The organism is Citrobacter sp. On2M, assembly GCF_018035235.1.
Classification (GTDB): domain Bacteria; phylum Pseudomonadota; class Gammaproteobacteria; order Enterobacterales; family Enterobacteriaceae; genus Citrobacter; species Citrobacter meridianamericanus.
In genome coordinates this window covers 1-115,343 of sequence record NZ_WPCV01000006.1, presented here as the reverse complement: position 1 = coordinate 115,343, position 115,343 = coordinate 1, and the positions used below count along the sequence as shown (strand labels likewise).

Annotated in this window: 100 protein-coding genes and 2 pseudogenes (1 of these 102 running past the window's edge); 50 read left to right on the top strand and 52 right to left on the bottom strand. The window is 52.3% G+C overall.

The window, feature by feature from the left end:
* The 4 genes from xylE to malE form a co-directional block, all read right to left on the bottom strand.
* Positions 1 to 1,019, bottom strand: partial view of a D-xylose transporter XylE gene (gene xylE, locus On2M_RS22420; protein ID WP_187253980.1) — the 5' portion only. The gene continues 457 nt to the left of window position 1, outside the view; 1,019 of the gene's 1,476 nt are visible here — the first part of the coding sequence; its start codon is at positions 1,017 to 1,019; the stop codon falls past the left edge of the window.
* 323 nt (positions 1,020 to 1,342) lie between these two features.
* A complete protein-coding gene (gene malG, locus On2M_RS22415) occupies positions 1,343 to 2,233 on the bottom strand; it encodes a maltose ABC transporter permease MalG (protein ID WP_005132680.1) in 891 nt (296 codons plus the stop codon).
* Positions 2,234 to 2,247: 14 nt separating this feature from the next.
* Positions 2,248 to 3,792 (bottom strand): maltose ABC transporter permease MalF, encoded by a 1,545-nt coding sequence (gene malF, locus On2M_RS22410; RefSeq protein WP_210905474.1) that lies wholly within the window; start codon positions 3,790 to 3,792, stop codon positions 2,248 to 2,250.
* 187 nt (positions 3,793 to 3,979) lie between these two features.
* Positions 3,980 to 5,170 (bottom strand): maltose/maltodextrin ABC transporter substrate-binding protein MalE, encoded by a 1,191-nt coding sequence (gene malE, locus On2M_RS22405; RefSeq protein WP_151218074.1) that lies wholly within the window; start codon positions 5,168 to 5,170, stop codon positions 3,980 to 3,982.
* A gap of 360 nt (positions 5,171 to 5,530) precedes the next feature.
* Here malE and malK point away from each other — a divergent pair, with 360 nt between their 5' ends.
* The 5 genes from malK to ubiA all read left to right on the top strand — a co-directional run bounded on the left by malK (position 5,531) and on the right by ubiA (position 10,700).
* Entirely contained in the window at positions 5,531 to 6,640 is a 1,110-nt protein-coding gene (malK, locus tag On2M_RS22400) for a maltose/maltodextrin ABC transporter ATP-binding protein MalK (protein WP_151218073.1), read from the top strand.
* A gap of 79 nt (positions 6,641 to 6,719) precedes the next feature.
* Complete coding sequence (locus On2M_RS22395) at positions 6,720 to 8,075, top strand: maltoporin (RefSeq protein ID WP_151218072.1); 1,356 nt, start codon at positions 6,720 to 6,722, stop codon at positions 8,073 to 8,075.
* Between the two features lie 113 nt (positions 8,076 to 8,188).
* A complete protein-coding gene (gene malM / locus On2M_RS22390) occupies positions 8,189 to 9,136 on the top strand; it encodes a maltose operon protein MalM (protein ID WP_210905473.1) in 948 nt (315 codons plus the stop codon).
* A 180-nt stretch (positions 9,137 to 9,316) separates the two neighbouring features.
* Positions 9,317 to 9,814: a chorismate lyase gene (ubiC, locus tag On2M_RS22385; protein WP_044715430.1), complete on the top strand. Its 498-nt coding sequence runs from the start codon at positions 9,317 to 9,319 to the stop codon at positions 9,812 to 9,814.
* Positions 9,815 to 9,827: 13 nt separating this feature from the next.
* Positions 9,828 to 10,700, top strand: a complete 873-nt coding sequence (gene ubiA, locus On2M_RS22380; protein ID WP_151218070.1) for a 4-hydroxybenzoate octaprenyltransferase — start codon at positions 9,828 to 9,830, stop codon at positions 10,698 to 10,700.
* 53 nt (positions 10,701 to 10,753) lie between these two features.
* On the opposite strand, the gene plsB is transcribed toward ubiA, so the two are convergent.
* Positions 10,754 to 13,174, bottom strand: a complete 2,421-nt coding sequence (gene plsB / locus On2M_RS22375) for a glycerol-3-phosphate 1-O-acyltransferase PlsB (RefSeq protein ID WP_187253978.1) — start codon at positions 13,172 to 13,174, stop codon at positions 10,754 to 10,756.
* Between the two features lie 171 nt (positions 13,175 to 13,345).
* On the opposite strand from plsB, the gene On2M_RS22370 reads away from it, so the two are divergent.
* The 4 genes from On2M_RS22370 to On2M_RS22355 all read left to right on the top strand — a co-directional run bounded on the left by On2M_RS22370 (position 13,346) and on the right by On2M_RS22355 (position 16,168).
* A complete protein-coding gene (locus On2M_RS22370) occupies positions 13,346 to 13,714 on the top strand; it encodes a diacylglycerol kinase (RefSeq protein ID WP_003826594.1) in 369 nt (122 codons plus the stop codon).
* A gap of 109 nt (positions 13,715 to 13,823) precedes the next feature.
* Positions 13,824 to 14,432 carry a transcriptional repressor LexA gene (gene lexA, locus On2M_RS22365; protein ID WP_003826596.1) on the top strand — a complete coding sequence of 203 codons (609 nt, stop codon included), beginning with the start codon at positions 13,824 to 13,826 and terminating at the stop codon, positions 14,430 to 14,432.
* A gap of 70 nt (positions 14,433 to 14,502) precedes the next feature.
* Positions 14,503 to 15,822, top strand: coding sequence for an MATE family efflux transporter DinF (gene dinF, locus On2M_RS22360; protein ID WP_151218069.1), 1,320 nt, complete (start codon positions 14,503 to 14,505; stop codon positions 15,820 to 15,822).
* A gap of 136 nt (positions 15,823 to 15,958) precedes the next feature.
* The gene (locus tag On2M_RS22355; protein WP_003031706.1) at positions 15,959 to 16,168 is read left to right on the top strand and encodes a CsbD family protein; all 210 of its coding nucleotides are present in this window, start codon (positions 15,959 to 15,961) and stop codon (positions 16,166 to 16,168) included.
* Positions 16,169 to 16,216: 48 nt separating this feature from the next.
* On the opposite strand, the gene zur is transcribed toward On2M_RS22355, so the two are convergent.
* A complete protein-coding gene (gene zur / locus On2M_RS22350; protein WP_151218068.1) occupies positions 16,217 to 16,735 on the bottom strand; it encodes a zinc uptake transcriptional repressor Zur in 519 nt (172 codons plus the stop codon).
* 115 nt (positions 16,736 to 16,850) lie between these two features.
* Here zur and On2M_RS22345 point away from each other — a divergent pair, with 115 nt between their 5' ends.
* The 3 genes from On2M_RS22345 to pspG all read left to right on the top strand — a co-directional run bounded on the left by On2M_RS22345 (position 16,851) and on the right by pspG (position 18,820).
* Positions 16,851 to 17,339 (top strand): cupin domain-containing protein, encoded by a 489-nt coding sequence (locus On2M_RS22345; RefSeq protein WP_003031710.1) that lies wholly within the window; start codon positions 16,851 to 16,853, stop codon positions 17,337 to 17,339.
* 106 nt (positions 17,340 to 17,445) lie between these two features.
* Positions 17,446 to 18,444, top strand: coding sequence for a tRNA dihydrouridine(20/20a) synthase DusA (gene dusA, locus On2M_RS22340; RefSeq protein WP_151218067.1), 999 nt, complete (start codon positions 17,446 to 17,448; stop codon positions 18,442 to 18,444).
* Positions 18,445 to 18,577: 133 nt separating this feature from the next.
* Positions 18,578 to 18,820 carry an envelope stress response protein PspG gene (pspG, locus tag On2M_RS22335; protein ID WP_151218066.1) on the top strand — a complete coding sequence of 81 codons (243 nt, stop codon included), beginning with the start codon at positions 18,578 to 18,580 and terminating at the stop codon, positions 18,818 to 18,820.
* Between the two features lie 370 nt (positions 18,821 to 19,190).
* On the opposite strand, the gene On2M_RS22330 is transcribed toward pspG, so the two are convergent.
* Complete coding sequence (locus On2M_RS22330) at positions 19,191 to 20,174, bottom strand: quinone oxidoreductase (protein WP_210905472.1); 984 nt, start codon at positions 20,172 to 20,174, stop codon at positions 19,191 to 19,193.
* Positions 20,175 to 20,238: 64 nt separating this feature from the next.
* Between On2M_RS22330 and dnaB the strand changes: the two genes are divergently transcribed.
* The 5 genes from dnaB (at position 20,239) to On2M_RS22305 (ending at position 25,645) form a co-directional block, all read left to right on the top strand.
* The gene (gene dnaB, locus On2M_RS22325; protein ID WP_061067020.1) at positions 20,239 to 21,654 is read left to right on the top strand and encodes a replicative DNA helicase; all 1,416 of its coding nucleotides are present in this window, start codon (positions 20,239 to 20,241) and stop codon (positions 21,652 to 21,654) included.
* A gap of 214 nt (positions 21,655 to 21,868) precedes the next feature.
* The gene (gene alr / locus On2M_RS22320; RefSeq protein ID WP_187253975.1) at positions 21,869 to 22,948 is read left to right on the top strand and encodes an alanine racemase; all 1,080 of its coding nucleotides are present in this window, start codon (positions 21,869 to 21,871) and stop codon (positions 22,946 to 22,948) included.
* 133 nt (positions 22,949 to 23,081) lie between these two features.
* Complete coding sequence (gene tyrB / locus On2M_RS22315) at positions 23,082 to 24,275, top strand: aromatic amino acid transaminase (RefSeq protein WP_151218065.1); 1,194 nt, start codon at positions 23,082 to 23,084, stop codon at positions 24,273 to 24,275.
* A 183-nt stretch (positions 24,276 to 24,458) separates the two neighbouring features.
* Complete coding sequence (gene aphA / locus On2M_RS22310; RefSeq protein WP_151218064.1) at positions 24,459 to 25,172, top strand: acid phosphatase AphA; 714 nt, start codon at positions 24,459 to 24,461, stop codon at positions 25,170 to 25,172.
* Between the two features lie 119 nt (positions 25,173 to 25,291).
* Positions 25,292 to 25,645 carry an MmcQ/YjbR family DNA-binding protein gene (locus On2M_RS22305; RefSeq protein WP_151218063.1) on the top strand — a complete coding sequence of 118 codons (354 nt, stop codon included), beginning with the start codon at positions 25,292 to 25,294 and terminating at the stop codon, positions 25,643 to 25,645.
* A 41-nt stretch (positions 25,646 to 25,686) separates the two neighbouring features.
* On the opposite strand, the gene uvrA is transcribed toward On2M_RS22305, so the two are convergent.
* Entirely contained in the window at positions 25,687 to 28,509 is a 2,823-nt protein-coding gene (gene uvrA, locus On2M_RS22300) for an excinuclease ABC subunit UvrA (protein WP_016155358.1), read from the bottom strand.
* A gap of 252 nt (positions 28,510 to 28,761) precedes the next feature.
* Here uvrA and ssb1 point away from each other — a divergent pair, with 252 nt between their 5' ends.
* Both ssb1 and On2M_RS22290 read left to right on the top strand, forming a co-directional pair.
* The gene (ssb1, locus tag On2M_RS22295; protein WP_003826621.1) at positions 28,762 to 29,286 is read left to right on the top strand and encodes a single-stranded DNA-binding protein SSB1; all 525 of its coding nucleotides are present in this window, start codon (positions 28,762 to 28,764) and stop codon (positions 29,284 to 29,286) included.
* A 191-nt stretch (positions 29,287 to 29,477) separates the two neighbouring features.
* Positions 29,478 to 31,250 (top strand): annotated as a pseudogene (locus On2M_RS22290) (autotransporter outer membrane beta-barrel domain-containing protein); the annotation flags it as partial.
* A gap of 83 nt (positions 31,251 to 31,333) precedes the next feature.
* Here On2M_RS22290 and On2M_RS22285 read toward each other — a convergent pair.
* Positions 31,334 to 31,615: a YjcB family protein gene (locus On2M_RS22285; RefSeq protein ID WP_151218062.1), complete on the bottom strand. Its 282-nt coding sequence runs from the start codon at positions 31,613 to 31,615 to the stop codon at positions 31,334 to 31,336.
* 554 nt (positions 31,616 to 32,169) lie between these two features.
* Here On2M_RS22285 and On2M_RS22280 point away from each other — a divergent pair.
* Complete coding sequence (locus On2M_RS22280; protein ID WP_151224610.1) at positions 32,170 to 33,756, top strand: EAL domain-containing protein; 1,587 nt, start codon at positions 32,170 to 32,172, stop codon at positions 33,754 to 33,756.
* Between the two features lie 2 nt (positions 33,757 to 33,758).
* On the opposite strand, the gene soxS is transcribed toward On2M_RS22280, so the two are convergent.
* Positions 33,759 to 34,082, bottom strand: a complete 324-nt coding sequence (gene soxS, locus On2M_RS22275; protein ID WP_003031731.1) for a superoxide response transcriptional regulator SoxS — start codon at positions 34,080 to 34,082, stop codon at positions 33,759 to 33,761.
* Between the two features lie 86 nt (positions 34,083 to 34,168).
* Here soxS and soxR point away from each other — a divergent pair, with 86 nt between their 5' ends.
* From soxR to On2M_RS22260, 3 genes are all read left to right on the top strand, one after another.
* Positions 34,169 to 34,627: a redox-sensitive transcriptional activator SoxR gene (gene soxR / locus On2M_RS22270; protein WP_003031733.1), complete on the top strand. Its 459-nt coding sequence runs from the start codon at positions 34,169 to 34,171 to the stop codon at positions 34,625 to 34,627.
* 583 nt (positions 34,628 to 35,210) lie between these two features.
* Entirely contained in the window at positions 35,211 to 36,560 is a 1,350-nt protein-coding gene (gene ghxP / locus On2M_RS22265; RefSeq protein ID WP_003031735.1) for a guanine/hypoxanthine transporter GhxP, read from the top strand.
* Positions 36,561 to 36,717: 157 nt separating this feature from the next.
* Complete coding sequence (locus tag On2M_RS22260; RefSeq protein ID WP_079938973.1) at positions 36,718 to 38,364, top strand: Na+/H+ antiporter; 1,647 nt, start codon at positions 36,718 to 36,720, stop codon at positions 38,362 to 38,364.
* An 80-nt stretch (positions 38,365 to 38,444) separates the two neighbouring features.
* Here On2M_RS22260 and On2M_RS22255 read toward each other — a convergent pair whose 3' ends face one another.
* Positions 38,445 to 39,335: a LysR family transcriptional regulator gene (locus On2M_RS22255; protein WP_151218060.1), complete on the bottom strand. Its 891-nt coding sequence runs from the start codon at positions 39,333 to 39,335 to the stop codon at positions 38,445 to 38,447.
* 101 nt (positions 39,336 to 39,436) lie between these two features.
* Here On2M_RS22255 and On2M_RS22250 point away from each other — a divergent pair, with 101 nt between their 5' ends.
* The 4 genes from On2M_RS22250 to On2M_RS22235 all read left to right on the top strand — a co-directional run bounded on the left by On2M_RS22250 (position 39,437) and on the right by On2M_RS22235 (position 41,986).
* Positions 39,437 to 39,847 carry a CidA/LrgA family protein gene (locus On2M_RS22250; protein WP_005132599.1) on the top strand — a complete coding sequence of 137 codons (411 nt, stop codon included), beginning with the start codon at positions 39,437 to 39,439 and terminating at the stop codon, positions 39,845 to 39,847.
* On the top strand, positions 39,840 to 40,529 hold the full coding sequence (locus On2M_RS22245) for an LrgB family protein (protein WP_151224611.1): 690 nt from the start codon (positions 39,840 to 39,842) through the stop codon (positions 40,527 to 40,529). The genes On2M_RS22250 and On2M_RS22245 overlap by 8 nt, the downstream gene beginning before the upstream one ends.
* 90 nt (positions 40,530 to 40,619) lie before the next feature.
* Positions 40,620 to 41,564 (top strand): DUF4431 domain-containing protein, encoded by a 945-nt coding sequence (locus On2M_RS22240; RefSeq protein ID WP_247605069.1) that lies wholly within the window; start codon positions 40,620 to 40,622, stop codon positions 41,562 to 41,564.
* 95 nt (positions 41,565 to 41,659) lie between these two features.
* Positions 41,660 to 41,986 (top strand): hypothetical protein, encoded by a 327-nt coding sequence (locus On2M_RS22235; RefSeq protein WP_210905470.1) that lies wholly within the window; start codon positions 41,660 to 41,662, stop codon positions 41,984 to 41,986.
* Positions 41,987 to 42,036: 50 nt separating this feature from the next.
* Here On2M_RS22235 and actP read toward each other — a convergent pair whose 3' ends face one another.
* The 3 genes from actP to acs all read right to left on the bottom strand — a co-directional run bounded on the left by actP (position 42,037) and on the right by acs (position 46,192).
* Positions 42,037 to 43,686, bottom strand: a complete 1,650-nt coding sequence (gene actP / locus On2M_RS22230) for a cation/acetate symporter ActP (protein ID WP_151218056.1) — start codon at positions 43,684 to 43,686, stop codon at positions 42,037 to 42,039.
* On the bottom strand, positions 43,683 to 43,997 hold the full coding sequence (locus On2M_RS22225; protein ID WP_151218055.1) for a DUF485 domain-containing protein: 315 nt from the start codon (positions 43,995 to 43,997) through the stop codon (positions 43,683 to 43,685). Before On2M_RS22225 ends, actP begins: the two co-directional genes overlap by 4 nt.
* Before the next feature lie 236 nt (positions 43,998 to 44,233).
* Entirely contained in the window at positions 44,234 to 46,192 is a 1,959-nt protein-coding gene (acs, locus tag On2M_RS22220; protein WP_151218054.1) for an acetate--CoA ligase, read from the bottom strand.
* A gap of 434 nt (positions 46,193 to 46,626) precedes the next feature.
* On the opposite strand from acs, the gene nrfA reads away from it, so the two are divergent.
* The 7 genes and pseudogenes from nrfA to gltP all read left to right on the top strand — a co-directional run bounded on the left by nrfA (position 46,627) and on the right by gltP (position 54,828).
* Positions 46,627 to 48,063, top strand: a complete 1,437-nt coding sequence (gene nrfA, locus On2M_RS22215; RefSeq protein ID WP_210905469.1) for an ammonia-forming nitrite reductase cytochrome c552 subunit — start codon at positions 46,627 to 46,629, stop codon at positions 48,061 to 48,063.
* A gap of 44 nt (positions 48,064 to 48,107) precedes the next feature.
* Positions 48,108 to 48,674, top strand: coding sequence for a cytochrome c nitrite reductase pentaheme subunit (nrfB, locus tag On2M_RS22210; RefSeq protein ID WP_210905468.1), 567 nt, complete (start codon positions 48,108 to 48,110; stop codon positions 48,672 to 48,674).
* Complete coding sequence (nrfC, locus tag On2M_RS22205; RefSeq protein ID WP_005132585.1) at positions 48,671 to 49,342, top strand: cytochrome c nitrite reductase Fe-S protein; 672 nt, start codon at positions 48,671 to 48,673, stop codon at positions 49,340 to 49,342. Before nrfB ends, nrfC begins: the two co-directional genes overlap by 4 nt.
* Positions 49,339 to 50,295, top strand: coding sequence for a cytochrome c nitrite reductase subunit NrfD (gene nrfD / locus On2M_RS22200; RefSeq protein WP_151218050.1), 957 nt, complete (start codon positions 49,339 to 49,341; stop codon positions 50,293 to 50,295). The genes nrfC and nrfD overlap by 4 nt, the downstream gene beginning before the upstream one ends.
* An 8-nt stretch (positions 50,296 to 50,303) precedes the next feature.
* Positions 50,304 to 52,431, top strand: a pseudogene (gene nrfF / locus On2M_RS22195) (heme lyase NrfEFG subunit NrfF).
* Positions 52,428 to 53,048 carry a heme lyase NrfEFG subunit NrfG gene (gene nrfG / locus On2M_RS22185; RefSeq protein ID WP_151224613.1) on the top strand — a complete coding sequence of 207 codons (621 nt, stop codon included), beginning with the start codon at positions 52,428 to 52,430 and terminating at the stop codon, positions 53,046 to 53,048. Before nrfF ends, nrfG begins: the two are co-directional and overlap by 4 nt.
* Before the next feature lie 469 nt (positions 53,049 to 53,517).
* Positions 53,518 to 54,828, top strand: coding sequence for a glutamate/aspartate:proton symporter GltP (gene gltP, locus On2M_RS22180; protein ID WP_187253972.1), 1,311 nt, complete (start codon positions 53,518 to 53,520; stop codon positions 54,826 to 54,828).
* A gap of 96 nt (positions 54,829 to 54,924) precedes the next feature.
* On the opposite strand, the gene yjcO is transcribed toward gltP, so the two are convergent.
* Entirely contained in the window at positions 54,925 to 55,614 is a 690-nt protein-coding gene (gene yjcO, locus On2M_RS22175; protein ID WP_151218048.1) for a Sel1 family TPR-like repeat protein YjcO, read from the bottom strand.
* 103 nt (positions 55,615 to 55,717) lie between these two features.
* On the bottom strand, positions 55,718 to 57,865 hold the full coding sequence (gene fdhF, locus On2M_RS22170; RefSeq protein ID WP_151218047.1) for a formate dehydrogenase subunit alpha: 2,148 nt from the start codon (positions 57,863 to 57,865) through the stop codon (positions 55,718 to 55,720).
* A 287-nt stretch (positions 57,866 to 58,152) separates the two neighbouring features.
* On the opposite strand from fdhF, the gene On2M_RS22165 reads away from it, so the two are divergent.
* Positions 58,153 to 58,884: a response regulator transcription factor gene (locus tag On2M_RS22165; RefSeq protein ID WP_210905466.1), complete on the top strand. Its 732-nt coding sequence runs from the start codon at positions 58,153 to 58,155 to the stop codon at positions 58,882 to 58,884.
* Positions 58,885 to 58,889: 5 nt separating this feature from the next.
* On the opposite strand, the gene On2M_RS22160 is transcribed toward On2M_RS22165, so the two are convergent.
* From On2M_RS22160 to On2M_RS22150, 3 genes are read right to left on the bottom strand one after another with little or no spacing between them, the layout of a single operon-like run.
* On the bottom strand, positions 58,890 to 59,897 hold the full coding sequence (locus On2M_RS22160; protein WP_187253999.1) for a carbohydrate kinase family protein: 1,008 nt from the start codon (positions 59,895 to 59,897) through the stop codon (positions 58,890 to 58,892).
* Positions 59,894 to 60,754: a ketose 1,6-bisphosphate aldolase gene (locus On2M_RS22155; RefSeq protein WP_151218044.1), complete on the bottom strand. Its 861-nt coding sequence runs from the start codon at positions 60,752 to 60,754 to the stop codon at positions 59,894 to 59,896. The genes On2M_RS22160 and On2M_RS22155 overlap by 4 nt, the downstream gene beginning before the upstream one ends.
* Positions 60,755 to 60,768: 14 nt before the next feature.
* The gene (locus On2M_RS22150) at positions 60,769 to 61,452 is read right to left on the bottom strand and encodes a D-lyxose/D-mannose family sugar isomerase (protein ID WP_187260071.1); all 684 of its coding nucleotides are present in this window, start codon (positions 61,450 to 61,452) and stop codon (positions 60,769 to 60,771) included.
* Positions 61,453 to 61,984: 532 nt separating this feature from the next.
* Here On2M_RS22150 and vgrG point away from each other — a divergent pair.
* The 6 genes from vgrG (at position 61,985) to On2M_RS22120 (ending at position 69,616) form a co-directional block, all read left to right on the top strand.
* Positions 61,985 to 64,147 (top strand): type VI secretion system tip protein VgrG, encoded by a 2,163-nt coding sequence (gene vgrG, locus On2M_RS22145; protein WP_247605066.1) that lies wholly within the window; start codon positions 61,985 to 61,987, stop codon positions 64,145 to 64,147.
* Positions 64,148 to 64,248: 101 nt separating this feature from the next.
* Complete coding sequence (locus On2M_RS22140; protein WP_210905465.1) at positions 64,249 to 66,345, top strand: DUF3274 domain-containing protein; 2,097 nt, start codon at positions 64,249 to 64,251, stop codon at positions 66,343 to 66,345.
* A 9-nt stretch (positions 66,346 to 66,354) separates the two neighbouring features.
* Entirely contained in the window at positions 66,355 to 67,134 is a 780-nt protein-coding gene (locus On2M_RS22135; RefSeq protein WP_210905464.1) for a hypothetical protein, read from the top strand.
* Positions 67,135 to 67,180: 46 nt separating this feature from the next.
* Complete coding sequence (locus tag On2M_RS22130; protein ID WP_210905463.1) at positions 67,181 to 67,960, top strand: hypothetical protein; 780 nt, start codon at positions 67,181 to 67,183, stop codon at positions 67,958 to 67,960.
* 1 nt (position 67,961) lies between these two features.
* Complete coding sequence (locus On2M_RS22125; RefSeq protein WP_040234038.1) at positions 67,962 to 68,222, top strand: PAAR domain-containing protein; 261 nt, start codon at positions 67,962 to 67,964, stop codon at positions 68,220 to 68,222.
* Positions 68,219 to 69,616, top strand: coding sequence for a hypothetical protein (locus On2M_RS22120; RefSeq protein ID WP_210905462.1), 1,398 nt, complete (start codon positions 68,219 to 68,221; stop codon positions 69,614 to 69,616). The genes On2M_RS22125 and On2M_RS22120 overlap by 4 nt, the downstream gene beginning before the upstream one ends.
* Before the next feature lie 90 nt (positions 69,617 to 69,706).
* Here On2M_RS22120 and On2M_RS22115 read toward each other — a convergent pair whose 3' ends face one another.
* The 3 genes from On2M_RS22115 to On2M_RS22105 are packed head-to-tail and all read right to left on the bottom strand — an operon-like array spanning position 69,707 to position 73,189.
* The gene (locus On2M_RS22115; RefSeq protein WP_048213896.1) at positions 69,707 to 70,648 is read right to left on the bottom strand and encodes an ABC transporter substrate-binding protein; all 942 of its coding nucleotides are present in this window, start codon (positions 70,646 to 70,648) and stop codon (positions 69,707 to 69,709) included.
* Positions 70,649 to 70,677: 29 nt separating this feature from the next.
* Positions 70,678 to 71,673 (bottom strand): ribose ABC transporter permease, encoded by a 996-nt coding sequence (locus On2M_RS22110; RefSeq protein WP_187253967.1) that lies wholly within the window; start codon positions 71,671 to 71,673, stop codon positions 70,678 to 70,680.
* Positions 71,666 to 73,189, bottom strand: a complete 1,524-nt coding sequence (locus On2M_RS22105; protein WP_151218040.1) for a sugar ABC transporter ATP-binding protein — start codon at positions 73,187 to 73,189, stop codon at positions 71,666 to 71,668. The genes On2M_RS22110 and On2M_RS22105 overlap by 8 nt, the downstream gene beginning before the upstream one ends.
* 114 nt (positions 73,190 to 73,303) lie before the next feature.
* Here On2M_RS22105 and On2M_RS22100 point away from each other — a divergent pair, with 114 nt between their 5' ends.
* Positions 73,304 to 75,568: a hybrid sensor histidine kinase/response regulator gene (locus On2M_RS22100; RefSeq protein WP_151218039.1), complete on the top strand. Its 2,265-nt coding sequence runs from the start codon at positions 73,304 to 73,306 to the stop codon at positions 75,566 to 75,568.
* Between the two features lie 69 nt (positions 75,569 to 75,637).
* Positions 75,638 to 75,967 (top strand): DDRRRQL repeat protein YjdP, encoded by a 330-nt coding sequence (gene yjdP / locus On2M_RS22095; protein ID WP_187253966.1) that lies wholly within the window; start codon positions 75,638 to 75,640, stop codon positions 75,965 to 75,967.
* A gap of 124 nt (positions 75,968 to 76,091) precedes the next feature.
* Here yjdP and phnP read toward each other — a convergent pair whose 3' ends face one another.
* The 16 genes from phnP to On2M_RS22015 all read right to left on the bottom strand — a co-directional run bounded on the left by phnP (position 76,092) and on the right by On2M_RS22015 (position 87,831).
* On the bottom strand, positions 76,092 to 76,850 hold the full coding sequence (gene phnP, locus On2M_RS22090; RefSeq protein WP_151218037.1) for a phosphonate metabolism protein PhnP: 759 nt from the start codon (positions 76,848 to 76,850) through the stop codon (positions 76,092 to 76,094).
* Between the two features lie 8 nt (positions 76,851 to 76,858).
* Complete coding sequence (phnO, locus tag On2M_RS22085) at positions 76,859 to 77,293, bottom strand: aminoalkylphosphonate N-acetyltransferase (protein ID WP_187253965.1); 435 nt, start codon at positions 77,291 to 77,293, stop codon at positions 76,859 to 76,861.
* On the bottom strand, positions 77,280 to 77,834 hold the full coding sequence (gene phnN / locus On2M_RS22080; protein WP_151218035.1) for a ribose 1,5-bisphosphokinase: 555 nt from the start codon (positions 77,832 to 77,834) through the stop codon (positions 77,280 to 77,282). The genes phnO and phnN overlap by 14 nt, the downstream gene beginning before the upstream one ends.
* Before the next feature lie 2 nt (positions 77,835 to 77,836).
* Positions 77,837 to 78,973 (bottom strand): alpha-D-ribose 1-methylphosphonate 5-triphosphate diphosphatase, encoded by a 1,137-nt coding sequence (gene phnM, locus On2M_RS22075; protein WP_210905461.1) that lies wholly within the window; start codon positions 78,971 to 78,973, stop codon positions 77,837 to 77,839.
* The gene (gene phnL / locus On2M_RS22070; protein ID WP_151218033.1) at positions 78,970 to 79,650 is read right to left on the bottom strand and encodes a phosphonate C-P lyase system protein PhnL; all 681 of its coding nucleotides are present in this window, start codon (positions 79,648 to 79,650) and stop codon (positions 78,970 to 78,972) included. The genes phnM and phnL overlap by 4 nt, the downstream gene beginning before the upstream one ends.
* A 9-nt stretch (positions 79,651 to 79,659) precedes the next feature.
* On the bottom strand, positions 79,660 to 80,418 hold the full coding sequence (gene phnK, locus On2M_RS22065; protein ID WP_003844769.1) for a phosphonate C-P lyase system protein PhnK: 759 nt from the start codon (positions 80,416 to 80,418) through the stop codon (positions 79,660 to 79,662).
* The gene (gene phnJ / locus On2M_RS22060) at positions 80,415 to 81,206 is read right to left on the bottom strand and encodes an alpha-D-ribose 1-methylphosphonate 5-phosphate C-P-lyase PhnJ (RefSeq protein WP_247605068.1); all 792 of its coding nucleotides are present in this window, start codon (positions 81,204 to 81,206) and stop codon (positions 80,415 to 80,417) included. The genes phnK and phnJ overlap by 4 nt, the downstream gene beginning before the upstream one ends.
* Before the next feature lie 46 nt (positions 81,207 to 81,252).
* Positions 81,253 to 82,320 carry a carbon-phosphorus lyase complex subunit PhnI gene (locus tag On2M_RS22055; RefSeq protein WP_187253963.1) on the bottom strand — a complete coding sequence of 356 codons (1,068 nt, stop codon included), beginning with the start codon at positions 82,318 to 82,320 and terminating at the stop codon, positions 81,253 to 81,255.
* The gene (gene phnH, locus On2M_RS22050) at positions 82,320 to 82,904 is read right to left on the bottom strand and encodes a phosphonate C-P lyase system protein PhnH (RefSeq protein WP_151224624.1); all 585 of its coding nucleotides are present in this window, start codon (positions 82,902 to 82,904) and stop codon (positions 82,320 to 82,322) included. Before phnH ends, On2M_RS22055 begins: the two co-directional genes overlap by 1 nt.
* On the bottom strand, positions 82,901 to 83,353 hold the full coding sequence (gene phnG, locus On2M_RS22045) for a phosphonate C-P lyase system protein PhnG (RefSeq protein WP_151218029.1): 453 nt from the start codon (positions 83,351 to 83,353) through the stop codon (positions 82,901 to 82,903). Before phnG ends, phnH begins: the two co-directional genes overlap by 4 nt.
* A complete protein-coding gene (gene phnF / locus On2M_RS22040) occupies positions 83,354 to 84,079 on the bottom strand; it encodes a phosphonate metabolism transcriptional regulator PhnF (RefSeq protein WP_151218028.1) in 726 nt (241 codons plus the stop codon).
* A 20-nt stretch (positions 84,080 to 84,099) separates the two neighbouring features.
* Positions 84,100 to 84,879: a phosphonate ABC transporter, permease protein PhnE gene (phnE, locus tag On2M_RS22035; protein ID WP_003841119.1), complete on the bottom strand. Its 780-nt coding sequence runs from the start codon at positions 84,877 to 84,879 to the stop codon at positions 84,100 to 84,102.
* 68 nt (positions 84,880 to 84,947) lie between these two features.
* Positions 84,948 to 85,964, bottom strand: a complete 1,017-nt coding sequence (gene phnD, locus On2M_RS22030) for a phosphonate ABC transporter substrate-binding protein (RefSeq protein WP_210905460.1) — start codon at positions 85,962 to 85,964, stop codon at positions 84,948 to 84,950.
* 24 nt (positions 85,965 to 85,988) lie between these two features.
* Entirely contained in the window at positions 85,989 to 86,777 is a 789-nt protein-coding gene (gene phnC / locus On2M_RS22025; protein WP_151218026.1) for a phosphonate ABC transporter ATP-binding protein, read from the bottom strand.
* Positions 86,778 to 86,909: 132 nt separating this feature from the next.
* Positions 86,910 to 87,356, bottom strand: coding sequence for a VOC family metalloprotein YjdN (gene yjdN / locus On2M_RS22020; protein ID WP_151218025.1), 447 nt, complete (start codon positions 87,354 to 87,356; stop codon positions 86,910 to 86,912).
* A 139-nt stretch (positions 87,357 to 87,495) separates the two neighbouring features.
* A complete protein-coding gene (locus On2M_RS22015; RefSeq protein ID WP_096758651.1) occupies positions 87,496 to 87,831 on the bottom strand; it encodes a zinc ribbon domain-containing protein YjdM in 336 nt (111 codons plus the stop codon).
* A gap of 540 nt (positions 87,832 to 88,371) precedes the next feature.
* On the opposite strand from On2M_RS22015, the gene crfC reads away from it, so the two are divergent.
* The gene (crfC, locus tag On2M_RS22010; protein ID WP_210905459.1) at positions 88,372 to 90,729 is read left to right on the top strand and encodes a clamp-binding protein CrfC; all 2,358 of its coding nucleotides are present in this window, start codon (positions 88,372 to 88,374) and stop codon (positions 90,727 to 90,729) included.
* The gene (locus On2M_RS22005) at positions 90,726 to 91,619 is read left to right on the top strand and encodes a diguanylate cyclase regulator RdcB family protein (RefSeq protein WP_151218024.1); all 894 of its coding nucleotides are present in this window, start codon (positions 90,726 to 90,728) and stop codon (positions 91,617 to 91,619) included. Before crfC ends, On2M_RS22005 begins: the two co-directional genes overlap by 4 nt.
* 30 nt (positions 91,620 to 91,649) lie before the next feature.
* Here the strand turns inward: On2M_RS22005 and kdgT are convergent, their stop codons facing one another.
* Positions 91,650 to 92,648 carry a 2-keto-3-deoxygluconate transporter gene (gene kdgT / locus On2M_RS22000; protein ID WP_247605065.1) on the bottom strand — a complete coding sequence of 333 codons (999 nt, stop codon included), beginning with the start codon at positions 92,646 to 92,648 and terminating at the stop codon, positions 91,650 to 91,652.
* Between the two features lie 692 nt (positions 92,649 to 93,340).
* On the opposite strand from kdgT, the gene proP reads away from it, so the two are divergent.
* Both proP and pmrR read left to right on the top strand, forming a co-directional pair.
* On the top strand, positions 93,341 to 94,843 hold the full coding sequence (gene proP, locus On2M_RS21995; RefSeq protein ID WP_151218022.1) for a glycine betaine/L-proline transporter ProP: 1,503 nt from the start codon (positions 93,341 to 93,343) through the stop codon (positions 94,841 to 94,843).
* A 70-nt stretch (positions 94,844 to 94,913) separates the two neighbouring features.
* On the top strand, positions 94,914 to 95,003 hold the full coding sequence (gene pmrR / locus On2M_RS24460) for an LpxT activity modulator PmrR (protein ID WP_151218021.1): 90 nt from the start codon (positions 94,914 to 94,916) through the stop codon (positions 95,001 to 95,003).
* Here the strand turns inward: pmrR and pmrB are convergent.
* The 7 genes from pmrB to melR form a co-directional block, all read right to left on the bottom strand.
* Entirely contained in the window at positions 94,997 to 96,079 is a 1,083-nt protein-coding gene (gene pmrB / locus On2M_RS21985; RefSeq protein WP_187253959.1) for a two-component system sensor histidine kinase PmrB, read from the bottom strand. The two genes, pmrR and pmrB, sit on opposite strands and share 7 nt — an antisense overlap.
* Positions 96,080 to 96,748 carry a two-component system response regulator PmrA gene (gene pmrA / locus On2M_RS21980; RefSeq protein WP_003031849.1) on the bottom strand — a complete coding sequence of 223 codons (669 nt, stop codon included), beginning with the start codon at positions 96,746 to 96,748 and terminating at the stop codon, positions 96,080 to 96,082.
* A 4-nt stretch (positions 96,749 to 96,752) separates the two neighbouring features.
* Positions 96,753 to 98,390: a phosphoethanolamine transferase EptA gene (eptA, locus tag On2M_RS21975; RefSeq protein WP_151218020.1), complete on the bottom strand. Its 1,638-nt coding sequence runs from the start codon at positions 98,388 to 98,390 to the stop codon at positions 96,753 to 96,755.
* 144 nt (positions 98,391 to 98,534) lie between these two features.
* Positions 98,535 to 99,872, bottom strand: a complete 1,338-nt coding sequence (adiC, locus tag On2M_RS21970) for an arginine/agmatine antiporter (RefSeq protein ID WP_151218019.1) — start codon at positions 99,870 to 99,872, stop codon at positions 98,535 to 98,537.
* 127 nt (positions 99,873 to 99,999) lie between these two features.
* Positions 100,000 to 100,761, bottom strand: coding sequence for an AraC family transcriptional regulator (locus tag On2M_RS21965; RefSeq protein WP_151218018.1), 762 nt, complete (start codon positions 100,759 to 100,761; stop codon positions 100,000 to 100,002).
* A gap of 317 nt (positions 100,762 to 101,078) precedes the next feature.
* Positions 101,079 to 103,346, bottom strand: coding sequence for an arginine decarboxylase (gene adiA / locus On2M_RS21960; RefSeq protein WP_151218099.1), 2,268 nt, complete (start codon positions 103,344 to 103,346; stop codon positions 101,079 to 101,081).
* Between the two features lie 237 nt (positions 103,347 to 103,583).
* Complete coding sequence (gene melR, locus On2M_RS21955; RefSeq protein WP_151218098.1) at positions 103,584 to 104,516, bottom strand: transcriptional regulator MelR; 933 nt, start codon at positions 104,514 to 104,516, stop codon at positions 103,584 to 103,586.
* 268 nt (positions 104,517 to 104,784) lie between these two features.
* Here melR and On2M_RS21950 point away from each other — a divergent pair, with 268 nt between their 5' ends.
* From On2M_RS21950 to On2M_RS21940, 3 genes are all read left to right on the top strand, one after another.
* Positions 104,785 to 106,140, top strand: a complete 1,356-nt coding sequence (locus tag On2M_RS21950; protein WP_187260084.1) for an alpha-glucosidase/alpha-galactosidase — start codon at positions 104,785 to 104,787, stop codon at positions 106,138 to 106,140.
* Between the two features lie 92 nt (positions 106,141 to 106,232).
* Positions 106,233 to 107,663: a melibiose:sodium transporter MelB gene (gene melB / locus On2M_RS21945; RefSeq protein ID WP_187253956.1), complete on the top strand. Its 1,431-nt coding sequence runs from the start codon at positions 106,233 to 106,235 to the stop codon at positions 107,661 to 107,663.
* Between the two features lie 2 nt (positions 107,664 to 107,665).
* Positions 107,666 to 107,920, top strand: a complete 255-nt coding sequence (locus On2M_RS21940) for a SemiSWEET transporter (RefSeq protein WP_151218016.1) — start codon at positions 107,666 to 107,668, stop codon at positions 107,918 to 107,920.
* Between the two features lie 26 nt (positions 107,921 to 107,946).
* Here the strand turns inward: On2M_RS21940 and On2M_RS21935 are convergent, their stop codons facing one another.
* The 6 genes from On2M_RS21935 to On2M_RS21910 all read right to left on the bottom strand — a co-directional run bounded on the left by On2M_RS21935 (position 107,947) and on the right by On2M_RS21910 (position 114,862).
* Complete coding sequence (locus On2M_RS21935) at positions 107,947 to 108,564, bottom strand: DUF2238 domain-containing protein (RefSeq protein WP_151218015.1); 618 nt, start codon at positions 108,562 to 108,564, stop codon at positions 107,947 to 107,949.
* A 148-nt stretch (positions 108,565 to 108,712) separates the two neighbouring features.
* The gene (gene fumA, locus On2M_RS21930; protein WP_016155418.1) at positions 108,713 to 110,359 is read right to left on the bottom strand and encodes a class I fumarate hydratase FumA; all 1,647 of its coding nucleotides are present in this window, start codon (positions 110,357 to 110,359) and stop codon (positions 108,713 to 108,715) included.
* Positions 110,360 to 110,455: 96 nt separating this feature from the next.
* On the bottom strand, positions 110,456 to 111,796 hold the full coding sequence (gene dcuB / locus On2M_RS21925; RefSeq protein WP_151218014.1) for an anaerobic C4-dicarboxylate transporter DcuB: 1,341 nt from the start codon (positions 111,794 to 111,796) through the stop codon (positions 110,456 to 110,458).
* A gap of 118 nt (positions 111,797 to 111,914) precedes the next feature.
* A complete protein-coding gene (locus On2M_RS21920) occupies positions 111,915 to 112,217 on the bottom strand; it encodes a hypothetical protein (RefSeq protein WP_151218013.1) in 303 nt (100 codons plus the stop codon).
* Positions 112,218 to 112,514: 297 nt separating this feature from the next.
* Entirely contained in the window at positions 112,515 to 113,234 is a 720-nt protein-coding gene (gene dcuR, locus On2M_RS21915; protein WP_151218012.1) for a two-component system response regulator DcuR, read from the bottom strand.
* Entirely contained in the window at positions 113,231 to 114,862 is a 1,632-nt protein-coding gene (locus tag On2M_RS21910) for a sensor histidine kinase (RefSeq protein WP_210905457.1), read from the bottom strand. Before On2M_RS21910 ends, dcuR begins: the two co-directional genes overlap by 4 nt.
* Between the last annotated feature and the right edge of the window lie 481 nt (positions 114,863 to 115,343).

Here is a 115,343-nt window from a genome sequence, read left to right as displayed (position 1 = left end):
CCAAATTTATCCACCGTCATGATCGCCAATACGGTAAAGCTCAGGTTGATCACGCCGACAATAATGGTCTGCAGCAGCGCCACATCGGTACTGGCTCCCAGCGTTTTAAACACCTCCGGGGCGTAGTACAGCACGACGTTGATACCGACGAACTGTTGGAAAATGGAAAGCATTACGCCGATGACGATAACGCCTGCACCAAACATCAGCAGGCGACCACCGGTTTTGCGACCATGTTCCAGAGACTGATTGATCTCCTGCATGGCCTGAGTGGCGAGTGTGCTACCCATAATCTTGCGCAGAATACCTTCTGCTTGTTCGTGTCGACCACGCGCCATCAGCCAGCGCGGGCTTTCTGGTACGGTGTACAGCAGCAGTAAAAACAGCAGGGCGGGAATACTTTCTGACGCAAACATATATCGCCAGCCATCGGTATTCAGCCAGTTAGCGTCGCCTGAACGCGCGATGAAATAGTTAACGCAATACACTAATAGTTGACCAAAAATAATGGCGAACTGGTTAAACGAGACCAGTTTCCCACGAATGTGTGCGGGGGCCAGTTCGGCAATATACATTGGTGAGAGCATCGAGGCTAAACCTACGCCAATACCACCAATGATACGATAAATAACAAATTCGGGAACGTATCCGGCCAAATAAACGGGTACGGCGTTATCTGGATTAATCGTGGTAAAGCCTAATTCAGGCCAGGCGGAACCAATACCGGAAATAAAAAAAAGCAGGGCCGCGATTTTCAGCGAGTCCCGACGACCAAAGCGGTTACTACAATAGCCGCCCAGCGCACCGCCGATGATGCAGCCAATCAACGCGCTGGCGACGCAAAAACCCAACAATGAGTTGGCGGCGGATTCACTTAAGTGTTGTGGAGCGACAAATACGGTATTTAAGGATTCTACCGTTCCGGATATGACAGCAGTGTCGTAACCGAATAATAGTCCTCCTAAAGTTGCGACTAATGTAATCGAAAAAATATAACTAGAATTATATTGAGTGTTCATTCAGACCTGCCTTAGAGGGTACAGCTCTTTTGATCAGTGCCGTGATGGTGAATTTAACAGGCAGGGAAGACAATTATCATTTTTTACATTGCAATTACGTTTTGTCTTTTCTGTGATCTTAATTCCGTTTAATTAGTTCATTTTCAGGCGCAAAATATAATTGCAGTGATGGGGAGCACGAAAGGAAATAATCGTAAGCGTAATGCAAAATAACATAAAAAAAGGGCGCTCCGTAGAGCGCCGAATAACAGTCACAGGTTGGGATAACATAAGTTGAGGGTTGCAGTGGCTTGCCCGTTGCCGGGCGTTTACTTCGGTAAAACTTAACCTTTCACACCACCTGCCGTCAGGCCGTTGACCAGCCAGCGTTGTGCCAGCAGGAACACCAGTGTGATCGGAATGGCTGAAAGTACAGCTGCGGCGGCAAAGTCGCCCCACAAATAGTTCTGTGGATTGAGGTACTGCTGCATACCTACCGCAAGGGTGTAGCTGTTCACATCACGCAGCAGCAGTGACGCGACCGGTACTTCGGTAATAGCGGCAATGAATGACAGAATAAACACCACCGCCAGAATCGGAACGGAAAGCGGCAGCAGCACCAGGCGGAATGCCTGCCACGGCGTCGCGCCGTCCAACGATGCCGCTTCTTCCAGCGAACCATCGATGGTTTCGAAATAGCCCTTAATCGTCCACACATGCAGCGCAATACCGCCAAGATAGGCGAAGATCACGCCGCCGTGAGTGTTCAGACCAATAAACGGAATGTACTGGCCCAGGCGGTCAAACAAGGCATATAACGCGACCAGAGACAGCACCGCCGGGAACATCTGGAAAATCAGCATCCCTTTAAGCAGGGTTGCTTTACCGGGGAAGCGCATACGGGCAAAGGCGTAAGCACAGGTGGTGGAAAGCGTCACAATACCGATCGCGGTAATGGTGGCCACTTTCACTGAGTTCCACAGCCACAGCAGTACCGGGAACGGCGGCGGCGTCACACGGCCATCTGCGTGCTCAACGCTAAAGCCCAGCGCCAGTTTCCAGTGTTCCCAGGAGATGTTTTCCGGGATCAGGCTACCGGTGGCGAAGTTACCTTCGCGCAGCGAGATAGCGATAACCATCAGCAGCGGGAACATGATCGCTGCGATGAAAATCAGCAACAGCAGGTGCGTTGTTAAGAGACGCAGTTTCTGAGATTTGGGTTGTACCATAGCCATGTTCGTTGTCTCCCTTAATCAAACTTCATTCGTGTGGCTTTCAGGTTAACAATCGCCAGCGCACCCACCAGCAGGAAGATCAGCGTGGCAATCGCCGCTGCCAGACCGAAGTCCTGACCGCCGCCGCCTTCAAAGGCGATACGGTAGGTGTAGCTCACGAGCAGGTCGGTATAGCCTGCTGGCGTGGTGGTGCCAAGACGGTCCGGGCCACCGTTGGTCAACAGTTGGATCAGCACGAAGTTGTTAAAGTTAAAGGCGAAGCTGGCAATCATCAGCGGTGTCAGCGGTTTAATCAGCAGCGGTAGCGTAATCTTAAAGAAGTTCTGGAACGGGCCAGCGCCGTCCATCGCCGAGGCTTCATATAAATCGTCAGGAATCGCTTTCAACAGACCCATGCACAGGATCATCATGTACGGATAACCCAGCCAGGTATTGACGATAATAATCATCGAGCGTGCGGTGGTAGGGTCGCTGAACCAGGCCGGTTTGATGCCAAACAGTGCGCTCAGCATCATGTTGATTTCACCAAAGCTCTGGTTGAACAGCCCTTTGAAAATCAGAATCGAGATAAACGACGGCACAGCGTACGGCAGGATAAGCAGCACACGGTAAATCGCTTTGCCTTTGAGTGACTCCCACTGTACGAGACAAGCCAGCACCATCCCGACGGCCACGGTGAGGATCACGGTCAGAACGGAGAAGACCACCGTCCAGACAAAGATGGCGAAAAACGGTTTCTGGATACCTTCGTCGGTAAATACGCGGGTGAAGTTATCCCAGCCGATGGTCACGGTATAGCCAGGGCTTAACTTTTCTGCACCCCAACTACCGTCGGCGTTAATCGCCTGGTAATAACCAATGTCGTTGTTCGGACGGTATTTCACGCCGCTCTGGTTGTTGGTGAGCGTACCGTCATCAGCGAGCGTATAAAGTGGCTGCGTGCCGGAGAACTGGCGCAACGAGCTCATAATCACTTTGCTTTCATCCGGCAGGATGGCGGTCAGTTGGTTCAGCGCCTGGCGATTCTGCGTGATGATGCGCAGCGTCCCACGCTCGCCCGCTGGCAAGGCATCCGTTTCTTTCAGTTGCAGTTTCTGTTCGCCGCCAAATTTAAAGGCGTCGGAAACATAATTCTTGCCGGTTTCACCGTCGGTGAGGGCCAGTTGCCACTCCGCACCCACCGGATACAGACCAAAGTTGTAGGTTTTCCCAGCCTGATAAGAACGATCCATCAGGACTTCCTGAGCACGTTCAAAGGTCAACTGGTTGGTGCTGCTGTAGTTGGTAAAGGCAATTGTGATCGTACAAATCAGCGGAAACAGGACAAACAGCCCCATACCGGCAACGCCCGGGTAAACATAGCGCCAGGCATAGGTTTTGCGGTTAGCGAAAATATACAGGCCAGCAGAGCTTAAAATCAGCGTCATGATGGCAAACAGGTACTCCCCCTGAGCGTACATCAAAACAACAAGGTAACCGACCAGTAGCCCAAGCAGACCTATCACTGACCATTTCAGCGTGTCGCTTTGCCACCAGTGTTTCTTTTTAATGACATCCATGGGGTTCAATCCTCTTTACGCTTTATCCTTCGCACTACCTCTTTGTTGGCTGCGGAAGCGCACCCCAGTCACTTACTTATGTAAGCTCCTGGGGATTTGCCTCCTTGCCGCCTCGATGTAGCGCGAATGCTTTCGCGTAACAACGTATTCAATAAACCTGATTCCCTAAGAAATAAGGGAAACCGTATTACTTGGTGATACGACCCTGCGCGTCTTTCAGTGCAGCATCAACTGTCTGACGACCGCTGGCGGCGTTGATCACTGCAGTACGAACGGCATACCAGAATGCAGACATCTGCGGGATGTTCGGCATGATTTCGCCTTTCTGGGCGTTATCCATGGTGGCCGCGATACGTGGGTCTTTGGCTAACTGATCCTGGAAGGATTTCAGCGCAACCGCACCCAGTGGTTTATCCTTGTTCACTTCATCCAGACCCTGATCGGTCAGCAGGTAGTTTTCGAGGAACTCTTTCGCCAATTCTTTGTTCGGGCTGGCAGCGTTGATACCGGCGCTCAGCACGCCAACAAACGGTTTAGACGGCTTACCTTTGAAGGTTGGCAGCAGAGTCACGCCGTAGTTGATTTTGCTCTTGTCGATGTTCGACCATGCCCACGGACCGTTGATGGTCATCGCCGTATCGCCTTTGTTAAAGGCGGCTTCGGCGATGGAATAGTCGGTATCCGCGTTCATGTGTTTGTTCTTGATCAGGGAGACCAGGAAGGTCAGACCCGCTTTCGCGCCGGCGTTATCCACGCCCACGTCTTTCACATCGTACTTGCCGTTTTCAAACTTGAATGCATAACCGCCGTCGGCGGCAATCAGTGGCCAGGTGAAGTACGGTTCTTGCAGATTGAACATCAGCGCGGATTTACCTTTCGCCTTCAGCTCTTTATCCAGTGCAGGAATTTCTTCCCAGGTTTTCGGTGGGTTTGGCACGAGGTCTTTATTGTAAATCAGCGACAGCGCTTCAACCGCGATCGGGTAGGCGATCAGTTTGCCGTTATAGCGCACGGCATCCCAGGTGAACGGATAGAGCTTGTCCTGGAATGCTTTGTCTGGCGTGATTTCAGCCAGCAGGCCAGACTGAGCGTAACCGCCAAAACGGTCATGCGCCCAAAAAATGATGTCCGGGCCGTCACCGGTTGCGGCAACCTGAGGGAATTTCTCTTCCAGTTTGTCCGGGTGCTCAATGGTGACTTTGATACCGGTGTCTTTTTCGAATTTTTTGCCCACTTCAGCGAGGCCGTTATAGCCTTTGTCGCCGTTAATCCAGATAACCAGCTTACCTTCTTCAATCTTGGCGAGAGCCGAGGCGGAAAACATCATCGTCGTTAATGCGGACAATGCGAGGATGCGTGCGCCAGTTTTGATTTTCATAGTTCCCATCCTGTTTGGTGATTTTGCAGAGGTGGCTTAACGGTGACTAGTTTCTTTATACGACAACCTCTTTCCATCCTCCTTACCCCTACGCCCCACCCGCTCTTTATGTGATCTGTGTTACATAAATGTGAGTATTGCGTACTGGCGCACATAAAAACCCACCGATTTTTGCAGGCTGCATCACGAAATTCCTCTGAAGCAGGAGGGCCGGGTCTCAGACGCTGCTCTCTCATCCTCCCGCCTCCTCCCCCATAAAAAAGCCGGGGGGTGGAGGATTCACGCCATCAAGGGATAACGCATAGTCAGCCCATCATGAATGTTGCTGTCGATGACAGGTTGTAACGAAGGGAGAAGGGCATGGCGAGCGTACAGCTGCGTAATGTAACGAAAGCCTGGGGTGACGTGGTGGTATCAAAAGATATCAATCTCGACATTCACGAAGGGGAGTTCGTGGTGTTTGTCGGACCGTCAGGCTGTGGTAAGTCGACCTTGCTGCGTATGATCGCCGGACTTGAAACCATCACCAGTGGCGACCTGTTTATCGGTGAGACCCGGATGAACGACATTCCGCCCGCCGAACGCGGTGTGGGCATGGTCTTTCAGTCCTACGCGTTGTATCCCCATTTATCCGTTGCGGAAAATATGTCGTTCGGCCTCAAGCTGGCTGGCGCAAAAAAAGAGGTGATGAACCAGCGCGTGAATCAGGTGGCGGAAGTTCTGCAACTGGCCCATCTGCTGGAGCGTAAACCGAAAGCACTTTCCGGCGGACAACGTCAGCGCGTGGCGATTGGTCGTACGTTGGTCGCTGAACCGCGCGTATTTCTGCTCGATGAACCTCTCTCCAACCTCGATGCAGCACTGCGCGTACAGATGCGCATTGAAATTTCCCGTCTGCATAAACGTCTTGGCCGCACGATGATTTACGTCACCCACGATCAGGTCGAGGCGATGACGCTGGCCGACAAAATCGTGGTGCTGGATGCGGGGCGCGTGGCGCAGGTTGGTAAACCGTTGGAGCTGTACCATTACCCGGCTGACCGCTTTGTTGCCGGGTTTATTGGCTCGCCGAAGATGAACTTCCTGCCGGTGAAAGTTACCGGGACGGCCATCGATCAGGTGCAGGTTGAACTGCCCAACCGCCAGCAAATATGGCTGCCGGTAGACAGCCACGCGGTGCAGGTTGGCGCCAACATGTCTTTAGGTATCCGTCCGGAGCATTTGCTGCCCAGTGATATCGCCGATGTCACCCTCGAAGGTGAAGTGCAGGTGGTCGAGCAGCTTGGTCACGAAACACAAATTCATATCCAGATCCCCGCCATCCGTCAAAACCTGGTTTACCGCCAGAACGACGTGGTGTTGGTACAAGAGGGTGCCACATTCGCTATCGGCCTGCCGCCAGAGCGTTGCCATCTGTTCCGTGAGGATGGCACTGCATGTCGTCGGTTGCATCAAGAGCCGGGCGTTTAAGGCCCCCATAAAAAAACGAAACGCAAAACTATCAAGTCGATGCGTTTAGAGAAAAGCAATGATCTCAGGAGATAGAACGATGATTACTCTGCGCAAACTCCCTCTGGCGGTTGCTGTGGCGGCAGGCATTATGTCTGTTCAGGCAATGGCTGTGGATTTCCATGGTTATGCACGTTCCGGCATAGGCTGGACGGGTAGCGGCGGTGAACAACAGTGTTTCCAGGCAACCGGTGCTCAAAGTAAATACCGTCTTGGTAACGAATGTGAAACCTATGCGGAAATCAAATTAGGTCAGGAAGTGTGGAAAGAAGGCGATAAGAGCTTCTACTTCGACACCAACGTAGCCTACTCTGTGGCACAACAGAATGACTGGGAATCGACCAGTCCGGCATTCCGTGAAGCCAACGTGCAGGGTAAAAACCTGATTGAATGGCTGCCAGGCTCCACTATCTGGGCCGGTAAGCGTTTCTATCAGCGTCATGACGTCCACATGATCGACTTCTACTACTGGGATATTTCAGGTCCTGGCGCTGGTATTGAAAACATCGATCTGGGCTTCGGTAAACTGTCTCTGGCGGCCACCCGTTCTCAGGAAGCTGGAGGGTCTTATACCTTCAGTAGCCAGAATATCTACGACACCTCTAAAGATACCGCGAACGACGTATTTGACGTACGTTTAGCGCAGATGGCTACTAACCCTGATGGCATGCTGGAGCTGGGTGTGGACTATGGCCGCGCGAATAAAACCGACGGTTACAGCTACGCGGATGACGCAACGAAAGATGGTTGGATGTTCACCGCAGAACATACCCAAAGCATGCTGAAAGGCTATAACAAATTTGTTGTTCAGTACGCGACTGACGCCATGACAACGCAAGGTAAGGGCGGCTCGCAGGGGACTTACGGCTCTACCTTCGATACGCAGGTATCTCCAGATGCACCTGTCATCCATCATGTTGACAACAACATCAATAACAACGGTAGCCTGGTACGCGTACTTGACCACGGTGCAATCTCTCTGGGCGACAAGTGGGACCTGATGTACGTCGGTATGTATCAGAACATCGACCTGGATAACGACCTGGGTACCGAATGGTACACCGTCGGTATCCGTCCGATGTACAAATGGACGCCGATCATGAGCACCTTGCTGGAAGTCGGTTACGACAACGTCAAATCTCAGCAAACTGGCGATCGCAACAGCCAGTACAAAATCACCCTGGCGCAACAGTGGCAGGCGGGCGACAGCATCTGGTCTCGCCCGGCAATCCGCGTCTTCGCAACCTATGCCAAATGGGATGAAGAGTGGGGTTACGTGAAAAATGGCGACAAAGTTTCTAAATATGCCGCCGCAACCAACTCTGGTATCAGCACAACCAGCCGTGGCGACAGCGATGAGTGGTCCTTCGGTGCCCAGATGGAAATCTGGTGGTAATTCAGCACTAACCTGACGTAAAGACCGAAAGAGGGGCGCCAGCCCCTCTTGATTACGGTTTAGCGCGCTATTGCCTGGCCACCGCTGAACCCATGCTATCTGAGGTGATAACAATGAAAATGAAGAAAAGTCTCGTTGCCCTTTGTTTATCTGCAGGGTTATTTGCCAGCGCGCCTGGCATCAGCCTGGCCGATGTAAATATTGTTCCGCAGAACACCACCGCGGCTCCAGCTATTCCCACTGCTGCGCTACAACAGTTAACCTGGACGCCAGTTGATCAATCCAAAACCCAGTCGACACAGCTAGCGACAGCGGGTCAGCGTCTGGATGTTGCTGGTATTACTGGCCCAGTCGCTGCGTACAGTGTACCCGCGAATATTGGTGAGTTAACCCTGACGCTGACCAGTGAAGTCAACAAACAAACCAGCGTATTTGCACCAAACGTTTTAATTCTTGATCAGAACATGACGCCATCTGCGTTCTTCCCCAGCAGTTATTTCACTTATCAGGAACCCGGCGTGATGAGTGCCGATCGCCTGGAAGGAGTCATGCGTCTGACGCCTGCGCTGGGCCAGCAAAAACTCTATATGCTGGTCTTTACCACGGATAAAGATCTCCAGCAGACCACGACCCTGCTTGACCCGGCAAAAGCCTATGCCAAAGGTGTAGGGAACGCGATTCCGGATATTCCAGACCCGATTGCCCGTCATACCACCGACGGTCTGCTGAAGCTGAAAGTAAAAACCAGCTCCTCTTCCAGTGTTCTGGTTGGGCCGCTGTTTGGTTCATCCGGCCCTGGCCCTGTCACGGTTGGCAATACCGCCGCGCCTGCGGTGGCCTACGCAGCCCCGGCTGCAACAGTGGCTACTCCAGCGCCACAACCGGTGAAGAAAAGTGAGCCAATGCTAAATGACACGGAAAGTTATTTTAACCAGGGCATTAAGGATGCCGTGGCGAAAGGCGATGTCGATAAAGCGCTGAAGCTGCTTGATGAAGCTGAGCGTCTGGGATCCAAATCCGCCCGATCCACCTTTATCAGCAGTGTAAAAGGCAAGGGGTAAACATTTCCCCGCAGTGCTGATTTTGCAACAACTGGTGCGTCTCCTGGCGCACCTTTTTTTATCCTTCGGTGCTAATTGTTACACTTATGTTGCTTTGACGATCACTTAATTGTGTTTGCTCACCCCGTAATGCATTTTCTGCGATACAATGCCTTCAGGTTATAAATCGGAGAGTAAGGCATGCCACACCCTGCGTTAACGCAACTGCGTGCGCTGCGTTATTTTGATGCGATTCCGGCGCTGGACCCGCAACTGCTCGACTGGTTGTTACTGGAAGATTCCATGACTAAACGTTTTGAGCAGCAGGGGAAAAAGGTTACCGTCACGTTACTTCGCGAAGGATTTGTTGGGCAAAATGAGGTGGCTGAAGAACTGATGCTGCTGCCGACAGAACCCCGTTATTGGTTGCGTGAAATCCTGCTCTGCGCGGACGGTGAACCCTGGCTTGCCGGGCGCACAGTAGTGCCTGAATCAACTTTGTGCGGCCCTGAACTGGCCTTACAAAACCTGGGAAAAACCCCGCTTGGGCGCTACCTGTTTACGTCATCGACATTGACCCGAGATTTTATTGAGATTGGCCGTGATGCAGCGCTGTGGGGGCGACGTTCCCGCCTGCGGCTGAGCGGTAAGCCGCTGATGCTTACCGAACTTTTCCTACCTGCATCGCCGTTGTACTGAGAGGAAGATAAAGATGGAGTGGAGTCTGACGCAGAATAAGCTGCTGGCGTTTCACCGCTTGATGCGTACGGATAAGCCAATCGGCGCCTTACTGCTGCTCTGGCCTACGCTATGGGCATTGTGGGTGGCGACCCCAGGCATGCCGCAATTGTGGATCCTGGCGGTATTTGTCGCCGGCGTTTGGTTAATGCGCGCCGCCGGATGCGTGGTGAATGATTATGCCGACAGGAAATTTGACGGACACGTTAAACGCACCGCGAATCGACCGCTGCCGAGCGGGGCCGTCACCGAAAAAGAAGCCCGAACGCTGTTCGTCGTATTGGTATTGCTCGCCTTCCTGCTGGTTTTAACGCTCAACACAATGACCATTATGTTGTCCGTTGCGGCGTTAGCGTTGGCGTGGGTTTACCCGTTTATGAAACGCTATACGCATTTGCCGCAGGTGGTGCTGGGGGCGGCGTTTGGCTGGTCTATTCCGATGGCGTTTGCTGCCGTAAGCGAGTCTGTGCCGCTGAGCTGCTGGCTGATGTTCCTCGCCAACATTCTCTGGGCGGTGGCCTATGACACCCAGTATGCGATGGTTGACCGGGATGATGACCTGAAGATTGGCATTAAATCGACCGCGATCTTGTTTGGTCAAAACGACAAGCTAATCATTGGTATTCTGCAGGTGGGCGTGCTGGTGCTGATGGCGCTGGTGGGCTGGCTAAACGGGCTGGGGCTGGGCTATTACTGGTCACTGCTGGTGGCGGGTGCGCTGTTTGTGTATCAGCAGAAGCTGATCGTTAATCGTGAACGGGATGCCTGTTTTAAAGCGTTTATGAACAATAACTATGTAGGGCTGGTACTGTTTTTAGGACTGGCGATGAGCTACTGGCATTTTTGAGTTTGGCTTAGCCTGCAAAATAAAAACCGGTCATTTCGACCGGTTTTTTTTACTTACTCGCCCTGTGTGGCACTCTCGATGGTCAGACGAACATCCGATGTGACCAGTTCAGCCAGCATCTGATAGATCTTCATCGTCTCTTCCGGCTCGGCATCTCCGGTATCGCTAATGAATCCTTCGTCACGCAGCGTCAGCACCAGAGAGCTGAATACCGCTTTGTCGAAGAATTCCGGCGCGTTAATGCCGTGCAGTACGGAGAGGCGTTGCGCCACGGTGCGGCTCTCTTTCTCAAGCGTACCACGGTTGATGGACGGGTTGGCGCTCAGCAGCCAGAAGGTAATGGCGTAGCGTTGCAACGTCTCGCGAGCACCCGCAGCCAACAGCTGGAGCGTACGGGAGCGGGCTGGGTTAATATGCAGTTCGCCATCCTGCTGAGCGATCAATCCCTGGCGCTGCATTTCGCTGGCCAATTCGTCAATCACTCCGGCAAGCTCATTGCGTTCCCAGCGCAGGAACAGCTCAGCTTTCAGCATTGGATACAACGCATCAATATGCTGCTGTAGCGCGACGCGTGAAATACGACGGTGCTGAGTTACAATGGCTGCCATCAACGAAGGCAGAACCAGCATGTGCGCAATGTTGTTGCGATAGTAGGTCATCAATACGGCCTGCTCGCGCGGCAGTATGATGATGTCGCCGATGGTGTCTTTCTCGACCTCAAACTTGTTCATCTGCAAGGCGTGGTCGATCAACTCACTGGCGCTCTGTGCAGGAACAGTTGAGTCTGCTGCGTACGGCACGTTGCGCAGCAGGCTAAGGTAGCAGTCAAGCTGCTCGGTTAACTGTTCACGGGTCAGAGAGCGCTGGCGGGAAGCCAACAGCGCGGTACAACACAGGTTCATGGCGTTGGCCGCGCCAGCGTTGTTAATGCGCACCATCAGATCGGCGGCAATGTTATTCACTGTCGGCGTCAGCCAGGCCGGGCGGATAGACTCGATAGGATCGATAGATTCACGCCACTCCGGCACATGCTGATTGAGGTACGTCATCAGCGGCATCGGCTCGCCAAAGTTAACGTAGCCCTGACCCAGATTACGCAGCTTGCTTAAGCCACGCAGCATTTGTGGCAGACTCTCTTTTTCTTTTGTCGCGCCACGCAGCTCTTTTGCGTAGGTGCCTACTTCCATTACGTGCTCATAGCCGATGTAGATCGGTACGAGGGTAATCGGACGCGTACCGCCGCGCAGCATCGCCTGAATGGTCATCGACAGCGTGCCGGTTTTCGGGTCGAGCAGACGACCGGTACGTGAACGGCCGCCTTCGACAAAATACTCAACCGAGTAACCGCGGCTGAACAGCTCGCCCAGGTATTCACGGAAAACGGTGGAGTAGAGCTTATTGCCCTTGAAGGTACGACGAATAAAGAACGCGCCCAGGCGGCGGAAAATCGGACCTGCCGGCCAGAAATTCAGGTTGATACCGGCAGCGATGTGCGGTGGAACCAGCCCCTGATGATACAGAACGTACGACAGCAGCATATAGTCCATATGGCTGCGGTGGCACGGAACATAAACGATTTCATGCCCATCGTGCGCCAACTGACGTACACGTTCCGCATTATGAACGTTAATCCCCTGATACAGACGGTTCCAGGTAAAGCCCAGAATTCGGTCCGTGAGGCGGATCATCTCGTAGGAGAAGTTGGCGGCAATCTCTTCCATCAGTGCAATGGCATTTTGCTGTGCTTTTTCGTGGGAGATTTTTTTACTGCGCGCTTCATCTTCTACCGCGCGAGCGATCGCTTTTGACGCCAGCAGCTTATTAAACAGATCCTGGCGGGCAGGGAGGCGAGGGCCAACCGCGGCCAGACGCTGGCGAGCAAAATGCATACGCGCCACGCGTGCCAGTTTCTGAGCGATTATCTTATCCGTACCGTGTTCATCCGCCATACGACGCAGGGAGACTGATGGGGAGAAACGGACAAAACTGTCGCGACCCAGCCAGGACACAGCAAAGAATTTCTGTACGCCGTTCAGCATGCGCAGCGGCGGATTGACTTCGCCTTTTTCGCGTCCTGGCGCACGGCCAAACATCACCGAAACCGGCACCATCTGCACATCCAGGTCTGGATTGCTGCGATGCAGGTCGAGATAGTTATGGAACAGCTTGATGGACTCTTCTTTCGGCGTGTAATAGGTGAACACGCGCGGGCCGCCGTGAATAAACACGTAGCGCGGCAGCAGAGTCCCGTCTATCTCCAGCGGTTCCAGGGGATCGGGGAGATCGTGCACCAGACATTGGGCACGCAGCGTCAGCAAGTCTGCTTTTGAATTGTACGGTAGGACGTACATAATGGGACGAGACGTATCGAGTCCCAATTCCGGGGCAGGTTCTGCCGGAATAGACTTACTTTTTACCAGGATGCTTAATGGTAAATTCAGTAATTTGTAGTAAATTCGTGGCCAGCCGGACATAAACGATGTAAAGCCTCTGGTTAATAATGCAAATGCGCTGCAAGGATATCAGAAAGTTTAGTGAATTTCTGTGGTATCCCGTCATACTTCGCGCTGCTTTGCCACCCCATGAAACAAACGGGGTAACGTTACAATGACATTGACGCTAATAATGTAAAAAGGTTCTTTTTGATGGCCAATAATACCACTGGATTCACCCGAATTATCAAAGCTGCAGGCTATTCCTGGAAAGGTTTTCGCGCCGCATGGATCAATGAGGCGGCATTCCGCCAGGAAAGCGTTGCCGTACTGCTGGGCGTAGCTATCGCCTGCTGGCTGGACGTCGATGCGATTACCCGCGTGCTGTTAATTGGTTCCGTGATGCTGGTGATGATCGTTGAAATCCTCAACAGTGCGATTGAGGCGGTGGTTGATCGCATAGGCTCTGAGTATCACGAACTTTCCGGCCGGGCGAAAGATATGGGTTCTGCGGCGGTGTTGTTGTCTATTTTCGTTGCTCTGATCACCTGGGGCATTCTGTTGTGGTCGCATTTGCGATAAGGATTCCACATCTTCATAAATCTCCTGCTTTTTGTGCAGTTTGCGGTTCCAAAATCACCTTTAGCTGTATATACTCACAGCATAACTGTATATACACCCAGGGGGCGGAATGAAAGCGTTAACGGCCAGGCAGCAAGAGGTGTTTGATCTCATTAGAGATCACATCAGCCAGACAGGTATGCCACCGACGCGTGCGGAGATCGCGCAGCGTTTGGGGTTCCGTTCCCCAAACGCTGCTGAAGAACATCTGAAAGCGCTGGCGCGTAAAGGTGTGCTGGAAATTGTCTCCGGTGCATCGCGTGGTATTCGACTGCTGCAGGAAGAAGAAGAAGGATTACCGCTTGTCGGTCGTGTGGCGGCAGGCGAGCCACTTCTGGCGCAGCAACACATCGAAGGCCACTACCAGGTCGATCCCTCATTGTTCAAACCGAACGCCGATTTTCTGCTGCGGGTTAGCGGTATGTCGATGAAAGATATCGGTATTATGGACGGCGATTTGCTGGCGGTGCATAAAACTCAGGACGTGCGTAACGGACAGGTTGTTGTTGCCCGTATCGACGACGAAGTCACGGTTAAGCGCCTGAAAAAGCAGGGCAACAAGGTTGAACTTCTGCCAGAAAACAGTGAATTTAAACCTATCGTTGTCGATCTGCGCGAGCAAAACTTCACCATTGAAGGGCTGGCGGTAGGCGTCATTCGTAACGGTGAATGGCTGTAATCATGTATTAATACTGTGGCGCATTCTGCGCCACAGCTAGTTTTCACTTCTTTTCATCAGGCTTTCCTGTATGCCTTTCTTTACCGCCTCTGATAAAGCACTCTGGCACCTCGCCTTACCGATGATCTTCTCCAATATCACCGTTCCCTTGCTGGGGCTGGTGGATACTGCTGTGATTGGTCATCTGGACAGCCCGGTCTATCTTGGCGGCGTTGCTGTTGGGGCCACGGCGACCAGTTTTCTCTTTATGCTGCTTCTTTTTTTGCGCATGAGTACCACCGGTCTTACCGCGCAGGCATTTGGTGCGAAAAATCCACAGGCGCTGGCGCGCGCGCTGGTACAGCCGCTGATGCTGGCATTGGGCGCAGGGGTACTTATCGCGCTGTTTCGCACGCCGATTATCGATTTAGCGCTGCATATTGTCGGGGGAAGTGAAGCTGTACTTGAACAAGCCCGGCGTTTCCTTGAAATCCGCTGGCTCAGCGCGCCAGCCTCGCTGGCGAATCTGGTGCTGCTCGGCTGGTTGCTGGGCGTGCAGTATGCGCGAGCGCCGGTTATCCTGCTGATTGTCGGCAATATTCTCAACATTGCGCTCGATTTATGGCTGGTGATGGGTCTGCATATGAACGTGCAGGGTGCGGCACTGGCAACGGTGATTGCTGAATATGCCACACTGCTTATCGGTCTGATGATGGTGCGCAAAGTCCTGCATATGCGCGGAATATCGCTGGCAATGTTGAAACAGGCGTGGCGGGGCAACTTCCGTCGTTTGTTGGCACTCAACCGTGACATCATGCTGCGTTCGCTGCTGTTGCAGCTCTGCTTTGGGGCCATTACGGTGCTGGGGGCGCGTCTGGGAGGCGATATCATTGCGGTTAATGCCGTACTGATGACTTTGCTGACGTTTACCGCTTATGCACTGGACGGATTTGCCTATGCCGTGGAAGCGCATTCGGGCCAGGCCTATGGGGCGCGGGACGGCAGCCAGTTGCTGGATGTCTGGCGAGCAGCGTGTCGACAGTCAGGAATTGTGGCAATCCTTTTTTCGCTGATCTATGCCTTGTTTGGCGAGCAGATTGTGGCGCTGCTGACCTCACTGTCGCAAATCCAACTTTTGGCCGATCGCTATCTTTTCTGGCAGGTGGTTTTACCGCTGGTGGGCGTGTGGTGTTATCTGCTTGACGGTATGTTTATTGGCGCAACGCGGGCTGCAGAAATGCGTAACAGTATGGCCGTTGCCGCAGTGGGATTCGCCTTAACGCTGCTGGCTTTGCCGTGGCTCGGAAATCATGGTTTGTGGCTGGCGTTAACTGTTTTCCTCGCGCTGCGCGGGCTGTCGTTGGCCTTTATCTGGCGGCGTCACTGGCGTAATGGAACCTGGTTTGCCTAATCTGGATGGTTAAAAATTCCGAATAGTAAATAAAACCCAGAATCACTGACTACACTTATTCTCACGTCCAGAGAAAACAGCATGTGTCTGGACATGGCACTCTCGCTATTCACAACCTAACGATGAGGACTTGATGATGAATAAAGACGAAGTCGGCGGCAACTGGAAGCAGTTTAAAGGTAAAGTGAAAGAGCAATGGGGCAAACTGACCGATGATGATATGACGGTCATTGAAGGTAAACGTGACCAACTGGTTGGTAAAGTCCAGGAGCGTTACGGTTACGCCAAAGATCAGGCGGAAAAAGAAGTTAACGATTGGGAAAAACGTAATGATTACCGCTGGTAATTGACCCTTCCCTCCTGAGAGTACAAGGACGTACGCTCTCCCACCTGACTAACGCCCAACTTTCTTCTTCACCTGAATTGTGTGGTCATGCTGGCAGTCGCCTGGATGACGGCATGACTCAACTTCCACACAGGCCGGACACAGCCCGTGGGCTTCAATAACATTATGTCGCAGAGCAAAGCCCATTTTGGCCGCCAGCGTATGCATGATGTCTTCCACACCTTCTGCGCACTCTTCTTTTACCACGCCACAGCGGTCGCAAATGAACATCGCAGAACTGTGCGTTGGCTGATCGAACAGATGACAAAGGACATAGCTGTTGGTGGATTCCACCTTATGCACAAACCCTTGTTCAAGCAGAAAATCGAGCGCGCGATACACGGTTGGTGGTTTGGCCTGCGGCTCGGTTTCCCGCAACAGGTCGAGCAGGTCGTAGGCGCTGATGGCGCCTTCCTGCAGGCTCATCAGTCGCAGCACTTCGAGGCGTTGTGGCGTAAGCCGCACGTTGCGTTGCGCACAGAGTTTTTCAGCTTGAGCCAATAACTCTTGCGTAGTGGTTTTGTCCATTTGGCGCCTCGATTTGCGTGGAAGGTTAATCCCTTACTTTAACATGTTCTGCTTAAAACGCCGAGATCCGCCGCGATGTGCTATACCTGAGCCATCGCAATACTGGAAAATAAACATGAAAAGACCCGATTGTATTCGTCACTGGCGTGAAGTTGAGGGGGCCGATGATTCCACCTACCCAGACAGCGATGAGCTGTTTGCCATAGGAGCGCCGCTTGCCCGCAAATTGGGGTTAGGACGACTCGGCATTCATCATGAACGCCTGCCGCCAGGTCGGCGCACGTCTTACCCGCATGCTGAAAGTGATGAAGAAGAGTTTATCTATGTGCTGGAAGGATATCCTGAGGCCTGGATTAACGGTTATTTATGGAAGCTGGAGCCTGGCGACAGTGTTGGTTTTCCTGCAGGTACTGGCGTGTGTCACACCTTTATCAATAACACCAGTGAAGAGGTACGTCTGCTGGTCGTGGGTGAGGCGAACAAAAAATACAATCGCATTTATTATCCGCTTAATCCGGTCTATGCCGCCACGCGCGAGGATCGCTGGGTTGACCATCCGCCGCAGTTTTTTGGATCTCACGACGGAAAACCGGGGCGTAAGTAGCGTTGGTCGGCACCAGAGATGGAGAACTGTGAGGATGTGGCTCACTATCGTAACGGTCTATGCTATAGTAGCGCCCCTTTTTTAACCGGATGCTTGAATATTCGCCATGCTGCCTGAATCTCAGTCTACCGCTTTTCCCGCTCATCGTTTTTCTATCGCGCCGATGCTCGACTGGACGGACAGGCACTGCCGCTACTTTTTGCGCTTACTGTCCAGCCAGACGCTCCTCTATACGGAGATGGTAACTACCGGTGCGATCATTCATGGCAAAGGCGATTATCTGGCGTATAGCGAAGAAGAACATCCGGTCGCATTGCAACTGGGTGGGAGCGATCCGGCTGCACTGGCGCAGTGCGCAAAGCTCGCTGAACAGCGGGGGTATGATGAAATTAACCTCAACGTGGGCTGCCCTTCCGATCGTGTTCAAAATGGGATGTTTGGCGCTTGTCTGATGGGAAATGCGCAACTGGTCGCTGATTGCGTCAAAGCGATGCGTGATGTGGTGTCGATACCGGTCACGGTGAAAACGCGTATCGGCATTGATGACCAGGACAGTTACGAATTCCTCTGCGATTTCATCAACACGGTCTCGGGTAACGGCGAATGTGAGATGTTTATCATCCATGCCCGCAAGGCCTGGCTGTCTGGGTTAAGTCCGAAAGAAAACCGCGAAATTCCACCGCTGGATTATGACCGCGTTTATCAGCTAAAGCGCGATTTCCCGCATCTGACGATGTCGATCAATGGCGGCATTAAATCGTTGGCAGAAGCGAAAATCCATTTGCAGCATATGGATGGCGTAATGGTGGGGCGCGAAGCTTATCAAAACCCAGGTATTCTGGCCTCCGTTGACCGCGAGATTTTTGCCGCTACTACTCAGGATGCCGATCCGGTCGCCGTGGTGCGTGCCATGTATCCCTATATTGAGCGTGAACTGAGTAAAGGTACGTATCTTGGACATGTGACGCGTCATATGCTGGGGCTGTTCCAGGGGATTCCTGGGGCACGTCAGTGGCGTCGTTATCTGAGCGAAAATGCGCATAAAGCCGGGGCAGATATTAACGTTCTGGAACACGCCTTGCAGCTGGTCGCTGACAAGCGTTAATTTTTCACCAAAAGTTAGTGAATTTCACCACGCCCTGCGCTTTGTCGCGGGGCGTTTGCTTTATAAATCAATATAATAATTTTGGCATGTTTCTTGTAATGCAGTGGAGAGTATTTAATTTCGGGAGAGAGCTATGCTGGAACTACTTTTTGTGATTGGGTTTTTTATCATGCTGATGGTCACCGGCGTATCTTTGCTGGGGGTATTGGCCGCATTAGTGGTCGCCACTGCAGTGATGTTTTTGGGCGGACTATTTGCCTTGATGATAAAACTTTTACCCTGGCTGCTACTGGCCGTTGCTGTGGTGTGGATTATCAAGGCGATAAAAGCGCCAAAAGTCCCACAGTATCAGCGTAATAACCGCCGATTTTACTAAGGTATTGAGCGGTGCGTCACAACCTGTAACATTGCCTTTAGAACCAAATAGGAATTGATTATCAAATCTGTCACTATTGCCAGGTTAACGAATTCATCGAGCTGTACCCTACATACAGCCGAACTAAAAAAAGAAAGGGCTTCCCACGGGAAGCCCTAATTCTTTATTTCCCCGTCATAATTCAAACCGCAGGTGTGTTGGCTGCTTTCATTCACCCCAGTCACTTACTCCAGTAAGCTCCTGGGGATTCATTCAATTGCCGCGTTACTCAGCTTAAAGCCTAGCCCCTTCAGGGTCAGCGCAAGCGCTGCTCAAAAACGCCTAATCATTTTTATCCTGCTGTTTGAATTGTTTAGGGGAAGTTGGAGCATTATGGGATGAGTAAACTCGAGCCCTGCGTGGCCCGGCTTTCCAGTACTTCATGGGCTCGTTGCGCGTCACTTAGCGCAAATTTCTGACCCGGCGCGACATCCACTTTGATCACCCCGCTGGCAATCAGCGAGAACAGCTCATTGCTGGCTTCGGTTAATTCATGGTGGTTGGTGATGTAACCCTGGAGCGAAGGGCGGGTCACGTACAGCGAACCTTTCTGATTCAGAATGCCTAAGTTAACGCCAGTCACCGGTCCGGAGGCGTTACCAAAGCTGACCATCAGCCCTCGACGCTGTAAACAATCCAATGAGGCTTCCCAGGTATCTTTTCCCACTGAGTCATAGACCACCCGCACTTTTTTACCGCCGGTTACCTCTTTCACTCGCTCAACAATGCTCTCTTCACGATAGTTAATGACCTGCCATGCACCGGCCTGCAGCGCAATTTGCGCTTTTTGCGCATTGCCGACGGTACCAATCAGCTTCGCACCCAATGCTTTTGCCCACTGGCAGGCAATCATCCCGACGCCGCCCGCAGCCGCATGGAACAAAAATGGTTCATCAGGCTGAATTTCATAGGTTTTACGCAACAGATAAAAAACAGTTAACCCTTTCAGGAATGAGGCTGCAGCTTGTTCAAATGAGATAGCGTTGGGCAGGATGGCGGCTTTATCGGCCGGAACGTTATGTACTGAGCTGTAAGCGCCAAGCGCAGACTGGGCGTAAACCACGCGATCGCCTGCTTTAATGTGCGTTACTTTATTCCCCACTTTGCTGACTATGCCCGCGGCTTCGGTTCCCAGGCCGCTGGGCAGAGAAGGCGGCGGATAAAGACCACTACGGATGTATGTGTCGATATAGTTGATCCCAATCGCTTTGTTCTCGACCTGGATTTCGTTCTCCGCCGGATCTGCAGGCGTAAAATCGACGACCTGAAGCACTTCAGGACCACCATGCTTGTGAAATTCAATACGCGTTGCCATGCTTCCTCCAAAAGAAATGTGGTAATCTTTCGACCCAATCATTATCTCGGTAACTCCATTCACTATGGCAGGAAATAAACCCTTCAACAAACAACAGACTGATGCTCGTGAGCGCGATCCCCAGGTCGCCGGGCTGAAAGTACCGCCGCACTCGATTGAAGCGGAACAGTCGGTGTTGGGCGGTTTAATGCTGGATAACGAACGCTGGGACGATGTGGCCGAGCGTGTGGTGGCGGAAGATTTTTATACCCGACCGCACCGGCACATCTTCACCGAAATGCATCGACTGCAGGAGATGGGAAAACCCATCGACCTGATCACGCTCGCAGAATCGTTGGAGGTTCAGGGACAACTGGACAGCGTCGGCGGCTTTGCTTACCTGGCTGAGTTATCTAAAAATACCCCAAGTGCGGCGAACATTAGTGCTTATGCGGATATCGTCCGTGAACGTGCTGTTGTTCGTGACATGATTTCGGTTGCGCACGAAATCGCGGAAGCCGGGTTTGATCCGCAAGGCCGTTCCAGTGAAGATCTGCTGGACCTCGCGGAATCACGCGTTTTTAAAATCGCTGAAAGTCGGGCCAACAAAGACGAAGGCCCGAAAAACATCACCGATGTGCTCGACGCAACCGTCGCGCGTATCGAGCAGCTGTTCCAGCAGCCGCACGACGGCGTCACCGGGGTGAACACCGGCTATGACGACCTCAACAAAAAGACGGCGGGTTTGCAGCCGTCAGACTTGATTATCGTCGCCGCGCGTCCGTCGATGGGTAAGACGACATTTGCAATGAACCTCGTCGAAAATGCGGCGATGTTGCAGGATAAGCCAGTTCTTATCTTTAGTCTTGAAATGCCCTCGGAACAGATCATGATGCGTTCCCTGGCTTCGCTTTCACGCGTAGACCAAACCAAAATCCGTACCGGTCAACTGGATGATGAAGACTGGGCGCGAATTTCCGGAACAATGGGTATTTTGCTGGAGAAACGAAACATCTATATTGATGATTCTTCCGGCCTGACGCCAACGGAAGTGCGCTCGCGTGCTCGTCGTATCGCCCGTGAACACGGCGGTATCGGCCTGATCATGATCGACTACCTGCAACTGATGCGCGTGCCGTCGCTCTCCGATAACCGTACGCTGGAAATTGCTGAAATTTCCCGCTCGCTGAAGGCGTTAGCAAAAGAACTGCATGTGCCGGTGGTGGCGCTGTCGCAGCTTAACCGCTCACTGGAACAACGCGCCGACAAACGTCCGGTTAACTCGGATCTGCGTGAATCCGGCTCCATCGAACAGGATGCCGACTTAATCATGTTTATCTATCGTGATGAGGTTTATCACGAAAATAGTGACTTAAAAGGCATCGCCGAAATTATTATTGGTAAGCAGCGTAACGGTCCGATTGGCACGGTGCGCCTGACGTTTAACGGACAGTGGTCGCGATTCGATAACTATGCGGGCCCACAATACGACGACGAATAAATCTCCGTCATCCTTCATGCTGCAGATGCGTTGACTACGCCCGTTCACCCCAGTCACTTAGCTTACTAAGCTCCCGGGGGTTCTCTGGCTTGTCGCGTGACTCGGACTGCGTCCTCGCCCCTTTGGGGCCAGCGCAGGCGCTGTTCAAAAACGCCAAAGCGTTTTTGTCCTGCAACACGAATGATTTAGGGGATTCTTTTATTAAGGAATACGAATGCAAGCGGCAACTGTAGTTATTAACCGCCGCGCTCTGCGACACAACCTGCAACGTCTGCGTGAACTGGCTCCTGCCAGCAAACTGGTTGCGGTCGTGAAAGCGAACGCTTATGGCCATGGTCTGTTAGAGACCGCGCGAACGCTCCCCGATGCGGACGCTTTTGGTGTCGCTCGTCTTGAAGAAGCCCTGCGGTTGCGAGCGGGAGGGATCACGCAGCCCATCCTGCTGCTGGAGGGATTTTTTGATGCCTCCGATCTGCCGACGATCTCCGCGCAGCGTCTGCATACTGCCGTCCACAACCAGGAGCAACTTGAAGCCCTGGAAGCCGCAGAATTGGCTGAACCGGTCACCGTCTGGATGAAGCTCGACACGGGAATGCACCGCCTGGGCGTACGTCCTGAGAAGGCTGAGGCGTTTTATCAGCGCTTGACCCAATGTGAAAACGTGCGTCAACCGGTTAATATCGTCAGCCACTTTGCGCGCGCAGACGAACCTGAATGCGGCGCGACCGAAAAACAGCTCGATATCTTCAATAGCTTTTGCGAGGGCAAACCTGGGCAACGTTCAATTGCCGCGTCGGGGGGAATTTTGCTGTGGCCCCAGTCCCACTTCGACTGGGCGCGTCCGGGGCTGATTCTGTATGGCGTATCGCCGCTGGAAAACCACTCTATCGGCGCCGATTTTGGCTGCCAGCCAGTGATGTCGTTGACCTCCAGCCTGATTGCGGTGCGTGAACACAAGGCGGGCGAACCGGTTGGCTATGGTGGAACCTGGCAGAGTGAGCGTGATACACGTCTGGGCGTGGTGGCGATGGGCTATGGCGACGGTTATCCGCGTGCAGCGCCGTCAGGGACACCGGTGCTGGTTAATGGCCGTGAAGTGCCGATCGTCGGTCGTGTCGCGATGGATATGATCTGCGTCGATTTAGGCCCCGAGGCGCAGGACAAAGCTGGCGATTCGGTGATCCTGTGGGGTGAAGGCCTGCCCGTTGAACGCATTGCTGAAATGACGAAAGTAAGTGCTTACGAACTTATTACGCGCCTGACTTCGCGCGTGGCGATGAAGTATATCGATTAATTAAGCGCATGATATGCCGGATAAGGCGGTTACGCCGCTATCCGGCAATATTCCTCTCAACATCCTCTCGATCTTCTCCTGCTTCCGGTTTATTGTGTTCTTATCCTCTGCCTGTAAACCTGGAGAACCACACGTGTTTCAAAAAGTTGACGCCTACGCTGGCGACCCGATTTTATCGCTTATGGAGCGGTTCAAAGAAGATTCACGTAGCGACAAAGTGAACCTCAGCATTGGCCTGTATTACAACGAAGACGGGATTATTCCTCAGCTTAAAGCGGTCGCGGAAGCGGAAGCCCGACTCAATGCCAAACCGCATGGCGCTTCGCTGTATCTGCCGATGGAAGGTCTGAACGCTTATCGTCATACCATTGCACCACTGCTGTTTGGCGCAGATCATCCGGTTCTCCAGCAGCAGCGCGTCGCAACCATTCAGACGCTGGGCGGCTCCGGCGCGCTAAAGGTTGGTGCAGACTTCCTGAAGCGCTATTTCCCTGATTCTGGCGTGTGGGTTAGCGATCCGACCTGGGAAAACCACATCGCGATTTTTGAAGGTGCTGGATTCAATGTAAGTACTTACCCCTGGTATGACAACACGACCAATGGCGTGCGTTTCAACGACCTGCTGGCAGCGCTGAATACCTTACCCGCGCGTAGCATCGTGCTACTGCATCCGTGCTGCCATAACCCGACAGGGGCGGATTTAACTCCAACGCAGTGGGATGGCGTCATTGAGATCCTGAAAGCACGTGATCTCATCCCGTTCCTGGATATTGCTTACCAGGGCTTCGGCGGTGGAATGGAAGATGATGCCTACGCGATCCGCGCCATTGCCAGCGCCGGATTGCCTGCCCTGGTCAGCAATTCATTCTCGAAGATCTTTTCCTTGTACGGTGAACGCGTCGGTGGGCTGTCAGTGGTGTGTGAAGACGCCGATGCCGCCAGCCGCGTTCTGGGGCAGCTAAAAGCGACGGTGCGCCGGAACTACTCCAGTCCGCCAAATTTTGGTGCGCAGGTGGTTGCTGCGGTGTTGGGGGATGACACGCTGAAAGCCAGCTGGCTGGCGGAAGTCGAAGAGATGCGTACCCGTATTCTGGCGATGCGCCAGGAGCTGGTTAACGTATTGAATGCGGAGATCCCGGGCCGTAACTTTGATTACCTGCTGCAACAGCGCGGTATGTTCAGTTATACCGGGCTCAGCGCCGCTCAGGTCGATCGCCTGCGCGATGAGTTTGGGGTATACCTGATAGCCAGCGGTCGTATGTGCGTGGCCGGGTTGAATCACAGTAATGTGCAGCGCGTGGCGAAGGCATTTGCCGCCGTCATGTAACCGGGTGTACAGGCCTGATACGCGTCACGAGATCAGGCCTGTTTTCCAATGTGATCATGCTCCTTTTCCTGGACAAAACCAGAGAAAATCCTTCCTTTCCCTTCCCCCAAGGGGTAATGTCAGATAGTTTTTTGACCAGTTGTTAATAAAAAATGATAACTAACTGACTACTTAGGGAAAAATATGCGCAAGTTTACCCTGGCACTGAGTGCCGTTTGTTTATTGTTCACGTTAAATCAGCCCGTTCAGGCGTTAGTTTCCTCTCCCTCTCAGCTTAACCCCGGCACCAACGTTGCAAAACTCGCTGAGCAGGCTCCCATTCATTGGGTCTCCGTGGCACAAATCGAAAACAGTTTGACCGGGCGCCCGCCGATGGCCGTCGGGTTTGATATTGATGACACCGTCCTCTTTTCCAGCCCGGGCTTCTGGCGCGGTAAAAAAACGTATTCCCCGGACAGTGAGGATTACCTGAAGAATCCGGCCTTCTGGGAAAAAATGAACAATGGCTGGGATGAATTTAGTATTCCAAAAGAAGTGGCGCGTCAGTTGATTGATATGCATGTGCGTCGTGGCGACCGCATCTTTTTCGTGACCGGGCGTAGTCAGACCAAGACCGAAACGGTATCGAAAACGCTGGCCGATAACTTTCACATTCCGGCCGGTAATATGAATCCGGTCATTTTTGCCGGTGATAAACCCGGTCAGAACACTAAAACACAGTGGCTGCAGGATAAAAGCATCCGCATGTTCTACGGTGACTCCGACAATGACATCACCGCCGCTCGCGACGTGGGTATTCGCGGTATTCGTATTTTGCGCGCCTCTAACTCCACTTATAAACCGCTGCCGCAGGCTGGCGCGTTTGGTGAAGAGGTGATCGTCAACTCGGAGTATTGAGAAGACGGAATGCTGATTTTTTAAACAAATTTACGCTACTGGCTTTTACCTTTTGCGGACTTGCTGCACACTGAATAAAGATGTTCTCATTAGGCAATATGCTGGTAAGGGGAATAAAGATGACGAATTCGGAGTTGCTGCAATACTGCATGGCAAAAACGGGTGCGGAGCAGAGCGTGCACAGTGACTGGAAAGCCACGCAAATCAAAGTTGAAGATGTACTCTTTGCGATGGTCAAAGAGGTCGAAGGTCGCCCGGCGGTTTCTCTGAAAACCAGCCCTGAACTCGCAGAATTGCTGCGTCAGCAACATAAAGACGTGCGTCCCAGCCGTCATCTCAATAAAGCGCACTGGAGCACGGTGTATCTTGATGGCTCGCTGCCAGATTCACAGATCTACTATCTGGTAGATGCCTCCTGGCAACAGGCTGTAAATACGCTGCCGGAAGATAAACGTAAGTTGCTGGTGCAATAATTTACCGCTTCCTGTTGCGCCAGGAAGCGGTACGGGGATACTTACAACAGCGGTTTGAGGAAACGAGCCGTGTGTGAGGCTTCACATTCAGCGACCGTCTCCGGCGTGCCGGAGACTAAAATTTCCCCGCCGCCGCTGCCGCCTTCCGGACCGAGATCGACAATCCAGTCTGCGGTTTTAATCACGTCCAGATTGTGCTCAATCACCACGATGGTGTTGCCCTGATCCCGAAGCTGATGCAGCACGTCCAGCAGTTGCTGAATATCCGCAAAATGCAGGCCGGTGGTTGGCTCATCGAGAATATACAGCGTCTGTCCGGTACCGCGTTTGGACAACTCACGCGCCAGCTTCACGCGCTGCGCTTCACCGCCCGAGAGCGTGGTGGCAGACTGGCCGAGGCGGATGTACGTCAGACCAACGTCCATCAGCGTTTGCAGCTTACGCGCCAGCGCCGGAACGGCATCGAAGAACTCACGTGCTTCTTCAATCGTCATATCCAGCACTTCGTGGATAGTCTTGCCCTTGTACTTAATCTCCAGCGTTTCGCGGTTATAGCGCTTACCTTTGCACTGATCGCACGGCACGTAGATATCTGGCAGGAAGTGCATTTCCACTTTGATCACGCCATCGCCCTGACAGGCTTCGCAGCGTCCACCGCGGACGTTAAAGCTGAAACGACCCGGCGTGTAACCGCGTGCACGGGACTCCGGCACGCCGGCAAACAGTTCGCGCACTGGCGTAAATACCCCGGTGTAGGTTGCCGGGTTAGATCGCGGGGTACGGCCAATTGGGCTTTGGTCAATATCGATGACTTTGTCGAAATGTTCCAGACCCTGAACATCGCGATACGGCGCAGGTTCCGCCAGCGTCGCACCGTTCAGCGCCGTCTGCGCAATGGGGAACAGCGTATCGTTGATCAGCGTCGATTTACCTGAGCCGGAAACCCCGGTAATGCAGGTAAATAAACCAACCGGCAGCGTCAGGGTGACATCTTTCAGGTTGTTACCGCGTGCGCCGGTGAGCTTCAGCACTTTTTCCGGATCAGCTGCCACGCGCTGTTTCGGTACTTCAATTTTGCGCTTACCGCTCATGTACTGGCCGGTCAGCGACTCAGGCACCGCCATAATATCTTTTAGCGTTCCTTCGGCAACTACCTGGCCGCCGTGAACGCCCGCGCCGGGACCGATGTCGATAACGTGGTCAGCGGCGCGAATCGCATCTTCATCGTGTTCGACCACAATCACGGTATTACCCAGGTTACGCAGATGGATAAGCGTACCCAGCAGTCGTTCATTATCGCGCTGATGCAGACCAATAGACGGCTCATCCAGCACGTACATTACGCCGACCAGTCCTGCGCCGATCTGACTTGCCAGACGAATACGCTGGGCTTCGCCGCCGGAGAGCGTTTCGGCTGAACGTGACAGCGTCAGATAGTTGAGGCCGACGTTGACCAGGAACTTCAGACGATCGCCAATCTCTTTAAGGATTTTCTCTGCAATCTTCGCCCGCTGACCTGCAAGTTTCAGGTTGTTGAAGAAATCCATCGCATGACCGATGCTCATGTCGGAAATCGCGGGCAGCGGCGTATTTTCGACAAATACGTGGCGGGCTTCCCGGCGTAAACGCGTCCCTTCACAGCTGGCGCACGGCCGGTTACTGATGAATTTGGCTAATTCTTCGCGTACCGCGCTGGATTCCGTCTCTTTATAACGGCGCTCCATATTGTGTAATACGCCTTCGAACGGGTGACGACGTACGGACGTATCGCCGCGATCGTTCATGTATTTGAATTCGATATTTTCTTTACCCGAACCATACAGCACCACTTTATGCACAGCAGGGTTCAGGCTGGCCCATGGGGCTTCGACGTCGAACTTATAGTGCTCCGCCAGCGACTTAAGCATCTGGAAGTAATAGAAGTTACGACGATCCCAACCGCGGATGGCGCCACCGGCCAGCGACAGTTCCGGGTTTTGGATCACCCGGTCAGGATCGAAATACTGCTGCACGCCGAGACCGTCACAGGTTGGGCACGCACCCGCCGGGTTGTTGAACGAGAACAGGCGGGGTTCCAGTTCGCGCATACTGTAGCCGCAAATCGGGCAGGCAAAGTTGGCGGAGAACAGTAGCTCTTCCGCTTTCGGGTCGTCCATATCGGCGACCACCGCCGTACCACCGGACAGTTCCAGCGCGGTTTCAAAGGATTCAGCCAGTCGCTGAGTGAGGTCATCGCGGACTTTAAAGCGGTCAATCACCACTTCAATGGTGTGTTTCTTTTGCAGCTCCAGCTTGGGCGGATCGGAAAGGTCACACACTTCGCCGTCGATACGGGCGCGGATATAGCCCTGGCCCGCCAGGTTTTCCAGTGTTTTGGTGTGCTCGCCTTTACGCTCCTTAATTACCGGCGCCAGTAACATCAGACGTTTGCCTTCCGGCTGCGACAGCACGTTGTCCACCATCTGGCTAACGGTCTGCGCCGCCAGGGGAACGTCGTGATCCGGGCAGCGCGGCTCGCCAACGCGGGCAAACAGCAGGCGCAGATAGTCGTGAATTTCGGTAATCGTACCTACCGTGGATCGCGGGTTATGAGATGTCGATTTTTGTTCAATTGAGATGGCAGGAGACAGCCCCTCAATGTGGTCGACATCCGGTTTTTCCATCAGTGACAGAAACTGACGCGCGTAAGCTGAAAGGGATTCAACGTAACGACGTTGCCCTTCGGCATACAGGGTGTCGAAAGCAAGCGAAGATTTGCCTGAGCCCGAAAGCCCGGTGACGACAATCAGCTTGTCGCGCGGGATGACGAGGTTGATGTTTTTGAGATTATGGGTGCGGGCGCCCCGAACTTCGATCTTATCCATTCATCTTTCCCGGATTAAACGCTTTTTTTGCCTGGCTGCATGGTGCTACCGGCGATCACAAACGGTTAATTATGACACAACTTGACCTGAATGGATATACAGTATTGGAATGCAAAACGCATGTTCCTGTGCAACAATGTTTGACGGGGATTGTTTACTGGAATCGATCTCGCAACGTAGTAAAAGCGCTATTGGAAATGCTACAATCCCGCGCTTACACTTATTCAGTAACGTTTTTCAGGAGACACGATCATGGCCAGCAGAGGCGTAAACAAGGTGATTCTCGTCGGTAATCTGGGCCAGGACCCGGAAGTACGCTATATGCCGAATGGTGGCGCAGTTGCCAACATTACGCTGGCTACTTCCGAATCCTGGCGTGATAAAGCGACCGGCGAAATGAAAGAGCAGACTGAATGGCACCGCGTTGTGCTGTTTGGCAAACTGGCGGAAGTGGCCAGTGAATATCTGCGTAAAGGCTCCCAGGTCTATATCGAAGGTCAGCTGCGTACCCGCAAATGGACCGATCAGTCCGGCGTAGAAAAGTACACCACTGAAGTTGTTGTTAACGTTGGCGGCACCATGCAAATGCTGGGTGGTCGTCAGGGCGGTGGTGCTCCGGCAGGTGGCGGTCAGCAGCAAGGGGGTTGGGGTCAGCCTCAGCAGCCGCAGGGCGGCAATCAGTTCAGCGGCGGCGCGCAGTCTCGTCCGCAGCAGTCCGCTCCGGCAGCGCCGTCTAACGAACCGCCGATGGACTTCGACGACGATATCCCGTTCTAAGATAGCTGAACGCATTAACGTTCTAATTTATGAAAACCCCGTTGCGACGGGGTTTTTTTATATTTCTTATTCAGAATTAATTATTCGGTATTTTCTGGTTTATCATCGCAGCTTTATGATTCATTTAATACGAACTAATCTACGCTAATATTCGGTAATATTTATTGGTGGTTACGGCGAATGAAAATTAAGCTACGCTGGCAAATAATTGAATCTATGCGCGTGGTGTAGGTTCTACTATTACGGCAAACAGTGGCGATGTTTACATTAATACTTACGCCAGCAATTTCAAAGAACTGCTGGAGAACAATAGTGGTTATCCTGATGGCTCATCAAAAAGTGATGCGGTTAGTGCTAAAGATGGTGGTGTCGTAAATATTAATCAGTCAGGTGAGAACAAGGTTAATTTGTTAGGAAATATCGACTTCGGCGATAAAATATATGCTCATACCAGCCATATGAATATTACGCTCAATGGTGCGGAATCATTTTGGCATGGACATGAGGCGAATGTTCTGGACATCGTCAGTGGTAAATGGGCCGGAGATTTGAATCTGACGCTGATGAATAATGCTTACTGGATCCCGGATGGCAAAGACGCTCAGATCAGCGCCATCACCTTGCAAGACGGCGGGACGATAAACCTGCACGGTTTTAACCTGCATACCAATCAGAGCATCAACGAAACCGTGAAGATTCACGAGCTGAAAGGCAACAACGGTATTTTCCTGATTGATGTAAATACAAATAAAACCGATGAGCAGCGGCGTAATGGGAGCGACTTTATCGAAGTCGTTAAGAGTAGCACGGGGGGAACTCATGCTATTGAGGCGTTAAATATTAATAAGCTTAGCGATCTGCAAGAAGATATCTGGGTTGCCGATGCCGCCAGCAATGTGATGTTCGAAGCGTACGATAAAATCGATATCACTAACGAGTATGTATACGACTATAAACCGCTACTGCGTTCTGATATTCGGGAAGGTGATCCGGTAAGCCAGTATGGCACAAACTGGTATATTACGGGGGTTTAAACAAAAGCCAGTGCGGGTAGCAACACCGCGATTGCTAATGCCGGGTTAAACTACGCGGTGGCCACCGCCCGTCTCGAAATCGACAGCCTGAATAAACGTTTAGGGGAATTACGCCAGAACCAACAGCAAAATGGTCTGTGGATACGTTATAAAGGCGGCGAAATGGAAAGCGATAATGGCAGCTACTTCAAAAACTTGTACAGCTTCTGGCAACTGGGTTATGACAACAAAGAAGAAAGTGAACAATCAGTCTGGACGCGAGGCATTGCGGCGCATTACATGAGAGGTAACGCTGACTTTACTTATGGCACGGGCGATAACAAGAGCTACGGTGGTTCACTTTATGCTGCATGGTACCGTCCGGAGAAACAAGACTACCTGGATCTGGTACTGAAATATAGCCGCCATGAGAGTGATTTTAACTACCGAAATGTGTACGGCAATATGGGGGTGGCGGATAGCAGTACGTGGTCAATTAGCGCCAGCGCAGAATACGGTCGTGAGTTTAGTCTGGGAGAATCCTCTTTCATCGAACCGCAAGCACAGCTCGTGTATACCCGGTTGGATGAAGCTCGTTATACCACCAGCAGCGGGCTACGGGTTCGTCAGAATGATATCGATAGCGTGATCGGTCGTGTCGGATTGCGAGGAGGTTATCGATTTGAAGAACGCCCGGACAGCGACATTTATGTGAAGCTGGATCTGCTGCATGAGTTTGCTGGCGATCGTGATGTCACTGTGTGGGGTAAAGACGCGTCCATGACGGTCCGCGAGGGAGGAAGTGACTCGTGGATTAACTACGGTATTGGAACCAATATCCATCTCACTCAGAACAATAATTCTCGACTGTACGTTGACCTGGAAAGGTCAGCTGGAGGCGACATTGATATGAACTGGCAGGTGAACGCAGGGTTCCGTATGGAGTGGTAAGCGGTTACCGGAACGTCAGTAGAATCGTTATCGCTTAAAACGGTGTCCGACCGGTTATATTCTGGTCGGACACACTGTTGTTATCAGTTCAACACCATCGGCCATTCTGGCGGTGTGTGGCTCATCATTTCGACCATCACGGTTTCAATATTCTTCCAGATCGTGGAAATATCCACCAGGGTTATGCCGAGCAATCCGGTCGCAAACCAGCAGGCAAAAACCAACCCTAAACCGCTGCTAATGACGGCCAGGCCAATATAGTCTGATTTACGAAAACGGATATTGAGCGTACTGGCTAAAAACATCAGCACTGCACTGAGTAATTGCCACCGCAGAAGAACCACGCCAGTTGTTATTGTTGCCATGAAAAACGTCCTCAGAAAGTCTGGATGCCCAGGACAGCGCGGGGGTGTTCACCGAGGGTGTAGTACTCTGGCTATCGACGGGCAATAACATGAATGAAACATTGTTTCTGTTACATGATTTTTGTGAACTATATCACAAGTGTTCGTTTGTTCACCAGTGCTGGACGTTATTTTTGCTGGATTATAACCATTATTAATGTGTGGTTATTTTTGAAAAGGCTACTGATACTAAATAATCAATCTTAAAGGTGTATTTACGCCACTAGTTTAATTCATCTTAAATTAATTGTTAAAAAAATTTAATGAATTTCTTAAATGCAACCAGGATAGTGCTCATAAAAAATTAACGTTCTCGGGATAATAACATTGTGAAATAAGCGTAACTTTAAGTTTGCATTACGGAAAAATAATATCATCCCCAACTATTATCAGACTTTTACATAGAGACGTCTGTTGCTAATACTGATAGATTCATGCAAGTTAACTAGCTGGTGTTTATAGCATCACTGCCGTGACAGGTACTGGCATAGACAAAACAGGGACATAAGGCTGACATGAATCACAGTGCGCGACGCAAGATGCTGAAGTTGCTGGGAACATTCATGGTGGTATTGCTCCCCGTGGTGCTGGCATTATGGTTTGCTCAAATCCGGGCGATGTCCGAAACCCGTAATGAACTTCACTCTTTTGCTCAACTGGTCTTAAATAAAACAGAATTAGTGATCCAACAAGCCGATTTAGCACGTGATATGGCCCAGTTGTATCAAGGTGAGATGTGTACCCCAACACATCAGAAAAGTATGCTGAATATAATTCGCGGTCGTTTATATATCAGCGAGCTAATTTATGCCCAGGGCGATCATTTTTTGTGCTCTACGTCGATGGTGCCATCCACTACCTATATTATGCCGACCGCAGACTATAAACGTACGCCGGACATCTCGATCTATTACTATCGCGATACCCCGTTTTTTGCTGGCTACCGAATGACGTATATGCAACGAGGAAACTACGTTGTCGTCATCAATCCGTTATCTTACAGCGAAGTCATGTCAGATGACCCAGACCTGTCCTGGGGCGTGTATGACACGGTAACGGATTCCTTTTTCTCTGCCAGCGAAGGGGCGCACATTGATCAATTCTCGCCGCTGGTGGGCGGCGAAGCCTCTACCTTCCCGTTGGCGGATCGCTTCTATACTATTGTGCGTTCAGAAAAACGGCCAATCGCGATTATTGTGTCGACCTCGGATAAACGCATAAATTCGATTTTTTATCACGAGGCTGCATTAACGGTTCCTTTCGGGATTATCTGCAGCATCCTGATGCTGTTAATGTGGTGGCGTACGCGTCAGGAATACCTCTCTCCCCGTCGTTTATTAAAACGCGCAATCAAAAAACGTCACCTGTGCCTGTACTACCAGCCGATCATTGATATCACAAACGGTCAGTGCGTAGGGGCCGAGGCTTTGCTGCGCTGGCCGGACTGTAAAGGTGAGGTGATGAGTCCGACCGAGTTTATTCCTCTGGCTGAAAAAGAGGGAATGATGGAGCGGATCACGGATTACGTGGTTGAAGAGGTGTTCAACGATTTGGGGTATTTTCTGTCGGCACATCCCCAGCTTTATATCTCGATAAATCTCTCCGCGTCTGATTTTCATTCATCCCGACTCATTGCCCTGATTACTGACAAAAACCGTGAGTACTCCGTGGCGGCCCGACAAATTAAAGTTGAGGTAACGGAGCGCGGGTTTGTTGATGTAGATAAAATGACGCCGGTAATCCAGGCGTTCCGCCAGGCGGGTTATGAAGTGGCGTTTGATGATTTTGGCACGGGGTATTCCAATCTACATAATTTGTCCGCGCTGAATGTCGATATCCTGAAGATCGATAAATCATTTATTAGTACTCTGTCCACTAACAGTACCAGCCACATGATTGCCGAACATATCATTGAGATGGCACAAAGCTTACATCTTAAGACGATCGCTGAAGGAGTTGAAACGACAGAGCAAGTCGAGTGGCTGCGTGAACGCGGCGTACAGTATTGTCAGGGCTGGTATTTTGCGAAAGCGCTGCCGCTGCAGGAGTTCATACGCTGGATACAACGGTCGCCCGCCATACTGACGCAGAGCGGGCAATAATCTTACAGGCGGTGGCGGTAATCGCTTGGAGTACGATCAAACTCACGACGAAACACGCGAGAGAAGGTTTGTTGCGATACATAACCAAGATCCATCGCAATGTCGAAAATAGGTCGCTCAGTCGTCCTCAGTTCAACCGCCGCCAGCAGAAGTCGGCGTTGGCGGATGTAGTCGCCCAGCGTCTGGCGCGTCACCGTGCGGAACATTCTCTGTAAATACCACTTCGAGTAACCTGATTTTTTCGCAACCGCCTCAATGTTCAGCGGCTGATCAATATGTTCATCAATCCATTCAATAAGGGTCTGAATAATCTGCTGATGGGACATAGGGCTGCCTCTTTTTCAGTATTCGATTCGTCGTTTTGCCTGCGAGTGAGTATAATTCCTCAAGTTAACTTGAGGTAAAGCAATTTATGGAAAAGAAATTACCCCGAATAAAAGCGCTGCTCACACCAGGTGAAGTCGCAAAGCGTAGCGGTGTGGCGGTATCGACCCTGCATTTCTATGAAAGCAAAGGGTTAATCAGCAGTATGCGCAACAGCGGTAACCAGCGTCGGTACAAACGTGATGTGTTGCGTTACGTGGCGATTATCAAGATTGCTCAACGTATTGGGATCCCGCTGGCAACGATCGGCGACGCGCTGGGCGTATTACCTGAAGGACATTCACTTAGCGCTAAAGAGTGGAAACAACTCTCTTCGCAATGGCGTGAAGAGCTGGATCGACGCATTCATACTTTGGTGTCACTGCGCGATGAGCTGGATGGGTGTATTGGTTGCGGCTGCTTGTCGCGCAGTGATTGTCCGTTGCGTAACCCAGGCGATCAGCTGGGCGAGCAAGGAACCGGGGCGCGGCTGCTGGAAGACGATTGATTGGTATAAAACTAAAGCGCCACAGAGGGCGCTTTAGTTTGGTTCCGGTCTTTGTCTTTCACTCTATCCCGCTGGTTCACGGGAGGGTTTCCCCCGACATCAACACCCCTCAGTCGAGCACATTAGGGGAGGTTCCGGTTTGTGTTGATAAGGTAAGTGTAAGCCACCTCTCACCATTTGCCAGTGAAATGGTTATTTTTTAGCCAAAAAAAATTCCCGCATCTTCACCTGTTTTTTTGCGCGAGTTTGCGTGAAAAAGGAACACTCATGTTGTAATCACGCCGCGAAAATTGTTGCCAGATTGCGCATTGACGATAACGTTTGCGCATCGGCTGATTATTTATTGCGCGTTATAAGAAGAAATGAGTAAAAAGCGGCAAAGTTCAGTTGAAAACCAGCGTATGATCGCTGGATAATCGTTTGCTTTTTTTTACCACCCGTTTTTTATGCGCGGAGCTAAACGTTTGCTTTTTTGCGACACCCCTATTGACGCAAACCTGGCACATGGAGAAAACGTTTAGCAGGCAGTGGATTGTCCAGCACGCATAATGACGAAAAAATAAACTCTCAGGGGATGTTTTCTATGTCTACGCCTTCAGCGCGTACCGGCGGTTCACTCGACGCCTGGTTTAAAATTTCGCTTCGCGGCAGTACCGTTCGTCAGGAAGTCGTTGCCGGATTAACGACGTTCCTCGCCATGGTTTACTCCGTTATCGTGGTTCCAGGGATGCTGGGTAAAGCCGGATTCCCGCCTGCCGCTGTATTTGTGGCAACCTGTCTGGTCGCGGGCGTCGGTTCTATTGTGATGGGCTTGTGGGCCAACCTGCCGCTGGCAATTGGTTGCGCCATTTCTCTGACGGCGTTTACCGCATTCAGCCTGGTATTGGGGCAACATATCAGCGTGCCCGTTGCGCTGGGCGCGGTGTTCCTGATGGGGGTCCTGTTTACCATCATTTCCGCGACCGGTATTCGTAGCTGGATCCTGCGCAATTTGCCGCAGGGTGTTGCGCACGGCACGGGAATCGGTATCGGCCTGTTCCTGCTGCTGATCGCGGCAAACGGCGTTGGTCTGGTGATTAAGAACCCGCTGGACGGCCTGCCGGTTGCACTGGGCGACTTCGATACCTTCCCGGTGATAATGTCGCTGGTTGGTCTGGCGGTGATTATTGGCCTCGAAAAACTGAAAGTACCGGGCGGCATCCTGCTGACTATTATCGGTATTTCCATTGTTGGCCTGATTTTCGATCCGGCTGTGCATTTCTCCGGTATTTTTGCCATGCCGTCTCTGAGCGACGAAAACGGCAACTCGCTGATTGGCAGCCTGGATATTATGGGCGCACTGAATCCTATCGTTCTGCCGAGCGTGCTGGCGCTGGTCATGACCGCCGTCTTCGATGCGACCGGAACTATCCGTGCCGTAGCCGGACAGGCGAATTTGCTGGATAAAGACGGACAGATTATCGACGGCGGCAAAGCGCTGACCACTGACTCCCTGAGCAGCGTGTTCTCTGGTTTGGTGGGCGCGGCCCCTGCGGCGGTCTACATTGAATCCGCAGCGGGTACGGCAGCGGGCGGTAAAACTGGCCTGACAGCGATCACCGTTGGCGTCTTGTTCCTGCTGATCCTGTTCCTCTCTCCGCTCTCGTATCTTGTACCGGTGTACGCCACGGCGCCTGCGCTGATGTATGTAGGCCTGTTGATGCTGAGCAATGTGGCAAAAATCGACTTTGCTGACTTTGTCGACGCAATGGCGGGTCTGGTAACGGCCGTATTTATCGTGCTGACCTGTAACATCGTAACCGGCATTATGATTGGCTTTGCTACCCTGGTGATTGGCCGTCTTGTCTCTGGCGAATGGCGCAAGCTGAACATCGGCACGGTGGTTATCGCTATCGCGCTGGTGGCCTTCTACGCGGGCGGTTGGGCTATCTGATTCTTATTCGATAAAGATCCTGAAAACGGGTGGCTTTGGCCGCCCGTTTTTATTTTCAGAACACACTTGTTGTCTTTTGCGTTACTCTCAATTAGATAGAATTGAGGCACGACGCCTCTCATCACGAATCATAAGAAACATCGCAAACAGGGAACGCATGGAAATCTTTTTTACCATACTCATCATGACCCTTGTGGTCTCGCTGTCGGGGGTATTTACTCGCGTATTGCCCTTCCAACTCCCTCTACCCCTTATGCAGATCGCCATCGGCGCCTTGCTGGCGTGGCCGACGTTTGGTTTGCATGTGGAATTCGATCCTGAGCTATTTTTGGTTCTGTTCATCCCGCCGCTGCTCTTTGCCGATGGCTGGAAGACGCCAACGCGTGAGTTTCTCGAACATGGGCGAGAGATCTTTGGTCTTGCGCTGGCGTTAGTGCTGGTCACGGTGGTCGGGATTGGCTTTATGATTTACTGGCTGGTGCCGGGGATCCCTCTCATCCCGGCCTTTGCGCTGGCTGCCGTCCTGTCGCCAACCGACGCCGTTGCCCTTTCCGGCATTGTGGGGGAGGGACGCATCCCGAAGAAAATCATGGGGATCCTGCAGGGCGAAGCGTTGATGAACGACGCCTCCGGCCTGGTGTCACTAAAATTTGCCGTCGCCGTGGCGATGGGTACGATGGTATTTACCGTTGGCGGCGCAACGCTTGAATTCTTCAAAGTAGCAATTGGCGGTATCCTGGCCGGTTTTGTCGTCAGTTGGCTGTACGGGCGCTCCCTGCGTTTTCTCAGCCGCTGGGGTGGCGATGAGCCGGCAACGCAAATCGTTCTGCTGTTTCTGCTGCCGTTTGCGTCTTACCTGATTGCGGAACACATTGGTGTCTCAGGCATCCTCGCGGCGGTCGCTGCCGGGATGACAATCACCCGTTCCGGGGTGATGCGCCGCGCGCCGTTGGCGATGCGCTTACGTGCTAACAGCACCTGGGCGATGCTGGAATTTGTGTTTAACGGCATGGTTTTCCTGCTGTTAGGGCTGCAGTTGCCGGGGATTCTGGAGTCTTCTTTGGCGGCAGCAGAGGTCGATCCGAACGTTGAGATCTGGATGCTGTTTACCGATATCGTGCTGATTTACGTGGCGCTGATGCTGGTACGTTTTGGCTGGCTGTGGACCATGAAGAAGTTCAGTCTGCGCTTCCTGAAGAAAAAGCCAATGGAATTCGGCTCCTGGACGACGCGTGAAATCCTGATTGCCTCCTTTGCGGGCGTGCGCGGGGCAATAACTCTTGCGGGTGTGCTCTCCATTCCGCTGTTGTTACCGGATGGTAGCGGCTTCCCGGCCCGATATGAGCTGATTTTCCTTGCTGCGGGCGTGATCCTGTTCTCACTGTTTGTTGGCGTAGTAATGCTGCCGATTCTGCTACAGCATCTGGAAGTCGCAGATCACTCGCAGCAGCAAAAAGAGGAACGTATTGCCCGGGCTGCCACGGCGGAAGTCGCGATTGTCGCCATCCAGAAAATGGAGGAGCGCCTGGCCGCGGACAGCGAAGAGAACATCGATAATCAGTTGCTCACCGAGGTGAGCTCACGTGTCATCGGTAATCTGCGTCGACGCGCCGACGGACGCAACGATGTGGAAAGCTCGATGCAGGAAGAAAACCTCGAACGGCGTTTCCGTCTGGCGGCACTGCGCTCAGAACGCGCAGAGCTTTATCACCTGCGTGCCACACGTGAAATCAGTAATGAAACGCTGCAAAAACTACTGCACGACCTGGACTTGCTGGAAGCGCTGTTGATTGAGAACCAGTAACGGTAGTGCCTGATGGCACTACGCTTATCAGGCCTACGGAATTTTGTAGGTCTGATATGGCGTTAGCCGCATCCGGCATTTTACGACGCTTGCGTTAGCCAAAAACCTTCGCAACATTTCAGCCATGCCTGGGCGCTGTGCGACAGATATACGCCCTCGCGCCAAATCATACCCAACTGCCAGCGTAAATCACTCTCCAGAGGGATCCAGCGCAAAGTTTGCTTATCCAGACGCTGGCAGATTGGCTCCGGCAAAATGGCGATTCCGACGCCGGCTTGTACCATCGCCGCCAGGAAATCCCACTGCCCGCTGCGTACTGCAATGCGGGGCTTGACGTTGTGCTGGCTAAACAGTTCAAGCAACTGGCGACTCAACGCGAAATCTTCGTTATAGATAAGTAACGGATGCTCCGCTAACGCCTCGGGGGAAATAGATTCGCACGTTGTCCACTGACCGGAGCGAGGGACCAGCACACAGAGCGGATGACTGAAAAGCGGTAAGGTCGCCAGACCGCTTTCTTCCTCAACCGGCAGCGCGGTCATCGCGACATCCAGATCGCCATTCATCACCGCCTGCTGGACGGTTAAGCCGCCAAATTCAGAGACCTTTAGCTCAACGCCGGGATAGCGCTGGCGAAAAAGGCTGATAGGCCCTGCCATCAACATGCCGACCATCGGCGGGATACCGAGGCGCAATAGCCCCTTGTTGAGATGGTTAATGTCGCTGAGTTCCGCTTCAAGCTGGCGAAACTCGGCGAGGATCGCCAGACCGCGCTCGAAAACCACTTGTCCGGTATCAGTCAACAAAAGCCGCCGACCGTCGCGGATTAGCAGCGTGCAGTTAAGCTCGTCTTCAAGATTCTTCAACATCTTGCTGATAGTGGGTTGAGTGACAAAAAGCTTCTCCGCTGCGCGAGTAAAGCTCTGCTGACGAACCACCTCAACAAAATATCGCAGCGTTCTGATATCCATGATTATTCCTTAAGACTATGCCTGCAATGAGTTTAATTCATTTCAGTCCGGGACGGGGGCTCTCTATACTGGCGCTCTCTATTTTTTAAGGACATACCCTCATGGCTGTGGCGATAAGCCGCGTGACGCCTGCTGTCATTCAACGACTTCAGATCCCCGTTCAGGTTCTGCTGTACGCAGGTCTCTTTGTATTTGCTCAATATCTTGTCTCCTGGCTGCATTTGCCGCTTCCTGCCAACCTGGTCGGGATGGTACTGATGCTGGCGTTAATTGTCTGCCGGGTTATCCCGCTGAACTGGATTCGCGCAGGCGCTCGCTGGTTACTGGCTGAAATGTTGCTGTTTTTTGTTCCGGCGGTGGTGGCCGTCGTCAACTATACGCAGCTGCTGCTGGTCGATGGCTGGCGCATATTCGCCGTTATTGCGCTAAGTACGCTGATGGTGCTCGGCGCCACGGCGTGGGTGGTCGATAAAGTGTATCGTTATGAAATGAGCAGGTTAAACCGTGAGTAATTTCCAGCTAAGCGTGTTGTGTCTGGTGATTACGTTGGGCATCTATTTTGCCAACAAGCGCCTGTATCGCCGTTTTCGTAAATTACCCCTGATGCCATTAGTTCTCACCCCGGCCCTGCTGGTGCTGATGCTAGTCTTCGGCCATATCTCCTGGCAAAACTATATTGGTGAATCGCACTGGCTGCTGTGGCTGCTAGGCCCGGCAACCATTGCGTTTGCCGTTCCGGTGTATGACAACCTTGCGGTGATTAAGCGGCACTGGATGTCGCTGACGGCGGGCGTGGTGACGGCAACGCTGGTGGCTGTCACCAGCTCCGTGTGGCTGGCGCGTTTGTTTATGTTGCCTGATGAGATCCAGCGCAGTCTGGCGGTGCGCTCTGTCACCACGCCATTTGCGCTGGCGGCGGCAGAGCCGTTGGGCGGGCAGCCGGACCTGGTGGCCTTGTTCGTGGTGGTGACCGGCGTATTCGGCATGGCGGTCGGCGATGTGCTGTTTTTACGCCTTTCCATTCGTGAAGGGATGGCGAAAGGCGCAGGATTTGGCGCGGCGTCGCACGGGGCAGGTACGGCGCGCTCTTATGAGCTCGGTCAGCAGGAGGGCGTAGTTGCCAGTCTGGTGATGATGCTTTCCGGCGTGGTGATGGTATTGGTTGCGCCGCTGGTGGCGATGGTCATGTTCTGATTTTTCGGTGGACGATATTTTTTCAGGTTTATGTCTCTTACACTGACGGTCCTTTTTTATCGCAGTGTAAGGATACTCAGCGTGAAATATATGTGGCTACTGGTCGGACTGTTTAGTCATGTCGCATTGGCATATTGCCCCGATGAAGACCAACAGGTGACCCTGCAAGGGACATTAATCCAACAGACTTTTCCCGGCCCCCCAAACTACGAAAGCATCAAGGATGGTGACGAAGCGGTAACTTATGACTATTTAAAGCTCGATCAGCCGTTTGAGTGTGATTTTGCACCTGAAAATGATGTCGTGCCGGAAGTACAGCTTATTCTTGCTGGCAAACGTTATATTGATTATGCCGATCTGGCTCCCCTTTTAGGAAAAGAGGTCATCCTGAGCGGGAAAACGATGTACGCCCAGATTGGTCGCCACTTTACCCCTGTTCTGCTCATCCTTGATGACGTGAAAGCTGCTGGCACTCTTACCACACCTGAACAGAAGAAGAGCGCGCTGCTTCAGTTTCAGCAGTTCCAGCAGGCGTTGCGTGAGAAAAACGTTGCGGCGTTGAAAACGTATTTTGTATTCCCATTGCCGGGCAGCCTTTTAGATTTTATTCCCTACGATGAATCACAAGATATCGAGACGGAACCGCTTACCGAAGCGGAGTTTGATAAACATGCATTGCAGATTATTGAGGGGTTGCAGAGGCTGAACGACCTTGATGTTAACCCTGACACGTTGACGATAAAAGAACACAGAATTAATGCGCTATCTGCTCAGGAGCAGCAGCGAAAATATTATCCCGCTGATGAAGACGGCCAATTTTATTATGAAGAAAACGGTCAGCGTCACACGGTGGAAGGAACCTGCGATACGGTTGCCGACGGGGAGTTTGAAGAGGGTATTTTAAGACTTTCTCAGGGTACCGAGGCGAATGCCCAACTGCCTGGCCTTTCAGAGTATTGTGATGGTGCGTCGATATATGATTTTGAATTGATTGATGGAAAACTCCGCCTGGTGCGCAGTTTTACCGCTGGATAAAAACAATATATTACGTGAGAAACAGAGAATAAGGATATCAAGTAAATATACTCAATGATTTATTTCTGGGCTGGAGAAAAGGTGTTCTGGGACGGTTGAAGTTTTTTCTTTATTTTGTATTGATTACCGTTATTTCATTATTTACAACATGGTTTTTAGTTGCGAATCCTTTTAGCAACTTCGCTATTTTTATCAATTGGCTGGGGATTATTTTAAGCTATTACTGTGGTTTTTTAGTCATCACCAAACGGTATCGGGAGTTGATGCCATTTCCAGTGATCATTGCGATTATTCACTGGGGAGCCGGGTTGCTGGCTTTCTGGAAGGGCTGGCAGTGGCTAAATATTGTGTGCTCGATTGTTTTCCTGTTGCTTATCGCTGTTCCTGCTCGCCGCTTTATAACGGATGAGAATCCCACATAATTGACAGAAATTCTTCCCCGGTCAAAATAACCGGGGAAGAGGAGGTGGGACTAGTGTGCGCGACCTTGTTCTACGCCGTACCCGGTCTGGGAACGGATGAACTGAGCACGGAACTGCTCGCGTTCGCGGTTGCCTTCTTCTGAGTTATCGGTAGCAGAGAAGAACCAGATCCCGAGGAACGCTACGCTGATGGAGAACAGCGCCGGATATTCATACGGGAAAATAGCTTTTTCGTGACCGAGGATTTGGACCCAAATGGTTGGGCCGAGAATCATCAGCACCACAGCCGTCAGCAGACCTAACCAGCCGCCGACCATGGCGCCACGGGTGGTCAGTTTTGACCAGTACATGGAAAGCAGGATGATCGGGAAGTTGCAGCTTGCCGCGATGGCGAACGCCAGGCCTACCATAAAGGCGATATTCTGATTCTCAAACAGCACGCCGAGCAGGATGGCTATCACACCCAGCACCAGCACGGTAATTTTTGACACCTTCAGTTCTTCACGCTCGGTTGCGCCTTTGCGGAATACGTTGGCGTACAGGTCGTGAGAAACAGCCGAAGCGCCCGCCAGGGTCAGGCCGGCAACCACCGCCAGGATGGTGGCAAACGCCACTGCAGAGATGAAGCCGAGGAACAGGTTACCGCCCACCGCATTCGCCAGGTGAACCGCAGCCATGTTGTTACCACCGATCAATGCGCCTGCAGCATCTTTGTACTCTGGGTTAGCACCTACCAGCATGATCGCGCCAAAGCCGATGATAAAGGTCAGGATGTAGAAATAACCCATAAAGCCGGTGGCATAGAACACGCTCTTACGCGCTTCGCGGGCATCGCTGACCGTGAAGAAACGCATCAGTATGTGCGGTAAACCTGCCGTACCAAACATCAGACCGAGACCTAACGACAAGGCGGATATTGGATCTTTAACCAATCCGCCAGGACTCATAATCGCGGAGCCTTTCGGGTGTACCGCCATCGCTTCGGTGAACAGGTTATTGAAGCTGAAGCCAACGTGCTTCATCACCATAAAGGCCATGAAGCTGGCGCCGAACAGCAGCAGAACAGCTTTAATGATCTGTACCCACGTGGTTGCCAGCATGCCGCCGAACAGCACATACATCATCATCAGCACACCAACCAGTACGACGGCGATGTGATAGTTCAGACCAAACAGCAGCTCAATCAGCTTACCTGCGCCAACCATCTGGGCGATCAAATACAGTGCGACCACCACCAGGGAACCGCAGGCCGACAGAATACGGATTGGCCCCTGCTTCAGACGATAAGAAGCAACGTCTGCAAAGGTGTAACGACCGAGGTTACGCAAACGCTCCGCAATCAGGAACAGGATAATTGGCCAGCCGACCAGGAAGCCGAGCGAGTAGATCAGCCCGTCATACCCAGAGGTAAACACCAGCGCGGAAATCCCGAGAAACGATGCCGCCGACATATAGTCGCCCGCAATCGCCAGCCCGTTCTGGAAACCGGTGATGTTACCACCGGCGGTGTAGTAGTCATTACGTGAACGTACCCGCTTAGACGCCCAGTAGGTGATACCGAGCGTAAAGATGACGAAAATCAGGAACATGACAATCGCCTGCCAGTTGGTTGGCTGGCGTTGAACTGCACCGCTAATAGCATCCGCCGCGTTTGCAGCGAAGGGCAGCGTGGCGGCAAGCGCCGTCAGGACTCTCTTCATGATGCTTTAACCTCGTGCAGAACCGCATTGTTCAGGCGATCGAATTCACTGTTTGCCCGCCAGATATAGATCCCGGTCAGGATGAAGGAGATAAGGATCACTCCGACCCCAATCGGAATACCCCGGGTGACGCTGGTTCCCGCGTGGAGCGGTGTACCCAGCCAGCCAGGCGCAAAAGCAATCAGTAAAATAAAGCTGATATAAACTGCCAGCATGATGATGGACAGAATGGTGGCAAACCGTTGCCGTTTTTCAACTAATTCCCTGAAATGCGCACTGTCTTCTATCCGCTGATAAATTTGGTCATTCATCACAGAATCTCCAGAGGTCCCCCTGCGTCTTTCGTGCTACAGGTTCGTTGGCCGCACTTGCCTACTCCAGCCACATAGTCATCTATGCTCCTGGGGATATGCTTGCTGGTCGCCTTCCTGTAACACGAAATCCTTTGGGGGAGGGTTTTTATATTTCCCTCCCGGTCAGGGGAGGGGTAGGGATAGGATTTGTAGGCCCGATAAGCAGCGCGCCATCGGGCATTTCATGGTTATCGTTATGATGGCATTGCGATGGCCTGCTTCTCTTCGAGCAGTTTCTCTACCACGCCAGGATCGGCGAGGGTTGAGGTATCGCCCAGATTGCTGGTATCGCCCGCCGCGATTTTTCGCAAAATACGGCGCATGATTTTGCCTGAGCGGGTTTTCGGCAGTGAGTCGGTCCAGTGCAGTACGTCTGGGGTTGCCAGCGGGCCAATTTCTTTACGTACCCAGTTGCGAACTTCGGCGTACAGCTCAGGTGACGGCTCTTCGCCGTGATTCAGCGTGATGTAGGCGTAGATCGCCTGGCCTTTAATATTATGTGGGATACCGACCACTGCGGCCTCGGCAATCTTCGGATGTGCCACCAGCGCCGATTCGATTTCAGCCGTTCCCAGACGGTGACCGGAGACGTTTAGCACATCGTCCACACGTCCGGTGATCCAGTAATAGCCGTCTTCGTCACGACGCGCGCCGTCGCCGCTGAAGTACATATTTTTGAAGGTAGAGAAGTAGGTTTGCTCAAAGCGTTCGTGATCGCCAAACAGCGTTCTCGCCTGACCCGGCCATGAGTCGGTAATCACCAGGTTGCCTTCGGTCGCGCCTTCCAGCGGGTTACCTTCGTTATCGACAATTGCAGGCTGTACGCCAAAGAATGGACGGGTGGCGGAACCGGCTTTCAGCTCGGTAGCGCCTGGCAGTGGGGTGATCATGAATCCCCCGGTTTCGGTCTGCCACCAGGTATCAACGACCGGACATTTTTCGTTGCCGATCTTCTTCCAGTACCACTCCCATGCTTCCGGGTTGATCGGCTCGCCAACGGAACCCAGGATACGCAGCGATGAACGGTCAGTACCTTCAATTGCTTTATCGCCTTCGGCCATCAGGGCGCGGATGGCGGTCGGTGCGGTATACAGAATATTGACCTGGTGCTTGTCCACAACCTGCGACATACGCGCCGGGGTTGGCCAGTTTGGTACGCCTTCGAACATCAGCGTGGTTGCGCCGCAGGCCAGCGGACCGTACAACAAATAGCTGTGCCCGGTTACCCAACCCACGTCCGCGGTACACCAGTAGATATCGCCCTGATGGTAGTCAAATACATACTTAAAGGTGGTGGCGGCGTAGACCAGATATCCGCCGGTGGTATGCAGCACGCCTTTCGGCTTGCCGGTTGAACCGGAGGTATACAGGATAAACAGCGGATCTTCCGCGTTCATTTCTTCTGGCTGATGGTCCGGGCTGGCTTTCTCAATAAGATCGGACCACCACAGATCACGGCCTTCCTGCCATTCTGTTTTACCACCGGTACGTTTGAGGACGACCACATGCTCTACGGTCTTCACGTTCGGGTTTTTCAGCGCATCATCGACGTTCTTTTTCAGCGGGATGCTGCGTCCAGCGCGCACGCCTTCATCGGCGGTGATCACCAGGCGCGAATTGGAATCGATGATACGTCCAGCGACGGCTTCCGGCGAGAACCCGCCGAAGATGACCGAATGCACTGCGCCAATACGGGCGCAAGCCAGCATGGCTACCGCAGCTTCCGGAACCATTGGCATATAGATCGCCACCACATCGCCTTTTTTAATGCCTAAATCCAGCAATGTATTAGCAAAACGGCAGACATCGCGATGCAGTTCGCGATAGGTAATGTTTTTACTCTGGGTAGCATCATCGCCTTCCCAGATGATGGCGGTACGATCGCCGTTTTCCTGCAGATGGCGGTCAAGGCAGTTTGCGGCCAGATTCAGGGTGCCGTCTTCGTACCATTTAATCGACACGTTGCCGGGTGCAAAGGAAGTGTTCTTCACCTGGCTGTATGGCTTGATCCAATCAATAATTTTTCCCTGTTCGCCCCAAAATGTGTCGGGCTCGTTAACGGATTGCTGGTATTTCTCTGCGTACTGCTCCGGATTTATCAGGCAACGATCCGCAATGTTTGCGGGAATAGCGTGTTTATGTATTTGGCTCATGGCTTTTGTTCTCCTTGTAGGATGTTAATAATATGTCTCATAAACGTTAAGTGTAGGGGCTTTGAGAGTTTTGTTTAGTATTTGCGCGGCAGATCACGCAATAAACGAATTGTGCAAATTAGCGACAAACTGAATTTTGAAGAGAACTAGCAAAAATTGACTAAATCTCGCGATAACATGTAGTTATCTAAAGGATTGTTGAAAAGGTGATCTGTCTCTGAATTAGACAAAAGAGGGTGCAACCAGAGGGGGTTACTAACTCTAAAGTGGTATTTTACATACACTTACAATTGATTAAAGACAACATTTTCAGTGTGGTTTCTTGTTACAAATAGGGTGGAGCAATGTCATGACAGTATTCGTGTGGTTGCTGTTATGGAAAACAATAAAAGAACCGCCATTGCAGATAATGGCGTCATCTGGATGAGACCCCTATGGCAAGGATAAAATCACGCGTACGCCGTTTCTTCAGCCTGTTAGTACCTTTATTATTTATCTCTGCAGTTTACGCTGAACAAACCCCCGTACCCGCAAAAAACGTCACCGTTGAAGCGAAGAATGAAGTCTTCGCGCCTCAGCATCCCGATCAATATCTCTCCTGGAAAGCCACGTCTGAGCAATCAGCCCGTGAAGATGCGCTGGCAGAAGATCCGCGTCTGGTGATCCTGTGGGCGGGATATCCCTTCTCGCGCGATTACAACAAACCGCGTGGACACGCGTATGCCGTGACCGATGTCCGTGAAACCTTACGTACAGGCGCACCCAAAACGGCAGAAGATGGTCCGTTGCCGATGGCCTGTTGGAGCTGTAAAAGCCCGGACGTGGCGCGTCTGATCCAGAAAGACGGTGAAGATGGCTACTTCCACGGTAAATGGGCGCGCGGCGGTCCTGAAATTGTTAACAATCTTGGTTGCGGCGATTGCCATAACACCGCGTCACCAGACTTTGCCAAAGGCAAGCCAGAACTGACGCTGTCGCGCCCTTATGCAGAACGCGCGATGGAAGCAATCGGCAAACCGTTTGAGAAAGCCGGTCGCTTCGATCAGCAATCCATGGTCTGCGGCCAGTGCCACGTGGAATACTACTTCGACGGTAAAAACAAAGCCGTTAAGTTCCCGTGGGACGACGGCATGAAAGTCGAGAACATGGAGAAATACTACGATACCATCGCCTTCTCTGACTGGACCAACTCCCTATCTAAAACGCCAATGCTGAAAGCGCAGCACCCGGAGTATGAAACCTGGAGCGCAGGCATTCACGGCAAGAACAATGTGACCTGTATCGACTGCCACATGCCGAAAGTGCAGAACGCGGAAGGCAAGATTTACACCGACCATAAGATTGGTAATCCGTTCGATAATTTCGCTCAGACCTGTGCGAACTGCCACACCCAGGACAAAGCGTCTCTGCAAAAAGTGGTCGCCGAGCGTAAACAGGCCATTCATGACCTGAAAATCAAAGTTGAAGACCAGCTTGTTCGTGCGCACTTTGAAGCGAAAGCCGCATGGGATGCGGGTGCGACCGAAGCGGAAATGAAGCCGATTCTGGAAGATATCCGTCACGCGCAATGGCGTTGGGACCTGGCTATCGCCTCACACGGTATTCACATGCACGCCCCGGAAGAAGGTTTGCGGATGCTGGGTAGCGCAATGGATAAAGCTGCCGATGCGCGTACCAAACTGGTCCGTTTGCTGGCAACTAAAGGCATCACGCATGAAATCCCGTTACCGGATATCTCTACTAAAGAGAAAGCCCAGGCAGCGATTGGTCTGAATATGCAGCAAATCAATGCTGAGAAACAGGACTTCATCAAAACGGTGATTCCGCAGTGGGAAGATCAGGCGCGTAAAAACGGTCTGTTAAGCCAATAACCCCATTTCGCCCCGCAAGGGGCGGATAACTCAACGGAGTGAATATGAGCGTATTACGTTCGTTATTAACTGCTGGGGTGCTGGCGTCAGGCTTGTTCTGGAGCCTGAGTGGAATCACAGCCACGCCAACGCCGCAGGAGTCGGATCAACGCTGGACGGTTACCCAACAGCGTAATCCGGATGCCGCCTGTCTGGATTGTCATAAGCCCGATACCGAAGGCATGCATGGTAAGCATGCAGACGTTATCAACCCGAATAACAAACTGCCGGTCACTTGCACTAACTGTCACGGCCAGCCGTCACCGAACCACCGTGAAGGGGTGAAGGATGTGATGCGTTTTAATGAGCCGATGTACAACGTGGAGCAGCAAAACAGCGTCTGTATGTCCTGTCACCTGCCTGAGCAGTTGCAAAAAGCGTTCTGGCCGCACGATGTCCACGTAACCAAAGTGGCGTGTGCCAGCTGTCACTCGCTGCATCCGAAGCAAGACACGATGCAGACGCTAAGCGATAAAAGACGGATCAAGATTTGCGTCGATTGCCACAGCGATCAGCGTAACAATCCGAACTTTAACCCGGCGTCGGTTCCGTTGCTTAAGGAGCATCCATGAGTTGCTCTCGTCGCCAGTTTATCACCGGCGTCGGCGCGCTGGTGGCAGTGAGCGGGACGGCGGGACGCGTTGTGGCGAAGACGCTGAACATCAACGGCGTACGTTACGGTATGGTTCATGATGAGTCTTTATGCATTGGCTGTACGGCCTGCATGGATGCTTGTCGGGAAGTTAACAACGTGCCGGAAGGCGTATCGCGTCTGACGATTATTCGCAGCGAGCCGCAAGGGACATTTCCTGATGTGAAGTATCGCTTCTTCCGTCACTCGTGCCAGCATTGCGATCACGCTCCCTGCGTTGACGTCTGCCCGACGGGGGCATCGTATCGCGATGCCGCCAACGGCATTGTGGATGTGAACCCGGATCTTTGCGTTGGCTGCCAGTACTGTATCGCCGCGTGTCCTTATCGCGTGCGCTTTATCCATCCGGTGAGTAAAACGGCGGATAAATGCGATTTCTGCCGGAAAACCAACCTGAAAGCGGGCAAACAGCCCGCCTGCGTTGAGTCATGTCCGACGAAGGCGCTGACGTTTGGTAATCTGGACGATCCCAACAGCGATATCTCCCGCTTGTTGCAGCAGAAAACTACCTACCGTTACAAGCTGGCGTTGGGCACAAAACCGAAGGTCTACCGCGTTCCCTTTAAATTTGGGGAGGTGAGCCAATGACATCCGCTTCTGCATTTCATTTCGAATCACTGGTGTGGGACTGGCCTATTGCCATCTATCTGTTCCTGATAGGCATCTCCGCTGGACTGGTCACGCTGGCAATTTTGCTACGTCGTTTCCATCCGGAGGCGGGCGGTTCAGACAGCACGCTGTTGCGCACCACGCTGGTGTTAGGGCCCGGGGCGATTATCTTCGGTTTGCTGATTCTGGTGTTCCACCTGACGCGCCCATGGACTTTCTGGAAACTGATGTTCCACTACAGCTTCACTTCGGTGATGTCGATGGGGGTCATGCTGTTTCAGTTATACATGGTGGTGTTAGTACTGTGGCTGGCAAAAATCTTTGAAAAAGAGGTGATTGCACTGCAGCAGCGGTTCGTGCCGCGACTGACGATTGTGTCAAAACTCCTGACACTAATCACGCCGTTCCATCGCGCGCTTGAGACGCTGATGCTGGTACTGGCGGTCCTGCTCGGGGCGTATACCGGGTTCCTGCTGTCGGCGCTGAAATCCTACCCGTTCCTGAATAACCCGATCCTGCCGGTGCTGTTCCTGTTTTCCGGGATCTCCTCCGGCGCGGCGGTGGCGCTGATCGCCATGGCGTTACGTCATCGTAGCAATCCGCACAGTACTGAAGCGCACTTTGTGCATCGCATGGAAGTCCCGGTGGTATGGCTGGAGATCTTCCTGCTGGCGGCGTTCTTCGTCGGCCTGGCGCTGGGCGATGACGGCAAAATGCGCGCGCTGGCGGCGGCACTGGGCGGCGGATTCTGGACCTGGTGGTTCTGGCTGGGCGTGGCCGGGCTTGGGTTGATACTGCCGATGCTGCTAAAACCCTGGGCCAATCGCAGTTCGACGTTTCATGGCGTGCTGGCAGTGTGCGGCGCCAGCCTGACCGGCGTACTGCTGCTGCGCTTTTTTATTCTCTATGCGGGTCAGCTAACCGTTGCGTAAGGTGATTTCTGGACGTTCTCCTTCCTGAAGCCGGTTTTCTGGCACTGTTATTAAGCCTCGGGGTCAACGTATTGACCCCGCTTGCCGTGTTGGTGGGTGTCCGCCAGCGCTGGCAAGGCCTGATGCGCCTGGCAAGTGTGGGCGTGTGGACGCAATTTTCGCTGCTGATGCTGGCCTTTGCCATTCTGGTATTCTGCTTTCTGACCAGTGACTTTTCGGTAGTCTATGTTGCGCAGCATAGCTACAGTCTGCTGCCGTGGGGGTTAAAACTGGCCGCGGTGTGGGGCGGGCATGAAGGGTCGCTGCTGCTGTGGGTGCTGTTTCTTTCCGGCTGGAGCGCGCTGTTCGCTTTTTGCTATCGACGTGACACCGATGCGCTGTTTCCGCTGACGCTCAGCGTCCTCTCAATGATAACGGCCCTGCTGCTGTTGTTTGTGGTGGTATGGTCCGATCCGTTTGTGCGCATCTTCCCGCCAGCCATTGAAGGGCGTGACCTTAATCCGATGTTGCAACATCTCGGGTTAATCCTCCATCCGCCGCTGCTGTACCTGGGTTATGGTGGTTTAATGGTGGCGGCAGGCGTGGCGCTGGCTTCGCTGCTGCGCGGTGACTTTAATGCACAAAGCGCCTGGGTGTGCTGGCGCTGGGCGCTGCCCGGTTGGTGCGCTCTGACGCTGGGGATTATTCTCGGCTCCTGGTGGGCGTACTGCGAGCTGGGCTGGGGGGGCTGGTGGTTCTGGGACCCGGTAGAAAACGCTTCCTTATTGCCCTGGCTTTCCGCCAGCGCGCTGCTGCATAGCTTATACATCACGCGCCAGCGCGGGATCTTCCGCCATTGGTCGCTGCTGCTGGCGATTGTCACGCTGATTTTATCGCTGCTGGGGACGTTGATTGTGCGTTCCGGCATTCTCGTTTCAGTACATGCCTTCGCGCTGGATAACGTCCGCGCCGCGCCGCTGTTTGCGCTGTTTACCGTATTGAGCCTGGCGTCGCTCGGGCTGTATGCCTGGCGCGGGCAGAATATTCGTCAACGTGCGCATTTTGGCGGCTGGTCGCGCGAGATGCTGATTCTGGTTGCGCTACTGCTTTTTTGCGCGGTGCTGATGATTGTGCTGATTGGCACGCTCTACCCGATGATTTACGGACTGTTCGGTTGGGGACGGCTCTCTGTGGGCGCACCGTACTTTAATCGTGCGACGCTACCCTTTGGGCTGCTGATGCTGCTGGTTATCGTGATGGCAACGTTCAGAAGTCGCAAAGTACCTGTACGTGCTCAGCTTCCGGCGCTGCTGGCGCATGCCGGGGTTTTGGTGTTTGCCGTCGGGATTGTCTTTTCCTGCGGGAGTCGTCAGGAGATAAGCCTGAACCTGAGCCCGGGGCAGCAGGTGGAACTGGCAGGCTACATTTTCCGTTTTGAGCGTCTGGACCTGGAAGCAAAAGGTAACTACACCAGTGAAAAAGCGCAGATCACGCTGTGGCAGGATGAAAAACGCATTGGCAGCCTGCAGCCTGAAAGGCGCTTCTATGCCGCGCGCCGTCAACAGATGATGGAGCCGGGGATCCGCTGGAATCTGTTACATGACTGGTACGCGGTGATGGGCGAAAAAACAGGACCGGACCGTTATGCCATGCGCTTGTACGTGCAGACCGGCGTACGTTGGATTTGGGGCGGAGGGCTATTAATGGTCTTTGGCGCGCTGCTGAGTGGATGGCGAGGGAGGAAACGTGATGCGTAATATCTGCGGTTTTATCGTTCTGTTTTTTATCACTTTCGCTACGCATGCCCAGGTTGTGGACACATGGACTTTTGCCAACCCACAACAGCAGGAGAAAGCGCTGTCGATTGCCAGTCAGCTGCGCTGCCCGCAGTGCCAAAACCAAAACTTGCTGGAATCCAATGCGCCGGTAGCGGTCAGCATGCGCCATCAGGTTTACAGCATGGTGGCGGAAGGGAAAAGTGAAGCCGAGATAACCACGTGGATGACCGATCGTTACGGCGATTTCGTGCGGTATAACCCGCCGTTGAATGAGCAAACGCTGCTGCTGTGGGCGTTGCCGTGCCTGCTGCTGTTACTTGTAGGGGTGGTGGTCTGGCGGGTGAGAAGGCGTCAGCGCGCAGAGGACGAAGTGTCATGAGCCAACCCGTATATTCTACAGCGTCGTTACGACCAATGCCCGTGAAGCGGCTGACTGCTGTGGTGGTGGTGATGGTTGTGGCCTGCATCGGTGGTTATCTGTTGACGTCAAAATGGCAGGCGGTACGGCAGGAACAGGCCCGACTGGCAGATCCATTACATGCGTTCTCCGATGAAAACGTTCAGGAAAAACAGCTGCTTTCCTTACAATCGCAAATTCGTGCCAATCCACGTGATAGTGTGAAATGGGCGCAACTCGGCGAGTATTATCTTTGGCAAAACGCGTATCATAATGCGCTGCTGGCCTACGAGCAGGCGCTGCGTGTCGGTGGTGAAAATGCTGAGATTTATTCAGCGATGGCAACGGTATTGTATTACCAGGCCGGACAACATATGACGCCGCCCACTCGCGAAATGATTGATAAGGCTCTGGCGCTGGACCCGGCTGAGGTGACAGCGCTGATGCTGCTAGCCTCAGATGCGTTTATGCAGGCCGACTATTCGCAGGCCATTTTGCAGTGGCAAAAGGTACTCGATTTAAACTCGCCGAGAGTCAACCGGGCGCAACTGATTGACTCGATTAATATGGCGAAATTACTGCAGAATCGGCAAAAATAATTTTGTTTTTTTTGTGATTTGTATCATTTGGCCTGTTTAAAAAACAGGCGAACGAACAAACGGACAAAAAAAACTCATGCCATGACTTCTTCATTTTTGAACATATTAAAATTCTTTTATAACAAAAAGTTATTCATACTTAGTGCGATAAAATTGCATTTTTATGCATAAATTCAGCTAAAGTCCCTGTTCTTAGAGGGTTGCGCTGAATGCCATGCAGATGATAATGATAATATACCCGTCATACTTCAAGTTGCAGGTGTGTTGGCTTTCCTCGCTCACCCCAGTCACTTACTGGCGTAAGCTCCTGGGAATTCGCTGCGTCGCCGCCTTCCTGCAACTCGAATTATTTAGGGTATAAGCGTTAAAAAACTCCATAAACGAACGCAACACAAATCATACCCTTTCAGTATGTACTATTCCCATTCTTTATAGGTGGAATAGCGCTCCATCGAGGAAGTCCGTTGTTATGAAAAATTTGAAAGTCAGCCTGGCATGGCAGATTCTAATCGCTATGGTGCTGGGCATTCTGCTAGGGAGTTACCTGCATTACCATAGTGACAGCCGCGAATGGCTGGTGGTGAACCTGCTGTCACCGGCGGGCGATATCTTTATCCATCTGATTAAAATGATTGTCGTGCCGATTGTTATCTCCACGCTGGTGGTTGGAATTGCCGGGGTGGGTGATGCAAAACAACTGGGCCGTATTGGCGCCAAAACCATTCTCTATTTCGAAGTGATCACCACCGTAGCGATTATTCTTGGTATTACGCTGGCGAATGTGTTCCAGCCGGGTTCCGGGATTGATATGTCGCAACTGGCGACCGTGGATATTTCGAAATATCAAAATACGACCGCAGAAGTGCAGAGCCACGCGCATGGCTTGATGGGCACGATTGTGTCGCTGGTGCCGACTAACATCGTTGCGTCGATGGCGAAAGGCGATATGTTGCCGATTATCTTCTTCTCGGTGCTGTTTGGTTTAGGCTTGTCTTCCCTACCAGCAACTCACCGCGAGCCGCTGGTGACCGTGTTCCGCTCGATTTCCGAAACCATGTTTAAAGTGACCCACATGGTGATGCGCTATGCGCCAGTCGGTGTTTTTGCGCTGATTGCTGTGACCGTCGCGAACTTTGGTTTTGCCTCACTGTGGCCGCTGGCGAAGCTGGTGCTGTTAGTGCATTTCGCCATTCTGTTCTTCGCACTGGTGGTGTTGGGGATTGTGGCGCGTATTTGTGGTTTGAGCATCTGGATCCTGATCCGCATTCTGAAAGATGAGCTGATTCTGGCCTACTCTACCGCCAGTTCCGAGAGCGTACTGCCGCGTATTATCGAGAAGATGGAAGCCTACGGCGCACCAGCTTCAATCACCAGCTTTGTTGTACCAACTGGTTACTCATTTAACCTTGATGGTTCAACGCTGTACCAGAGTATTGCCGCTATTTTCATTGCGCAGCTGTACGGTATCGACCTGTCGCTGTGGCAGGAAATCGTATTAGTACTGACGCTAATGGTCACGTCGAAAGGGATTGCGGGCGTGCCGGGCGTCTCTTTTGTGGTACTGCTGGCAACGCTGGGCAGCGTCGGGATCCCACTGGAAGGTCTGGCGTTTATCGCCGGTGTTGACCGTATCCTCGACATGGCGCGTACCGCGCTGAACGTAGTTGGGAATGCGCTGGCGGTGCTGGTTATCGCCAAGTGGGAGCACAAATTTGACCGCAAAAAGGCGCTGGCCTACGAGCGCGAGATGCTGGGTAAATTTGATAAGACCGCGCAGTAATTGGTGATGGTCGCCTGACAGCGACGCTCACGCGTCTTATCCGGCCTACACATCCTTTGTAGGCCGGATAAGCGTAGCGCCATCCGGCAACCAGCATCAACCATTGGTCAGCTTTTCAAACTCTTCACAGCCGGTATCAAATCCTTCCATACAGCTCAGATTCAGCCAGTGCAGCGCTTTCTGTTTATTCTTCACGATAAAACCCTGCTCGCCGTTTAAGAACATCATTCCGGCCCAGTACTCTGAATAACCGGTGCGGGAGATGGCGGAGCTGCGTTTGAAATACCACGTCGCTTTTTCATCGTCTGCGGGGATCCCCACGCCATTGGCGTAAATCAGCCCGAGCAGCATTTGCGCGTCGACGGCGGAGTCATTTTCCAGATCTTCAGAGGCGTTTTGCAGCAAAGTGATGGCTTTGGGGTAATCGGTGCGGCCTGCCTGGGTGTTGACCAGAATCCGCGCCAGGGTGAGTTCACCTGCTTTACTGCCCGCTTTGGCTGCCTTTTCCGCCAGCGTTTTGGCCTGGGGGTAATCCAGACTGACCGGATTCGTAATTTTGATTTGCGCCAGTAGCGCGCAGGCGTCGGCATCGCCATTGTCTGCGGCTTTTTGCGCCCAATACTCGGCTTTGCTCAAATCGCCCGAACTGAACCAGGTATCGGCAAGAAAATACTGTGCGCGACGGTCCCCTGCCTCAGCGGCCTGTAAGTACTGGCTTCCTGGCTCAGTATCACTGGCATGGGCAAAGAATGTCATAAAGAACATCAATGCAATGAGTTGTTTCATTTTGAGTTTTATTTAGGGTACGGAATGAACAGTATAAAGAGATCGTATGGATAAAAAAACAGCCTCCGGGCGGAGGCTGTTGTAGAACAGGTACGTAAACGGACTAACCCATCGCGCTTTCGCGCAGGCTGGCTTTCAGCTTGGTGTACTCATCAATCACATACTGTTCGGCGGCGCGCTGATCGGTAATGCGTTCAACGTTAACGGCACAGTACTTGTACTCCGGCGTTTTGGTAATCGGGCTTAAATTCTCGGTTACCAGCTCATTACATGCCCCAATCCACCATTGGTAGGTCATGTAAATCGCGCCTTTGTTCGGACGATCGCTGACCGCCGCACGGGTAATGACCCGACCTTTACGCGAGTTAACCCACACCAAATCTTCGTCCTGAATGCCCAGGCGTTCTGCGTCGGCAGTATTGATCTGGGCATAACCCGGCTCATCCGCCAGCGCGGCCAGCGCCGCACAGTTACCGGTCATCGAACGACAAGAGTAGTGGCCGACTTCACGTACCGTAGACAGTACCATTGGGTACTCTGGGGTGAGTTTGTCGATTGGCGCTACCCAGTCGCAGGTGAAGAACTGCGCCAGGCCGTTCGGGGTGTCGAACTTCTCTTTAAAGAGGTAAGACGTCCCCTGGTCGGCATCAGAGGTGTCGCGACAAGGCCACTGGATATAACCCAGTTCACCCATTTTCTCATACGTTGCACCGTAGAAATCCGGGCACAGATGACGCAACTCATCCCAGATTTCCTGGGTGTTGTTGTAGTGCATCGGGTAGCCCATACGGGTGGCGATTTCACTGATAATCTGCCAGTCCGTTTTCAGATCCCACTTAGGCTCAACGGCTTTAAAGAAGCGCTGGAAGCCACGGTCAGCCGCTGAGAAGACGCCTTCATGCTCGCCCCATGACGTAGATGGTAAAATAACGTCTGCGGCAGCGGCGGTTTTGGTCATGAAGATATCCTGCACGATGACCAGTTCCAGATCCTCAAAGCCTTTGCGTACTGCGGAGAGTTCAGCATCGGTCTGTAATGGATCTTCACCCATGATGTACGCTGCACGGACTTCGCCATGCGCCGCACGGTGCGGCAGTTCGCTGATGCGATAACCAGTGTGTGCAGGCAGACTTTCCACGCCCCAGGCTTTAGCGAACTTCTCGCGGTTTTCCGGGAACTTAACGTACTGATAGCCCGGATAGGTATCCGGTAGCGCGCCCATATCGCATGCGCCCTGAACGTTGTTCTGGCCACGAACTGGGTTAACGCCCACGCTTGGCTTACCGAGGTTGCCGGTCAGCATGGCGAGGCTAGTCAGTGAACGTACGGTTTCCACGCCCTGATAGAACTGGGTGACACCCATGCCCCACAGGATGGCCGCGCTTTTCGCCGTGGCATACATACGTGCAGCCTGACGAATATCCTGCGCGCTAACGCCAGTGATATCTTCGACGGACTCCGGCGTGTAGCCTTCGACAATTTTGCTGTACTCTTCGAAGCCTTCTGTACGGGAAGCGACAAACGCCTGGTCGTACAGTTTTTCTTCGATGATGACATGACCCATAGCGTTGAGCAGCGCGATGTTCGAGCCGTTTTTCAACGCGATGTGCATGTCGGCAATACGCGCGGTTTCAATTTTGCGCGGATCGCAGACGATGATTTTCGCCCCGTTACGTTTAGCGTTAATCACGTGATTCGCCACGATCGGGTGGGAATCCGCCGGGTTATACCCGAAGATGAACACTAAATCTGTGTTATCAATTTCATTGATAGCATTACTCATTGCGCCGTTACCGACCGATTGGTGCAGACCTGCAACCGATGGGCCGTGTCAGACGCGAGCGCAGCAGTCGACGTTATTGGTACCAATAACGGCGCGCGCGAATTTTTGCATTACATAGTTGGTTTCGTTACCTGTACCGCGAGATGAACCGGTCGTCTGAATAGCGTCCGGGCCATACTTCGCTTTGATGGCGCTCAGACGAGTGGCGACGTAATCAAGGGCTTCATCCCAGGAAACAGATTCCAGTTTGCCGCCACGCTGGCGACGGATCATTGGGGTTTTCAGGCGAGGGGTCAGGATCTGGGTATCATTGATAAAATCCCAGCCATAGTAGCCCTTCAGACACAGGGTACCCTGGTTGGTTTTCCCCTGCGCCGCTTCAGCCCGGACGATTTTGCCGTTATCGACCACCAGGTTGATTTTGCAACCTGATGCGCAATATGGGCAAACCGTGACGACTTTTTTCATCGGTCTCGCTCCAGTTAATCAAATCGCGCATACGCGCTGTCGCCCTTAGTATGCATCTTCTATGCCACTTTTTTATTGTGGGCATTCCCTGATATTACGGGTGATTTTTGGTCAAAACCCTGACGAAAAACAGGCTGTCGTCATATTTGACGTGTCGAATCTCCAATACGTGACGCCCCGGCAGTGTGACCGAGGTTATGTTTCCTACACATCCTTGTGCCTTATCGCTGTCACTCTGGGCAGAATCAATCACACTCATTTAAGTTGGCCAGAAATGGGGAAAGATAATGAAGCCAGCCATACTGGTTGTGGATGATGACGTTGCGGTCTGTTCGCTTTTGCAGGATGTGCTGAGCGAACACGTCTTTGCGGTGACTGCTTGTCATACCGGGCAGGAGGCGCTGCGCTGCATTGAGACTCAGCCGGAGATCGCGCTGGTATTGCTGGATATGATGTTGCCCGACATCAACGGCCTGATGGTGCTGCAGCAGGTGCAAAAAATGAGACCCGGGCTGCCGGTGGTGATGCTGACCGGGCTTGGTAGTGAATCGGATGTGGTGGTCGGGCTGGAAATGGGCGCTGACGATTACATTGGTAAACCGTTCAATGCCCGGGTGCTGGTGGCGCGGGTGAAGGCGGTGCTCAGACGCGTGGGCGTGCTAACGGCTGAAAGCGGCACTCCACAAACCTCGGGTCTTTCTTTTAACGGCTGGCATCTTGATACCGCGGGCTGCCAGCTTCGTAATCCTCAGCAATTGAAGGTGGACCTGACGCAGGGTGAATACAGTCTGCTGTTGGCGCTGGCGCAAAATGCCCGTCGGGTGCTTAGTCGTGAGCAATTGCTGGAACTGACGCGTAGCGACAGTGTTGAAGTGTTTGACCGTACTATTGACGTGTTAATCATGCGGCTGCGGCGAAAAATAGAGAACAACCCGCATCAGCCGATGCTGATCAAAACCCTGCGCGGGCTGGGCTATGTATTCGCCGCCGACGTGCAGCATCACGACAAGGCGGCGTAAACGCCTTATCCGGCATCAGTCATTGCGGCCTTTAACTCTGTCAGCGTTTTTGCGCCGTCTATCGCATTGGCACACAACAAACTGGCTCGCGCGCAGGCGTGCGCTAGCCGGATGCTCTCTTCCAGTGACCAACGTTCATGACAGCCATACAAAAATCCGGCGCAAAACGCATCTCCCGCCCCCACGCTGCCGACAATCTCCTCCTGCGCCAGATACTGTGACGGGATCCAGACGCCTGCCCGATCCGGCGCTTCACCCCAGGCACCTTCCGGACAGTGGATCACCACCCGCTGGCGTACGCCCGCATTCAGCAGTTCGCGCGCGGCGGTAGCGATATGTGGGATATGCAGCTCGCCGTTGGGCTGGCGGATCTCCAGCCCGCTGAACTCTCCGGCTTCCAGCTCGTTAATCACCAGATAATCGAGATGGCGCAGGGCGGGCATCACCAGCGGCTGGTAGCGCGGGTCGCCCTTGCGTGAGACCAAATCCAGCGATGTTTCGAAACCGTTATCGCGCATTTGCGCCAGCAGCCGAGCGCTACGTGTGCCGTACTCTTCATCTGGCATGTCCAGGCTGTCGAGCAGCAGCAGATAGCCAAGATGGAAGATTTTCATCGAGGTATCCAGTTGCTCAAAAGCGGGCAGATCCAGCAGGCGATTCGCGCCGGGAGAATGAAAAAAGGTGCGCTGACCGCTCGGATCGGTCATCACCTGCGACATTGACGTGGGCGCGAATGTCGTGCGCTGCACGTGTTGGTGATTAACGTGATACTGCTCCAGCATCGCCATAATGTAGTCGCCGTCGCTGTCCTGCCCGATTAACCCCACCGCCTGCAGCGGCAGTCCGGCGTGCATTTTTGCCAGCGTCAGTAGTACGTTCAGCGGCGCACCACCGGTGGCGCGTTCGCTACGGGTGATCTCCGCCAGCCAGCCGCGTTCCGGCCACTGCACAATTTGATGCACATGATCGACCAGCATGTTGCCTGCGGCGATAACGCCTTTGCGTTCCATCAGACCCGTCCTGCGCTGCCAAAAATGCGCATCTGTTCTGAAACGGTATCGGTAATGGCTTCCTCAATGCCGAGCAGCAGTTCGGCGAATTCGTCGTACAAGGGCTGACGATTCGCCATCCGCGTCTCCACTGCCGACAGCGCCGCTTGTGACATGCCGGTATAGAAGTTGATTTTGTGAATGCCGAGTTCAATCGCGCGCTTGAAATCGTCGTCGCTGATGCCGGAACCGCCGTGTAGCACCAACGGGATCGCCGCCTGCTGGCGGATAGTGTCCAGACGCGGGAAGTCGAGTTTGGGTTCGCCTTTATATTTGCCGTGCGCATTACCAATGGCGACAGCCAGCGCGTCAATTCCGGTTCTGTCGACGAAATCACGTGCCAGCATCGGATCGGTAAACAGTGATTCGTCGGCATGACCGTACAGCGCACCGCCTTCATCACCACCGACTGCGCCCAACTCAGCTTCCACCGACACGCCGACGGCGTGGCACATCTTCACCACTTCGCGGGTCTGACGGATATTTTCTTCGTACTCCAGCGTGGAGCCATCGAACATCACTGAGCTGAAACCTAAGCGTAACGCTCGCACCACCGACTCAAAGTGCAGGCCGTGGTCAAGATTCAGCACTACAGGAATGTCATGTCTGGCGGCTTCGAACTTGACCGCTTCGACCAGAGAATCCAGCGAGATATATTTAAAATGCACCTCGGCAATGTTGATAATAAATGGCGAACGTTCCTGCTTTGCCGCGGCAAACAACGCGCGCAGGAAATGTGAATCCAGAACGTTAAACGCCCCTAAGGCATAGCGGTGTTCGCGAGCATGGGCAAGGCCATCAGCGAGTGAGATCAACGGCATAATGTGCTCCTTGGTTAGCGGAACAGGCGATATTCGTTACACAGCACCAGCAGCGCCGGTTCGTCTTCTTCAATGTCGTTGTAGCGGGAAATCGGTTGCAGAAAATGGTTGTCGTGGTCGTCGTCATTAACAGAAGAGACCTCGCCAACCAGCACGTCACCAAAACCTTCTTCCGCCCAGAAGCTGTGATACAGGCCTGGCGGCAGGCAGATGCTTTCACCCGGCGTCAGGCGCAGTTGACTGCCTGCGGCATGCGTTTGTCGACAACCGTCAATCACCACGCTAACGTCGCTGTCTTCCGTTTGCTCGCGGATCCCTGCATTCCACAGTTCTACAATGAGATTACCGCCGCCGCGATTGATAATGTCTTCACGTTTGCGCCAGTGAAAATGCATCGGCGTGACCTGCGCATCGCGAACGTGCATGATTTTCTCGGCGTAGCATTTCTCGTAAGGCATACCTTTCGGCGAGCCGTTACGCAGGGTGAACAGCGTTAACCCTTGTGCGGCGAAATTGTTGCCGCCGAATGCGGTGACATCCCAACCGAGCTTGAGGTCGAAAACTTCGCTCCAGGCACTGGCGTCGAGCTGGCGCCATTGGGTGGGCGGGAAACTGGCGAAAGGAGGCAGGTGCACGTCGTGCAGAGAAAAAAACTGGCGCGTGTGCCCAAGGATTTCGTTTATTGCGGAGCGTTTCATTGATTCTCCTGTGGCTGATAAGATGACCTTTATGCGGCCCTCTCTCAAAGGAAGAGGGAGAAAATCAAAAGCTTTCCCATGGAAATGGGATACCATCCGGTTACCTCTCCCTCACAGCAGAACAGGGAATGGTTATATTTTATTGTGTTTTTTTATGGGGTAGTGTGATTCATTCAATAAAATGATAAATAAAAAGAATGTTTTTATAAATGTTATTGTAAATCATTGAGTTAATGTGTTCGCTTTTTTATTCGCATCTCAGTTTTCTGGAACTATTGGGATATGCGCGTTGGCATGTTATCTCGGGATGAAAACGAATGATACATAATATAAATAATCTTATTAAAACTGGCTGCTATTGAATATAAAACCTCGTGATTTAATTTGATATATATATCATAATTATATTGTTGTTATTAATAATAACAGTTTTTTTATTTTAAGATAAAAATAGCCTTCTTATTAGTATTGTTGGTATGCTGAATGAACTTTATTCTTTATGTATTACTGCCTTTCTGCAAGGGATGCGATAATGAAAAAAGGTTCTGGTTTCTATAATCTTGAAGGTATAGTTTCAGATGATAGTATAAATAAATACTTATTAACCCTCAGGGGGACTGTCAGTTTAGGTGTGCTTGATGTTGAATCAATCGATGGAAATGAAAATCTAAGTAAACCATACAGTTATAAAATCACATTTACCTCTAAGCTTAAAGATATCCCTCCAGAATCTCTTCTTAATATTGAAGCCTCGTTACAAATAAGAGCCCCTAATAATAGATGGAGTAAATATATCCAGGGTTCTGCTATGTGGATCAATGAGCGGCAAATAGAAGGGATGATCACATCATGTTCACTTATTAGTACCTCAGCGGATGAATCACTTTACGAAATCAGGCTGGAGCATAAGCTCGCATTACTCTCGCGACGAAAGCGTTCGGCCATTTATTTGAATACAAGCGTTCCTAAACTGGTCACGAAGATCCTCAAAGAGCATCTTTTTGCCGATTATGAGTTCGACTTTGATGAGCTTATCTGTACCTATCCTGACCGGGAAATGATCGTCCAGTGGCAGGAATCAGATTTAGCGTTTATCAGCCGCATCCTGTCGGAAGTTGGGATCTGGTTCAGAATTGAAAATCATCATGCCGTTCCGCACATTATGGTGCTTATCTTCAGTGACTCACAAAGCCGGTACATCTTCGATCAAAAGATTATGCATGCATCACATGCGGGTCTGACAGCCAATGATTACGCGATCGATAAGCTGGTCTCAAAGCACAACGTTGTTTCCGCAGCCGTTAAAGCAAAGAACTTTGACTACCGGCTTGCCAATTCGTTAATACTCAATGCTGATGCCGAGGGAGCTGAACAAACGTCGACGACGTATGGAGTGGATTATCGTTACGCGGATATTCATCACCAGCCGGGATCGAAATTTGCGGAGGAACAACCGGGCGAATCAAGCTGGTTCTACGCCAAACTGCATCACGAAATTATTCTTAATAATCAGTCCGTTTTAAGCGGCGTGACCACCAGTCCGTCGATCGTGCCAGGTATGGTGCTTAAAATCGACGGTACCATTCCGCAGGCGTTCACTTCGGGCTTTGTGGTAACGGCAATGCGAGTGACGGGCAGGCGTGATGCAGCCCTGCAATCCCAACTTTTCGGTATTCCTTACAATGAGCGCGTTTGCTTTCGACCCCAGCCGCTACCCAGACCGCGTATCGCGGGTACGGTTCCGGCAATTGTTTCATCCCGAATAGACAATGACCAATATGCCCACATCGATCTGCAGGGGCGCTATTGGGTGAAGTTTGATTTTGACCTCGACCAACATAGGCAGGGCTATGAAAGTATGCCAGTTCGTCTGGCGCGAGTTTATGCCGGCGATACTTATGGTCATCACTTTCCACTCATTCAGGGTGCGGAGGTCGCCATTGCGTTTGAAGGTGGCGATCCGGAAAGACCTTTCATTGCCCATGCCCTGCATCATGCGCCAAAGCCTGACCCCGTTACCAGCCGCAATAATACCCGCAATGTCATCCGCACTGCGGGTCTCAATAAGCTGCGGATGGAAGACCGGCGCGGGCAGGAACACGTCAAGCTGAGTACCGAGTACGCTAAAACGCAGCTGAACATGGGCCATCTTGTTGATGCAGGTGGTAAGCCGCGCGGTGAAGGCGCAGAACTGCGCACCGATGATCGGGCAGTTTTGAGGGCTGCAAAGGGAATATTGCTGACGACAGAGGCGCAGCCAAAAGCCCACGGTCAGCAGCTCGACATGAACGAAGTTGTTCAACAGCTACAGGCAGCCCTTGTGCTGGCAACTTCTCTTCAGCAAAGCGCCCTGACGGCGCAAGCGTTAAACGTTGAGATGGAGCAACAGCAGCAGCTTAACGCTTCGCTTGAACAGCTTACCCGCTCGGGGCTGGTGGCCTATGCCGATCACGGTATGGCTCTGCTCACACCGGAAACCATGGCGCTGTCGGCAAACAAAGATCTGTCGCTGAACGCGGCCAACAACGGCAGTTTTAACGTTTTTAAGAAACTCTCCATGGCAGTCGGGCAGGGCTTATCGCTTTTCAGCAGAGCTATCGGGATCAAAATTATCGCCGCAAAAGATGATATTTCCGTCCAGGCGCAGCGCGGCGAAATGGGCCTGCTTTCCGATAAGCATTTTCAGACTGACTAAGGCCTCCGGTGAAATCATTGAAGGTGTTACCGACGATGAGGGCATGACGCCGTTACTGGATATGACGGAAATGGATGAAATGAAAATGGAGATTTTGCCAAATGAGTAATAGTCCCTTTAATCCGCGAGTCGTGGCGACAGGTGTACAAGGCGTGCCTAAATCCACCGGTGGAAAAATGGCCGTCTGCGAAGTGGCGGTTAAAAACCCTATGCCCTGCATTGTGATCCTTGTTCATGGCGTCAACGATGTGGGCGAGGCATATCAAAATCAGGAGCAGGGGCTCATTGCCGGCCTGAATGAACGTATGGGCCGCACGGATATGTATCCGCATGAATGGCATCAGTACAAAATGGATATGGGCGATGGCGAGCAGCAGCAGGTGAAAATGCCCGGGCGCAGCCCGGTGATCCCATTTTACTGGGGATATAAACCTGTTGACCATGCAACGTATATTGACGATCAGCGGCGTTATCGCGATGAGCGGGCTAAATCAGGAGACGCCGCAAAACTGCCTTACAACGCCTATCAGGAAGATGACAACGCAACGCTGGTAAAGTTAGGACACATTCCTCAAACCACGTTGAAATTTCAGAATGATAATTTCGGCAACGTGCTGGACGATGTGTACGCCAAAGGCGGGGGGACCTTTGCCAATGCGACAACCACTATTCCGGATATGCTAGGCCCTGGCTCCGGCGGCAAAGCGAACGCTGCGGCAGGATTTGTTTCATTTCATCTGAATTCCGGGGATTTTACGCACCCAATTTATGATAACCCGCACCGAATTTATCAGTTTTTTGCCGCGCAGCGGCTGGCCGATTTAATTCTGATGATTCGAAGAGAACCGGCAATAAAACGAGACCCAATTAATATTGTTGCACATTCACAGGGTACTATTATCACTATGTTGGCCAATATGCTGGTCATGCAGGCTAATGAGAAACCCGCTGACTGCGTGATACTTAACCATTCTCCCTACGCCCTGGAAAAAACGGCTGCTGAAGGGATGACGCCAGGACATCACCAGACGGATCGTGCCCGCCAGCAGACGTTTAAAAATTTCTGTCATTTGATGGCGACAAACGCCAGATATGGCAAGGGGGAATATCACACGCAGGCCGAGATTGATGAATTAGAAGGCGCAATTTGTCTGAGTAAAACCAATTCTCAATGGCGCAAGAATAAACTTTATACCCGTAATAACTTTGGCAAGGTATATAACTATTTTTGCCCTAATGACAGTGTGGTTTCATTACTTAACGTCCAGGGGTTGGGCTGGCGGGGAGTCCCTCATGACATTGCCAGCGGCATAGACAATCTGCGCCAGCGAGTTTTCTGCGAAAATGGTCCGGAAATAGGCGGCAGCCCACTGAGCGTGCCTTTTGAAATGCCGGCGTTAAAAAAGGATTGTTTTGATCAGGATACGCTGGCGACCAGACAATATACGTTTGCGGATGTGGTTGTGAATGGTGAGCAGCTCCCCGTCACCTTCAGACACCAGTTACAGGGCGCGGGAAGTCAGTATAAATATTCGATAGCGCCGGGTTCACCCGATCAGGACATCTCATTTTCGGCAAAAGCCACGGTTATTGCGCGCACTGAGACAGATTTCAAAAATCTCAGTGGTGCAGGTTTCGATTATTTACAGCCGGGGCAGGAATTAACGCCCGCAGAACTCACGATGTTCGCCAAAAAATATGCTAAGCCTTATACCAAAGGCGTTGTCCTGGGCGGGGGATACAATAAGACCGTGCAGCTTATTTATGAGAAAACGCCGGATGAGCTGCAAAGAGAATGGCTGCAATCAGAACAGGTTGGTTACAGCCAGCATTCCTCTATTGTTATGTCGAAAGATGCCCCCGCGAAAGCGATGGCCTTCGATCTGGCGGTGGGGATATGCAGGGCATTTGATCACGAAAATGGTGAGTTCTGGGTAAAACTACTTCGCCGTGGGGACTGGCGTATGAAGCTTAATGGTTTTCAGGAAGCAGTTGATTATTATAGTACTGGAAAGTTGAACAAAGACCATTCGAAAGATTTCATGAACAGGCCAAATGATATTTTACCAAAAGGGCAATTTGGTGTGGTTAACGAATATTATCATTCAACAACGGTTAAACCTGCCAGACATAATGAAATATACAATACCGAGACTTCCAATCTGCAATGGGATATGCCAGACCCACTTAACGTTTAAGGATGAATTATGAAAAAGGGAAGTGCGTTAAAAATAATAATCGGAGCATTCTCGCTATGCGCTATCGCTGCCTGTACAAAAAAAACGCCGTCACAGATAATTTATCGCTACGATGATAACCGGTATCTGGAGCTAAAGGGTTTCGATTGCGAAGGGGCGCTTTGGTATCATGATACCAAGAGGAATATACATAAGGAATTAGTAAATGGCGTGTATTCAACGTATCAGATCTTTTCCGGTGTATATATTCACCCATCAGATAAGTATATTCTGATACCGCGATGGGAACCTGGGGCATATAAAATATCTAAAGACTACGGGCAAACGTGGCAGGTAGCATCTTATATGTCTCCCTTCCAGGGGCAGGAGATAAATTCAGATGGGAATATGGTCGACAGACCGGAAGGAAAAGAAATCAAAAGAGTGGTGGTGGTCAATAATCAGGCATTTATTACCACCTCGAAAAATCATTTGTATATGAGTTCATACCCTTTTGACGACCCGCGTTTAAAGCCGGGTGGTCCGGGTATAGATTATCAATACTTTGATGACACGTATTATCTCTACAGGCCAGGCAAGCATAAGTCCAGTGGCGAGTATGTGGACGGTCATACCAGTCCTGAGTTTCCAGGTGCTGCCTGGGGAACGGTGGTGTTTATGAAAGCATCCCTGGCCCATTTAACGGAGGGTTATAAGGCCAACTATCAAAACCTGCCAGACAAAGAACCAGAAGTGGTGGGCTATAAGGGCTGGACCCGGATGTACTGCGATATGGATGCAGGGAAATAATCTGCAATGGGATATGCCCAAACCGCTTAACATTTAAGGATAAATTATGAAACAAGGAAATACGGTAAGAATAATTGTTGGAGTGATTTCACTATGTATTATCTCTGCCTGTACAAAAAAAACACCGTCACAGGTCATTTATCGTTATGATGATAATCGATATCTGGAATTAAAAGGCTATAATTGTGAGGGGGCACTCTGGTATCATGATATTACAAAAAATATCCATAAAGAGTTGATTGATGGTCGCTTTGCTTCCTTCAGAATTTTCTCCGGAACCTATATTCACCCTTCCGATAAATATATACTTATCCCAAACTGGGAGCCAACGGCTTATCTGATATCTAAAGACTACGGGCAAACATGGCATGTAGCAAAGTATATGTCTCCCTTCCAGGGACAGGAGATAAATTCAGATGGGAATATGGTCGACAGACCGGAAGGAAAAGAAATCAAAAGAGTAGTGGTGGTCAATAATCAGGCATTTATTACCACCTCGAAAAATCATTTGTATATGAGTTCATACCCTTTTGACGACCCGCGTTTAAAGCCGGGTGGTCCGGGTATAGATTATCAATACTTCGATGATACGTATTATCTCTACAGGCCTGGCAAACATAAATCCAGTGGTGAGTATGTGAGCGCCCATATGAGGCCTGAATCTCCTGGGCGCGCCTGGGGAACGGTGGTGTTTATGAAAGCATCCTTAGCCCATTTAACGGAGGGCTATAAGGCCAACTATCAAAACCTGCCGGACAAAGAACCAGAAGTGGTGGGCTATAAGGGCTGGACCCGAATGTACTGCGATATGGATGCAGGGAAATAATATGAAAGGTGTAATCAGACTAAATGACCCGCTGGAAAACGGTGGGTATGTGAACAAAGCTTCTGGTAGCAAGTTTATGGGAATTCCGGTGGCTTTAATGGGGGATACTGTTTTTTGTATTGCGCATAAAGGGACCTTTCCCATACTTGATTTTGAACCAACCTGGACAATGGACGGTAGAGGCGTTGTTGTGGATGGGTGTAGGGCTGCATGCGGTTGTGCAATAAAAACCACACTGCCAACGGCGGGGACAAGCAAATGAATAAATGGAAGATACCAAACAAGAATCCGTATCAGGATGTAGGAAAATTTCCGCTGATTACTATGCTGGCCATTAGCTTTGCTATTTTTTTGGTTTTTATAACATACCGTATATTAAACTGGCAGCAGGGAGAAAAAGTAACTGATGAATTGATATCGATTACATTATCAACCCCGTTGATACTAGTATTAGTGATCTGGTGCGTTGTAGGGATGGTTTACTGTTATATAGCTTATCCATTTTGTTATGCGGGTTTCCTTGAAAAATATGGTATGAACCGATGGCAAAATTGGGCCAGACAGGCGTTACCTCTTTTAGATTACTCATCAATTCTTCCTGTATCAGAGCTGGCACTAAAGATGCAAAAACTAGAGGATGAGGCACCTACAGGCGCCGCAACGCCGTTAAGAATTGCTATTGAAGTTGATTCTATGGATGATGTCAGAGTTGATAAAGTACTAAGGCAGTTGATCGAGCCACTCAAAAACTCTCTTGTTAGACAATATTCACCCTTTAAGACCTGGCTATATGTTAAGGGAGCAGATGACTCTATAGGTAATAGCTTTAAAGCGGTGCTTGAAAGCTTGAGCGTACCCAAAGATAAAATTGGGGAAATAAAAATCCTCCATGAATGCCCTGATTATTATTTAATCAACGACTGGATTGGTTTTAATATGTTTGAAAATAATCTAATTGTTACAGTTGAATTGCACAGCGAAAATGATTCTGATTTTTTTGAAAGTGCAAACGCATTTGTTTTCACCGATGACAGATTACTTGAAAGTAAAGATACACCATTATATTTATTACGCATGATGGACAGCACGCCGTATTATCTCGATGAAATAGTGAATATATATCTCTCTGCTCAGCAAGTGGTAATTGATAAAATTAAAAGATTATGGTTTAGCTCGCTGGATAAACAGTCAAAATTCGTAATGTCTGGCGCAATAGAAAATGCAAAAACGGGCATTCTTCCTTATAGCAGATATGAGTTGGAAACCGTCACCGGGAAAAGCTCTGAGGTTCAGCGCTGGGTCGTATTAGCGTTGGCTGCGGATGCTGCAAAATACGGACAAGGACACCAATTATTCGCCAGTAAATCTGCAGACATTATTCAGTCCGGGATAATCACGGCTAAATATCCAGGGCGTAAACCTGCTCCTGACATAGCAGACTTCTCGAATTATTGGAAAATCATATCCGCATGCTCAATTATTTTATGGTGTACTGGGTATCTCTGTTTAGTGTCAGAGGAAACCTTCAACATTCATCCCTGGTATTCTATTGTTCCTTTTGTGGTTGGTATATTGGTTATTTTTATAGCGGTATTGTTTTTTTCTATATTCGTGAGTAATAAAATTGAGCAGGAAATGGGTATTTACTATTCTTAGTTTTTATGAGGAAAGCGCCCTGACGGGCGCTTATTCTTCAATTTCTTTTACTGTCTTTACCGTAGGGAGAGGTATCAGGCGGCCCAGCACTTATTTCACCGTCCAACCCTTATAACTGCCGACGTTGTTTTTATCGATCATCGTCACTGGGATCAGCACGGGTTCTTTCGGGGCGGGTTTTCCCTGTAATATGTCATAACCGATTTCGACCGCTTTGGCAGCCATCACCTGCGGATCTTGTGCTGGCGTCGCCACAAATAGTGAGTTTTCGCGCTTCAGGGCTTCTTCGCCGTCCGGGCTGCCGTCTACGCCGACAATAAAGAATTCGCTACGTTGCGCCTGCTTTGCCGCCAGATCGGCACCGATCGCCGTGGGATCGTTAATGGCGAATACGCCGTCGATCTTCGGATTCGCCGCCAGCAACGCGGTCATGATCTCCAGCCCGCCTTCGCGACTGCCTTTGGCGTTTTGGTTATATGACAGCACCTTGATGTCAGGGTGGCGTTTAAACTCGGTCTGGCAGCCTTCCACACGGTTCTGGACGGCAGATACCGGTGGCCCGTTGATAATGACCACGTTGCCTTTGCCTTTCAGACGGTCGGTAATATATTTACAGGCCATTTCTCCCGCCTGGGTGTTATCGGAGGTGATGGTGGCGTCTGCGCCTTCCGCCGCCACGTCAACGGCGACCACCACAATCCCGGCGTCTTTCGCGCGTTTTACCGCCGGGCCGATGCCTTTGGAGTCGGCGGCGTTCAGGATAATCATGTCGACTTTGGCGGCAATAAAGTTGTCGATTTGCGACACCTGCTGGCCCAGATCGTAGCCGCTGGAAACCAGCGTCACTTTAACGTTATCACCGGCCAGTTTGCGTGCTTCCAGCTCCGCGCCTTTGGTTATCTGCACGAAGAACGGGTTGGCCAGATCGCCCACCGTAACACCGATGGATTTCAGTTCTTTTGCCTGTACAAACGGAGCGCTAGCAAGCAGTGCGCCAGCACAGAGCGCGGTGACTAAGGGCTTCAATCTCATGCTGTATTCCTCGAAGTAAGATGTTGTTGTTATGCACTTTGATGGTGTCGGGTACGGTATTTGTCGATCAGCACCGCTATGATGATCACCGCCCCTTTGATCACCAATTGCCAGAAATAGGAGACGCCCATCAGCGTCATGCCGTTATTCAGCGTGGCGATAATCAGCGCCCCCACCAGCGTGCCAGTGATGGTGCCGATCCCGCCAACAAAGCTGGTGCCGCCGAGGATCACCGCGGCGATGGCGTCCAGTTCGTAGCCCATGCCTAAGTTGCCGTTGGCGCTGTACAGCCGCGAGGCGCTCATCACCCCGCCAAGACCCGAGAGCAAACCGCTCATGCCGTAGACGAACATCAGCACCAGCCACACTTTAATCCCGGTTAGGCGCGCGGCCTGCATATTGCCGCCAACCGCATAGATATGAACGCCGAGTGTGGTGCGCCTAAGAATGAACCAGCACACCACCACCACCGCCAGCGCAATCACTACCAGCCATGGAACCGGACCAAGATAGTTGTTGCCGATCCACTCAAAGCTGATGTTGGAGTTAATCACCGTCGTGCCGTCGGCCAGCAGGTAGGCCGCACCGCGCAGCGCGGTATAGGTTCCAAGCGTGACGATAAACGGCGGCAGGCCAGCAAAAGCGACCAGCGCCCCGTTAAACAACCCCAGCAGCATGCCGAGCAGCAGCGCAGCAGGGACTGACAGCATGGCAAATTCCGGGATCAGCGAAACTACCATCGCCGCGACTGCGGTAGTGCCGAGAATGGAGCCAACCGAAAGATCAATGCCACCGGTTAAAATAATGAAGGTCATGCCAGCGGCCAGCACGATGTTGATCGACGCCTGGCGGGTAATATTCAGCAGGTTGCTTTCGGTAAAAAAGTTTGGCGCGATAAAGCCAAATACCGCCACAATCAGGATAAGAATCGGCAAGATACCGACCGTTTGCATCAGATCGCTCATCAGCATTTTTTTCGCGGAGGCGGATTTCGCCACCTGCTGGGGAGTGGTTGGATTATTCATGGGACACCGCCTGATGATGGGAGTCGTTCACGCCGGTTGCCAGCGTCATAATATTTTCCTGGGTAATACTTTGTCCGTTCAGCTCGCCGGCAATGCTGCCTTCACGCATCACATACACGCGATCGCTCATCCCGACCACTTCCGGCAGTTCGCTGGAGATCATCAGGATCGCCACGCCTTTGCGCGCCATATCATTCATGATCCGGTAGATCTCGCTTTTGGCACCGACGTCCACACCGCGCGTCGGTTCATCGAGGATCAAAATGCGTGGGCCGATCGCGACCCAGCGCGAAATCAACAGCTTTTGCTGGTTGCCGCCGGATAGCCCGCCCGCACGGACCTGCGCATGCGGGACGCGAATATTGAGCAATTTGATGGCGTCATCAGAAATTGCCTGCGCCTTTTTGCGATCGAGCATGCCCCAGGTGGCGTCGCGCTCCAGCGTCGCCATGGTGATGTTCTCTGCCGCTGCCAGCTCCAGAAAGAGTCCCTGTTCTTTGCGGTTTTCCGTCAGAAAACCGATGCCGTGGTCAATCGCCTCGCGCGGGGAGTGGATCACTACCGGTTCACCGTCCACTTCAATCATGCCGCCGATGGCTTTACGCACGCCAAAAATCAACTGTGCCAGTTCAGAACGCCCGGCGCCGACTAAACCCGCAAGGCCGACAATCTCCCCGGAGCGTACCAGTAAGCTGCACGGCTGGACTTTATTGCCGTCGGTCAGGTGGTGGACGTTGAGGCGCGCTTTACCTAAAGGAATATCGCGCTCTTTGTTGAACAGATCGCTTAACGGACGGCCTACCATCATGCGCACCAGTTCCGAGGCGTTGAGTTTGTCGCGGGTCAGGCTGCCGACGTATTGCCCGTCGCGCAGGACGCTGACGCGATCGGAGAGCTCGTACACTTCCGCCATGCGGTGGCTGATGTAGATAATCGCCATCCCCTCATCGCGCAGGCGCATAATCAGTTCAAACAGGCGGTGGGTTTCACGTGAGGAGAGGGCGGCGGTGGGTTCATCCATCACCAGAATGCGGCTGTTACGGTGCAGGGCGCGAGCGATTTCTACCTGCTGCTGTTCGGCGATGGTCAACGTCATCACGCGATCGCTGGCCTTAAACTGGGCGCCGAGTCGGTCGATGACTTTCTGCGACTGTATCACCATCTCTTTACGCTGGACCAGACCGCCGCGCGACAGTTCGCTACCAAGAAAGATATTTTCCGCCACCGTCAGGTTTGGCGCGAGCTGCATCTCCTGGTAAATCAGCGTGATGCCTGCGCTAAGCGCATCTTTTGGCCCACGAATGTGGAACGGCTGACCGTCAATCAGGATCTCCCCGCTGGTGGCAGTATAGGCACCCGCGAGGATCTTCATCAGGGTGCTTTTCCCTGCGCCGTTCTCACCCATCAGGGCATGAATCTCACCGGGCCAAACCGTTAAATCGACCCCTTTTAGCGCATAAAATTTGCCAAACGCTTTGGCAATGTTGCGCATCTCCAGAACCGGTGTCCTGCTCATGGCGGATCTCCTGTGGGGTGGCCGATATCAGCAGTCCATCACAGGAATGTAAATGCAAAATGTCAGAAGCCGTTCATATTTGTCATATTGCGATTTTTCTTCACGGAGCGTGATATGCCGCAACCGGGACGTCACTTTTTCGCCAGTGCGCGTGGACGATTGCTGTTCTTTAATCTGCTGGTGGTGGCGGTCACGCTGATGGTGAGCGGCGTGGCGGTGCTGGGGTTTCAGCATGCCAGCCAGATCCAGGAACAGGTGCAGCAGCAAACCGTTGACGACATGACCGGCAGCATGAACCTGGCCCGCGATACGGCAAACGTGGCGACGGCGGCAGTGCGACTGTCGCAAGTGGTCGGCGCGCTGGAATACAAAGGTGAAGCGGAGCGGCTGCAGGAGATGCAGCGGGCGCTGAAGCAGTCGCTGGAACAATTGGCCACCGCGCCGCTGGCTCAGCAAGAGCCGGTGCTGGTCGAGCGAATTATCCAACGCAGCCAGGAGTTACAAAGCAGCGTGGAAGGTATGTTGCAGCGCGGACAGCAGCGGCACTTTGAACGTAACGCGCTGCTCAGTTCGCTGTATCAGAATCAAAGTTATTTACGTCACCTGCAAAAGCTTATCGGCACGCAGGATGACGTACAGCTGGGACAAATAGACCGCTTAATTGTGGCTGCCATTGAAACCCCCACGCCGCGTTCGGTGATCAAACAACTGGACGAAGTGATGCCCACGCTGCCTCTGCAAACCAGCAATCTTCTGATTACCAACATCCTCAGCGATTTCAACCTGGAGCTGCATAAGCTGGGGCCGCTTTCGTCCGCGCTGGAGCAGAGCGATCTGGCGATCAGCTGGTATATGTTCCACATCAAAGCGCTGGTGGCGATTCTCAACAGCGATATCAACCAGTATGTCTCGCAGGTGGCGACTATCTCCGAACAGCGGGTGGCGCAAAGTCATCAGGAACTGCAATCCGGCGCGTTATTTATTTTGTCATTTGCGCTGCTGGCGGTGGTGATCACCGGTTTTGCCGGGTGGTATATCTACCGCAATCTCGGTTCTAACCTGACGGCTATTTCGCGGGCGATGACCCGGCTGGCGCATGGGGAATCAGACGTCAGCGTCCCGGCCCTGCAACGGCGCGATGAGCTGGGTGAACTGGCGCGCGCCTTTAGCGTCTTTGCCCGCAATACGGCGTCGCTCGAACACACTACCCGGCTGCTGAAAGAAAAAACCACGCAGATGGAAATCGACCGCACCGAGCGTCAGGGGCTGGAGGAAGCGCTATTGCACAGCCAGAAACTGAAGGCAGTGGGGCAACTGACGGGCGGATTAGCCCATGATTTTAATAACCTGTTGGCGGTCATTATTGGCAGCCTGGATTTGGTGGACCCGGATTCTCCCGACGCGCCACGGGTCAATCGGGCGCTGAAAGCCGCCGAGCGCGGGGCGCTGCTGACCCAGCGGCTGCTGGCCTTTTCGCGCAAACAGTCGTTGCATCCGCATGCCGTTGAGCTGAAAACCTTGCTGGAAAATCTCGGCGAACTGATGCGCCATTCGCTCCCCTCCATGCTGACGCTGGAAATTGAGGCCCAGTCTCCGGCCTGGCCCGCCTGGATTGACGTTAGCCAACTGGAAAATGCCATTATCAACCTGGTGATGAACGCCCGTGATGCCATGGACGGGCAGGTGGGTACGATAAAAATCCGTACCTGGAATCAACGGGTCACGCGCAGCGACGGACGTAAGCAGGATATGGTGATGCTGGAGGTTGCCGATCAGGGAAGCGGGATGTCACAGGAGGTGAAAGCTCAGGTCTTCGAGCCGTTTTTCACCACCAAACAGACCGGCAGCGGCAGCGGATTAGGCCTGTCGATGGTCTACGGTTTTGTGCGCCAGTCTGGTGGTCGGGTGGAAATCGAGAGCGCGCCGGGGCAGGGAACCACGGTCCGGTTACAGCTTCCCCGCGCCGTTGTGCCGGTACAGATTCAGGCAGAGCCGATAGCGGAACATGCGGCGAACTGCGGTGAAAAGCTGGTACTGGTGCTCGAAGATGAGGCCGACGTGCGCCAGACGCTGTGTGAGCAGTTGCATCTGCTGGGGTATCTAACGCTGGAAGCCGCCAACGGCGAGCAGGCGCTGCATATGCTGGCGGCTTCATCCGAGATTGATATTTTTATCAGCGACGTAATGCTGCCTGGAGGGTTAAGCGGTGTGGATGTAGTCAACTATGCGCTGAAGCACTACCCTCAGCTAACAATTCTGCTGATTAGCGGTCAGGATTTACGCCCGGCGCATAACCCGGCGCTACCTGACGTGGCGCTACTGCGTAAACCTTTTACCCGAGGAGAGCTGGCGCAGGCGCTGCGACTCGCACGTAATTGAGATTCCTCCGCTACCCGCGCGAATACGCTTTGATTACCGTGGGGTGAGTTTCTTGATGAGGCGGGTTTTATGCAACGCTCCCTGACATTCTTTCTTTTCAGTCTGCTAATGATTACCACCGTTTCGGCGCAGGCCGATATTATCGATGATGCCATCGGCAATATTCAGCAGGCGATAAACGACGCATACAAACCCGATAACGGGCGGGATTACGACGACGCCCGCGACAATGCTTGGGAACGCCAGATGAGTGACGATCGGCGCAGGCAGTATGATGACCGGCGACGTCAGTTTGAAGACCGGCGTCGCCAACTGGATGACCGTCAGCGCCAGCTTGATCAAGAACGGCGTCAGTTAGAAGACGAAGAACGCAGAATGGAAGAAGATTACGATCGTTAACTGTAACTATCTAAATGTAAGAATATTTTATCCCCTGTAAGGGATATAGCTGTCAGCTCAACATCTCGCCATTTTATGTTAATACATGCACTTGAGTACAGTGCATGTATGCATTGCAATCTCTCTACTCCAGCATAATTTCCATTCCGTCATAACCGGCCTCAAACCCTGTGGGGAGCGGGTTATCCATCATCCACAGGTCGAACTGATGGCTGATATGCGTCAGGATCACCCGTGGACAGCGGATAACGTCGTTCAACGCGATAACGGTATTTAAATCACAGTGATTGCGCGGTGGCTCGCTACGCGGAGCGTGACTGCAATCGATGATAATCACCTGTGGCTGATTGTTATGAAGAAACCTCAGCGTTTTGTCGGGCAGTCCGGCGGTATCAGTGAGCCATGCCACGCGGCTGTGTGCGGTCTCCAGCAGATAGCCAAACGTCAGCTTTGAATGATTGAGCGGCAGCGGCGTTACCTGTAATCCTTGCAGGTCGAACACCTCAAACGGCGCAACGGTATGGCCAAAATCGAGGAGGCCGGAATGCTTAAACAGATCGTCGCAACCCTGCTCATCCGGCGGGCCGTATACCGGGATGGTCGCCCCTACGCCCCAGCGCAGCGGAAACAGCCCCTGCACGTGGTCCATATGATAATGGGTGAGCAGAAACTGCTGGAAGCTGCCCGCTGACCAGTCGTCCATCAGATGCGGGATCCCTGCATCCAGCAGCGTCACCGCATTGTTGAATTTGACCACCCCGCTACAAGGGCGTCGACGATATTGCGCCTGTAAGCGTGCTCGTTGGCAGGCCGCGCAGTCACAGCCAAATGCCGGCACCAGCTGAGCGCCGCCCGTTCCCGTCAGCGTAATGGTCAGACTCATGGCTCCCCCTACAACGGTTTTGTGAAGCGAAAATGGCTCATGGTATAGCCTTCGCGCTGATAAAAACGGTGCGCGTCAAGGCGTTGGGTGCTGGTGGAAAGTTCGGTTATTTCCGCGCCCGCTTCGCGCGCGGTGGCTTCGGCCCAGGCCAGTAACTGGCTGCCAACGCTTAGCCCTCGCGCCTGCGGCATCACCACCAGCTCCTGGATCTCGCCAATCCAGTTGGCGTGGTGCAGATGAAACTGCAGGTGCAGGCCGATCAACCCCACGATCTGTCCGTCAAGCAGCGCCAGCTGGTAGTGCATATTGGGATCCTGCAGATTAGCGGCGTAACCAGCGCTAAAAGCCTGCAGGTCGAATTGACCCTGCTTCAACTCACAGACAAGCGCGTAAACTGCATCGGTATCGTAGAGCGTGGCGCGGCGTAATTCACAGACAGACATGTTTCTTCTCCTTGCGTCCCATCAGTGTGAGTAGTGTAGCGACAGACTGTAGCAAACTACCATCGTTGTTCAGGACGTGGCAGTCATACGGCGCATAGCGCGCCGCGCGTTCAAGGCGGGCGGCGATTTCCGTTTCGCTCTCCCGCCCACGAGCCTGCAGGCGCTGGCGGAGAATTGCCGGAGAAACCTGTAAGCAAATGGGGAGTAAAGAAGCGCCATAGCGACTTTGCGCCTGGGGCAGATGCGCACGTGAGCCGTTGACCACCACATCAAACCCGGCGTGCAGCCAGAGGTCTATCTCCACGCCCACGCCGTAGTAGAAGCCGTTCGCGTGCCAGCTCAGCGCCAGCAGGTTCTGCCCGGCGCGGGTAAAAAACTCTGGTTCGCTCAGCGCAATATGATTTTCATTTCCTGCGTTGGCGGCGCGGGTGATGTAGCGATGCGCCACCAGCAGTTGTGCAGGTTCCTGTAGGCGGAGTTCCGCCAGCAGACTGTCCTTACCGGAGCCGGACGGCCCCATCAGCCAGATCAGTTTAGCCATAGTCAGAATACCCTTTTGCCCTGACGCCAGACGTGGTCGATATGGATGTTGCCGTCTTTGCGATGCGCCAGCACCAGATCCGCGCGTTTCCCTTCGGCAATAACGCCGCGATCGTCGAGATTTAATGCCCGCGCCGGATTGTGGGTCACCAGACGAATGGCCTGTTGCAGCGTAAAACGGTTGGCCTCATCGTCCGCCACGCGAAACGCCGCATCGAGCAGGCTGGCGGGATAGTAGTCGGAGGAGAGAATATCCAGCAAGCCCAGCTCAGCCAGTTTATGCGCCGCCACGTTGCCGGAGTGAGAACCACCGCGCACGATGTTTGGCGCGCCCATCAGCACGTTCATGCCATGATGGCGCGAGGCCTCTGCAGCAGCAAATGTGGTAGGAAATTCGGCGATCACGCTGCCAAGTTGATGCGATTCCAGCACATGATCGCAGGTTGCGTCGTCATGGCTCGCCAGCGCAATCTGGCGTTCGCGACACATCTGCGCAATGGCCGTACGGTTGGGCTGCGACCAGCGTGCGGCGAGGGCCAACTGTTCTTCTTCATAGCGGGCCATCTGCTCGTCGGTGAGCGAATATTTCCCCTGATAATACTCACGATATTTTTCGCGGCTAGCGAACTGGCGCTGGCCCGGCGAGTGATCCATCAATGAAACCAGCGTCACCGGCTCACGACCAACCAGTTTTTCAAACAGCGGCAGGGTAGTGTGATGCGGCAGTTCGCAGCGCAGATGCAGACGGTGCTCAGCGCGATTAACCCCGCGCTTTTGCGTCTCTTCAACTGCATTAATCATTTTCTCCAGATTTTCGAGGCGGTCACCGCCGTCGCGCACATCGCCAATCGCCACCGCGTCCAGCACGGTGGTAATGCCGCTGGCGACCATCAGTGCGTCGTGGCTGCTCATCGCCGAGTGGGCTGGCCAGTCTACCTTCGGGCGCGGGGTGAAAAACTTGTCGAGATTGTCGGTATGCAGCTCGATAAGTCCTGGCAGCAGCCAGCCGCCTTCGCCGTCCAGCGCCTCTGGTAAACGGCTCTGACTCTCAGTAAAGGCGCGGATAATTCCGCCCTCAATTTCCAGCGATCCTTGCACCACGTCATCTTCCAGCACCAGCTTTACATTATTGATAATCATGCTGTTGTTCCCATCAGGTGCAGGCGATCTGCTACGCGATCGCGCACGGTTTGATCGTGAAATATGCCGACAATTGCCGCGCCGCGCGCTTTCGCTTCTTCAATCAATGCGACAACGGCGGCGCTGTTTTTGGCGTCCAGCGAGGCTGTAGGCTCATCGAGCAGCAGAATCGGGTAATCGACGATAAACCCGCGGGCGATGTTGACGCGCTGCTGTTCGCCACCGGAAAAGGTCGACGGTGCGAGATGCCACAGTCGTTCTGGTACGTTCAGGCGGGTAAGAAGATTGGCCGCTTTGGCGGTGCACGCCTCACGAGGTACACCCAGATCCAGCAGCGGTTGCATCACCACATCCAGCGCGGAAATCCTTGGGATCACGCGCAGAAACTGGCTTACCCAGCCGATGGTTGAACGGCGAACTTCCAGCACTTTGCGCGCCGGGGCCTGAACCAGATCGACCCATTCATCGCTGTGACGAATGTGGATGTGTCCTTCATCCGGCAGGTAGTTGGCGTACAGCGAGCGCAGCAGCGTAGATTTACCGCTGCCGGAATGACCGTGCAGCACTACGCATTCGCCATTTTTTACTTCCAGCGTGGCGTTTTGTAGCACCGGCAGACGTACGCCGTTTTGCTGATGCAGGACAAAAGTTTTACTGACGTTTTCAACGCGAATCATTTGAGCCTCTTAGTTCTGCAGTACGGACGACACCAGCAACTGGGTGTACGGATGGTGCGGGTCGTCGAGCACGCGGTCGGTTAACCCACTTTCCACCACCTGACCCTGTTTCATCACCAGCAAACGGTCTGCCAGCAGACGCGCCACGCCCAGATCGTGGGTGACAATCACCACCGCCAGATCCAGTTCCACCACCAGGCCGCGCAGCAGGTCCAGCAGCTTGGCTTGTACGGAAACGTCCAGCCCTCCGGTGGGCTCGTCCATAAATACCAGTTTGGGATGGGTGACGAGGTTGCGGGCGATCTGCAGGCGTTGCTGCATGCCACCGGAAAAGGTGGTTGGCAGGTCGTCGATACGCGAGGCGGGGATCTCCACCTCCTCCAGCCAGCGCTGTGCGGTGGCGCGGATGTCGCCATAGTGACGCGCGCCGGTGGCCATCAGGCGCTCGCCGATGTTGCCACCGGCGGAGACCTGACGGCGCAGACCATCCAGCGGATGCTGGTGCACCACGCCCCATTCGGTGCGCAGCAGACGGCGACGATCGGCCTCATTCATGCCGTACAGCGAGCGGTTCTGATACAAAATCTCACCGCTCTGTGGCGTCAGCCGTGAAGAGATCGATTTCAGCAGTGTGGTTTTGCCCGAGCCGGACTCGCCGACGATACCCAGCACTTCGCCAGGCCACAGGTCAAAAGAGACATCGCTGAAGCCTTTGCCCGGCGCGTAGAGATGAGTCAGGTTGTTGACTGAAAGCAGCGGTTGCGTCATTTGCTGAGGGCCTCGCTCTGTTGGCGGCAGTAGTCAGTGTCGGAGCAGACAAACATGCGTTTGCCGGTGTCATCGAGCACCACTTCATCGAGATAGCTGTGGGTTGAGCCACAAATGGCACAGGGCTCATCCCAGCGCTGTACGGTAAACGGGTGATCGTCGAAATCGAGGCTTTCCACGCGGGTGTAAGGTGGTACGGCATAGATGCGCTTTTCGCGGCCTGCGCCAAACAGTTGCAGGGCCGGCATCATGTCCATCTTCGGGTTGTCGAATTTCGGGATGGGCGACGGGTCCATGACGTAGCGGTCATTGACCTTCACCGGATAGGCGTAAGTGGTGGCGATATGACCGAAGCGGGCAATATCTTCATACAGTTTCACCTGCATGATGCCGTACTCTTCCAACGCGTGCATGGTGCGGGTTTCCGTTTCGCGCGGTTCGATAAAGCGCAGCGGTTCGGGGATCGGTACCTGGAAGATAATGATTTGATCTTCCACCAGCGGCGTTTCCGGGATGCGATGGCGGGTCTGGATCAGCGTCGCGTCTTCCGTACGCTCGGTGGTATTGACCCCGGTTACGCGTTTGAAGAAGTTGCGAATCGACACGGCGTTGGTGGTGTCATCCGCGCCCTGGTCAATCACCTTCAGCACGTCTGGTTCGCCAATCACGCTGGCTGTGAGCTGAATACCGCCCGTTCCCCAGCCGTAAGGCATCGGCATTTCGCGACCGCCGAACGGTACCTGGTAACCGGGGATCGCCACCGCTTTCAGAATTGCACGGCGGATCATGCGCTTGGTCTGCTCATCAAGATACGCAAAGTTATAGCCGGAGAGGTTAGTGGTCACGGGTAGACTCCTGTTGCAGGCGTTTGAGCAGTTCCAGCTCGGCCTGGAAATCGACGTAATGGGGAAGTTTGAGGTGCGATACAAAACCCGCCGCCTCGACGTTATCCGCATGCGCCAGCACGAACTCTTCGTCCTGCGCCGGTCCCGTGACCGTCTCATCGTAATCGGCTGCCTGTAGAGCGCGGTCCACCAACGCCATCGCCATCGCTTTGCGCTCGCTCATGCCGAACACCAGTCCGTAGCCGCGGGTAAAATGGGGGGAATCGTTTTCCGGCGCGACAAAACCGTTGACCATTTCGCATTCAGTCATCAGCAATTCGCCGACGTTCACCGCAAATCCCAGCTCTTCCGGGACGGTTTCCAGTGCCACATAGCCGCTGCGGATTTCGGCGGCAAACGGATGATTGCGCCCGTAGCCGCGCTGGGTGGAGTAGGCCAGCGCCAATAGATATCCCTCGTCGCCGCGCATCAACTGCTGCAGGCGTGAAGCGCGTGAACAGGGGTAAACCGGCGGCGTGCGGGTGATGTCATCGGGTTGAGCGCCGTCGTCCTCTTCGCGCTTTGCCAGCCCCTGATTCGCCAGCAGGGAAAAAACGTGCGGGGAGGCATCTTGTTTGCTATCAGCGGTGCGCAGTGGCGGCGTTTCGCCATTGGCCAGCAGGGTAAAATCCAGCAGACGATGGGTGTAGTCGTAGGTTGGACCCAACAGTTGCCCGCCGGGAATATCCTTGTAGATGGCGGAAATACGTCGTTCGAGGTGCATCTCGGCGCTGTTTACCGGCTCGCTCACCGCCACTTTTGCCAGCGTAGTGCGGTAGGCGCGTAGCAAAAAGATAGCTTCTACGCTATCGCCGCTGGCCTGTTTGAGCGCCAGTGCCGCCAGTTCACGATCGGCGATGCCGCCTTCGGTCATTACCCGGTCGACGGCCAGGTTCATCTGCTGTTCGATTTGCGCCACGCTCAGTTCAGCAATGGTCTCATCGCCCCGGCGTCGGTTTTCTTGCAGGGCGTGGGCGTTGGCTATCGCCTTCTCGCCCCCTTTGACGGCGACGTACATCAGCACACCTCCACATGGGTGGTTCGCGGAATAGCCAGCAGGCGCTCGCCGCAAGTGAGGATCAGATCGACTCCCAGCGGGAACGGGTGCGGACGCTCGGTGAGTTCGTGAATCAGGCATTCCGGCAGTTGCGGCGCGATCATGCGTTCTTCAGCGATACCGGCCCCGGTCAGGCGCAGCATGCGTCCGCCGCTTAAGCCAGAGATTTGCACAATCAACGTGGCGCTGGTTTCAGGTGCGACGGCGGAACCGGCAGAGAGGGCGTTTAGCTGTTCGCTGCTAATGTGTCCGTCGGCGACGGCAAAGGCTGCCAGTTGCGGCTGATCCACCAGCGGCGCGTTGGTGTGAAAACGCAGGTTCTGCCGGGCGATATCGTTATCCATCGACGGTGCCAACCAGACCGGCGTGTCGCCGTCAACCAGGGTCAGCAGCACGCTGGTGGTTGCCAGGCCCAGCGGCTGCCAGCCGTGTTTCAGTTGATGCAGGGCGACGATGACGCCCGGTTCGCTCATGGCTTTCAGCAGGCGACGAAAGCTCTGCTGAGCATCCTGAACGGGTAAATTAAATGCGGTCTGTAAGGTCATGCGTTATCTCCGCGTACCAGCGTGAAGAAGTCGACCCGGCTGGCGTTGACTTCGGCACGGCGTGCGCTAATCAGCGCCTCGCGTTCCGCTTCCAGCGGGGCAATTAAGGTTTCCATTAGGTTCTGGAAATGCGTTTGCTCCTGCAGCAGTGCGTCAATGACTGCGCACTGCTCGGCATGGCGTTTGTTGCGTCCCAGCAGGTAGCCGTAACCCAGCGTGCCGCTTTTCAGGCGTATTACTGCACGGGTAATCGTGGTGTCACCGGCAAAGAAGCGGTTGCCGGTGCCGCCCATGCGGGCCTGGATCTGCATCAATCCGCATTCAGGTGCGCGGATGAGTTCATAGTCCGGCGTCAGTTTGAGCGCGTTGATGCGGGCGTTCAGGGCATCGGCATTGCTGTAAGCCAGCGCGCGCATCCAACGCTGGCGGGTGGCGGTATCGAAATGCATTCAGTGCTCCATAGTGAATTCGATCATGTCGGCGCGGGTCAGGCTGACGGAATATTCCGCCGCGTGTTCTTCGCCTTCACGGTGGTTCAGGGTGCGCACGCACAGCAGCGGCGCCATATTGGGGATTTCCAGTACCTTGCTCTCTTTGGCCTGTGCGCGGCGGGCGCTGATGCGCGTCTGCGTCCGTAGCAGCGTCAGACCGGACCGTGCGTGCAGGTAGTCGTGCAGTGAGCCGCTGTTGAAGTCCTGCAGCAGCGGCCACAGCGTGAGGTCGGAAAAATAGTGGTCGATCTGGCACAGCGCGATGCCGTTTACCCGGCGCAGAGTGCGCAAATGAATCACGTTATCGCCCTCGTTAATGCTGAGCGCGTCGGCAATGTGGCCGGAGGCCGGGCGCAGTACCGCCAGCAGTTTTTCGCTGGTGGGATGACTGCCCTGGTCCAGCAGGTTCTGGCTAAAGCGCGCCTGAGCATTGAGCGGGTAATCGAATGGGCGCATCAGCACCAGTACGCCGACGCCCTGGCGACGTTGAACCCAACCGCGATCAACCAGCTGGTCAATGGCGCGGCGCAGGGTGTGGCGGTTAACATCAAAACGCGCGGCAAGCTGATGCTCGGCGGGCAGATAGTCGCCGCAGCGGTAATGTTGACGTAGCTCCTGCTCAAGTCTCGCGGCAATTTCCTGATAACGCGTTGGATAACTGGTCGGATGTGTAGACAAGTGCATAGCAATCAATGCCTCGTTAATCAGATAAAGTGCTTACGCAAACGCTGGGAAAGGAAATCCAACAGGCTGACAGTGACGATGATTAACACCATCAGGGCGCAGGTTTGCTGGAACTGAAAGCCGCGAATCGCCTCCCATAAGGTCACGCCAATCCCGCCTGCACCCACCATGCCGACCACCGTGGCCGAGCGAACATTGGATTCAAAGCGATACAACGAGTAGGAGATCAGTAGCGGCATGACCTGTGGCAGAACGCCGTACAGAATCTCTTCAATTTTGTTGGCTCCGGTGGCGCGAATACCTTCTACCGGACCCGGCTCAATGGCTTCTACCGCTTCGGAAAGCAGCTTGGAGAGTACCCCTGTGGTGTGGATAAACAGCGCCATCACCCCGGCGAATGGCCCTAACCCGACGGCGACCACGAACAGCATGGCGAAGACCATTTCATTGATGGCGCGGCAGGCGTCCATCAGGCGACGCATCGGCTGGTAAATCCACCACGGCACGAGATTGTCGGCGCACATCAGGCCGAAGGGAATCGACAGCACCACGGCGAGGGCGGTCCCCCAAACGGCGATTTGCAGAGTGACGGCCATTTCACCGAGATAGTCCTGCCACTGGCTGAAATCTGGCGGGAAGAAGTCGGCGGCGAAGGTCGCCATATTGCCGGAATCCTCGATCAGCGTGAGCGGGGCCATTTCGGCACCTTTCCACGAGACCACCAGTACGGCGAGAAGAATGGCCCAGCTCAGTAGTGAGAACCAGCTACGTTTGGGCGGGGCAACGGTGATGGTTTGCATGTTTGACTCCGTTGGAACGTGTATTTGCGTGGCAGGCCGGATAAGCGCAGCGTCATCCGGCCCACAAATCACTGCACCGCTTTGCTGACGCTGGTCATGGCTCCCAGGGCTGCGGTCAGACGGTCCAGGTCGTCGAGCTGCGCTTTCAGCGCCGAGGTTTTGCTGGTTTTCTCTTCCTCGTTCAGCCCTATGTTGTCCTTCACGCTCTGCATCTCTTTAAACAGCGCCAGTTGGCGAATCGGCACCAGCTGTAAGTCGCTGGAGGCACGGAACGGCGCCCATCCCAGGCGTTCCAGTACGGTTTTCTGTTCCGGCGTTTTGCCGTAATTCATAAAGAAGTCGTACACCTTGTCCTTGGTGTTTTCGGAGAGATTTTTACGCCAGACGATCGGATCGCCCGGAATCAGCGGTGACTTCCAGATAACTTTCAATTCTTTTAGTTTGTCCGGCGCGGACGTTTTCAGCTTGTCGAGGTTTTCGGTGTTGTTGGTGGCGACATCGACCTGTTTGTTGGCGACGGCCAGAGCGTTGGTTTCGTGCCCGGCGTTAACGGTGCGTTTGAAGTCGCTGGCGGAGATGTTGTTTTTGGCGAAGACGTAATAACCGGGAACGAGGAAGCCTGATGTCGAGTTTGGATCGCCGTTGCCGAAGGTCAGATCCTTACGTTTGGCGATCAGATCGTTCAGGTTATTGATCGGACTGTCTTTGTTAACGATCAACACGCTCCAGTAACCCGGGGATCCGTCGGCGGCGACGGTCTGGGCAAACACTTGCCCGTTAGCGCGATCCACCGCTTCCATTGCCGAGAGATTGCCGTACCAGGCGATATCCACTTTGTTAAAGCGCATGCCCTGGATGATCCCGGCGTAGTCTGGCGCGAAGAAGGCGTTTACCTTCACGCCCAGCGATTTTTCCATGTCCTTCAGGAACGGTTCCCACTGTGGCTTCAGGTTTTGCTGTGATTCGGTCGAAATAATGCCAAAGTTCAGCGCTTTCTCTTGCTCCTCGGCAAATGCTGGACTGAGCAGAGTACTGACGCTGAACATGCCGGTGAATGCCAGCGCGGCAACAGCCTTGTAATTCATGTTTATTCCTCAGTTCGGACAAAGTTAAGCAGCCTGCGCGTTCTGTTCGACGCGGTTCATGCTGCGGTAAAGATGGTCAAAACGATCGTTATCAAAATGCTGGCTGCTGCCATCAAAGAAGACGTTGCCCTGGCGCAGCGCGACAATGCGTTCGCAGTAGCGCAGGGCGTAATCCACCTGATGCAGCGTGACGACCACGGTGATGCCGTCGGTCTGGTTGATGTCGCGCAGGGTGTCCATCACGATGCGTGCGGATTCTGGATCCAGCGAGGCAATAGGCTCGTCAGCAAGGATTACTTTTGCCTGCTGCATTAACGCGCGGGCAATCGCGACGCGCTGCTGTTGCCCGCCCGAAAGCGTGGAAACGCGTTGGTAGGCAAAGTGCGCCATGCCAACGCGGGTTAACGCTTGTAATGCGCGCTGTTTCTGCTCAGCGGTAAACCAGCTAAAACAGGTGCGCCAGAACGGTGTGCTGCCGAGCGCGCCAATCAGAACGTTCTCCAGCACCGTCAGGCGATTCACCAAATTGAACTGCTGGAAGATGTAGCCGGTGTGGGCGCGACTTTTGCGGATATCGCGCGCCAGGCGGCCTTCATGTTGAACGGTGCGACCCAAAAGTTCGACGTGGCTACCGGGTGATTTATCACCGACGATCAAGCCGCTTAAATGACGTAAAAGGGTGGATTTGCCGGAGCCAGACGGCCCAAGCAGAGCCACCATCTCACCGGAACAGATGTTCAGATCAACCGCATTAAGCGCCTGATGTTGATTGAAGGATTTGGAGAGTTTTTCGACGCGAATAATCGTTTGCATGTTGCGGCCTCCCTAAAAAAGTGGCCCCATCGTGGCGGATCAATGTGACGTTTTCGTTAAGGGATGGTTACTTGGCGATGAAGAGTTGAGCGATATTTGATGACAGTACGGGAGGGTTGGCCTCCCGTTTGATTACTCGGATAGCGGCTGCTGTTTGACGACGTTGATCATCCACGGGACACCATACTGGTCACTCACTTTACCGAAACCGTGGGCCCAGAAGGTTTCCTGCCAGTCCATTTCGATTTTTCCGTTTGCTGCCAGGTTATCAAACCAGCGTTTACCTTCGTCGACGTTTTGCGTGTCGAGCACTAGCGTAAAGCCGGAGTAGTGGGCATTTCCGTCAGGGGCGCTATCGCTCATCATGATGTCGCTGCCCGCAACGCGCAGGTTGGCGTGGGCAATGGCGGTATCGGGGAATTTCATAGCGGAAGGGCAGCCTTCTTCACTGTCCTGCGCCGATTTGGGCATTTCACTGAAGTTGATTTTGTAGAGCAGCTCAGCGCCTAACGTTTTTTGATAGAAAGCGATAGCGTCGGCGCAGTTGCCTGCAAAGGAGATATAGGGACTTAACGGCATAATCTTTACCTCAGGTAAAAGAAACCAGTTAAGTGTAGTTATCGTCTGCATAAACAAACCAGGCGGGAAGTATGAGCTTCCCGCCTGGTTGATGAGCTGGTGTAGGCCTGACGAGCGTAGCGCCATCAGGTAATTTGCATCAGTTCTTTTTCACAAACTCAGATTTTAGCTTCATTGGACCAAAGCCATCGATTTTGCAATCGATGTTGTGGTCGCCTTCAACCAGACGAATGTTTTTTACTTTGGTCCCGATCTTCAGCATGGAAGAGCTACCTTTTACCTTCAGGTCTTTCACGACGGTAACGCTGTCGCCGTCGGCCAGCAGGTTGCCGTTGGCATCTTTAACGATCAGTTCGTCGCTGTCGTGAGCCGGTTCAGCATCGTTCCATTCGTGAGCGCATTCCGGGCAGATGAACATGCCGTTATCTTCGTAAGTGTATTCGGAGTTGCATTGTGGGCAGTGTGGTAATGACATGTGGATTTCCTCAAAAGTCAGCAGGGGCAAATGCGCCCAAAAAATGGCAGATTGCCGAAAAAGGCCGCAATTATACATAAAATCCCTGCTTTTGTCGGGACTACTGCGCAATTAAGCAAAATGATCTGCTGTAAAGACCCCTTGCATTAACCTCAATGAAAGTATGGCGGAATATTTTTTAAGGGAAATTGCTACGCCAGGTTATTTAAGATAAGGTGAGGCGAAATATCTGATATTCATAGGTAACATCGCCTGGGGATGTCTAAGTCATTGTGATTAAATATCTCATACCCCCTTAATTTTAGTAGGGGGATTAAGCTGGCATTTTTTAAAACTGAACTACGCTGTTTATCTTTCTTACTTATTACATAAGTGAGAGGCTTCATGCCAGCGGTTGTACGTCAAAATTATTTTAATAATATCAATTGGTTGTTTTGATTTTAATTATTTCCACACGTAATTATAAAAGCCAAAAAATCTATAAATAAAACGATTGGGCTAAATAAAAGTAATGTTATTTGCGTTAAGGAAAGATTTTCCATGCACACACAGACAATATATGAATTAAGTCAGGAAGCGGAACGCTTGCTGATGCTTTCGCTTGAACATCTCAGGCAATTGCAAACATTGCCTATAACGTCGTTAGATGATGTTGCGCTAAAACAAGGAGAGCATAGCAGACAGGTGGTCCAGCCCCTGCATTTCAGCGCGCGTGGCATGGATGTCCAGCAAGCAACACTCAACAATGAGCTGCGCAAGATTACGCGTCTGGAGATGGTGCTGGCGATTGTCGGCACTATGAAAGCAGGGAAGTCGACGACGATTAACGCAATTGTGGGGACCGAAGTTTTACCTAATCGTAATCGCCCGATGACGGCGTTACCGACGCTAATCCGCCATACGCCGGGACAGAAGGAACCGGTTCTGCATTTTTCACATGTCGCGCCGATCGATGCTTTGATGAAAGTTTTACAGCAGCGCGTGCGCGAGTGCGATCGCCAGCGTCTTACGCAGACCCTGGAGATTGATAAGGATATGAATCTCCTGCTGCAACATATTGAAAATGGTGTCGCATTTGAACGCTATTATCTTGGCGCACAGCCTATTTTCCATTGCCTTAAAAGCCTGAATGACCTGGTGCGTTTGTCAAAGGCGCTGGAGGCTGATTTTCCTTTTGCCGCTTATGCCGCGATTGAGCACATTCCGGTTATCGAGGTTGAATTTGTCCATTTAGCCGGACAGGCGAGTTATCCGGGACAATTAACCCTGCTGGATACGCCAGGGCCGAATGAGGCCGGGCAACCGCACTTACAAAAGATGTTGAATGAACAGCTGGCGCGGGCTTCCGCGGTACTGGCGGTGTTGGATTACACCCAACTGAAGTCTATTTCTGATGAAGAAGTGCGTCAGGCGATTATGGCGGTCGGAAAGTCAGTGCCGCTGTATGCGCTGGTGAACAAATTCGATCAGAAAGACCGCAACAGTGATGATGAAGAGCAGGTGCGGGCGCTCATTTCCGGTACGCTGATGCAAGGGGGAATTGCCCCAGAGCGAATTTATCCGGTTTCTTCTATGTGGGGTTATCTGGCGAACAGGGCGCGTCACGAGTTGATGACCCACGGGCGGTTGCCGGATCATCAGGTGCAACGTTGGGTACAGGATTTTGCCGAAGCGGCGCTTGGCAGACGCTGGCACACCACCGATCTTGAGGATATGGAGCACATCCGTCATGCCGCCGATCTGTTGTGGGAGGATTCTTTGTTTGAGCAGCCGATCCAGAAAGTGATTCACGCCGCTCACGCCAATGCTTCGCTGTATGCGCTACGCTCAGCGTCGCATAAGTTATTGAACTATGCGCAAAGCGCGCATGAATACCTGGAGTTTCGCGCCCACGGGTTAACGGTCGCCTATGAAAAGCTACGGTTGAACATCACGCATATTGAAGAGGATATGCAGCAGTTAGAAGTGAGCCAGGGGCGGGTGAGCGATGAAGTCAGTCATGAGGTAGAGCTGACTTTGGCGGCTGCCGCGGCCTATCTCAGTGAGCAACAGACCGAGATTCTTCGCAGTATCAACACGTTTTTTGTCAAAGAAAACGTTCTGATGATGTCTCGGCATGGCCTTGGAGCTGGCGTTTCCTCGGTAGAAATGGCCGGAGAAATGCTGGTGCTGCATGATGAAGGGCAGGCGAAAATCGTGCTGGATAAAATACGATCGTCCTGTGAGGTCGTATTGCTGGCAGCGCAGGAAAGTATGAGTCGGGATTTAGCTCTGCGCTTTGAGCAGCTTGAGTCGACGCTGTCCCGGGCGCTAAACGACGCTATGCGCCCTATTGAGCAGCGGGTGAAAGAGGAACTTAATCATGCTGGTTTTCGTGCGCGGATCCGTTTTCCGGCGTTTCATACGGCGATGTTTAACTTCAATACCCGCCAGTTGTTTAACGAGGCCATTGAACAGGATATTCCGGTAGAAAATCCGCCGTCGACTGGTGGCGCGGTGCGGGATACGTTCTCTCGCTGGCTGAATCAACCCAACTGGGGATGGAATGATTACGTCGAAACAAAAACGCGTTATCTCATTGATATGGGAGCTCTGCATAAAAACCTTGTGCACTACGTCACCCAGTTTTGCCAACAAATTCGTAAAGCTTTAGCGGCTCAGGTCGATATTTCCGTTACGGCAGGCATGGCCACGTTTTTTGCTGACTTTTCACTGTGTTTGACGCAATTACAGGCGAGCCTGCGTGAGAGTCTGACCCTGCGTCAGCAAAATGAATCTGCGGTGAATGCCCTGAACGAACAACTGCAGCATTGTATTACGACTGCGGCATGGCTTTATGAAGATTCCCGCTTGCTGCGCGACGATATCAATACCCTTTTTGCAACCGAGCACACATGACTAACGTGTTACTGGAAGGCCCCGGGCGGACGCTGGAGTGTGTCTACCCGAAGTTTATGGTCGATCTGGTTCAGGGAGATGAAACCAAACGTTCCGGCGGTTTTCTGCAACAGCAGCAGCGCCTGCGAGCACGCCTGACGCAGGAGGTGTTATCCCAGACGCAACTGCGTGCGTGGGTAATGGCGGGCGTGTCCAGCGAGCATCTGGTGATGCGGCTAAAGCTGGTGGAAAAACTGGCTGGCATGATTGACCCGGGTCATCTGGCGCTGGTACGCATTGCTGAAGGGCTGATGTGTTTACAACAAACTGAACACCCGCGTGGACTTTCCACACCTGGTCTTGTGCAGCAGATCAGTTCGCTTGCTGACTGGTTTACCCAGCGCGGCGCTTATAAAGAGAAGGCGGTGACGCAACGCGGTCTTACAGTTCAGGCGGGCGAACACAGCGAGCAAATTTTTACCCGCTGGCGGGCTGGCGCGTATGACGGTTGGTCGTTACCTGGACGCTGTTTTGTCGCGCTGGAGGAACTGCGCTGGGGGGCCTTCGGTGACGCTTGCCGGTTAGCGAATGCCGATGTGGTGTCAATGCTGAAAGACAATCTGCGTACGATGGCCGCTCAGGCGCTGGCGGATAGCGTGAATGCGGCGCCCGCCACGCGTCATTACTATCATCATTGGCTCAGTACGCCAGCCATTGGTGGCTCAGTAGAGCATCACGATATGTTGAGCTGGCTGGGGGACTGGTGCGATGCGCAACGCCATCCGGTGAGCTGGTCGGTGACGCAGCGTTGGCAAAATGTGGCTCTGGGAATGCCGAGATTGTGTTCGGCGAAGCGGCTGGTCGATGCGATGGTTGAGGAGATTTTCGCACCGCCCCAGCTCATCAGTTGAGCAGGGGCGGTAAGTGAAGCAAAGGCAGGCTTAGTGGTGCAGTGAGTCTGCCGGGGTAGCCACCGTCTCGTTGGCGACCTGGTTTTTATTAAAATGTTTGGCATACAACGCGGTGATAATCGGCACCAGAATGGCGGTGACAATCACGCTGGCGGCAACCAGTGCCGTAGCGGATGCGGCAACCGGTTCAAATGCCGGGTTGATCTGGGCGATAATCACCGGGTTTGCCACCGCAGCGCCTGCGGCAGAAGAGGCTGCCACGCCCGCCGTACCGTTTCCGCCGCCAATGACGCGGTCAGCAATAATCAGCGGGATACCGGTGATGACGATAACCGCGACACCCAGCAGAATGCCCAGCAGACCAGTATCAACGATGACGCTCAGGTTAATCGTGTTGCCCAATGCGAAGCCGAAGAACGGGATCAGCACTGGGGTAGCTTTGCTGAAGAAGGCACGAAGATCGTGATCCAGGTTACCCAACGCAAAACCAATCAGGAACGGTAATACCGCGCCGACAAAATGGTGTGGTTCGAAAGAGGCCAGGCCCGCAGAGCCGAGGATCACCATTGTCATTAACGGACCGGATTCCAGAGACATCAATACAAAGGCGCCAGACTCTTCTTTTGTTCCGTACTGGTTCATCAGGCTGGCGTACAAACCGCCGTTGGTCATGTCCATCGCTGAAACAATGGCCAGTACGGATAGACCGGCAAAGAACCCGGTTTGAATACCGGTATCAGGAATAAATGAAGCGGCAATCATTGCCACTGCCCATGCCACGGCTATTTTGGTTAATACCAGCGTGCCGGATTTGCGTAATACCGTACCGGTTGCCCGTAAATCAATAGATGCGCCGATACAAAAAAACCACACAGCCAGAATTGGCACCGTTCCGCTGATCATACCTTTAGTAAACGAACCGAAATACGCGCCGGTATCCGGAGCTAACGTATTTAACACTGCGCCTAATAACAGAGGAATCAACATCATTCCGCCGGGGATGCGTTCAATCGTGGCTTTAATTTTCATAAACGTCCTCATGTCTTGTCGCAGCTAATACTCGCGAAAGAAAAATTAATAAATTCAAATGGTTATTCGGATCTTTTAACAAAGAAAACCACTATCTCTTTGTTTTATAAAATCTAACGCGGCATACGTTGAGCGTGTTGCTGCTCCCAGGGATATTGCGTCTGGAATTAGTTTGCATTCATGGGAACATTGATTCAATCAAAATAAAACGATGTTTTAGTTATCTTCATCACATATTCCGAGCAAAAAACCTTAAACGCCATGATTATTAAAAAAGCTGTGATCTTTTTGTGAAGGGATGTAGTGTTTTTTTTGCTAGCAGAATAATAGTGACTATTGTGATTGTTGGTGAAATAAAGCGATGTATTCTTAAATTCCATTGTCAAAAAAGCGCAAGCGTGACATGTAAAAAATCTGACTCAGAATGAGCTGATTTACACATGTTGACGAAATGAAAATTTATATGTGAAGTTGATCACAAATTTAAACACTGTTAGGGTAAAGAGGTCATTAACCGCCCAATCAGGCGTCAACAGGTTCGGTTGTATAACCCTTAACCAGGGTGTGTAAGTAAACCTGCTACGCTTGTTACAGGGAGTGCGCTTGTGCATTCCCCGCTCGGCGATGACCTTGACGCATGCGGCGTTGAGACTCGACTGGAGCGTGACAGGGCTAAGTCTACGAGGACTGGTATGCTTAAAAGGAAAAAAATAAAACCAATAACGCTGCGCGACGTTACCATCATTGATGATGGTAAACTGCGGAAAGCCATTACCGCGGCGTCGTTAGGTAATGCGATGGAGTGGTTTGATTTTGGTGTTTATGGGTTTGTTGCTTACGCATTAGGTAAAGTGTTCTTCCCGGGGGCTGACCCCAGCGTGCAGATGGTTGCCGCACTCGCTACTTTCTCTGTTCCCTTTCTGATTCGACCGCTTGGCGGATTGTTCTTCGGTATGCTTGGCGATAAATACGGTCGTCAGAAGATCCTCGCCATCACCATTGTGATTATGTCGATCAGTACCTTCTGTATCGGTCTCATTCCTTCATATGCCTCGATTGGTATCTGGGCGCCGATTCTGCTGTTGCTGTGTAAGATGGCGCAGGGGTTCTCGGTCGGTGGGGAGTACACCGGGGCGTCGATTTTTGTCGCAGAGTACTCGCCAGACCGTAAGCGCGGATTTATGGGCAGTTGGCTGGACTTCGGCTCGATTGCCGGGTTTGTGCTGGGTGCGGGCGTGGTAGTCCTGATCTCAACTGTCGTCGGCGAAGAAAACTTCCTTGAGTGGGGCTGGCGTATTCCGTTCTTCCTTGCGCTACCGTTAGGGCTGATTGGCCTGTACCTGCGTCATGCGCTGGAAGAAACGCCGGCGTTCCAGCAGCACGTGGATAAACTGGAGCAGGGCGATCGACAGGGTCTGCAGGAAGGTCCGAAGGTTTCGTTTAAAGAGATTGCGACCAAACACTGGCGCAGCCTGCTGGCGTGTATCGGGCTGGTTATTGCTACCAACGTCACCTATTACATGCTGCTCACCTATATGCCGAGCTACCTGTCGCATAACCTGCATTACTCTGAAGACCACGGCGTGTTGATTATTATCGCCATCATGATTGGTATGCTGTTTGTACAGCCGATTATGGGTTTGCTCAGTGACCGCTTTGGACGCCGTCCGTTTGTGATTATGGGCAGTATTGCGCTGTTTGTGCTGGCCATTCCGGCATTTATCCTGATCAACAGTAACGTCATTGGCCTGATTTTCGCCGGGTTACTGATGCTGGCGGTGATCCTCAACTGTTTTACCGGGGTGATGGCGTCAACGTTACCGGCGATGTTCCCGACGCATATTCGCTACAGTGCGCTGGCCGCCGCGTTTAATATCTCGGTATTGGTAGCCGGTCTGACCCCGACGCTGGCCGCATGGCTGGTGGAAAGCTCGCAGAATCTGATGATGCCAGCTTATTATCTGATGGTAATTGCGGTGATAGGTTTAATTACTGGCGTGACCATGAAAGAAACCGCCAATCAGCCGTTGAAAGGGGCCACGCCTGCCGCGTCGGATATTCAGGAAGCGAAAGAGATCCTTGGCGAGCACTACGACAATATTGAGCAGAAAATTGAAGACATCGATCAGGAAATTGCAGAGCTGCAACTTAAGCGTACGCGCCTGGTGCAGCAGCATCCGCGTATTGATGAGTAGTTTTCATGGCTTAAGGTTGGCTTAATATCCTTCAGGCAAACTCTCCTCCATATCCTCGGAGGAGAGTGTCATGAAAACCCGCATTTACGAAAGTTTGACCACCGTGTGCAGCGTACTAATTATCAGCAGCTTTTTGTACGTATGGGTGAGTTCTTACTGATCTTTCGCTAATTCTACCCACGCGCGAGTACCGGTGGTTCCCTGACGATTTTGCAAATAAAAATGCCCGCGATGTAACTGGGTGATTCGACTGACAATGCTCAGTCCCAGCCCAATCCCGCCAAAACGGCTATCCATCCGCACAAACGCTTTGCTCAGTTCCCCGCATTTACTTTCATCAATGCCTGGCCCTTCATCTTCGACGGCCATGACGGCATCATGCTCTGTATTCAGACTAATCGTAATATGGGTGCCTTCCGGGCTGTAGCGATGTGCGTTCTCCACCAGATTTCGCAGCAACATCCGTAAGAGCGTTGCATCGCCACGTACGACAACGTCCACAGTACTTTGCGGTAGGAGCAGCGTCTGCTGGCGCTGGTCCAGCATGGTGCTGAGTTCATCGTAGGAGGGCAGAATCACATCCTCCAGCAGTTTGACGTGCTGATAGCTCCCGGCTGAAAACGACTGTCCGACGCGGGCGAGTTGCAGCAGCTGCGACACGCTATCCATCATTTGGTCAAGGCGGGCAATTAACGGCGAAACATCGACCTTATGAGTTTTGGACAGTAATTCAAGATGCAGGCGCACGCCTGACAGCGGCGTGCGCAGTTCGTGAGCGACATCGGCGGTAAATAAGCGTTCGTTTTCAATCGTGCTGGTTAGCCGCGTTACCAGGTCGTTTAGCGCTGAGACAACCGCCTGGATCTCAATGGTTGAGCTGTGAATTTCAATCGGGGTCAGGTTATCGGCTGCCCGCGCTTCCAGCTCTTTTTGCAGATCCGCCAGCGGGCGAGTAATACGTCGCACTGCCTGGTAGCAAATCAGCAGCGCCAGGCTGACCATAAAGATTCCGGGGACGATCAGGCTGGCGATAGCCTCACGGATCTCATGCATGATGTGGCGATCGTTGTTACGATTTTCGCGCAATGCCTGTTCGAATAACTGTATTTGCTCGGTACTTTCGTGCCACAACCAGAAGGTACTAATCAGCTGAAAGACCAGCAGAATAAGACCAATCGTCAGCATCAGGCGATGACGAAGCGGGAGAGGTTGTTTTAGATATTGCAGCAGCTTCACTTAGCTTTCCTCAGTGGCAACCAGCATATAGCCAAATCCCCTGACCGTGCGGATGCGAGATTTTCCGACTTTGTCGCGCAGGTTGTGAATGTGCACTTCCAGCGTATTGGTCGACGGTTCGTTATCCCAGCTGTAGATGTCGTTATAGAGGATTTCCCGGTGTACCGGGCTGCCCGCTTTGAGCATCAGGCGCGACAGGAGTGCGTATTCTTTTGGCGTTAAGATAACCTCTTGCCCGTCCATCCACACCTGGCGACGACCGATATTCAGCGTCAGGTTGCTGACAATGAGTTCACTTTCACCCTGATTGTTATGCCGACGCAGCAGCGCCCGGATGCGGGCATGCAGTTCTTCCAGTGCGAACGGTTTGACCAGATAGTCATCGGCCCCCACGTCCAGCCCGCTGACCCGGTCTTTCACCGTATCACGGGCGGTGAGGATGAGTACCGGCACGGTGTATTTTTTCTGCCTGATTCGGTTCAGAAAGTGCAGGCCGTCTTCATCCGGTAAGCCCAGGTCGAGGACCACCAGACTGTAATGTCCGCTTTCCAGACACTGCTCCGCTGCACGGGCCGTCGATACGCCGTCGCAGGCATAGCCTTCTGTTTGCGCGGCGAGTATCAGTCCCTGTAATAACAACGTATCGTCTTCAACAATCAGAATTTTCATTCGTTTAGCCTCCCCGGCAGGGTTGCAGAATATCATCTGTCGCCTGGTATTTCTTTGTTTGCACGCCTGTTAATCCCAGCAGGGTAGAGAATAGATTATCCTGTGAGAAATCTTCTGAGCTTGCCCGTTTTTGTAAACATGTCTGAGAGACTTGATAGCGTTGCTGATAATCTTCTGAGAGCCACAGCAGCATCGGCACATGTTTTTGCGTATCTGGCGCAATCGAATACGGCAGGCCGTGCAAATAGACGCCATTTTCCCCTAAGGATTCACCGTGATCGGAAAGATAAACCAGGCTGGTGGTGAAATTATCCTGATGCTCTTTCAGTATATTGATTGCTTTATCAACAATATAGTCAACGTAAACAAGAGTGTTGTCGTAGGTATTGATCAACTGCTGCTGTGAACAATTCTGGATTTCGTTAGTGTCGCAGGTTGGTGTAAATTTCTTGAACTGCGCAGGATAGCGGTTGTAATAGGTCGGGCCGTGGCTGCCGATGGTGTGCAGCACAATCACGCCGTCGCCTTGCAGGTTATTAATATACTCTTCCAGTCCGTGGAACAGCACTTCATCGTAGCATTCGCCGTCAATACACTGTCCTGGCAGGTTCAACTCGGTCATATTCTGGTGTGGTACCCGGTCACAGGCTCCTTTGCAGCCGCCGTCGTTATCGTTCCACAGCACGTTAATTCCTGCGCGCTGAATAATGTCGAGGACGCCTTCCTGATGCTGCGCCAGTTCTTCATCGTAGTGTGCGCGCGGCATATCGGAGAACATGCAGGGTACGGACACTGCCGTTGCCGTTCCGCAGGAGGTGGTGCGGGGGAAATAGACCACATCATCTTTTTCCAGCAGCGGGTTGGTCTGGCGCGAATAGCCAGACAGCGAGAAGTTATCTCCGCGTGAGGTCTCACCGAGAACCACAATTGTCAGGTTCTTACGTTTTTCTTTTACCATTAATGGGTTGCGATGCGCATCTTCGCCAATACGCACCAGCGGTAGGTGGGCCAGCCTCTGGTGTGAATACCAGGACGATGTCGCCACAATGCTGTTGGATGGGCTGAGAGATTTCACCAGCTGTTTATTGTTGCGAAACAGTGAGGCGTAATCTTTGTAGAAGAAGGTGGCGACCAGCACGATCAACAAAGCGGACACCAGAATGTTAGCGCCACGGAACAGTACGCTGCGCATTACCGGGGCGATTGGTTTGATTCTTACCCAGCAGGCAATGAGCGCGGCCAGAATTCCGCTCACACCGAGCGTGAGGAGCATTTTTGGCGTCAGCAACGCGAAGGTTTCTGCGGGCGTAGTGTCCATCATGTTGGCGATCATCGAGCGGTCGATGATGATGCCGTAGGTCATGATGAAATATTGGGCCGCTGCGCCAACCAGAATGAAAATGCAGGCCACCAGGCGATTAAGCCACAGGAATGAGGCCAGCGTCAGCACAATGTTCATGACGCTGAATGCGACGACTGGCATCGACAAAAACACCAGCACGTTACGCACGGAATCCAGCGGCAGGACTTGCAGCACTTGTTTGTAGAACGCAATGTTCAGAAAAGTTGCAAGATAAATTGAGATCAGCAGAATCCAGCTGATTAGACCGAGAACAGGCCTTTTAAACAGGTGCTTTAACATTAAGGGGGTTCCATCGACTAAGTGGTGCAAATCCTCTCAAAGTAAAGTTAAGCCAACCTTAAGTTCTTAATGTTGATTCCGAATCGCGGTAGGAAAATCCAGGCCCGATGAAGTTATGTCATCGGGCCACTACGGTGAGTTGCGTTAGTTATTGTTTACCGGGGCATCCAAAGGATACGGATTTTTATGGATTCGGTTGTAGTTCAGAGCGTACAGCGCAGTAATGATCATCAGCGTGACGAACGACCACATCACTTCTTTAGCACCGGAACCGATAACCGCCCAGATACAATAGACAAACGCGATAAAGGTTACTGCCAGGTACACTGGGCGCGCTTTGCCGAAATGACCATGGCCGAGCAGCAGCAATGCCGCGCAGGTGTACAGATATGGCACCAGGGTGAAGATAACGGAGACCGAAGAGACCAGACCAAATTCTTTCGCGGCGTTCGGCGACATGCTGCTGAACTGGAAGATGGTCATCAGGATACCGACAATAATTAACCCGGCTACCGGCGTACCGGCTTTGTTGACGCGGGCAAAAATCGGCGGGAACAGGCCATCATCGGCTGCCGCTTTGGCAGTTTGTCCGGCAAGTAGCGTCCAGCCGCCCAGAGAACCGAGGCACCCGGCAGCCGCACAGAAGGAGACAATCGCCCCTGCGGTGTCACCCAGCGCCATTCGAGCGGCATCGCCGAACGGGGAAGCTGAAACACGCAGCGCAGCATTAGGGATCATACCCATAATCGCCGTGGTGGAGAGCACATAGCAAACCGCGGCAATCAGCACGCCACCAATAGTGGCAATAGGCACGTTACGTTTAGGGTTTTTAACCACGCCTGCCGCGACGGAGGCGCTTTCCACCCCAATAAATGACCACAAGGTTACGTTCAGAGTACTTTGAATCGCGCCGAAGGTGTTCATGCCGCTGACGTTCCAGGCCGCCATATAAGTTTCACCGCGGAACCAGAACCAGCCGAAGACGGCAATACCGACGATGGGCACCAGCGCCAGAACCGTTGCGACGGCCTGTACACGGGTGATCATTTTTGGTCCGACAATGTTCAGCAATACGAAGATCCACAGTACCACAACGCAGGTCAGTGTCAGGACCAACGGATCTTTTAAGATGGGGAAGAAGTAGCTCAGGTAACCGACGCCGATGACCACCATGGCGATGTTACCTATCCAGCAGGCCAGCCAGTACAGCACGTTGGTCTGGTAACCTAAAAAAGGGCCGAAACAGCGGCGGGCATAAGCGTAAGAACCACCGGGACTGGAGTCTAAGGACGACATTTTCGCATACACCATCGACAGCGCTAAAGCACCGATAATAGTGACCAACCATCCGTAGATTGCAATCCCGCCAGTTGACGCCAGGTTTGCGGGTAGCAGGAATACACCGGAACCCATGATATTCCCCGACACCATAAGGGTGACGGGGATTAATCCCACTTTGTGAGCATCAGCATCCGTCGACATATTTTTTAACTCCTGATTAGGATAAATGACGTCTTATCATACCTCTTCAGAAGACTATTTTATGATGGCGGACCAGGGGTATCGCCAATGCTGATATTATTATGGCTTATTGCTAACTGATTAAAAATCAGGTAGCGGATTGCTCCCTATGTTGACTAACATAATGCAGTGGCGTCATCCCATAGAACTCTTTGAAAACGGAAATAAAGTATGAGGTACTGTTATATCCGCACAGTTGAGAGACCTGAGAAATGTTTTTTCCGTCCATCATTAATTGATTGACGGCGTAACGCATACGACACGTAGTTATTATTTGACTGTAACTGGTGTTTTCATTTTTGAGCTTTTTCTTTAACAAACTGGGGCTCAGGCATAAGCAGCTGGCGACCATGCTTAAATTCCAGTCTTTATGGATATCGCTCTCGATAATGTGGTACACGCAGTCGCTGACGCAATTGCGTAGCATATGCATGAGCAGGGAGATAAATTTTTTGCTGTCGAGAAAACGTGATAACACTGTGAACAGAAGCGAACGAGTACGTTCGTATTCACCTTCATCCACCGTTTCCATCACGCTATGTTGAGCAGCTGCCCGGAAGATATCCGGCGTCAGGCAGACGGCGGTCATGACCGGATTGGCACTACGTTGCCAGGGAGGGATCTGTGACAGATCTTTGTTTAAGAATCGAAGATAGTCTTTAATAATTTCACGACTGATGTGTACGACCAGTGCGTTATTAAGTGATGATAAATCAATAATATTATTATCGCATGCTACCAGTGCCATGTTGTTGGCTTTTAAACTGATGGCTTCTTTTCCGTTAATCCTTAACCAAACATCCTTCTCCGTTAATACAACAACACAAGCTGCTCTGCTGCAAACCCTCATACCCAAACTCCAGGAATATGAACATAAAACACCGTAACCCACCAAATCAGGTGAATCAAATCGGTTAAATAGAATTGTATGATGAAACCAGGACTGCAATAAAATAACGTGTCTGAAATTAATTACAATATTTGGGGGGATTTTTCTTATGTACACATTTTTGTACGGAGTGGAAACTGGCGTTTTTTGTATGTAAAAAAAGCGCGGGGTGGTCCCGCGCAAAAAGGTATGACAGTGTTATTGTTTTGCAGCAATACTCAGGAATTACTCAAGAATGACATGTCTACCTTAAACATCGGACTCTCTAAAAAGAGACATTATGCTTTCACGCACATGACGTGATACACACCGTCAATAATTTCCGTTCCTTCGGTTTCATGTTCAAATCCAGGGAAGTGGTGGTCCCAGGACTGCAACGAACGCAGGTACCCAATTTGCGGGCTGTTGGCATCGCCAAAGTTTTCACCGGACAGCAGCATCGGAATTCCCGGTGGGTAAGGGATCACGGAGTTTGCCGCAATACGTCCCGCCAGATTTTCAATCGCGACCATCTCAACGTTGTCACTGACTATCGCATTGTAAGCGTCACGCGGGGTAATATTCGCATCCGGCAGACCGGAGTAAGCGGCATTGAGACGGCTGCCTGGATTGTTCTCTTTCAGCCAGGCAAACATGGTGTCGCCCAGATCGTGAATACCCATGTTGGCATAAGTGTCAGGATGTTCTTCCACCAGTTCTGGCATAACCTGTGACAGCGGTGTATTGGCATCGTAGTGGTGTTTGAAAGAGCACAACGTGTTGATTAATGTGCCCCATTTACCACGGGTAATCCCCATGGAGAACAGGAACATAATCTGGAAGTCGGTGGTACGGGTCGGCACGATACCGTGGCGGCCAAGCCAGGCGGTAACCAGCGCTGCCGGTACGCCGTTCTCTTCCAGTTCGCCATCGTCGCCCATCCCCGGAGCCAGAATGCTGACTTTGATTGGGTCCAGCATGCTCCAGTTATCCGGCAGGTCTTTAAAGCCGTGCCAGGATTCACCCGGACGCATCACCCAGCAATTCTGATCGGTTGCCAGCAATGTAGCTGGCGCGTCGGCAAAGTCATAGGTTTTACCGGTCTGCGGATCGGTTACCACTTCTTTGTTCCACGGTTTGAAGAACCAGTCGCCTTCGGCGGTGAATTCTTTGTACAACCTTGCCATGGCCTGACGGAAATCGACCGCTTCGTCGATCACTTCCTGAGTGAGTGACAGGCCGCTGTTACCGTCCATCATGGAGACCGCCACGTCGTTTGATGCGCAGATGGCATACAACGGAGAAGTGGTGGCGTGCATCATGTACGCCTGGTTAAAGCGGGAGAAGTTCACGGCTCCACGACCTTCACGGACGTGAATGTAAGATGCCTGAGAGAGCGCATTCAGCAGTTTGTGGGTCGAGTGGGTGGCAAAAACGGTAGGGCCGTTGTGATCGCCCGGCGCGCCACGCATGGCGTAGTGATCGGTATAAATTGGGTTGAAGCGGGCATAACCGTACCAGGCCTCATCGAAGTGGATGCGATCGCTGGTTTGCGCGAGCAGATCCTGCGCTTCTTTGGCGTTGTAGCAAACACCGTCGTAGGTACAGTTGGTCACAACGCTGTAAGACGGTTTTTGCCCGGCCTTGCCTTTGGTCAGCGGGCTTTCGCTGATTTTTTTCTGCAATGTTTCAGGCTGCATTTCCTGCGGGTAGATAGGTCCGATAATGCCGTACCGGTTGCGGCTAGGTACCATGTACACCGGTTTTGCCCCAGTGAGGATCAGCCCCTGCTCGATAGATTTGTGGCAGTTACGATCCAACACCACGACGTCATTGTCGGTCATACAAGCCTGCATGATGGTGCGGTTAGAGCCGGAAGTCCCGACCACCACGGACCAGGAACGATCGGCGCCGAACACGCGGGCAGCATTTTTTTCACTTTCCCCAAATGCGCCAGTATGGTCGAGTAAAGAACCGAGATTGGTACGTTCAATCCCCATGTCGGTACGGAACAGATTTTCACCGTAGTAGTCATGGTACAGTCGACCGGCAGGCGTTTTGGTGAAACCGACACCGCCCTGGTGACCAGGAGCCGCCCAGGAATACTCATGGACATTACTGTATTTCATCAGGGCGTTGAACAGCGGCGGTAACAATTGCTGACGATAGCGAGTCATCGCTGCGATGGCGCGGCCAGCGATAAAGTCAGCGCTGTCCTCCAGAATCCAGGCGAATTCATCGACAAGCTCCAGCAGGTCGCGATCCAGTGACGCGGTGGCCTTTTCCCGATCGCCCAGCAGGAAAACAGGAACGTTTTGCTGGCGCTCGTGGAGCTTACCGATCAATTGCCTGACATTCAGGTGCTCGTCTTGTTGTTCCATTTGATAGCTGAACATCAGGCAATCAATGGCTTCATTTGCGGCGAGGATGGCATAACCATCGTCGAATGAGGTGGACTTAATGACGGTAACATTTTGGCGGCTTAAAGCATCGGCCAGACGTTCGACAGCGCTACCGACCCAGGTGTCCTGATGCAGAAACTCACTTTCAACAATTAATACTTTCATCATCTTTTACCCGGTTGTGGAAAGGTTGCAATTTAGGGATTGCAGACACACCGTATGAATGTGACGTAGGCAAGTATTATCCTGACAAAATGGCCTGTAAAGCGGGTGAAAAATAGTCTGATTTGACTTTATTATTTTATTAAACAAAAGGTTGTGTTTACTTGTTGTCGGTTTTCCACTGCCGTTTATCGACAGGGGGAATATTTTTTTGGCTGATACTGATATCAGCGAATGATATCAACCCGCCATTGTTTGCCGACGCTGCTGGCTCAGTTTACGGTACTGCTGCGGCGACATGCCGACAAACTTGCTGAAGGTGTCATAAAAACGGCTGCTGGATCGGAATCCGGCAGTCAATGCGACGTCGAGAATGGTTTTATCGGTATCGCTAAGCAATGCGCGGACGTGATTGATCCGCATGGCGGTGATGTACTGCTTCATGGTGAGTTGCATCACGCGCTGGAAAATCCCCATCGCGTAGTTGGCATTGAGCTTCACGTGCTCCGCAACGTCGTTGATGGTAAGCGCCTGATCGTAGTTATCAGCAATAAAGCTCAACATTTGGCTGACGTAAAACTGGGCATGCCGTGAGGCGCTATTTTTATGCGTGCGTGAGGTTTTGTTGACCAGAATAGGTTCCCATCCAGAAAGGCTAAACCGCTTTAACATCAGGCCGATTTCATCGATCGCCAACTGGCGAATTTGCTCATTTGGGCTGTTCGCTTCCTGCTGCCAGCGCAGCACTTCAAAGGTACTGAGTTGCTGGGTCGCGAGCGATTTGACGACCATGCCATGGGTAACATGATTGATAAGCTCCCGATCCAGTGGCCAGGAGAGAAACAGATGCATCGGTAAGCTGAAAATCGCCATCTGCTTGCAGTTGCCGGGGCGGGTGAGTTGATGTGGGGTACAGGCCCAGAATAGGGTGATATGTCCTTGTTTTATCTTTACGACTTCGTTGTTGATCAAATACTCCACATCGCCGTCAAACGGTACGTTGACTTCCACCTGACCGTGCCAGTGGCTGGCAGGCATAGCATGTGGTGAACGCAGCTCAATATCCATCCGCTGATATTCAGAGTAGAGCGACAGCGGGCTGCGGGTCTGTTTTTCGTCGCCATTACACATATGCGGGTCGGGCGGGAGAAAGACTATCGGCTCTGTACTCATCATCACTCCATTTCCTGAATTATCAGAATCATGTCTCATCCGCAGAAAAGAAACCGCGAAGGGGGGCACAAAACTGGTCGCTATGAATGATAGTAGACCGATTATCAGGCCGGATACTCTGCTTTTTAGGTGATTTAATCCCAAAAACTCAGATCGTCACACGGCTGACAGAGGATCTGAGTTTTTGGGAATGCTCATGAGGGAAAACGGAGGTTTTCACCCGGGCGGCGTGCCACCATGACCGTGTTCACTACTGTTCTGGAGAGTCATGATGTCTGCACCCAAAATTACCTTTATCGGCGCCGGTTCGACGATTTTCGTCAAAAATATCCTCGGGGACGTTTTTCATCGCGATGCGTTGAAGTCGGCGCATATCGCCTTGATGGATGTCGATCCTACACGTCTGGAAGAGTCACACATTGTTGTGCGTAAACTGATGGATTCTGCGGGTGCATCCGGGCATATCACCTGTTATAGCGATCAAAAAGCGGCATTGCAGGATGCTGATTTTGTGGTTGTCGCTTTCCAGATTGGCGGCTATGAACCCTGTACCGTTACCGATTTTGCGGTGTGTAAACGTCATGGTCTGGAGCAGACGATTGCCGACACTCTGGGGCCGGGCGGCATCATGCGTGCGCTGCGCACTATCCCGCATTTATGGCAGATTTGTGAGGACATGACGGAAGTCTGCCCGCAGGCCACCATGCTTAACTACGTTAACCCGATGGCGATGAACACCTGGGCAATGTATGCGCGCTATCCGCATATCAAGCAGGTTGGGTTGTGCCATTCAGTACAGGGCACGGCGGAAGAGCTGGCGCGGGATCTAGATATTGATCCTGCTTCGCTACGTTATCGTTGCGCCGGGATCAACCACATGGCGTTTTATCTGGAGCTGGAGCGTAAAACGGCTGATGGGGGCTATGTGGATCTCTACCCGGAACTGTTGGCGGCTTATGATTCCGGTCAGGCACCGAAACCGAATATTCATGGGAATACCCGTTGCCAGAACATTGTGCGTTATGAAATGTTCAAAAAACTGGGCTTTTTCGTCACCGAGTCATCGGAACACTTTGCGGAATATACGCCGTGGTTTATTAAACCGGGGCGTGAAGATCTGATTGAACGCTACAAGGTTCCACTGGATGAATATCCTAAACGCTGCGTGGAACAGGTGGCGAACTGGAATAAAGAGCTGGAAGAGTACAAAACGGCGGCGCGGATCGATATTAAGCCGTCGCGCGAATATGCCAGCACTATCATGAACGCTATCTGGACTGGTGAACCAAGCGTGGTGTATGGCAACGTTCGTAATGACCATCTGATCGATAACCTGCCGCAAGGCTGTTGCGTGGAGGTAGCTTGCCTGGTTGATGCGAATGGTATTCAGCCAACGAAGGTGGGGACGCTCCCGTCCCATTTGGCGGCCATGATGCAAACCAATATCAATGTTCAGACCCTGCTAACGGAAGCCATTCTGACGGAAAATCGCGATCGCGTTTATCACGCGGCGATGATGGATCCGCATACCGCCGCGGTATTGGGAATTGAGGAGATTTATGCGCTGGTGGACGATCTAATCGCCTCCCATGGCGACTGGCTGCCAGCCTGGTTACATCGTTAACACACAATCACGCCGGGCAGAGTATCCGGCGTTTAACGTCTGACGTTTCCTCTTACAGAAGGCGGGCGCTGGTAACAGCGACCCGATACCCTATGAGCATCTCTCTGACTACAAAACTCAGTTACGGATTTGGCGCGTTTGGTAAGGATTTCGCTATCGGTATCGTGTACATGTACCTGATGTATTACTACACCGACGTGGTGGGATTATCGGTGGGCGTCGTCGGAACTTTGTTCCTGGTGGCAAAAATATGGAACGCGTTTAACGATCCGGTGATGGGGTGGATAGTGAATGCCACCCGGTCGCGTTGGGGAAAATTTAAACCCTGGATCTTACTCGGTACGCTGGCGAACTCGTTGGTGCTGTTTTTGCTTTTTAGCGCACATCTGTTTGAGGGGACGGCGCAAATCGTTTTTGTTTGTGTGACGTACATATTGTGGGGGATGACCTACACCATTATGGATATTCCATTCTGGTCGCTGGTCCCCACGATTACGCTGGATAAACGCGAGCGTGAACAACTGGTGCCGTTCCCTCGTTTCTTCGCCAGCCTTGCAGGGTTTGTCACCGCGGGCGTGACGCTACCCTTTGTAAACTATGTTGGCGGCGCGGATCGCGGGTTCGGTTTTCAGATGTTTACGCTGGTGCTGATCGCATTTTTTATTGTTTCTACCCTCGTAACCTTGCGCAATGTGCACGAAGTGTATTCCTCTGACAGCGAAGCCACGGCAGACAGCACCCGGCTGACGCTGAAATCAATCCTTGCGCTTATCTACAAAAACGATCAGCTTTCCTGCCTGCTGGGTATGGCGCTGGCTTACAACGTGGCGTCCAATATCATTACTGGTTTTGCGATTTATTACTTCACCTACGTGGTGGGTGATGCTGACCTTTTCCCATACTACCTCTCCTATGCCGGAGCGGCTAACTTGCTGACATTGATTCTCTTTCCCCGTCTGTCAAAGGCGCTTTCTCGCCGGATACTGTGGGCTGGCGCTTCGGTTATGCCGGTTCTGAGCGCAGGCGTATTGCTGATTATGGCACTGGGGGCATTCCACAATACTTTCCTGATTGTTACCGCAGGGATCCTTCTGAACATTGGTACGGCACTGTTCTGGGTACTTCAGGTGATTATGGTGGCGGACACCGTAGATTACGGCGAGTATAAGTTTAACGTCCGCTGCGAGAGTATTGCCTATGCCGTGCAGACGATGGTGGTCAAAGGTGGCTCGGCGTTTTCTGCTTTCTTTATTGCGGTGGTGCTGGGATTGATTGGTTATGTTCCGAATGCAACGCAATCCGCTGAGACCATTCTTGGCATGCAGTTCATCATGATCGCGCTGCCGACGCTCTTCTTCATTGTGACACTGGTGCTCTATTTCCGTTACTACCGGTTAAATGGCGATATGCTGCGTAAGATTCAGATCCACCTGCTGGATAAATACCGAAAAGTACCGTCGCCCGTCAAGCAGTCGAATACCCCGGAGATACCGGTGGTAGTGGCCAGCGATGCGAAGGCGTAGCTATGGAATGGCATTCCTGGATTGGCTATCTGGCGGCAACGCTGACGACGCTCTCTTTTTTGCCGCAGGCGATTAAGGTCATTACCACCCGCAACACCCAAGGTATCTCCGGTTTAATGTATGTGATGTTTGTGTGCGGGTTGGTTTTGTGGCTGGTTTATGGGTTATTGATTGACGATACCGCCGTCAGTATGGCGAACTTTCTGACGCTGCTGTTCGCCTTGCCGATTCTGGTTATCAAATCGCGTAATGGGTAGGGCAGATTGCCGGATAAGCGTTAGCGCTATCCGGCGATTTTTAACTGTCTGTTGTGCCAGCCCGCCAGCACGAGCACCGTCGTTAGCGCGCCGAGCAGGGCGCAGAACATATCCGACTGGGTATCCCACGGGTCGCCTTGCGTACCCAGAAAATCATCGGCTCCCTGGCCCATCGCCAGTGCCGCCCACCATTCGATCAGCTCATACATCGCGCTAATCGCCAGCGCTACGCAGCAGACCAAAAAAGCCAGCATTTTGCGGCCACGAACGCGATTACCGCGCACTAAAATCTCTCTTGCCGCTAGTGCAGGTACCAGCCCCTGGAAGAAGTGACCCAGCTTGTCATACGGGTTACGACTGAGATCCAGCCATTCCTGAACCTGAAAACCGACGGGAACTTTGGCGTAGGTATACATACCGCCGACCATCAGAATGATGGCGTGCAAAAAAATGAGCGTGTAGAGCAATGGCGTCAGCGGATACTGTTTTTTGGTCGCCAGCAATAATGGGACGACAATAATGACCGGCGTGACTTCCATCAGCCAGGTGATCTTCTCCGAGGCTGAGATACCGGTGTAGATAAGAATCAGCGTCAGCAGCAGCGCGCCAGTATGCAAGATTGTGACGTTCAGGGTACGAAGCATTGCGAATTCACAAGTAATGGAAAAGGTCACTATTCCCTGTGCGCAACAAAAATTCAAGGTCAGTAAATGGGGGGATAAAGGAGGCCCGGGGGGATCACTGGACTGACGCCAAAAAACGGGTGTCAGTCCAGTGCCGGGCCGAATGGGTTTACTTCGCGCAGTTAGCGCATTGTTTGCTGACGATTTGCTGGAAGAAATCGTTGCCTTTGTCATCGACCAGGATGAAAGCCGGGAAATCTTCTACTTCGATTTTCCAGATTGCTTCCATACCCAGCTCCGGGTATTCCACGCATTCCAGATGCTTAATGCTCTGCTGCGCCAGTACCGCTGCCGGACCACCGATGCTGCCTAAGTAGAAGCCGCCGTGTTTGTGGCAGGCGTCAGTTACCTGCTGGCTACGGTTACCTTTCGCCAACATGATCATGCTGCCGCCATGGGACTGCAGCAGGTCAACATAGGAGTCCATGCGACCCGCAGTGGTTGGGCCTAAAGAGCCAGACGGATAACCCGCAGGGGTTTTGGCCGGACCCGCATAGTAGATCGGGTGATCTTTCACGTACTGTGGCAGGCCTTCGCCGGACTCAATACGTTCTTTTAGCTTCGCGTGGGCGATATCGCGACCGACAATGATAGTGCCGCTCAGCGACAGACGAGTAGAAACCGGGTACTGAGAAAGCTGGGCAAGGATCTCTTTCATTGGGCGGTTGAGGTCAACTTTGACCACTTCACCTTCGCCTGCCTGGCGCAGGGATTCCGGAATGTATTGAGCTGGATTGTGTTCCAGTTTTTCAATCCAGATCCCTTCGCGGTTAATCTTGGCCTTAATGTTACGATCTGCGGAGCAAGAGACACCCATACCAACCGGGCAGGACGCGCCGTGGCGAGGCAGGCGGATCACGCGGATATCGTGCGCGAAGTATTTCCCGCCAAACTGGGCTCCGAGGCCGAGTTTCTGCGCTTCTTCCAGCAGTTCCTGTTCCAGTTGCAGATCGCGGAACGCCTGGCCGTGCGCATTACCTTCAGTTGGCAGTGCGTCATAGTAGTGTGTGCTGGCCAGCTTCACCGTTTTCAGGGTGCTTTCCGCTGACGTGCCGCCAATGACAAATGCAATATGATACGGCGGGCAAGCTGCAGTACCCAGCGTACGCATTTTCTCCACCAGGAAGTTTTTCAGTTTGCCGGGAGTCAGCAGCGCTTTGGTTTCCTGATACAGATAGGTTTTGTTCGCTGAACCGCCGCCTTTGGCTACGCACAGGAATTTGTATTCGTCGCCGTCCACGCTGTACAGATCGATTTGTGCGGGCAGGTTGGTGCCAGTATTCACTTCTTTGTACATATCCAGCGCCGCGTTTTGCGAGTAGCGCAGGTTATCTTCAATATAGGTATTAAATACGCCTTTAGAGAGTGCCGCTTCGTCGCCGCCACCGGTCCAGACACGCTGACCTTTTTTCCCCATGATAATGGCCGTACCGGTGTCCTGGCAGGTTGGCAACACGCCTTTGGCGGCGATTTCGGAGTTTCTCAGGAACTGCAGCGCGACATACTTATCGTTTTCGCTGGCTTCGGGATCATGGAGGATTGAGGCGACTTGCTGTTGGTGTTCAGGGCGGAGCATGAAGGAGGCGTCGTGGAAGGCTTGTTGGGCCAGTAGCGTAAGTGCTTCAGGAGCTACTTTCAGGATTGTTTCGCCTTCAAACTCGCCAACGCTGACGTGATCGGATGTCAGCAGGTAGTACTCAGTTTTGTCTTCCCCCAGTGGGAAAGCCGCCTGGTAAGTGAATTCAACTTTTGACATTTGCTTCCAGCCTTTTCATTTTTCTCAGGAATTTTAAAATTCTCTGCGTCTTAACGGTGGCGTGCCGTACCAAAACGGACGGCACGCGAACTGTAATTACAGGAAACCGTACATTGCGGCGAAGATCCAACCAAAGACACAGGATACGCTTACGCCGATCAAACCAGGCAGAATGAAACTGTGGTTGATAACGAAGCGGCCAATGTGGGTAGTGCCGGAACGGTCAAACTGAATTGCCGCCAGATCGCTTGGGTAAGTCGGCAGAATGTAGTAACCGTAACATGCCGGAGCGGAAGCCACGATGTATGCTGGATCGACCCCAATTGCCAGCGCGACCGGAACAATCGCCGCCAGCGCCGCTGCCTGAGAGTTTACAAATTTAGATACCAGCAGCAGAACAATTGCATAGGCCCACGGATACTCTTTCACCATGTTGCCCAGCACACCTTCGATTTCTGCCATGTGCGCGCCGAACATGGTTTCTGCCATCCAGGCAATACCGTACACCGCCACAATCGCGATCATACCGGAACGGAAGACTTCGTTTTTAGATATTGAAGCGGGATTGGTCTTCGTCAGGATAATAATCAGCGCACCGGTCAGCAGCATGAACATCTGGATGACCAGTACCATTGACAGCGGTTTGCCGCTGAAGGTAGGACGCAGTTCAGAGAACGCGCCGAGCACGGCAACAACGGCGATAGCGGCAAGGAAGATCCACATGGCCAGCCAGTTGCTTTTCGGCAGCTTTTTGTCTAACAGCGTGGCGGTATCGCCATAAACGTAGTTGTGGTTTTCAGGTACGGAAATAAACTTCTGGAACTCTTCATCTTTATCCAGATCTTTACCACGAAACCAGCTGAAGATACCGATCGCCAGGATACCCAACAGGGTAGACGGGATGGTGATGCTGAGCAGGTCGAGGAATTCGAGATGCTTACCTTCAAACGTTACGTTACCCAGCATGGCGACCAGTGAAACAACGGCTACGGAAACAGGGCTGGCGATAATCCCCATCTGCGCACCGATAGAGCTCGCCGCCATCGGACGTTCCGGGCGAATATTGTTCTTAATGGCAACGTCATAAATGATTGGCAGGATGGTGTATACCACGTGGCCTGTACCACAGAGAATCGTCAGGGTGCAGGTCACGAACGGGGCGACGATGGAAACGTATTTTGGGTTACGGCGCAGCAGCTTTTCAGCAATTTGCAGCATAACGTCAAGGCCACCGGAGGCTTGCAAGGTTGCCGATGCGGCGACCACGGCAATAATAACCAGCATGACATCTACAGGCGGTTTACCCGGCTGAAGATGGAAAACGAAAACCAGAATGACCAGGCCGATACCGCCTAATAAACCCAGCGCGATACCGCCCTTTCTGGCACCATAAAACAAACATATTAATATTATGAGAAGTTGTATACTAAATAACATTTTATTTACCCTCGCGAAAAACCCAGTCAATTTTTTGAAAAATGGATCTGTGCCACATTCTTTTTTGCCGGAATAGGCATCAAAAAATGGTCAGTATTCGATATGTCCGTATTTGCGATTAATGTTCAAATGTCTTGCTAGAATGTTTTCTTAAAATTATGGTGATATTTGGCTTTTTTCTGTGGTGTTGATCAGAGGAAAGTATCCTCAGGCGATGGGAAGCAGGGCTGGGTGTGGAGAGCTGCGGTTGACGCTGTAATTTATCTGTTTTGCGTTTTCCGCTATTACGTGAACCACCGACAAAATGGGTGAGTAGATTATTTATGTGATCACGCTCGCGCCATTTCATGATGTAATGAGGTTGGCGTGCGGATACTTTTACTTGCTCACAAAAATGTACGGTGTCCATGGTACGTAGCATGGTCTCCATTGCTACCAGTCTAGATTTTGTATGTCTGGTTAATTTCAGACTAATCCTTTATGGGTAAAAATACACACTCTGCGAGTTAGATAATACTTAATTAACTTTTGTTAGCGATTTTGAAATTAAAAACAGTGTGACGTTAATCAATATTAAAATAATACATTTAACATGCTGGATACAAATACATTTGATCTAACGCAAATTTATAATTCTGCAGCATGAGTCAGCAAAATAGGGATTTTTCATTATTTTAATAATTGTTACTTTCAAATAACAAATAATCCCAATATGTTTTTATTGGCAATATTGTTTAAGCAATGAGTAGTGCTCAGCCTGAACGCGGTAACGATAAACCGGTCTACCCGTTACGCCATAATGGATGCTGGTAAATAATATGTGACAATTGACGAGCCAGATAAGATATTTACGGCATGAGACGCGCGAGATATTGACCTCATTAGCCAGCTCATCGGTGGAGAACTCCTGATCCTGATGCTCATCAATCCACTGACACAGCGTGCGTAACGTTTGTGGCGTTAACCCTTTAGGTAAGCGCCGCGCTTCCTGCTCATTAGAGGAACTTCCATGAATCAACTGGTCAAGCTCAGACTGTTCATAGTACTGATGCTTTTCCATTTCGTTTTTCTTTTGTAACCACCCGGTAAGCGCTTCTTCAAAACGGGATGCCTGAAAAGGTTTGATCAGGTAGTCAACGACACCATAGTGAAGGGAGTCTTTGATAGTCGTTGCGTCAGCGGCGGAAGAGATGACAATAACATCACACTTGCAACCTTCGCTGTGCAGAACGGGCAACAGATCCAGACCGTTTTCTTTTTGCATATAAATATCAAGCAAAATCAGGTCGATATGATTACCGCTATGAAAGATTATCTCTTTCGCTTTCTCCAGCGTGGAGGCTGTGCCGCAGCAATGAAACCCGGAGAGTTGTGCAACATAACGACGGTTTAATTCCGCTACCATTGCATCGTCATCGACAATTAAGACATTGATCATCTGCTGGCCCTCTCACCATTCCACGGTAACTGTACAAAAAATTGGGTGAAGATCCCAGGTTCAGACTCGACGGAAATATTGCCGCCAACGTTTTCAACCTGTTGTTTAACAAGCGCTAAACCAACGCCCCGTTCGGTTCCTTTTGACGAAACGCCCTTCTCAAAGATGTGCTCAATGTGTTCGGGGGCGATCCCCGGACCATCGTCATTCACTTCGCAATGCAACCAGCCGTGTCGATAATGCAAGGATACGCTGATCTCGCCCCCAGGTTCTTGACCTAGCGCTTCCAGGGCGTTTTCAATTAAATTCCCCAGAACGGTAATCAGCACTGCCACCTGATCTTCGTTGCTGTTTTCCGGCAACTGGCTTTCATTGCTGATCACCAGGCTATGGCCTAAATCAGATGTGCGATTAATCTTACTGAGTAAAAATCCTGCGATCACCGGGGATTTAATTTTTCCTAACAGCGAGCCAATCTCTTCTTGATAATTGTTCGCGGTCTTCAGGATATAATTTTCAAGCTGCTTATAACTTTTCAGATGCAATAATCCCAGAATCACGTGCAATTTATTCATAAATTCGTGGGATCGTTCACGAAGTGCGTCGGCATAGTTAACCATACCGTCCAGACGCTGCATCAGTTTTCGGACTTCAGTTTTGTCTCTGAAGGTTGAAATGGCCCCGATGATTTTACCGTTGCTGAGCACCGGAACTGTGTTTATCAAGAGTAGTCGATCCTTCACCATGATCTCTTCATCGCGACGCGGCGTACCATTATGTAGTACCTGTGAAAAATCGACCACCTGTGACCACGCGTGGCTGAGCGTAGAGAGCTGAGCATCGTCTTGCGATTTGTGGTAATCCAGTAGCTCCTGCGCCGCTTGGTTTATCAGCGTTACCTCACCGCATTCGTCAACGGCAATGACGCCTTCCTTTATAGAATGCAACATCGCCTGGCGTTGTTCGAACAGATTGGATATTTCATAAGGTTCCAGGCCAAACAGAATGCGCTTGAGGACTTTAACGAATATCCATGTGCCGAGTAGCCCAACCAGTACACCAAATAAGATGGACCAGATGATGCTACCGCGACTGTTATTGATCTGTTCAGCAACTCTGCTTAGCTCAAGACCGATCGCCACGACGCCAATTTGTCGGTGATGCTCGTCATAGATTGGGGTGAAAACACGCAGGGCTTGTGCCAGGAACCCGCGATTAATAGCCACATTCTCTTTGCCTTGCAGGGCCAGCAAAATGTCATCACCTTTAAACGGCTGGCCAATTCGTTGCGCTTCGGGATGGGAGTAACGAATGCTCTGCATATCGGTGACTACAATGAACAAAAAGTCATTGCTCTTATTCACCGCCTGGGCAATCTCCTGAATGCCACTTTCTTCGGGCTTCTTCATTAGCCCCTGACGGATTTCTGGAGAATTCGCCAGCGTTCGTGCGACAGCAAGCGCTTTATCAGCTAGCGCATCGCGCGTCATATTACTTATTTGCGAGAAATAAATCAGATGAACGACAAGCAGCACAGAGAAGAGTACCGCACTGACCATGAGGATCACGGTGGTACCGAGCTTCATCGGGCGTTTGCGTATAGCAGTACGTTGCAGAGAGTGTCTCATCACGGTCCTGGAATCACTGTTTGTACGGGTATTATCGCCTGATGGGGTACGTAATTCAAAGGTGGTAGGGCTATGGGGCATAGGCTACCTGTACTTTTCTTCTTTTATATAACGTAGCGCGAATTTCTTTCTATATAGAGAATAGAGATTTCCTTATCTGTTTTTCTACTTTTCAGCGATGGTGGCCGCTAATCTTCTTACGATTGTGGATAACTCTGTGTCTAAATGGGTATAAAGCGGGGTTTTGCTGTGGAATGCAGCACTCAGTCATTTTTCTGTCATTTAAGGGTTGCGGGCTGCAGGAAACTCCCTATAATGCGCCTCCATCGACACGGCGGATGTGAATCACTTCACACAAACAGCCGGTCCGGTTGAAGAGAAAAACCTGAAAATGAGGGTTGACTCTGAAAGAGGAAAGCGTAATATACGCCACCTCGCGACAGAGCGCTAAAGCGCGTCGCAACTGCTCTTTAACAATTTA

Bases quoted from the DNA above. Each gene is read 5' to 3' on its own strand.
- malG (WP_005132680.1), bottom strand. From the start codon at position 2,233: ATGGCTATGGTACAACCCAAATCTCAGAAACTGCGTCTCTTAACAACG.
- malF (WP_210905474.1), bottom strand. From the start codon at position 3,792: ATGGATGTCATTAAAAAGAAACACTGGTGGCAAAGCGACACGCTGAAA.
- malE (WP_151218074.1), bottom strand. From the start codon at position 5,170: ATGAAAATCAAAACTGGCGCACGCATCCTCGCATTGTCCGCATTAACG.
- malK (WP_151218073.1), top strand. From the start codon at position 5,531: ATGGCGAGCGTACAGCTGCGTAATGTAACGAAAGCCTGGGGTGACGTG.
- On2M_RS22395 (WP_151218072.1), top strand. From the start codon at position 6,720: ATGATTACTCTGCGCAAACTCCCTCTGGCGGTTGCTGTGGCGGCAGGC.
- malM (WP_210905473.1), top strand. From the start codon at position 8,189: ATGAAAATGAAGAAAAGTCTCGTTGCCCTTTGTTTATCTGCAGGGTTA.
- ubiC (WP_044715430.1), top strand. From the start codon at position 9,317: ATGCCACACCCTGCGTTAACGCAACTGCGTGCGCTGCGTTATTTTGAT.
- ubiA (WP_151218070.1), top strand. From the start codon at position 9,828: ATGGAGTGGAGTCTGACGCAGAATAAGCTGCTGGCGTTTCACCGCTTG.
- plsB (WP_187253978.1), bottom strand. From the start codon at position 13,174: ATGTCCGGCTGGCCACGAATTTACTACAAATTACTGAATTTACCATTA.
- On2M_RS22370 (WP_003826594.1), top strand. From the start codon at position 13,346: ATGGCCAATAATACCACTGGATTCACCCGAATTATCAAAGCTGCAGGC.
- lexA (WP_003826596.1), top strand. From the start codon at position 13,824: ATGAAAGCGTTAACGGCCAGGCAGCAAGAGGTGTTTGATCTCATTAGA.
- dinF (WP_151218069.1), top strand. From the start codon at position 14,503: ATGCCTTTCTTTACCGCCTCTGATAAAGCACTCTGGCACCTCGCCTTA.
- On2M_RS22355 (WP_003031706.1), top strand. From the start codon at position 15,959: ATGAATAAAGACGAAGTCGGCGGCAACTGGAAGCAGTTTAAAGGTAAA.
- zur (WP_151218068.1), bottom strand. From the start codon at position 16,735: ATGGACAAAACCACTACGCAAGAGTTATTGGCTCAAGCTGAAAAACTC.
- On2M_RS22345 (WP_003031710.1), top strand. From the start codon at position 16,851: ATGAAAAGACCCGATTGTATTCGTCACTGGCGTGAAGTTGAGGGGGCC.
- dusA (WP_151218067.1), top strand. From the start codon at position 17,446: ATGCTGCCTGAATCTCAGTCTACCGCTTTTCCCGCTCATCGTTTTTCT.
- pspG (WP_151218066.1), top strand. From the start codon at position 18,578: ATGCTGGAACTACTTTTTGTGATTGGGTTTTTTATCATGCTGATGGTC.
- On2M_RS22330 (WP_210905472.1), bottom strand. From the start codon at position 20,174: ATGGCAACGCGTATTGAATTTCACAAGCATGGTGGTCCTGAAGTGCTT.
- dnaB (WP_061067020.1), top strand. From the start codon at position 20,239: ATGGCAGGAAATAAACCCTTCAACAAACAACAGACTGATGCTCGTGAG.
- alr (WP_187253975.1), top strand. From the start codon at position 21,869: ATGCAAGCGGCAACTGTAGTTATTAACCGCCGCGCTCTGCGACACAAC.
- aphA (WP_151218064.1), top strand. From the start codon at position 24,459: ATGCGCAAGTTTACCCTGGCACTGAGTGCCGTTTGTTTATTGTTCACG.
- On2M_RS22305 (WP_151218063.1), top strand. From the start codon at position 25,292: ATGACGAATTCGGAGTTGCTGCAATACTGCATGGCAAAAACGGGTGCG.
- uvrA (WP_016155358.1), bottom strand. From the start codon at position 28,509: ATGGATAAGATCGAAGTTCGGGGCGCCCGCACCCATAATCTCAAAAAC.
- ssb1 (WP_003826621.1), top strand. From the start codon at position 28,762: ATGGCCAGCAGAGGCGTAAACAAGGTGATTCTCGTCGGTAATCTGGGC.
- On2M_RS22285 (WP_151218062.1), bottom strand. From the start codon at position 31,615: ATGGCAACAATAACAACTGGCGTGGTTCTTCTGCGGTGGCAATTACTC.
- On2M_RS22280 (WP_151224610.1), top strand. From the start codon at position 32,170: ATGAATCACAGTGCGCGACGCAAGATGCTGAAGTTGCTGGGAACATTC.
- soxS (WP_003031731.1), bottom strand. From the start codon at position 34,082: ATGTCCCATCAGCAGATTATTCAGACCCTTATTGAATGGATTGATGAA.
- soxR (WP_003031733.1), top strand. From the start codon at position 34,169: ATGGAAAAGAAATTACCCCGAATAAAAGCGCTGCTCACACCAGGTGAA.
- ghxP (WP_003031735.1), top strand. From the start codon at position 35,211: ATGTCTACGCCTTCAGCGCGTACCGGCGGTTCACTCGACGCCTGGTTT.
- On2M_RS22260 (WP_079938973.1), top strand. From the start codon at position 36,718: ATGGAAATCTTTTTTACCATACTCATCATGACCCTTGTGGTCTCGCTG.
- On2M_RS22255 (WP_151218060.1), bottom strand. From the start codon at position 39,335: ATGGATATCAGAACGCTGCGATATTTTGTTGAGGTGGTTCGTCAGCAG.
- On2M_RS22250 (WP_005132599.1), top strand. From the start codon at position 39,437: ATGGCTGTGGCGATAAGCCGCGTGACGCCTGCTGTCATTCAACGACTT.
- On2M_RS22240 (WP_247605069.1), top strand. From the start codon at position 40,620: ATGTGGCTACTGGTCGGACTGTTTAGTCATGTCGCATTGGCATATTGC.
- actP (WP_151218056.1), bottom strand. From the start codon at position 43,686: ATGAAGAGAGTCCTGACGGCGCTTGCCGCCACGCTGCCCTTCGCTGCA.
- On2M_RS22225 (WP_151218055.1), bottom strand. From the start codon at position 43,997: ATGAATGACCAAATTTATCAGCGGATAGAAGACAGTGCGCATTTCAGG.
- acs (WP_151218054.1), bottom strand. From the start codon at position 46,192: ATGAGCCAAATACATAAACACGCTATTCCCGCAAACATTGCGGATCGT.
- nrfA (WP_210905469.1), top strand. From the start codon at position 46,627: ATGGCAAGGATAAAATCACGCGTACGCCGTTTCTTCAGCCTGTTAGTA.
- nrfB (WP_210905468.1), top strand. From the start codon at position 48,108: ATGAGCGTATTACGTTCGTTATTAACTGCTGGGGTGCTGGCGTCAGGC.
- nrfC (WP_005132585.1), top strand. From the start codon at position 48,671: ATGAGTTGCTCTCGTCGCCAGTTTATCACCGGCGTCGGCGCGCTGGTG.
- nrfD (WP_151218050.1), top strand. From the start codon at position 49,339: ATGACATCCGCTTCTGCATTTCATTTCGAATCACTGGTGTGGGACTGG.
- nrfG (WP_151224613.1), top strand. From the start codon at position 52,428: ATGAGCCAACCCGTATATTCTACAGCGTCGTTACGACCAATGCCCGTG.
- gltP (WP_187253972.1), top strand. From the start codon at position 53,518: ATGAAAAATTTGAAAGTCAGCCTGGCATGGCAGATTCTAATCGCTATG.
- yjcO (WP_151218048.1), bottom strand. From the start codon at position 55,614: ATGAAACAACTCATTGCATTGATGTTCTTTATGACATTCTTTGCCCAT.
- On2M_RS22165 (WP_210905466.1), top strand. From the start codon at position 58,153: ATGAAGCCAGCCATACTGGTTGTGGATGATGACGTTGCGGTCTGTTCG.
- On2M_RS22155 (WP_151218044.1), bottom strand. From the start codon at position 60,754: ATGCCGTTGATCTCACTCGCTGATGGCCTTGCCCATGCTCGCGAACAC.
- On2M_RS22150 (WP_187260071.1), bottom strand. From the start codon at position 61,452: ATGAAACGCTCCGCAATAAACGAAATCCTTGGGCACACGCGCCAGTTT.
- vgrG (WP_247605066.1), top strand. From the start codon at position 61,985: ATGAAAAAAGGTTCTGGTTTCTATAATCTTGAAGGTATAGTTTCAGAT.
- On2M_RS22140 (WP_210905465.1), top strand. From the start codon at position 64,249: ATGAGTAATAGTCCCTTTAATCCGCGAGTCGTGGCGACAGGTGTACAA.
- On2M_RS22135 (WP_210905464.1), top strand. From the start codon at position 66,355: ATGAAAAAGGGAAGTGCGTTAAAAATAATAATCGGAGCATTCTCGCTA.
- On2M_RS22130 (WP_210905463.1), top strand. From the start codon at position 67,181: ATGAAACAAGGAAATACGGTAAGAATAATTGTTGGAGTGATTTCACTA.
- On2M_RS22125 (WP_040234038.1), top strand. From the start codon at position 67,962: ATGAAAGGTGTAATCAGACTAAATGACCCGCTGGAAAACGGTGGGTAT.
- On2M_RS22120 (WP_210905462.1), top strand. From the start codon at position 68,219: ATGAATAAATGGAAGATACCAAACAAGAATCCGTATCAGGATGTAGGA.
- On2M_RS22115 (WP_048213896.1), bottom strand. From the start codon at position 70,648: ATGAGATTGAAGCCCTTAGTCACCGCGCTCTGTGCTGGCGCACTGCTT.
- On2M_RS22110 (WP_187253967.1), bottom strand. From the start codon at position 71,673: ATGAATAATCCAACCACTCCCCAGCAGGTGGCGAAATCCGCCTCCGCG.
- On2M_RS22105 (WP_151218040.1), bottom strand. From the start codon at position 73,189: ATGAGCAGGACACCGGTTCTGGAGATGCGCAACATTGCCAAAGCGTTT.
- On2M_RS22100 (WP_151218039.1), top strand. From the start codon at position 73,304: ATGCCGCAACCGGGACGTCACTTTTTCGCCAGTGCGCGTGGACGATTG.
- yjdP (WP_187253966.1), top strand. From the start codon at position 75,638: ATGCAACGCTCCCTGACATTCTTTCTTTTCAGTCTGCTAATGATTACC.
- phnP (WP_151218037.1), bottom strand. From the start codon at position 76,850: ATGAGTCTGACCATTACGCTGACGGGAACGGGCGGCGCTCAGCTGGTG.
- phnO (WP_187253965.1), bottom strand. From the start codon at position 77,293: ATGTCTGTCTGTGAATTACGCCGCGCCACGCTCTACGATACCGATGCA.
- phnN (WP_151218035.1), bottom strand. From the start codon at position 77,834: ATGGCTAAACTGATCTGGCTGATGGGGCCGTCCGGCTCCGGTAAGGAC.
- phnM (WP_210905461.1), bottom strand. From the start codon at position 78,973: ATGATTATCAATAATGTAAAGCTGGTGCTGGAAGATGACGTGGTGCAA.
- phnL (WP_151218033.1), bottom strand. From the start codon at position 79,650: ATGATTCGCGTTGAAAACGTCAGTAAAACTTTTGTCCTGCATCAGCAA.
- phnK (WP_003844769.1), bottom strand. From the start codon at position 80,418: ATGACGCAACCGCTGCTTTCAGTCAACAACCTGACTCATCTCTACGCG.
- phnJ (WP_247605068.1), bottom strand. From the start codon at position 81,206: ATGATCCGCCGTGCAATTCTGAAAGCGGTGGCGATCCCCGGTTACCAG.
- On2M_RS22055 (WP_187253963.1), bottom strand. From the start codon at position 82,320: ATGTACGTCGCCGTCAAAGGGGGCGAGAAGGCGATAGCCAACGCCCAC.
- phnH (WP_151224624.1), bottom strand. From the start codon at position 82,904: ATGACCTTACAGACCGCATTTAATTTACCCGTTCAGGATGCTCAGCAG.
- phnG (WP_151218029.1), bottom strand. From the start codon at position 83,353: ATGCATTTCGATACCGCCACCCGCCAGCGTTGGATGCGCGCGCTGGCT.
- phnF (WP_151218028.1), bottom strand. From the start codon at position 84,079: ATGCACTTGTCTACACATCCGACCAGTTATCCAACGCGTTATCAGGAA.
- phnE (WP_003841119.1), bottom strand. From the start codon at position 84,879: ATGCAAACCATCACCGTTGCCCCGCCCAAACGTAGCTGGTTCTCACTA.
- phnD (WP_210905460.1), bottom strand. From the start codon at position 85,964: ATGAATTACAAGGCTGTTGCCGCGCTGGCATTCACCGGCATGTTCAGC.
- phnC (WP_151218026.1), bottom strand. From the start codon at position 86,777: ATGCAAACGATTATTCGCGTCGAAAAACTCTCCAAATCCTTCAATCAA.
- yjdN (WP_151218025.1), bottom strand. From the start codon at position 87,356: ATGCCGTTAAGTCCCTATATCTCCTTTGCAGGCAACTGCGCCGACGCT.
- On2M_RS22015 (WP_096758651.1), bottom strand. From the start codon at position 87,831: ATGTCATTACCACACTGCCCACAATGCAACTCCGAATACACTTACGAA.
- crfC (WP_210905459.1), top strand. From the start codon at position 88,372: ATGCACACACAGACAATATATGAATTAAGTCAGGAAGCGGAACGCTTG.
- On2M_RS22005 (WP_151218024.1), top strand. From the start codon at position 90,726: ATGACTAACGTGTTACTGGAAGGCCCCGGGCGGACGCTGGAGTGTGTC.
- kdgT (WP_247605065.1), bottom strand. From the start codon at position 92,648: ATGAAAATTAAAGCCACGATTGAACGCATCCCCGGCGGAATGATGTTG.
- proP (WP_151218022.1), top strand. From the start codon at position 93,341: ATGCTTAAAAGGAAAAAAATAAAACCAATAACGCTGCGCGACGTTACC.
- pmrR (WP_151218021.1), top strand. From the start codon at position 94,914: ATGAAAACCCGCATTTACGAAAGTTTGACCACCGTGTGCAGCGTACTA.
- pmrA (WP_003031849.1), bottom strand. From the start codon at position 96,748: ATGAAAATTCTGATTGTTGAAGACGATACGTTGTTATTACAGGGACTG.
- eptA (WP_151218020.1), bottom strand. From the start codon at position 98,390: ATGTTAAAGCACCTGTTTAAAAGGCCTGTTCTCGGTCTAATCAGCTGG.
- adiC (WP_151218019.1), bottom strand. From the start codon at position 99,872: ATGTCGACGGATGCTGATGCTCACAAAGTGGGATTAATCCCCGTCACC.
- On2M_RS21965 (WP_151218018.1), bottom strand. From the start codon at position 100,761: ATGAGGGTTTGCAGCAGAGCAGCTTGTGTTGTTGTATTAACGGAGAAG.
- adiA (WP_151218099.1), bottom strand. From the start codon at position 103,346: ATGAAAGTATTAATTGTTGAAAGTGAGTTTCTGCATCAGGACACCTGG.
- melR (WP_151218098.1), bottom strand. From the start codon at position 104,516: ATGAGTACAGAGCCGATAGTCTTTCTCCCGCCCGACCCGCATATGTGT.
- On2M_RS21950 (WP_187260084.1), top strand. From the start codon at position 104,785: ATGATGTCTGCACCCAAAATTACCTTTATCGGCGCCGGTTCGACGATT.
- melB (WP_187253956.1), top strand. From the start codon at position 106,233: ATGAGCATCTCTCTGACTACAAAACTCAGTTACGGATTTGGCGCGTTT.
- On2M_RS21940 (WP_151218016.1), top strand. From the start codon at position 107,666: ATGGAATGGCATTCCTGGATTGGCTATCTGGCGGCAACGCTGACGACG.
- On2M_RS21935 (WP_151218015.1), bottom strand. From the start codon at position 108,564: ATGCTTCGTACCCTGAACGTCACAATCTTGCATACTGGCGCGCTGCTG.
- fumA (WP_016155418.1), bottom strand. From the start codon at position 110,359: ATGTCAAAAGTTGAATTCACTTACCAGGCGGCTTTCCCACTGGGGGAA.
- dcuB (WP_151218014.1), bottom strand. From the start codon at position 111,796: ATGTTATTTAGTATACAACTTCTCATAATATTAATATGTTTGTTTTAT.
- On2M_RS21920 (WP_151218013.1), bottom strand. From the start codon at position 112,217: ATGCTACGTACCATGGACACCGTACATTTTTGTGAGCAAGTAAAAGTA.
- dcuR (WP_151218012.1), bottom strand. From the start codon at position 113,234: ATGATCAATGTCTTAATTGTCGATGACGATGCAATGGTAGCGGAATTA.
- On2M_RS21910 (WP_210905457.1), bottom strand. From the start codon at position 114,862: ATGAGACACTCTCTGCAACGTACTGCTATACGCAAACGCCCGATGAAG.